General features: G+C 38.4%; 116 protein-coding genes, 2 tRNA genes and 1 pseudogene (2 of these 119 cut by a window edge). 46 read left to right on the plus strand and 73 right to left on the minus strand.

Features of this window, described 5'->3' with window-relative positions:
• The 3 genes in view from argC to EWU22_RS06045 are tightly spaced (at most 2 nt apart) and all read right to left on the minus strand, a layout consistent with a single transcriptional unit that may run on beyond the window.
• Positions 1-701: the 5' portion of an N-acetyl-gamma-glutamyl-phosphate reductase gene (argC, locus tag EWU22_RS06035; protein WP_130924837.1), read on the minus strand. The gene continues 250 nt to the left of window position 1, outside the view; the window shows 701 of its 951 coding nt (coding positions 1-701); its start codon is at positions 699-701; its stop codon lies off the left edge, out of view.
• 1 nt (position 702) lies between these two features.
• Positions 703-1,896, minus strand: a complete 1,194-nt coding sequence (gene argG, locus EWU22_RS06040; RefSeq protein ID WP_109322436.1) for an argininosuccinate synthase — start codon at positions 1,894-1,896, stop codon at positions 703-705.
• A 2-nt stretch (positions 1,897-1,898) separates the two neighbouring features.
• Positions 1,899-2,564: a GNAT family N-acetyltransferase gene (locus EWU22_RS06045; RefSeq protein WP_130924838.1), complete on the minus strand. Its 666-nt coding sequence runs from the start codon at positions 2,562-2,564 to the stop codon at positions 1,899-1,901.
• A 224-nt stretch (positions 2,565-2,788) separates the two neighbouring features.
• Here EWU22_RS06045 and aat point away from each other — a divergent pair, with 224 nt between their 5' ends.
• Positions 2,789-3,400: a leucyl/phenylalanyl-tRNA--protein transferase gene (gene aat, locus EWU22_RS06050; protein ID WP_130924839.1), complete on the plus strand. Its 612-nt coding sequence runs from the start codon at positions 2,789-2,791 to the stop codon at positions 3,398-3,400.
• 19 nt (positions 3,401-3,419) lie between these two features.
• On the opposite strand, the gene EWU22_RS06055 is transcribed toward aat, so the two are convergent.
• Positions 3,420-3,860, minus strand: a complete 441-nt coding sequence (locus EWU22_RS06055) for a hydrogenase (protein WP_130924840.1) — start codon at positions 3,858-3,860, stop codon at positions 3,420-3,422.
• A 163-nt stretch (positions 3,861-4,023) separates the two neighbouring features.
• Between EWU22_RS06055 and proB the strand changes: the two genes are divergently transcribed.
• The gene (gene proB, locus EWU22_RS06060; protein WP_109322440.1) at positions 4,024-5,052 is read left to right on the plus strand and encodes a glutamate 5-kinase; all 1,029 of its coding nucleotides are present in this window, start codon (positions 4,024-4,026) and stop codon (positions 5,050-5,052) included.
• Positions 5,053-5,060: 8 nt separating this feature from the next.
• Here proB and EWU22_RS06065 read toward each other — a convergent pair whose 3' ends face one another.
• The 9 genes from EWU22_RS06065 to EWU22_RS06105 all read right to left on the minus strand — a co-directional run bounded on the left by EWU22_RS06065 (position 5,061) and on the right by EWU22_RS06105 (position 14,311).
• Positions 5,061-5,678, minus strand: coding sequence for an L-2-amino-thiazoline-4-carboxylic acid hydrolase (locus EWU22_RS06065; protein WP_130924841.1), 618 nt, complete (start codon positions 5,676-5,678; stop codon positions 5,061-5,063).
• 30 nt (positions 5,679-5,708) lie between these two features.
• Positions 5,709-6,008 (minus strand): PAAR domain-containing protein, encoded by a 300-nt coding sequence (locus EWU22_RS06070; protein WP_130924842.1) that lies wholly within the window; start codon positions 6,006-6,008, stop codon positions 5,709-5,711.
• Between the two features lie 5 nt (positions 6,009-6,013).
• Positions 6,014-6,409: a hypothetical protein gene (locus EWU22_RS06075; RefSeq protein WP_130924843.1), complete on the minus strand. Its 396-nt coding sequence runs from the start codon at positions 6,407-6,409 to the stop codon at positions 6,014-6,016.
• An 82-nt stretch (positions 6,410-6,491) separates the two neighbouring features.
• Positions 6,492-7,055, minus strand: a complete 564-nt coding sequence (locus EWU22_RS06080) for an HPP family protein (protein WP_317127102.1) — start codon at positions 7,053-7,055, stop codon at positions 6,492-6,494.
• A 145-nt stretch (positions 7,056-7,200) separates the two neighbouring features.
• Positions 7,201-8,724, minus strand: a complete 1,524-nt coding sequence (locus EWU22_RS06085; RefSeq protein ID WP_130924844.1) for a glycosyltransferase family 39 protein — start codon at positions 8,722-8,724, stop codon at positions 7,201-7,203.
• A gap of 56 nt (positions 8,725-8,780) precedes the next feature.
• A complete protein-coding gene (locus EWU22_RS06090) occupies positions 8,781-9,437 on the minus strand; it encodes a hypothetical protein (RefSeq protein WP_130924845.1) in 657 nt (218 codons plus the stop codon).
• A 181-nt stretch (positions 9,438-9,618) separates the two neighbouring features.
• Entirely contained in the window at positions 9,619-10,176 is a 558-nt protein-coding gene (locus EWU22_RS06095; protein ID WP_130924846.1) for a cupin domain-containing protein, read from the minus strand.
• Positions 10,177-10,336: 160 nt separating this feature from the next.
• Positions 10,337-13,699 carry a preprotein translocase subunit SecA gene (secA, locus tag EWU22_RS06100; protein ID WP_130924847.1) on the minus strand — a complete coding sequence of 1,121 codons (3,363 nt, stop codon included), beginning with the start codon at positions 13,697-13,699 and terminating at the stop codon, positions 10,337-10,339.
• 132 nt (positions 13,700-13,831) lie between these two features.
• Complete coding sequence (locus EWU22_RS06105) at positions 13,832-14,311, minus strand: hypothetical protein (RefSeq protein ID WP_130924848.1); 480 nt, start codon at positions 14,309-14,311, stop codon at positions 13,832-13,834.
• 278 nt (positions 14,312-14,589) lie between these two features.
• On the opposite strand from EWU22_RS06105, the gene EWU22_RS06110 reads away from it, so the two are divergent.
• The 8 genes from EWU22_RS06110 to EWU22_RS06145 all read left to right on the plus strand — a co-directional run bounded on the left by EWU22_RS06110 (position 14,590) and on the right by EWU22_RS06145 (position 24,036).
• A complete protein-coding gene (locus EWU22_RS06110; RefSeq protein ID WP_130924849.1) occupies positions 14,590-15,960 on the plus strand; it encodes a DUF1800 domain-containing protein in 1,371 nt (456 codons plus the stop codon).
• A 2-nt stretch (positions 15,961-15,962) separates the two neighbouring features.
• Positions 15,963-17,492, plus strand: coding sequence for a DUF1501 domain-containing protein (locus EWU22_RS06115; RefSeq protein WP_130924850.1), 1,530 nt, complete (start codon positions 15,963-15,965; stop codon positions 17,490-17,492).
• A gap of 106 nt (positions 17,493-17,598) precedes the next feature.
• A complete protein-coding gene (locus EWU22_RS06120) occupies positions 17,599-18,570 on the plus strand; it encodes an outer membrane beta-barrel protein (RefSeq protein WP_130924851.1) in 972 nt (323 codons plus the stop codon).
• A complete protein-coding gene (locus EWU22_RS06125) occupies positions 18,549-19,301 on the plus strand; it encodes a DUF6089 family protein (protein WP_109322452.1) in 753 nt (250 codons plus the stop codon). Before EWU22_RS06120 ends, EWU22_RS06125 begins: the two co-directional genes overlap by 22 nt.
• An 80-nt stretch (positions 19,302-19,381) precedes the next feature.
• Entirely contained in the window at positions 19,382-20,131 is a 750-nt protein-coding gene (locus tag EWU22_RS06130; protein ID WP_109322453.1) for an isoprenyl transferase, read from the plus strand.
• A 26-nt stretch (positions 20,132-20,157) separates the two neighbouring features.
• Positions 20,158-22,821 carry a BamA/OMP85 family outer membrane protein gene (locus EWU22_RS06135; RefSeq protein WP_231962780.1) on the plus strand — a complete coding sequence of 888 codons (2,664 nt, stop codon included), beginning with the start codon at positions 20,158-20,160 and terminating at the stop codon, positions 22,819-22,821.
• Between the two features lie 17 nt (positions 22,822-22,838).
• A complete protein-coding gene (locus EWU22_RS06140) occupies positions 22,839-23,414 on the plus strand; it encodes an OmpH family outer membrane protein (RefSeq protein ID WP_130924852.1) in 576 nt (191 codons plus the stop codon).
• A gap of 19 nt (positions 23,415-23,433) precedes the next feature.
• Positions 23,434-24,036: an OmpH family outer membrane protein gene (locus EWU22_RS06145; RefSeq protein WP_109322455.1), complete on the plus strand. Its 603-nt coding sequence runs from the start codon at positions 23,434-23,436 to the stop codon at positions 24,034-24,036.
• Positions 24,037-24,258: 222 nt separating this feature from the next.
• Here EWU22_RS06145 and EWU22_RS06150 read toward each other — a convergent pair whose 3' ends face one another.
• From EWU22_RS06150 to EWU22_RS06170, 5 genes are all read right to left on the minus strand, one after another.
• A complete protein-coding gene (locus tag EWU22_RS06150; RefSeq protein WP_130924853.1) occupies positions 24,259-25,593 on the minus strand; it encodes a DEAD/DEAH box helicase in 1,335 nt (444 codons plus the stop codon).
• An 89-nt stretch (positions 25,594-25,682) separates the two neighbouring features.
• A complete protein-coding gene (locus tag EWU22_RS06155) occupies positions 25,683-26,159 on the minus strand; it encodes a Dps family protein (RefSeq protein WP_130924854.1) in 477 nt (158 codons plus the stop codon).
• Positions 26,160-26,323: 164 nt separating this feature from the next.
• A complete protein-coding gene (locus EWU22_RS06160) occupies positions 26,324-27,052 on the minus strand; it encodes a sulfite exporter TauE/SafE family protein (RefSeq protein ID WP_130924855.1) in 729 nt (242 codons plus the stop codon).
• A 30-nt stretch (positions 27,053-27,082) separates the two neighbouring features.
• A complete protein-coding gene (locus EWU22_RS06165; RefSeq protein WP_130924949.1) occupies positions 27,083-27,727 on the minus strand; it encodes a lipoprotein signal peptidase in 645 nt (214 codons plus the stop codon).
• A gap of 2 nt (positions 27,728-27,729) precedes the next feature.
• A complete protein-coding gene (locus tag EWU22_RS06170) occupies positions 27,730-28,902 on the minus strand; it encodes a proline dehydrogenase family protein (protein WP_317127103.1) in 1,173 nt (390 codons plus the stop codon).
• A 140-nt stretch (positions 28,903-29,042) separates the two neighbouring features.
• Here EWU22_RS06170 and EWU22_RS06175 point away from each other — a divergent pair, with 140 nt between their 5' ends.
• Positions 29,043-30,137, plus strand: coding sequence for a chorismate mutase (locus EWU22_RS06175; RefSeq protein ID WP_109322460.1), 1,095 nt, complete (start codon positions 29,043-29,045; stop codon positions 30,135-30,137).
• A 98-nt stretch (positions 30,138-30,235) separates the two neighbouring features.
• Here EWU22_RS06175 and EWU22_RS06180 read toward each other — a convergent pair whose 3' ends face one another.
• Positions 30,236-31,132 (minus strand): DMT family transporter, encoded by an 897-nt coding sequence (locus EWU22_RS06180; protein WP_130924857.1) that lies wholly within the window; start codon positions 31,130-31,132, stop codon positions 30,236-30,238.
• A 76-nt stretch (positions 31,133-31,208) separates the two neighbouring features.
• Between EWU22_RS06180 and EWU22_RS06185 the strand changes: the two genes are divergently transcribed.
• From EWU22_RS06185 to gatC, 4 genes are read left to right on the plus strand one after another with little or no spacing between them, the layout of a single operon-like run.
• A complete protein-coding gene (locus EWU22_RS06185) occupies positions 31,209-31,580 on the plus strand; it encodes a Rid family detoxifying hydrolase (RefSeq protein ID WP_130924858.1) in 372 nt (123 codons plus the stop codon).
• A 6-nt stretch (positions 31,581-31,586) separates the two neighbouring features.
• Positions 31,587-33,089, plus strand: coding sequence for a glutamate--tRNA ligase (gltX, locus tag EWU22_RS06190; protein ID WP_130924859.1), 1,503 nt, complete (start codon positions 31,587-31,589; stop codon positions 33,087-33,089).
• Between the two features lies 1 nt (position 33,090).
• The gene (locus EWU22_RS06195) at positions 33,091-33,282 is read left to right on the plus strand and encodes a hypothetical protein (RefSeq protein ID WP_130924860.1); all 192 of its coding nucleotides are present in this window, start codon (positions 33,091-33,093) and stop codon (positions 33,280-33,282) included.
• On the plus strand, positions 33,269-33,556 hold the full coding sequence (gene gatC / locus EWU22_RS06200) for an Asp-tRNA(Asn)/Glu-tRNA(Gln) amidotransferase subunit GatC (protein WP_130924861.1): 288 nt from the start codon (positions 33,269-33,271) through the stop codon (positions 33,554-33,556). Before EWU22_RS06195 ends, gatC begins: the two co-directional genes overlap by 14 nt.
• Here the strand turns inward: gatC and aroB are convergent, their stop codons facing one another.
• The gene (gene aroB / locus EWU22_RS06205) at positions 33,557-34,585 is read right to left on the minus strand and encodes a 3-dehydroquinate synthase (protein ID WP_130924862.1); all 1,029 of its coding nucleotides are present in this window, start codon (positions 34,583-34,585) and stop codon (positions 33,557-33,559) included. It abuts the gene before it with no gap.
• A gap of 142 nt (positions 34,586-34,727) precedes the next feature.
• On the opposite strand from aroB, the gene EWU22_RS06210 reads away from it, so the two are divergent.
• On the plus strand, positions 34,728-35,711 hold the full coding sequence (locus EWU22_RS06210; RefSeq protein WP_109322467.1) for a pyruvate dehydrogenase complex E1 component subunit beta: 984 nt from the start codon (positions 34,728-34,730) through the stop codon (positions 35,709-35,711).
• Positions 35,712-35,954: 243 nt separating this feature from the next.
• Here the strand turns inward: EWU22_RS06210 and EWU22_RS06215 are convergent, their stop codons facing one another.
• Entirely contained in the window at positions 35,955-37,430 is a 1,476-nt protein-coding gene (locus tag EWU22_RS06215) for a Do family serine endopeptidase (protein WP_231962781.1), read from the minus strand.
• Positions 37,431-37,768: 338 nt separating this feature from the next.
• On the opposite strand from EWU22_RS06215, the gene lysS reads away from it, so the two are divergent.
• Positions 37,769-39,484, plus strand: coding sequence for a lysine--tRNA ligase (lysS, locus tag EWU22_RS06220; protein WP_130924951.1), 1,716 nt, complete (start codon positions 37,769-37,771; stop codon positions 39,482-39,484).
• A gap of 149 nt (positions 39,485-39,633) precedes the next feature.
• On the opposite strand, the gene EWU22_RS06225 is transcribed toward lysS, so the two are convergent.
• A complete protein-coding gene (locus EWU22_RS06225) occupies positions 39,634-39,828 on the minus strand; it encodes a cold-shock protein (protein WP_109322468.1) in 195 nt (64 codons plus the stop codon).
• Between the two features lie 322 nt (positions 39,829-40,150).
• Here EWU22_RS06225 and EWU22_RS06230 point away from each other — a divergent pair, with 322 nt between their 5' ends.
• Positions 40,151-40,372, plus strand: a complete 222-nt coding sequence (locus EWU22_RS06230) for a PspC domain-containing protein (RefSeq protein WP_109322469.1) — start codon at positions 40,151-40,153, stop codon at positions 40,370-40,372.
• Here EWU22_RS06230 and EWU22_RS06235 read toward each other — a convergent pair.
• Entirely contained in the window at positions 40,369-41,376 is a 1,008-nt protein-coding gene (locus EWU22_RS06235; protein ID WP_130924952.1) for a glycosyltransferase family 2 protein, read from the minus strand. The genes EWU22_RS06230 and EWU22_RS06235 overlap by 4 nt on opposite strands.
• Positions 41,377-41,479: 103 nt before the next feature.
• Between EWU22_RS06235 and EWU22_RS06240 the strand changes: the two genes are divergently transcribed.
• Entirely contained in the window at positions 41,480-43,192 is a 1,713-nt protein-coding gene (locus tag EWU22_RS06240) for an amino acid permease (protein WP_130924863.1), read from the plus strand.
• A 26-nt stretch (positions 43,193-43,218) separates the two neighbouring features.
• On the opposite strand, the gene EWU22_RS06245 is transcribed toward EWU22_RS06240, so the two are convergent.
• From EWU22_RS06245 to EWU22_RS06255, 3 genes are read right to left on the minus strand one after another with little or no spacing between them, the layout of a single operon-like run.
• On the minus strand, positions 43,219-43,911 hold the full coding sequence (locus EWU22_RS06245) for a zinc metallopeptidase (protein WP_130924864.1): 693 nt from the start codon (positions 43,909-43,911) through the stop codon (positions 43,219-43,221).
• 5 nt (positions 43,912-43,916) lie between these two features.
• Positions 43,917-44,399, minus strand: a complete 483-nt coding sequence (gene rfaE2 / locus EWU22_RS06250) for a D-glycero-beta-D-manno-heptose 1-phosphate adenylyltransferase (protein WP_130924865.1) — start codon at positions 44,397-44,399, stop codon at positions 43,917-43,919.
• Positions 44,383-45,378 carry a lysylphosphatidylglycerol synthase transmembrane domain-containing protein gene (locus EWU22_RS06255; RefSeq protein ID WP_130924866.1) on the minus strand — a complete coding sequence of 332 codons (996 nt, stop codon included), beginning with the start codon at positions 45,376-45,378 and terminating at the stop codon, positions 44,383-44,385. Before EWU22_RS06255 ends, rfaE2 begins: the two co-directional genes overlap by 17 nt.
• A gap of 133 nt (positions 45,379-45,511) precedes the next feature.
• Here EWU22_RS06255 and EWU22_RS06260 point away from each other — a divergent pair, with 133 nt between their 5' ends.
• The 3 genes from EWU22_RS06260 to EWU22_RS06270 are packed head-to-tail and all read left to right on the plus strand — an operon-like array spanning position 45,512 to position 48,439.
• Positions 45,512-46,321, plus strand: coding sequence for a glycogen/starch synthase (locus tag EWU22_RS06260; protein WP_109322475.1), 810 nt, complete (start codon positions 45,512-45,514; stop codon positions 46,319-46,321).
• Positions 46,322-46,361: 40 nt separating this feature from the next.
• Entirely contained in the window at positions 46,362-47,642 is a 1,281-nt protein-coding gene (locus tag EWU22_RS06265; RefSeq protein ID WP_161566804.1) for a DUF4270 family protein, read from the plus strand.
• Positions 47,643-47,653: 11 nt separating this feature from the next.
• Complete coding sequence (locus tag EWU22_RS06270) at positions 47,654-48,439, plus strand: amidohydrolase (protein WP_130924868.1); 786 nt, start codon at positions 47,654-47,656, stop codon at positions 48,437-48,439.
• Here EWU22_RS06270 and EWU22_RS06275 read toward each other — a convergent pair.
• A complete protein-coding gene (locus EWU22_RS06275; protein ID WP_130924869.1) occupies positions 48,436-49,143 on the minus strand; it encodes an ABC transporter ATP-binding protein in 708 nt (235 codons plus the stop codon). The two genes, EWU22_RS06270 and EWU22_RS06275, sit on opposite strands and share 4 nt — an antisense overlap.
• Before the next feature lie 90 nt (positions 49,144-49,233).
• Between EWU22_RS06275 and EWU22_RS06280 the strand changes: the two genes are divergently transcribed.
• The 3 genes and pseudogenes from EWU22_RS06280 to EWU22_RS06290 all read left to right on the plus strand — a co-directional run bounded on the left by EWU22_RS06280 (position 49,234) and on the right by EWU22_RS06290 (position 51,268).
• On the plus strand, positions 49,234-50,454 hold the full coding sequence (locus EWU22_RS06280; protein ID WP_109322479.1) for a bifunctional 3,4-dihydroxy-2-butanone-4-phosphate synthase/GTP cyclohydrolase II: 1,221 nt from the start codon (positions 49,234-49,236) through the stop codon (positions 50,452-50,454).
• Between the two features lie 242 nt (positions 50,455-50,696).
• Positions 50,697-50,813 (plus strand): annotated as a pseudogene (locus EWU22_RS13605) (type II toxin-antitoxin system HicA family toxin); the annotation flags it as partial.
• A gap of 44 nt (positions 50,814-50,857) precedes the next feature.
• On the plus strand, positions 50,858-51,268 hold the full coding sequence (locus EWU22_RS06290) for a hypothetical protein (protein WP_130924870.1): 411 nt from the start codon (positions 50,858-50,860) through the stop codon (positions 51,266-51,268).
• A gap of 9 nt (positions 51,269-51,277) precedes the next feature.
• Here EWU22_RS06290 and EWU22_RS06295 read toward each other — a convergent pair whose 3' ends face one another.
• Positions 51,278-52,183, minus strand: coding sequence for a prohibitin family protein (locus EWU22_RS06295; protein WP_130924871.1), 906 nt, complete (start codon positions 52,181-52,183; stop codon positions 51,278-51,280).
• Between the two features lie 186 nt (positions 52,184-52,369).
• Between EWU22_RS06295 and EWU22_RS06300 the strand changes: the two genes are divergently transcribed.
• The 3 genes from EWU22_RS06300 to kdsA are packed head-to-tail and all read left to right on the plus strand — an operon-like array spanning position 52,370 to position 54,951.
• Positions 52,370-53,098 (plus strand): ABC transporter ATP-binding protein, encoded by a 729-nt coding sequence (locus EWU22_RS06300; RefSeq protein WP_130924872.1) that lies wholly within the window; start codon positions 52,370-52,372, stop codon positions 53,096-53,098.
• Between the two features lies 1 nt (position 53,099).
• Positions 53,100-54,140, plus strand: coding sequence for a UDP-N-acetylmuramate dehydrogenase (murB, locus tag EWU22_RS06305; protein ID WP_109322484.1), 1,041 nt, complete (start codon positions 53,100-53,102; stop codon positions 54,138-54,140).
• A gap of 1 nt (position 54,141) precedes the next feature.
• Positions 54,142-54,951, plus strand: coding sequence for a 3-deoxy-8-phosphooctulonate synthase (kdsA, locus tag EWU22_RS06310; RefSeq protein WP_130924873.1), 810 nt, complete (start codon positions 54,142-54,144; stop codon positions 54,949-54,951).
• Here kdsA and EWU22_RS13235 read toward each other — a convergent pair.
• The 12 genes from EWU22_RS13235 to EWU22_RS06365 form a co-directional block, all read right to left on the minus strand.
• The gene (locus tag EWU22_RS13235) at positions 54,946-55,098 is read right to left on the minus strand and encodes a hypothetical protein (RefSeq protein WP_161566805.1); all 153 of its coding nucleotides are present in this window, start codon (positions 55,096-55,098) and stop codon (positions 54,946-54,948) included. The genes kdsA and EWU22_RS13235 overlap by 6 nt on opposite strands.
• Before the next feature lie 171 nt (positions 55,099-55,269).
• Positions 55,270-56,901: a hypothetical protein gene (locus EWU22_RS06315; RefSeq protein ID WP_130924874.1), complete on the minus strand. Its 1,632-nt coding sequence runs from the start codon at positions 56,899-56,901 to the stop codon at positions 55,270-55,272.
• Between the two features lie 67 nt (positions 56,902-56,968).
• Positions 56,969-57,913 (minus strand): hypothetical protein, encoded by a 945-nt coding sequence (locus tag EWU22_RS06320; RefSeq protein WP_130924875.1) that lies wholly within the window; start codon positions 57,911-57,913, stop codon positions 56,969-56,971.
• Between the two features lie 6 nt (positions 57,914-57,919).
• Positions 57,920-58,663 (minus strand): ribonuclease III, encoded by a 744-nt coding sequence (gene rnc / locus EWU22_RS06325; RefSeq protein WP_109322488.1) that lies wholly within the window; start codon positions 58,661-58,663, stop codon positions 57,920-57,922.
• A 4-nt stretch (positions 58,664-58,667) separates the two neighbouring features.
• Positions 58,668-59,915: a beta-ketoacyl-ACP synthase II gene (gene fabF / locus EWU22_RS06330; RefSeq protein WP_109322489.1), complete on the minus strand. Its 1,248-nt coding sequence runs from the start codon at positions 59,913-59,915 to the stop codon at positions 58,668-58,670.
• Between the two features lie 123 nt (positions 59,916-60,038).
• The gene (locus tag EWU22_RS06335; protein WP_092019417.1) at positions 60,039-60,275 is read right to left on the minus strand and encodes an acyl carrier protein; all 237 of its coding nucleotides are present in this window, start codon (positions 60,273-60,275) and stop codon (positions 60,039-60,041) included.
• A gap of 165 nt (positions 60,276-60,440) precedes the next feature.
• Positions 60,441-61,358 carry an ROK family protein gene (locus tag EWU22_RS06340; RefSeq protein WP_130924876.1) on the minus strand — a complete coding sequence of 306 codons (918 nt, stop codon included), beginning with the start codon at positions 61,356-61,358 and terminating at the stop codon, positions 60,441-60,443.
• Between the two features lie 77 nt (positions 61,359-61,435).
• Positions 61,436-61,891 (minus strand): YkgJ family cysteine cluster protein, encoded by a 456-nt coding sequence (locus EWU22_RS06345; protein ID WP_130924877.1) that lies wholly within the window; start codon positions 61,889-61,891, stop codon positions 61,436-61,438.
• Positions 61,884-62,474 (minus strand): thymidine kinase, encoded by a 591-nt coding sequence (locus EWU22_RS06350; RefSeq protein ID WP_109322492.1) that lies wholly within the window; start codon positions 62,472-62,474, stop codon positions 61,884-61,886. The genes EWU22_RS06345 and EWU22_RS06350 overlap by 8 nt, the downstream gene beginning before the upstream one ends.
• A 47-nt stretch (positions 62,475-62,521) precedes the next feature.
• Positions 62,522-63,280: a succinate dehydrogenase/fumarate reductase iron-sulfur subunit gene (locus tag EWU22_RS06355; RefSeq protein WP_109322493.1), complete on the minus strand. Its 759-nt coding sequence runs from the start codon at positions 63,278-63,280 to the stop codon at positions 62,522-62,524.
• 9 nt (positions 63,281-63,289) lie between these two features.
• Entirely contained in the window at positions 63,290-65,269 is a 1,980-nt protein-coding gene (locus tag EWU22_RS06360) for a fumarate reductase/succinate dehydrogenase flavoprotein subunit (RefSeq protein ID WP_130924878.1), read from the minus strand.
• 22 nt (positions 65,270-65,291) lie between these two features.
• Positions 65,292-65,960: a succinate dehydrogenase cytochrome b subunit gene (locus EWU22_RS06365; protein WP_130924879.1), complete on the minus strand. Its 669-nt coding sequence runs from the start codon at positions 65,958-65,960 to the stop codon at positions 65,292-65,294.
• Positions 65,961-66,133: 173 nt separating this feature from the next.
• On the opposite strand from EWU22_RS06365, the gene EWU22_RS06370 reads away from it, so the two are divergent.
• Positions 66,134-68,974, plus strand: coding sequence for a T9SS type B sorting domain-containing protein (locus EWU22_RS06370; protein WP_130924880.1), 2,841 nt, complete (start codon positions 66,134-66,136; stop codon positions 68,972-68,974).
• Positions 68,974-69,348, plus strand: coding sequence for a thiol-disulfide oxidoreductase DCC family protein (locus EWU22_RS06375; protein WP_130924881.1), 375 nt, complete (start codon positions 68,974-68,976; stop codon positions 69,346-69,348). The genes EWU22_RS06370 and EWU22_RS06375 overlap by 1 nt, the downstream gene beginning before the upstream one ends.
• Here the strand turns inward: EWU22_RS06375 and EWU22_RS06380 are convergent.
• A complete protein-coding gene (locus tag EWU22_RS06380) occupies positions 69,329-70,426 on the minus strand; it encodes a hypothetical protein (protein ID WP_130924882.1) in 1,098 nt (365 codons plus the stop codon). The two genes, EWU22_RS06375 and EWU22_RS06380, sit on opposite strands and share 20 nt — an antisense overlap.
• A 100-nt stretch (positions 70,427-70,526) precedes the next feature.
• Here EWU22_RS06380 and fabD point away from each other — a divergent pair, with 100 nt between their 5' ends.
• Together fabD and EWU22_RS06390 are read left to right on the plus strand one after the other, a co-directional pair.
• Positions 70,527-71,408 (plus strand): ACP S-malonyltransferase, encoded by an 882-nt coding sequence (fabD, locus tag EWU22_RS06385; protein ID WP_130924883.1) that lies wholly within the window; start codon positions 70,527-70,529, stop codon positions 71,406-71,408.
• 134 nt (positions 71,409-71,542) lie between these two features.
• Positions 71,543-71,613, plus strand: a tRNA-Gln gene (locus tag EWU22_RS06390).
• 151 nt (positions 71,614-71,764) lie between these two features.
• On the opposite strand, the gene EWU22_RS06395 is transcribed toward EWU22_RS06390, so the two are convergent.
• Positions 71,765-72,361, minus strand: coding sequence for a mobile mystery protein B (locus EWU22_RS06395; protein ID WP_130924884.1), 597 nt, complete (start codon positions 72,359-72,361; stop codon positions 71,765-71,767).
• Complete coding sequence (locus tag EWU22_RS06400) at positions 72,352-72,810, minus strand: mobile mystery protein A (RefSeq protein ID WP_130924885.1); 459 nt, start codon at positions 72,808-72,810, stop codon at positions 72,352-72,354. The genes EWU22_RS06395 and EWU22_RS06400 overlap by 10 nt, the downstream gene beginning before the upstream one ends.
• A 120-nt stretch (positions 72,811-72,930) precedes the next feature.
• On the opposite strand from EWU22_RS06400, the gene EWU22_RS06405 reads away from it, so the two are divergent.
• The 3 genes from EWU22_RS06405 to EWU22_RS06415 all read left to right on the plus strand — a co-directional run bounded on the left by EWU22_RS06405 (position 72,931) and on the right by EWU22_RS06415 (position 76,037).
• Positions 72,931-73,003, plus strand: a tRNA-Gln gene (locus EWU22_RS06405).
• Positions 73,004-73,155: 152 nt separating this feature from the next.
• Positions 73,156-73,623, plus strand: a complete 468-nt coding sequence (locus tag EWU22_RS06410) for a tetratricopeptide repeat protein (protein ID WP_130924886.1) — start codon at positions 73,156-73,158, stop codon at positions 73,621-73,623.
• A 233-nt stretch (positions 73,624-73,856) separates the two neighbouring features.
• The gene (locus EWU22_RS06415) at positions 73,857-76,037 is read left to right on the plus strand and encodes a sialate O-acetylesterase (protein ID WP_130924887.1); all 2,181 of its coding nucleotides are present in this window, start codon (positions 73,857-73,859) and stop codon (positions 76,035-76,037) included.
• Here the strand turns inward: EWU22_RS06415 and EWU22_RS13610 are convergent.
• The 11 genes from EWU22_RS13610 to EWU22_RS06470 form a co-directional block, all read right to left on the minus strand.
• Complete coding sequence (locus EWU22_RS13610; RefSeq protein WP_394364561.1) at positions 76,034-76,894, minus strand: TonB-dependent receptor plug domain-containing protein; 861 nt, start codon at positions 76,892-76,894, stop codon at positions 76,034-76,036. The genes EWU22_RS06415 and EWU22_RS13610 overlap by 4 nt on opposite strands.
• Positions 76,895-76,905: 11 nt before the next feature.
• On the minus strand, positions 76,906-78,189 hold the full coding sequence (locus tag EWU22_RS06425; RefSeq protein ID WP_130924888.1) for an AGE family epimerase/isomerase: 1,284 nt from the start codon (positions 78,187-78,189) through the stop codon (positions 76,906-76,908).
• Between the two features lie 2 nt (positions 78,190-78,191).
• The gene (locus tag EWU22_RS06430) at positions 78,192-79,181 is read right to left on the minus strand and encodes a bifunctional heptose 7-phosphate kinase/heptose 1-phosphate adenyltransferase (RefSeq protein ID WP_130924889.1); all 990 of its coding nucleotides are present in this window, start codon (positions 79,179-79,181) and stop codon (positions 78,192-78,194) included.
• Between the two features lie 136 nt (positions 79,182-79,317).
• A complete protein-coding gene (locus EWU22_RS06435; protein WP_130924890.1) occupies positions 79,318-79,797 on the minus strand; it encodes a GyrI-like domain-containing protein in 480 nt (159 codons plus the stop codon).
• Positions 79,798-79,821: 24 nt separating this feature from the next.
• Positions 79,822-80,280 carry a DUF1801 domain-containing protein gene (locus EWU22_RS06440; protein ID WP_130924891.1) on the minus strand — a complete coding sequence of 153 codons (459 nt, stop codon included), beginning with the start codon at positions 80,278-80,280 and terminating at the stop codon, positions 79,822-79,824.
• Positions 80,281-80,329: 49 nt separating this feature from the next.
• A complete protein-coding gene (locus tag EWU22_RS06445) occupies positions 80,330-82,291 on the minus strand; it encodes a DUF2075 domain-containing protein (protein ID WP_130924892.1) in 1,962 nt (653 codons plus the stop codon).
• 254 nt (positions 82,292-82,545) lie between these two features.
• Complete coding sequence (locus EWU22_RS06450; RefSeq protein WP_231962787.1) at positions 82,546-82,995, minus strand: DUF1398 domain-containing protein; 450 nt, start codon at positions 82,993-82,995, stop codon at positions 82,546-82,548.
• 15 nt (positions 82,996-83,010) lie between these two features.
• Positions 83,011-83,775 carry a helix-turn-helix domain-containing protein gene (locus tag EWU22_RS06455; protein ID WP_130924894.1) on the minus strand — a complete coding sequence of 255 codons (765 nt, stop codon included), beginning with the start codon at positions 83,773-83,775 and terminating at the stop codon, positions 83,011-83,013.
• A gap of 254 nt (positions 83,776-84,029) precedes the next feature.
• The gene (locus EWU22_RS06460; protein ID WP_130924895.1) at positions 84,030-84,443 is read right to left on the minus strand and encodes a hypothetical protein; all 414 of its coding nucleotides are present in this window, start codon (positions 84,441-84,443) and stop codon (positions 84,030-84,032) included.
• A gap of 641 nt (positions 84,444-85,084) precedes the next feature.
• Positions 85,085-85,351, minus strand: a complete 267-nt coding sequence (locus EWU22_RS06465; RefSeq protein ID WP_130924896.1) for a hypothetical protein — start codon at positions 85,349-85,351, stop codon at positions 85,085-85,087.
• Between the two features lie 13 nt (positions 85,352-85,364).
• Positions 85,365-86,444, minus strand: a complete 1,080-nt coding sequence (locus tag EWU22_RS06470) for an alkene reductase (protein WP_130924897.1) — start codon at positions 86,442-86,444, stop codon at positions 85,365-85,367.
• Positions 86,445-86,562: 118 nt separating this feature from the next.
• Here EWU22_RS06470 and EWU22_RS06475 point away from each other — a divergent pair, with 118 nt between their 5' ends.
• The 3 genes from EWU22_RS06475 to EWU22_RS06485 all read left to right on the plus strand — a co-directional run bounded on the left by EWU22_RS06475 (position 86,563) and on the right by EWU22_RS06485 (position 89,599).
• Positions 86,563-86,895 (plus strand): winged helix-turn-helix transcriptional regulator, encoded by a 333-nt coding sequence (locus tag EWU22_RS06475; protein WP_130924898.1) that lies wholly within the window; start codon positions 86,563-86,565, stop codon positions 86,893-86,895.
• A 158-nt stretch (positions 86,896-87,053) separates the two neighbouring features.
• Positions 87,054-88,442 (plus strand): phosphoglucosamine mutase, encoded by a 1,389-nt coding sequence (gene glmM, locus EWU22_RS06480; RefSeq protein WP_130924899.1) that lies wholly within the window; start codon positions 87,054-87,056, stop codon positions 88,440-88,442.
• 5 nt (positions 88,443-88,447) lie between these two features.
• Entirely contained in the window at positions 88,448-89,599 is a 1,152-nt protein-coding gene (locus EWU22_RS06485) for a cysteine desulfurase family protein (protein WP_130924900.1), read from the plus strand.
• Here EWU22_RS06485 and proS read toward each other — a convergent pair.
• Positions 89,596-91,068 (minus strand): proline--tRNA ligase, encoded by a 1,473-nt coding sequence (gene proS / locus EWU22_RS06490; protein WP_130924901.1) that lies wholly within the window; start codon positions 91,066-91,068, stop codon positions 89,596-89,598. The genes EWU22_RS06485 and proS overlap by 4 nt on opposite strands.
• A 132-nt stretch (positions 91,069-91,200) precedes the next feature.
• Here proS and EWU22_RS06495 point away from each other — a divergent pair, with 132 nt between their 5' ends.
• Together EWU22_RS06495 and EWU22_RS06500 are read left to right on the plus strand one after the other, a co-directional pair.
• Positions 91,201-92,223 carry a hypothetical protein gene (locus EWU22_RS06495; RefSeq protein ID WP_130924902.1) on the plus strand — a complete coding sequence of 341 codons (1,023 nt, stop codon included), beginning with the start codon at positions 91,201-91,203 and terminating at the stop codon, positions 92,221-92,223.
• 11 nt (positions 92,224-92,234) lie between these two features.
• On the plus strand, positions 92,235-93,791 hold the full coding sequence (locus tag EWU22_RS06500; RefSeq protein WP_130924903.1) for an outer membrane protein transport protein: 1,557 nt from the start codon (positions 92,235-92,237) through the stop codon (positions 93,789-93,791).
• On the opposite strand, the gene EWU22_RS06505 is transcribed toward EWU22_RS06500, so the two are convergent.
• From EWU22_RS06505 to EWU22_RS06515, 3 genes are read right to left on the minus strand one after another with little or no spacing between them, the layout of a single operon-like run.
• Positions 93,792-94,313, minus strand: coding sequence for a shikimate kinase (locus EWU22_RS06505; protein WP_109322518.1), 522 nt, complete (start codon positions 94,311-94,313; stop codon positions 93,792-93,794).
• Between the two features lie 2 nt (positions 94,314-94,315).
• A complete protein-coding gene (locus EWU22_RS06510) occupies positions 94,316-95,425 on the minus strand; it encodes a BT_3928 family protein (protein WP_130924904.1) in 1,110 nt (369 codons plus the stop codon).
• Positions 95,426-95,437: 12 nt separating this feature from the next.
• Entirely contained in the window at positions 95,438-96,016 is a 579-nt protein-coding gene (locus tag EWU22_RS06515; protein WP_130924905.1) for a DUF1599 domain-containing protein, read from the minus strand.
• Positions 96,017-96,091: 75 nt separating this feature from the next.
• Here EWU22_RS06515 and folP point away from each other — a divergent pair, with 75 nt between their 5' ends.
• Positions 96,092-96,961: a dihydropteroate synthase gene (gene folP, locus EWU22_RS06520; protein ID WP_231962789.1), complete on the plus strand. Its 870-nt coding sequence runs from the start codon at positions 96,092-96,094 to the stop codon at positions 96,959-96,961.
• Positions 96,939-97,754 carry an aminotransferase class IV gene (locus tag EWU22_RS06525; RefSeq protein ID WP_130924906.1) on the plus strand — a complete coding sequence of 272 codons (816 nt, stop codon included), beginning with the start codon at positions 96,939-96,941 and terminating at the stop codon, positions 97,752-97,754. The genes folP and EWU22_RS06525 overlap by 23 nt, the downstream gene beginning before the upstream one ends.
• Here the strand turns inward: EWU22_RS06525 and mog are convergent.
• The 8 genes from mog to aroQ are packed head-to-tail and all read right to left on the minus strand — an operon-like array spanning position 97,751 to position 103,468.
• Positions 97,751-98,278 carry a molybdopterin adenylyltransferase gene (gene mog, locus EWU22_RS06530; RefSeq protein WP_130924907.1) on the minus strand — a complete coding sequence of 176 codons (528 nt, stop codon included), beginning with the start codon at positions 98,276-98,278 and terminating at the stop codon, positions 97,751-97,753. The genes EWU22_RS06525 and mog overlap by 4 nt on opposite strands.
• A complete protein-coding gene (locus EWU22_RS06535) occupies positions 98,275-99,072 on the minus strand; it encodes a tRNA threonylcarbamoyladenosine dehydratase (protein ID WP_130924908.1) in 798 nt (265 codons plus the stop codon). Before EWU22_RS06535 ends, mog begins: the two co-directional genes overlap by 4 nt.
• Before the next feature lie 2 nt (positions 99,073-99,074).
• The gene (locus EWU22_RS06540; protein WP_109322524.1) at positions 99,075-100,040 is read right to left on the minus strand and encodes a glycosyltransferase family 2 protein; all 966 of its coding nucleotides are present in this window, start codon (positions 100,038-100,040) and stop codon (positions 99,075-99,077) included.
• A 33-nt stretch (positions 100,041-100,073) separates the two neighbouring features.
• Complete coding sequence (locus EWU22_RS06545) at positions 100,074-100,790, minus strand: tRNA1(Val) (adenine(37)-N6)-methyltransferase (RefSeq protein WP_130924909.1); 717 nt, start codon at positions 100,788-100,790, stop codon at positions 100,074-100,076.
• The gene (locus EWU22_RS06550; RefSeq protein ID WP_130924910.1) at positions 100,777-101,403 is read right to left on the minus strand and encodes a ribonuclease H1 domain-containing protein; all 627 of its coding nucleotides are present in this window, start codon (positions 101,401-101,403) and stop codon (positions 100,777-100,779) included. The genes EWU22_RS06545 and EWU22_RS06550 overlap by 14 nt, the downstream gene beginning before the upstream one ends.
• A gap of 2 nt (positions 101,404-101,405) precedes the next feature.
• A complete protein-coding gene (locus EWU22_RS06555) occupies positions 101,406-101,975 on the minus strand; it encodes a MarC family protein (RefSeq protein WP_130924911.1) in 570 nt (189 codons plus the stop codon).
• A 1-nt stretch (position 101,976) separates the two neighbouring features.
• Positions 101,977-103,041: an aminotransferase class V-fold PLP-dependent enzyme gene (locus tag EWU22_RS06560; RefSeq protein WP_130924912.1), complete on the minus strand. Its 1,065-nt coding sequence runs from the start codon at positions 103,039-103,041 to the stop codon at positions 101,977-101,979.
• A 1-nt stretch (position 103,042) separates the two neighbouring features.
• Positions 103,043-103,468: a type II 3-dehydroquinate dehydratase gene (gene aroQ / locus EWU22_RS06565; RefSeq protein ID WP_109322529.1), complete on the minus strand. Its 426-nt coding sequence runs from the start codon at positions 103,466-103,468 to the stop codon at positions 103,043-103,045.
• 101 nt (positions 103,469-103,569) lie between these two features.
• Here aroQ and xerD point away from each other — a divergent pair, with 101 nt between their 5' ends.
• On the plus strand, positions 103,570-104,478 hold the full coding sequence (gene xerD, locus EWU22_RS06570; protein WP_130924913.1) for a site-specific tyrosine recombinase XerD: 909 nt from the start codon (positions 103,570-103,572) through the stop codon (positions 104,476-104,478).
• A gap of 1,115 nt (positions 104,479-105,593) precedes the next feature.
• Here the strand turns inward: xerD and EWU22_RS06575 are convergent.
• From EWU22_RS06575 to EWU22_RS06590, 4 genes are read right to left on the minus strand one after another with little or no spacing between them, the layout of a single operon-like run.
• Positions 105,594-106,010 carry a hypothetical protein gene (locus EWU22_RS06575; protein ID WP_109322531.1) on the minus strand — a complete coding sequence of 139 codons (417 nt, stop codon included), beginning with the start codon at positions 106,008-106,010 and terminating at the stop codon, positions 105,594-105,596.
• A gap of 4 nt (positions 106,011-106,014) precedes the next feature.
• Entirely contained in the window at positions 106,015-107,232 is a 1,218-nt protein-coding gene (locus EWU22_RS06580) for an alanine dehydrogenase (RefSeq protein ID WP_130924914.1), read from the minus strand.
• Positions 107,229-107,663, minus strand: coding sequence for a tRNA (adenosine(37)-N6)-threonylcarbamoyltransferase complex ATPase subunit type 1 TsaE (tsaE, locus tag EWU22_RS06585; protein WP_130924915.1), 435 nt, complete (start codon positions 107,661-107,663; stop codon positions 107,229-107,231). The genes EWU22_RS06580 and tsaE overlap by 4 nt, the downstream gene beginning before the upstream one ends.
• Positions 107,663-108,367 carry an SDR family oxidoreductase gene (locus EWU22_RS06590; protein WP_130924916.1) on the minus strand — a complete coding sequence of 235 codons (705 nt, stop codon included), beginning with the start codon at positions 108,365-108,367 and terminating at the stop codon, positions 107,663-107,665. Before EWU22_RS06590 ends, tsaE begins: the two co-directional genes overlap by 1 nt.
• Before the next feature lie 37 nt (positions 108,368-108,404).
• Between EWU22_RS06590 and EWU22_RS06595 the strand changes: the two genes are divergently transcribed.
• Positions 108,405-109,136 carry an MlaE family ABC transporter permease gene (locus EWU22_RS06595; protein WP_109322535.1) on the plus strand — a complete coding sequence of 244 codons (732 nt, stop codon included), beginning with the start codon at positions 108,405-108,407 and terminating at the stop codon, positions 109,134-109,136.
• Here the strand turns inward: EWU22_RS06595 and EWU22_RS06600 are convergent.
• The 3 genes from EWU22_RS06600 to EWU22_RS06610 are packed head-to-tail and all read right to left on the minus strand — an operon-like array spanning position 109,133 to position 111,735.
• Positions 109,133-109,987 carry a transglutaminase family protein gene (locus tag EWU22_RS06600; protein WP_130924917.1) on the minus strand — a complete coding sequence of 285 codons (855 nt, stop codon included), beginning with the start codon at positions 109,985-109,987 and terminating at the stop codon, positions 109,133-109,135. The two genes, EWU22_RS06595 and EWU22_RS06600, sit on opposite strands and share 4 nt — an antisense overlap.
• Positions 109,984-110,718 (minus strand): peptidase, encoded by a 735-nt coding sequence (locus tag EWU22_RS06605; RefSeq protein WP_109322537.1) that lies wholly within the window; start codon positions 110,716-110,718, stop codon positions 109,984-109,986. Before EWU22_RS06605 ends, EWU22_RS06600 begins: the two co-directional genes overlap by 4 nt.
• Before the next feature lie 54 nt (positions 110,719-110,772).
• Positions 110,773-111,735 carry an alpha-E domain-containing protein gene (locus EWU22_RS06610; protein ID WP_130924918.1) on the minus strand — a complete coding sequence of 321 codons (963 nt, stop codon included), beginning with the start codon at positions 111,733-111,735 and terminating at the stop codon, positions 110,773-110,775.
• 185 nt (positions 111,736-111,920) lie between these two features.
• Between EWU22_RS06610 and EWU22_RS06615 the strand changes: the two genes are divergently transcribed.
• Both EWU22_RS06615 and EWU22_RS06620 read left to right on the plus strand, forming a co-directional pair.
• The gene (locus EWU22_RS06615; protein WP_130924955.1) at positions 111,921-112,952 is read left to right on the plus strand and encodes a quinone-dependent dihydroorotate dehydrogenase; all 1,032 of its coding nucleotides are present in this window, start codon (positions 111,921-111,923) and stop codon (positions 112,950-112,952) included.
• A gap of 63 nt (positions 112,953-113,015) precedes the next feature.
• Positions 113,016-115,343, plus strand: partial view of an FtsK/SpoIIIE family DNA translocase gene (locus EWU22_RS06620; protein ID WP_130924919.1) — the 5' portion only. 147 nt of this gene lie beyond the right edge of the window; only the first 2,328 of its 2,475 coding nucleotides appear in the window; its start codon is at positions 113,016-113,018; the stop codon falls past the right edge of the window.

Genomic DNA, 115,343 nt, shown 5'->3' on the forward strand with positions numbered 1-115,343 from the left:
AAGGCCTCTTCTAGAGTACCTGTAAATGGAGTATATACATTGGCCATGATTCCCCGAGAGAAATTACCTCGATAAGGGACGAAATGGATCAAAGGAGCCTTTTTTCCAAAGGCTAATGTTTGACCTATTTCTGCCAGGTGTTGATGTGTGAAAGCTTTATAAATACTGATATTATTGTTTCTCCAAGAAAAATGACTTGTGTTTGATAGAGATTGGCCAGCTCCTGTGCTACCAGTGATAGCAGAAACGTGCACCTCCCCGATTATTTTTCCCGCTGCTGCCAAAGGCAATAGAGCTAATTCTATGGAAGTAGCGAAACAACCTGGATTAGCTATTTTTTGTGCAGTTTGAATTTTGGCTTTTTGAAATTCAGGAAGTCCATATACAAATCCATCTGATTCATCCCGGTAGTCGGTACTTAAGTCAATGATTTTGGTATGCCAAGGAATATCATTGGCTTCCAAGAATTTTTTAGATTCCCCATGGCCAGAGCATAGAAAAAGTACATCCACAGGTTTTAAGGTGTCCGTGAACTTGGCAAAAGTGCTACCTAATAAATCGGTATGCACATCCGAAACCAACTTGCCTGTTTGTGAATTAGAAAGAATACAAGTCAATTCCACATCCGGATGATTGACTAAAATCCGCAATAATTCACCTCCTGTGTACCCTGCTGCTCCTACAATTCCTATTTTAGCCATACTATTTTTCGTTTACCTTCCGGTGTATCATGGTTTGGTTGGAGACAATTTTCGAGAATCCTCTCACGTCATCACCCGTCCAAGCTTTATTCATTTCTCCATATGCACCAAATACAGAAGACATTAAATCGTATTTAGATTCAATACCTAGAATATGGAATTGATATGGGTTTAATTGTACGTGAACGGTACCTGTTACATTGCTTTGGGTATCTGCCAAGAATGTTTCAAAGTTGCGCATTACGGGCTCTAAAAACTGGCCTTCGTGCAATAAGGTTCCGTACATATCACCGATGTTTTGTTTCCAATACAATTGGTGTTTGGTCAAAATGTGTTTTTCTAAACTGTGGTGAGCCTTAATGATGATCAAAGGAGCAGGAGCTTCAAATCCTACACGACCTTTAATTCCAATGATGGTATCACCTACGTGGATATCTCTTCCAATGGCAAAGGATCCAGCTAATTCCGTTAATTCACGGATAGCCGCAACTTTTGAACTAGACTTTTTACCGTTGATTCCCACTAATTCACCTTGTTCAAACTCCAAACTTATTTTCTCAGGAGTAGTTTTAGTCAATTGAGTAGGCCACGCATCTTCAGGCAAATAACCATCAGAAGTCAACGTTTCTTTTCCACCAACTGAAGTGCCCCAAAGGCCTTTATTGATGGAATAGGCTGCTTTATGCCATTCTTGAACCACTCCTTTTGACTTTAAGAAGTCAATTTCAGCCTCACGAGAAAGTTGTAAATCACGAATTGGAGTAATGACTTCGCACTCAGGAGCTAAGATGCGGAATACCACATCGAAACGTACTTGGTCATTACCTGCACCTGTACTTCCATGTGCGATAGCTTTGGCACCTAATTTTTCAGCATATTTGGCTACAGCTGTAGCTTGAAATACTCGCTCAGCAGATACTGAAAGGGGATATGTATTGTTTTTTAAGACATTGCCATAAACTAAATAACGTAAGCAATCTTGGTAATACGAATCCACCACATCCAAAGTAACGTGCGAGCTTACCCCTAAAGCATAGGCTTTCGCTTCAATGGCTTTTAATTCCTCAGGAGAGAACCCACCAGTATCGACTAAAGCCGAGTGCACTTCCATGCCACGCTCTTCGGTTAAATATTTGACACAAAATGAGGTATCTAATCCTCCACTAAAGGCTAAAATTACTTTCGGCTTGCTCATGTTTATTTGGATTTCCCCTTCTTCTTAAAGGGCATTAATAATTTTTCTTTGATCTTTTTCAATTTGCTGAAATCAGCAATATTTTTTAGGAATAACCATTTTTCTTCGGAATCACCTAGAGACTTTTTGGTTGCATAAGGGTCGTAAATCATCCCCGTGCATAAACAGATTTTACGTTCAGTACGCGTTAAAATATCGTAATTGACGCAAGATTCACATCCTTTCCAGAAATTGTCATCAACAGGTAATTCTGAAAAAGTGGTAGGTTCATACCCCAAATCCGAATTGATTTTCATCACAGCAAGAGATGTGGTGATACCAATGATTTTAGCATCTGGATACCGTGTTCTGGATAGTTCAAATGCTTTTGCTTTGACAGCTTTGGCAACTCCATATTGACGGTAGGATGGATTAACGATTAATCCCGAATTGGCAACAAACTTACCGTGTTGCCAGGTTTCAATATAACAAAAGCCTACGAATGCTCCCGTGACGTCATCAGTAGCAATGATAGCTTTACCTTCAGACATTTTTTCTTGGAGGTATTCAGGCGTTCTTTTGGCAATACCCGTACCACGAGCTTTTGCCGATTCTGCCATTTCGTGGCAAATAGACTCTGCTAGGCCAAAATGGGCTTGACTAGCAACTTGAACAGTATAAGGATTCATTCTTAACGACGATAAAAATTAAACAATAGCATTCTTCAGGTCCCTAGGGGATCATACCCTAAAGATGTATCGTCGCCTTCGTCGGATAGGAGAAGTAAGATGTACGAATGATAATTTTATCTGCATTCTTTTTGTAAACCAGGAAGCTCGTCCTAAGTTTGTCCTAATTAGCTTGCAATTTCAGAAATTCAACGGGGAAATGCGAATAATCTCTTAATTATTTCATGGAAGAGGATAAACTATTATCAGTAGAACAATTAATTTATGCTTATGCCAAAGGTGTTTTTCCCATGGCAGATGAGGGTGAAATTCATTGGTATAGCCCAGATCCAAGGGCTATCATTCCCATTGATTCCTATAAGCCTGCGCAATCATTGAGGTCCGTCATCAATAAACACCTGTTCGAAATCCGTATTGATACCCAGTTTGAAGCAGTCATGCGTTTTTGTGCTGCACCAAGGTCTACTGATTCAGAAACTTGGATTTCAGAAGAAATCATTCAGGCTTATACCGAAATGTTTCAACGAGGTTTCGCCCATTCCGTGGAAGCATATCAAGATGATAAGCTAGTGGGTGGACTTTATGGCGTGGCTTTAGGTGGCGCCTATTTCGGAGAGTCTATGTTTAGTTTAGTACCTAATTCTTCTAAAGTCACATTCCATTATTTGATGGTTTTGCTGCGGGAACAAGGTTACTCTTTGTTGGATACTCAATTTATGAATGATAATGTACTTCGCTATGGAGCTATTGAAATCAGTCGAAAAGACTATAAAAGCCGATTAGCCAAGGCCCTCAAAAAAACGTGTACATTTAAATTGCCAAAGAATGATTATTAGTCATCAATGCTAATAAGTCTCAATTCTTATTTTGATTGACCAAACCTTTCATCACCAAAATACAAACTAAGAGCATGGCAATGCTTAGAGAAATCAATCCAAGTGTAATGATTGATTCAATCATTGGTCCTTGCTCCGTACCTCCAGCTATGGGTAATAATTTTCCAGCACCGGTAGCCGCCGCCAAACCAATAGTTAAGAAATTAATATATGTCCCAAAAACCGCTAATCGAAAGGTTGATTTTAACCAAAATGTAGATAGGGTTAATCGGTTCCAAATTAGACCTAATAGAATGAGAAACATGCCATTCATAACTCCTTCTAAATGAGAAGATAAGCCAATGCGAGGTTTGGCAAGAATGGGAATTAATAGTCCAATGACCAATCCTAAAAAGAACAAGAATACTCCTAAGAAAATTAATTTGTCGGCCTGTTGTTTACTAGATAGATTAGTTTTCATTTGATTGATAATGAGTAGGTTGAAAGAAGTTTTGGTAATTTAAACGGCTTCTGTATTATTTCAAAATTTAATTCTCTATTCCTAATTCCTCATTCTACATTCTCCATTCTACTTTCCTAAGAATGGATTCAATTGCTTAAATTGCAGGAATATTTCGTTCATTATGTCAAAACCTATACTTGTAATTAAATTCGGATCATCTTCCATCACGCATGCCAATGGGGATGTAAATGAGCAAACTTTGGAGAAAATTGCTTCGCAAGTAGCTCAGTTACAGCCTAATTTCCACATTGTTTTAGTATCAAGTGGGGCAGTCGCGGCTGGAAAATCGGTCTTTAAAAATTATAAGGGAAGCTTGTCTGAACGGAAGGCGGCTGCAGCTGTTGGAAATCCGATCTTGATTGCTAAATACAACGATTATTTCCAGAAATATGGTATTTCTATTGCTCAAAGCTTATGTGAAAGACATCATTTTTCTCAAAGAGGGCAGTTTTTGCAACTGAAAGAGACTTATCAAGAACTTTGGAAAAATGGGGTTATTCCTATTGCCAATGAAAATGATGTGGTGAGTAATGTGGAGTTGAAATTTTCGGATAATGATGAATTAGCGACTTTGATTGCAACGGGTTTTGGTGCTTCTAAATTGCTGATTTCAACCTCGGTAGGTGGACTTTTGGATGGAGAAGGAAAGATCATTCGACATGTCAAAGAAATAGATTCAGAGGTGTTAAGTGTGGTAAGTACCGATAAATCCAGTTCAGGATTGGGAGGGATGATTTCCAAATTGACCTTTACTCGGATGGCCACTAGATTAGGGATCAAAGTGGTGATATTTGGTTTAGATCAAGGAGAAGGGATTGTGGATGCGCTGAATGAAAAGATCGGAACGGTGTTTGAAGCCCAAGAAGCATCGCTTAATTCTCGACAAAAGTGGTTGGCCACTGGTTCATTGATTCGTGGTAAAGCCGTACTAGATAAAGGGGCCGTAAAAGCCATCTCACAACGCAAAAGTTTGCTTTCCGTAGGAGTGCTTGAGTTTCTTGGAGATTTCGAAAAAGGAGAGGTGATCGAATTGTTGGATATGAACAAAACTCCTGTGGCCATTGCTCGTGCCCGTTGTTCTCATTCAGAATTAATAAGCGCATCTAGCAGTCTAGAGGTGGCGCATGCAGATGATATCGTTCTTTGGTAAAAGGGAATTCATTTTTTCAATTTATACCTGAAATCACAAATAGGAGCACCTTGAGCAATAGTCCCTTGTCGGAACATCTCCAATCCTGCCAAACTAGTAGTCATGTGGTCCACTTCACATAAAATGGACATAAATCGGGTATAATTTTGTTTTTGAAATTGCTTACAAATGCCGCATTCAAGTATATCAATACCATACCCTAAACCGTGAGTGGCGTTTTTGTCGGTAATGATTCGTGCCACAAATCCATCGGGATGGCCAGGTTTTTCTACTTCTTTTTTTAAGTTTTGAATTAATAATTTCCCCAACCACGTTTGAACGAAATACGAAGGCCACTTTTTGATGAGCCGTTGGAAACTATTTTTGGGTTGGACGAAATCATTAGCAATTAGTAGACATACTTGACGAATCTGTTCATAGCTTTCGCCTTTTTCGTCCAAGCATTGGATCATAGCCAAAAAATAAGCGCTAAAGGATAATCTTTTATCGATTGGGTTCTTGGAAGTCGCTAAACTTGTATCATATATTTCTGTATATAATTGATCCATCCTAGCAAGCATTTCACCCGCTTCTTGTTGGTAATGGGTGACCAATGTGGGTAAAAAATAAGGATGAAAAGCTTTCATCAGAAGGAGGATTTTTGATATAAATGAATTTTAATCTCCAATTATTACCGTTGGAAGCCCTAGAGCAATACTACCACCATGACTAGTTTTATCCCCCATTCTCGCGGCAGGACGTCCACCAATAAAGACAGTTTGACTCCCACTAATGATGCTATCAGGTTCTCCAACGCATACAGCCATATCTCCAACACATGCCGCTGGAAGGCTTCCAATTAAAACCGTTGGACAACCTGGCCCAATTATAGGTCCACCTACATGAGGAATGGGAGGAATACCTGACGTTATCATTGGACATACGTGAACGTCGGTAATTCTGGCAGCTAACGACATATCTATTAATTTATATTGACTATAGCACCTTTCACTTTGGTTTGTCCTGATGCGGACAGTTCAGCACTAGCTGCACCTGAAGCCGTAAAACTAGCATCTGCTCTTTGCTCAATGTTTAATGCTTGAGTGCTTACATTCATCTCGGCTTTAAGGTCAATATTGGAAATAGCTTTCAAATGAATATTTAAGCCAGAAATAGAGATGTCCCCATGACTTTCTAGCTGAATCCCATTCCTGTTCATGGTGATACTGTTTTGGAATTGATCACTCAATTTCAACACATTTAATTGATCATTTAATTCAATGATGTTGCCCTTAGGTGTTGAGATCAAAATACTTCCTGTCGTATCATCAAAGGAAACTTTTAGTTGACCATCAGTTACGATGTTATGTGGATTCATGCTGGATATTTTCGGGTATTGGGGGAATGTTTTCTCAACAAGTATAAATAATATTTCTATAAGTCGTTAGAATACTTTTGAATTAGCGAATTTTTCTAAAAGTTATTTGATTGAAAATCATTCGAATAGCATTTCTAACTCGCCGACTACTTGGATAGTGTCTATTGGGGCTTAGGTTATTAAAAATTAGTGCAATGAACAATAAGGTTGTAGCTCCTGTAAGTACAGGGAAGAGAACATAAAAATAACCAAGTGCTTTGATTTTAGCGGAGCCTGTCACTGCAATCAAGGCAGTAGCTCCACCAGGAGGATGCAGCGTTTTGGTTATTTGCATAGCTACGATGGATAATCCTACAGCTAATGGACCGGTTAACCAGATGATGTCGGGTAATAATCGATAAATACTAACTCCCAAAATGGCTGATATAAAATGACCGCCTACCAGATTTCTAGGTTGTGCGAGTGGACTTTGTATAGCACCAAAAATCAATACGCTGGATGCTGCAAATGATCCAATTAAAAAGACATTTTCATTTTCATTCAGAATTTGCTTTTGGCAAAAAGCTATGATTCCAACTCCTAAAAAGGCACCTAAAAAGGATAGGAAATTTTCTTTTTGATCAATCAGCGTTTCCTTGTAAATCACATATTTGGAAATTCTAATTCCCCTTTTAATTTTTCGTTTAACAACCTTAGGCATAATGTATTTAATGGTTTTGTTTCTTGGATTTCATCATCAATCTGAAGCAAATGACTTGGAGAATCCATTTTTAGAATAACTATCGAAATGTTTATTCTAGGTATAACGCTTCCGCGACCTCATCGCTTACCCGTCGATTTATATTGATTTTGGCATTTTTTAATACATAAATGGAAACCTTATGTTCTCTAGCTAATGGATTACTTCTTACTCCAGCCAAATATAAGGTGTCAAAAAAAGGTCTTTCCTCTGTTCGGCGAGGATCTTCATCATCATACTCTTTGACCAAGATCACATGTTTCATGGGTTTATCTAAAGGAATCCATCGGGCATAGTCGGCATTCATAGAATATGCTACAATCGATTTGTTTTTTGTATAATAATTTATGGCACCAGCCTGGCCATAATTATCACATAAGATAATGGTGCTATCTAAACTAGCTGGTGGGAGAGTGGATACAACCGAATCTAATTTTTGAGCTAATTCCTTCCATCCTAGCATATCAGCAAAATCCTGAGGTAAGTGGTGGTCTTTGCCATCTTCCCAATGAAGAAGCCCCAATTTTTGATAAGGTGCCGGATTTTGAATGATAAGCTTGGCCGATTTGTTGGGAAAAACATACAAATACATAGGTATAAATGCTAGGCAGGGTAATGCTAAAGCTATGATTTGCATATATTTTTTCCATCCAAATTGTAGGACAAAAGCTATGTAGACAGAACCAAATGATAGATAGATGGGATATAGTCCGATGGCATAATAATCTTTGGCTTTAAAATAGGTGAAGATGGCCAACGTGAAAATCAAGTTCCAGAATAGAAATCGAAATTTTTTAAATGGTGGATAAACCAATAATGACCACATTGAAGCAATGAGTACAAAAAAGGAACCAACAAAAAACAGGATCTGGGAAGATAGGAAGTCCCAACGGTTGACATGAACTAGTTGAATCTTTGATAACAGTTTCATGTGATGAATTACCGGGAAATGATGTTGGTATTGCCAAACTAAGTTGGGTAGAATAATCAATAACCCTAAGCTCAATGCCACATAAAAACGTTTTTGAGCCAATATTTTCCTGTGTTCAGATAACAAGATGGCGGGTAAAATGCCCAAAATGAGAAATATGATATTGTATTTGTTCAAAAATCCCAATGCCCATACAATAGCCAAATAGTATAACCATTTGGATTGATCTGTTTGAATAAATCGAATGAGCAGGTAGTAACAGGTTGTCCAGGCCAAAACATCAAAAGAATTGGGCTGAAAAAGTGTATTTAAGCGGAGAATGGCAGAAAGAAGTACCGAAATGGCACCTAAATACAAAGCAAAATGCCTACCCCCTAATGATTCGATGGTCTTCCAAACGACAACGATAGTTAATGCTCCAAATAACGCAGGAAAGAATTGAATCCAAAACGCTTGATTGCCTAATTGTAATATGAGCCAGGATACCCAAGATGTGAATGGTGGCACCGACATATATCCCCAAGCCAAATGATGTGCCTGATCAAGATGTAAATATTCATCCCTTTGTAAATCATAGCTGGAATCTATGAGTGAATATTGAAGAATGAATTTGATTAAAATGAAAAGGTATAGGCTATATTTCATAAAATAATTGGAGACAAGCATATTTCTAATGATTGATCCAATATTAAAAGTGAAAATTAATTAATGTCCTGATCTACTTTATTTTCCAACCACGTATATTTTTCTCTTATTTTTCCGTCTTCGGAATTACGAAATTTTTTAATTAGTGAATGTAAATTTGATACACAAATTGAGTTGTTTTTATTGTTTATTAATTCTCCAATGAAATCGATGTAGAATTCATTATCAACATCGTCAAGTTTGATATATCTAAAATTATTAAAGAAATCTATATAGGTGGTTGTTCTATTTCCAATTGTATGTAATTCTAATTCATATAAACTTTTATCAACAATTATTCGGGGATATTTTGCCTTCTTTTTCTCCAGTTCTACAGCCTCGACTAGTGCTGGACCAAATATGTTTTTTTCGAGATGAAGAACTTCACCAAATACTATGGAACCTCGAGCCAGAAGATTGTATTCTAACAATTTAATTAGAATCTTAACTACAATTCCCAATTGAGATGGAGCATTTCTTTTAAATTTTATTGTAATAACAAAGCTGTCTGAAAAATGAATTATTGGAATATAATCATTTGAATTTTCATTTATTAAAATATTTAATTCATCGAATAGAGATTTAATCTCATCAGAGCTTAGAATTTTATCCTTTACAGCGTCAGCAAAGCCAAGTATATCGAAGAAACAAACTATTCTTTTTTCGTATGTCATTGATTGGTTTTAAAATGAAGCAGTGAAAAATGTAGTTGTAGGCATGTATATTCTAAAGCATATTTACTTTTCTTTCAAAGTTCTTTTATCAATTTGTTGGACAATATAGGTCAAATTTTAATCGTTAACGCAACGCTGGCAAGGTTCCGAACCTTGACAGCGTTAGAAAAGCGTTAATTAATTATTTATTTATCCCGCAATATTCTGCATACAAAGCCTTTACGCCAAATAACTTAGCAATAGGGCCCACTACATTCATAAGGAAATTTTGAACTGGGATTGGAATACCCGCCACGTAACTTTTACTAGCTATGTATTTCGACGTGACTAATTGTTGAATCAGCCCAAACTTGCCACCTTTTACTTGATGATCGATGGTATAGTTAATCAAGTTTTCAATGAAGTAATCGAAATCTAATGCAGGACTTACTGTCTGAATAAATTCCACAGGTTCATCATGATTATTGAAATGATTGTGCACTTCATTTTTGGCTAAGACAATACTATCTCCAGCTTGTAATACCTGGGATTTGCCCTCATGTAGAACAGTAAGTTGACCACTTAAAACCGTAAAGTGTTCATCTTGAAGCATATGCAAATGCATAGGTACCAATTGCCCCTTGGTCTTAACGGTCATTTTGATGCTAACTCGTTCTCCTTGGCTATCCTGGGCAGTTTCTAAAAACTCATAGACGTCCCCTTTGATCGGGTCAGTTAGAACTTGATGTTTGAATGGCATTTTGAATAGGTCTTAAAATAGGTTTAACAAAGAATAGAAAGATTTAAATTAGATATTTGTTTAACTATCTATGTATTTTTATTAGAATAAAAAATGGTTAGTTATAAAGCTCAATATTGCGCCTACAACTAACCACTTTCAATTTAATGCAAATCAATACCTAAGCGATCACTACCGCCTCTCCACTCTCAACATCCTGCTCTATGGTTTTATATTTGACATTTTCCTTGATAGAACCATCTCGGTATTGAACAGTCACTCGTTGATTACGGTCAGCAATTTTTATAGCCTGGCGTGGCGCAATTCGCTCTTCACTGCGTGAGCTAGGGTCGTGGTATTCCTGCTGTTCTTCAGCTTGTCCCCCAGCTAAGCCACCCAATAGAGAGGAAATAGCCTCATCTTTACTTAATTGTAATTTCGGAGCCTTCTCCTTTTTAACTTGTTGCGCTTGATTCGTCTGTTGAATTTCAGGAATTTCAGCTTTTAACACGAAACTAATCGTGTCCACATTCACTCGAGAAACAAAGCGTTGGAATAAATTAACCGCTTCAAATTTATAGATCAATAATGGATCCTTTTGCTCAAATACAGCATTTTGAACGGATTGTTTCAAGTCGTCCATTTCACGTAAATGCTCTTTCCATTCTTGGTCAATCAAGGTCAATGTAATGAATTTCTCCATCTCTTTGACCACTTCTTTTCCTTGTGAATCGATTGTTTTTTGAGCATCTACCACTACACCTGTTACCCAGTTTCCATTGGTTATTGGTACCTGAATACCTGAGTAACCTTGACGTAAAGCTTCTTGAGCTACTTGGATAACTTGTTGAGCGATACCCTCATTTTTACTCTTATAATGATCCTCTGCAGCTAAGAATAAACGTTCAATCTTCACTTCTGGAGATAATCGATTGAAATCTTCTTCAGCAAATGGAGGCTCAATACCCAATAAATCAATCACTTTTAATTCTAATTCGCCGTATGTGGTATATTGACCTACCAAATCTTGGCAAACATCAAACATCGTATTGATAATATCCAACGATAAACGCTCTCCTAAAAGGGCGTTTTGACGACGTTTGTAAATGGCATTTCTTTGGTAATTCATCACATCATCGTATTCCAATAGTCGCTTACGAATACCAAAGTTGTTTTCCTCAACCTTCTTTTGTGCTCTTTCAATGGACGAAGTAATCATCGAATGTTGAATCACTTCTCCTTCTTCCATGCCCAAACGATCCATTACTTTCGCTATACGGTCTGAACCAAATAAACGCATTAAATTATCTTCAAGAGATACAAAGAACTGAGAAGAACCCACGTCTCCTTGACGTCCCGCACGACCACGCAACTGTCTGTCGACACGCCTCGATTCATGTCTTTCTGTACCAATAATGGCCAAACCGCCAGCGGCTTTCGACTCAGGACTTAACTTAATGTCCGTTCCACGTCCAGCCATGTTGGTTGCAATGGTGACCTTGCCTGATTGTCCTGCTTCAGCAACAATCTCCGCTTCACGTGCATGTTGTTTTGCATTCAATACATTGTGAGGAATCTTACGAATCGTCAACAATCGACTAATCAATTCCGAGTTTTCAACGGAGGTAGTACCCACTAAAACGGGACGACCTTGATTGACTAATTCTTGAATTTCTTCAGCAACGGCATTGTATTTTTCACGAACAGTACGGTATACTTTATCTTCCGCATCTTTTCTTTGTATCACTCGATTTGTAGGAATCGAAACAACATCCAATTTGTAAATTGTCCAAAACTCACCTGCCTCTGTTTCGGCTGTACCCGTCATACCACCTAATTTATGGTACATACGGAAGTAATTTTGTAAGGTGATCGTGGCATAAGTTTGTGAAGCATCTTCCACATTGACACCTTCTTTTGCTTCAATTGCTTGATGTAAACCATCAGAATAACGGCGACCTTCCATCACACGCCCGGTTTGCTCATCAACAATTTTCACTTTACCATCTACAATGATGTATTCTGTATCTTTCTCAAATAGGGCATAAGCCTTTAACAATTGATTTACCGTATGAATACGGCTCGCTTTGTCATTGTACTCACGAATCAACTGTTCTTTTTGAGATAAACGTTCAGCATCTGATAACTCTTTATTTTTCTCAATTTTATTTAAATCAATGGACAAGTCAGGTAATACAAAGAAATTAGGATCCTCCGTGTTGCCACTCATGAACTCCAATCCTTTTTCCGTTAATTCAACTTGATTGTTTTTTTCCTCAATAGTAAATAACAAAGGAGAATCCGCTTGTGGCATCAATTTTTGATTTTCTGCCAAATAGATGGATTCTGTTTCATGAAGCAATTGCTTGTTTCCTGATTCTGATAAAAATTTGATCAATGGTTTAGACTTAGGTAAACCACGAAAGGCTCTGAATAATGCCAATCCGCCTTCTTTTTTATCACCCGAAGTAATTTGTTTTTTAGCTTCCACTAAGAAATTTTGCACAATTTGCTTTTGTGCTTCTACTAATTTCTGAACACGTGGATTAAATGTGTCAAACTCTTGCTCATCTCCACGGGGGATAGGGCCAGAAATGATTAAAGGTGTACGAGCATCATCAATCAAAACGGAGTCAACCTCATCCACCATCGCAAAATGATGGGGTCTTTGTACCTGATCCTCTAAGCTACGAGCCATGTTATCACGCAAATAATCAAAGCCAAACTCATTGTTGGTACCATAAGTGATATCCGCTGCATAAGCATGTCTACGCTCTTCTGTATTAGGCTCGTGCTTGTCGATACAATCCACTCTCAAACCATGGAATTCAAATAAAGGAGCATTCCATTCGGAGTCACGTTTGGCCAAATAATCATTGACAGTGACGATATGAACACCACGACCAGCCAAGGCATTTAAATAAGTAGGAAGCGTAGAAACCAATGTTTTACCCTCTCCCGTACCCATTTCAGAGATTTTTCCTTGGTGCAACACGATACCTCCAATCAATTGGACATCGTAATGAATCATATCCCAAGTAATGGTATTGCCCGCAGCATCCCATTGATTAGCCCAGATAGCTTTATCGCCATCTATCTTAACATTTGCCTTTTTAGAGGCAATGAATTTATCTTCGATGGTTGCTTGAACGACCAATTGTTTATTCTCGGTAAATCGACGCGCCGTTTCTTTTACTACCGCAAATGCCTCTGGTAGTATCTCGTTCAATACTACTTCTAATTGTTTATTGCGCTCTAGATTTAATTTATCAATTTCTAGGAAAAACTTTTCTTTGGCATCAATGTCCTCTGTAGCTTGTCCTTGTGTATGTAATGTATTTATCTGTGCATCTATATCAGCCAAAAATGCCTGAATACGAGCTTTGAAGTCAACCGATTTTTGACGTAACTCATCGTCTGAGATGTGACTCAATCGGGCGTACTCCTCTTTTATTTTATCGACTATCGGCATCAATGCTTTGATGTCTCTTTCCGACTTGGTTCCAAATATTTTGGTTACTGTTTTGCTGAAGATGGATAACATTGTATAGAATGTGTGCCTACCTAGGCTATTTTAAAATTGAATATGCAATTTACCAATTAATCTCTAAAAAACGCTAAAATTAACGCAAGCGATAGTAAGCCGCGTTTATTTGCGATATATTCAGTTAGAGAATCAGGGAAGAAATCGAATCTTGATTGTGGTGTCAAGCTTAGAAAAGCGTGTGACCAAAACATCCAAAGAACCGGGTGTTTTTTTGAGCCTTTGTGGAACGGCTACTTGGTCAAAAAATACGGGATCTGCCTTATGTAAATCCAATTTACGTCTTGTCCCATCTTTTTGTTTTACAACCAAAATATAATGAACATCATTGGGGTTAGTGGCATCTGTGAATTTTTTACGAATAGAGCCATCTAAATCTAAATCCAGGATCTCACTTTCGGTATCATACATTTTTTCTGCCCATAGATTTGGCAAAAACATTTGGGCAAGTAATCCTAATGTTCCAACGATGAAAACCAGTTTAGTGAAATTTTTACCTCCCCAATCTACTTGATCCCCTTGGCCCGAATTACCACTTCCTAAATTGCCGAATAAAGGCATTTTCAACTTTTTACGTGGAGCTCTACGGGGTGGGGTATAACCTTGTGACATATTTAAACGATTATTCTCGCAAATCAAGTGATTTTTTTTCGTTTCTGATGGTAAAATTTCCATCTCAAATCCAAAATAAAATTTTGAGTAACTTTTCAACAACGGAAACTTACCTCGATAAGTTCCCGAATCAGAATTCAAATAGAAAAATGACAAGTAATTTTATCAATAAATTGATAATTAGCGTCAATTGGTTTATTATTACGTGCTACTTTAAGCTTATCTATTCTCAACGTATTTCATAGTTATTTGAAATACATTATAAAAACAGGAATGCTATGTTAACTTGGAATACCACCCATGTTTCGCATTTACTTTCACGTGTGTTATTTGGCTATTCGAAATCGGATTTAGAACGGGCCATGGGATATGGGAATTTCAATGATTTATTAGATTTAGCTATTTTAAAGGATATATCCATCCCTGCTCCACCTGATACCTGGGTAGACTTAGTGCCTGAGCAAGCTCAATTAGATAAAAATTTAGTGGGGCCATGGTTTTTACAATTAACCAAGTGGTGGTATAGTCGTATGCTGGGCGAATCTCTCAGTATGCAAGAGAAAATGGTTTTATTCCTACACAATCATTTTTCAAATGAAAGGCAAAAGGTCAATTATCCCCAATACGTATATAAGCAGAATCAATTATTGAGAAATTATGCTTTTGGTGATTTTAAACAATTGGTCAAAGATATTAGTATAGATCCTTCCATGTTAATTTATTTGGATGGAAATAATAGTCGGGGTACTGCACCCAACGAAAATTATGCTCGAGAGGTGATGGAATTATTCACTTTGGGCATAGGTAATTACACAGAGACTGATATCAAGCAAGCAGCAAGAGTGTTTTCTGGATGGCAAGTAAGAGGATTGATATCTGTTTTTGATGCTACGCGCTGGTATAAAGAAGCAAGTCTAATTGTTTTGGGTAAAACAGCGAAGTTTGATAATAATAGTCTTATTGATCATATTTTCACGCAAACTGCTGCCTCCGAATTCATTTGTCGGAAAATCTACAAGGAATTTGTCTATTACAAAGCAGATGAAGTATTTGTTAAAAAAATGGCAGCCGTATTAAGACAAAACAATTTTGTTTTAAAGCCATTATTAAAATTCTTATTCACCTCAGAGGAGTTTTATAAACCTGAAATCTTGGCAGCCAAGATTAAAAGTCCAACGGAGTTAATCGTGGGATCCGCCAAACAATTGGAGCTTAAAAATCCCGATTTACAAAATTGGTATGATATGGCTATCATACTTCAAATGCAACTTTTTCAACCACCTAATGTGGCCGGTTGGGAAGGTCAACGAGATTGGATAAGTTCCACGACCTATTCCTACCGAGCAGGATTTACGGATTCGCTATTGAGTGGAAAGAGGTATAATGGAGTGACTGTTACTGGAAAATTAGACCCCATCGCTTTTGCTAGGTTGTCATCCAATGCAGAAAAACCCAAGGAGTTTGTCGAAGAAATGGTCAAATTATTCATTCGATTCCCTCTAACAGAAGCTAGAAAAGCATTTTTATTGGAAGTGCTTTTGGATGGTACTATTGCGGCCAATTGGTCCACATACACGCCCAATGCAGACGCTCGAATTAATAAGTTTTTGAAAGCAATGATGCGCTTACCTGAATATCAATTGGCATAAAAATGAAAAAAGAACTAAGCCGTCAGCAGTTTTTACGCCAAATGGCTCTACTTAGTGGTGGGGTGACTTGGGGATTGGGCTCTTTCACAGGAAAGGCATTTGGTGCTACGCCTTATGCCCAAGCAGCTCGTGGGAAAGTACTAGTTATCATACAATTGAACGGAGGAAATGATGGACTAAATACCATCATTCCAGCGGAGGATGATAATTATTTTACTAAAAGGCCTGATATATCGATAAAAAAAGAAGACGCTCTTCCCTTGTCCAATGGCATGTACATGAATCCTGCTATGGCGAGTATGAAGTCTTTGTACGACAAAGGTTTGGTGGCCATTACGCAAAGTGTAGGATATGCTAATCCCAACCGTTCCCATTTTAGAGCTACCGATATTTGGAATACTGGATCTGACGCAACGACAGTTTGGGATGAAGGCTGGGCCGGTCGTTTTTTGGAAATGCAATATCCGGATTATCCCATTCAACTACCCAAAGACCCTATGGCCATTCAGTTGGGTTCGGTGGAATCTCTGTTATTCCAAACAGATGTAGGTCGGGTAGGGACGGTATTCGAGGACCCTAATTTATTTTATCAATTGGTCTCAGGAACTTTAGCTGATTCCGAATTACCGCCTGCCACTTTAGCTGGAGATGAGTTGGCCTTTTTAAAGCAGATTGCTAGTTCATCCCTACAATATTCCACGGTTATTAGGGATGCGGCTAATAAAGCAAAAAATGCCTATACTTATCCCAATACCAATTTAGCCAAGCAATTGAGTATTGTAGCTCGTTTGGTGGCTGGAGGTTTAGAGACGCCCGTTTACCTAGCCAATATTGGCGGATTTGATACCCATGCAAATCAAAAAACGCAGCATGCCAATTTATGGAAAACAATTTCTGAGGCGGTTTCTGCATTTCAAAATGATATGACCAATCAAGGTTTGGCAGATGCGATTACTGTGATGACTTTTTCAGAATTTGGGAGGAGAGTGAATCAAAATGGAACCCAAGGTACAGATCATGGAACTGCGGCTCCCATGCTATTTATTGGAAATAATGTAAGGGGAGGATTGATTGGAGCTAATCCTAGTTTGACTAATTTGGATAGTAATGGTGATTTAAGATACAATTTTGATTACCGTCAAATTTATAGTACTGTTTTGAGAGATCATTTGGGATTAGATGCGTTCAAAACGCAGGAATTATTTAAACAGACCTTTGAACGAGTACCTATTTTTAAGAATTCACCAGATGCCTTACCTGATACTTTGGGAATGGAAATCAATTCACCAATGCCTAATCCTGTGACGAATTTTACGGTCATTCAATATGCCGTTTATAAACCCGTATTAGATATAAAAATTACGTTGTTTGATTTACAAGGAAAAGAGATCAAGACACTCTATCGTGGTACACGAACTCCGGGCACTTATCAATTGACTTTGAATGCATTAGGCTTATCACCTGGTATTTATTTGGTGCATATGGCAAGTACTTCTGGGCTTTCCATGTACAAAAGGATGCTTGTTCAATAAGGGGTCAAATTTTAATACAAGCCATAATTTTGTATATTCGTGCCGCCTTATACTACAACATTTGAGGGAGTATCAACGTTTTATGATCTAACCAGCAAAAACATCCATGATCAGACTCTTCAGCTTATGTATTTTGATGACAATATGTGCCTCAGCACCCATGCAGGCTCAATTTTGGTTTTTGGGTCAAAGTGGGAAGAAAGCAGCTCCTAAAAATCCTTTTAAGGCACACTCATCTTTTAGTATTGGAGCTGGTTCATCTACCTATCTAGGGGATATTGCGCCTGCCATGACTTTAATGGATGTGGGAGGGAAGACTTTACGTTGGAATGCTGGAGTGCAATATACGCGTCATTTTAAAAAACATTTGAGCATTCAAGGTAGCTTTACTTACATACGCATAGCCGCGGATGACAATTATTTTGATTCCAAAGGAAGATTTGAGCCTAGTTATGGGAGGAATTTACATTTCCGTACCGATATGCAGGAATTGTCATTGATTGGGATTTATGAAATTCTGGGAAATGAGGAGAATTTACCTAAACGTAGAACCTTGTCGCCTTATGTCTATTTAGGACTTTCAGGAGTATATTTCAATCCTCAGGCTAGAGCAAAAGCCATATACGATATTGATCCATTAAGTACAGTTCCTCCTGTTCAACAAGGTTGGATTGATTTGAAAGACATTAAAACTGAAGATGTAGATTATTCTAAAATTACAGGTGCGGTACCTTTTGGTTTTGGCTTGAGATATAAATTAAATAAGTCTTTTGATATTGGATTTGAATTCGGATATAGAATCGCTTTTTCTGATTACTTAGATGATGTTTCAGATAATAGACAGCCTTTTCCTCCACCAAATACAATTGTTAATTCATTGTATACTTATCGTTCTTCAGAATGGTATGCTGCCAATACTTTAACTGATAGAAAACCTTATTTAATGCAGGTGGCACAAGGTAATACCTCTGGTAATCCTCCCTTGATAGCCAAAGGTTCCGATCAGTATTTTACTACCCAAATTCGCTTGATTTACCACTTAAAAAATAAGATTGATTGTCCTCCACTACCACGATAATACCCACTAACCTCGTTAAGGCCAGTTTACTGTGTCTTCTTGTCATCTTTTTAGCTAAATCTACGGACTTACAAGCACAAAGGTGGACTTGGGGAGCGGGCTTTGGTGCAACAGTCTATAAAGGGGAATTGGCAGATTGGGGATATCGACCAAGTGCTGCGGAGTTAAAAGAAACCTTGCCTGCAATTCACCTGTTTGTTTCATATCAAGAACGACATGCCTTTACCTATCGTTTTCAAATGATGCTGAGTCGAATTCAGGGCAATATAGCTAACCGACCTAGTACATTATTTCCAGTTGGAACTCCGCCTACCGTCATTACACCCAATGGTAAAGTAGTGGATGCGTCTATTTTTGCTACGTCGATTACTGAATTTTCGGGAATAGTAGATTATAATTTTTTGGACTACGAAGTTGACCCAAGACATGTCAATTGGACCCCTTATTTCTTTGGAGGATTGGGAGCAGTTTTTGCCAGTCCAGATAAAATCGATGCATTTTTGACTCCGGCAATACCCTATGGAATTGGAGTTAAATTTCAGATCAATAAGAATTGGGGTATTCGCGGAGAAATAGGAAGCAGAAAAGTATTTAGCGATAAACTAGACCAAGTTGCGTCTTATGATGGGAATATGGACAGCTTTACCCTGAATGGGGGAGATCAGTATTTGCATCTAGGTTTTTCGGTCACTTATACCATTCAATCGATCTTTTGTCCCAAAGTTTACTGATTAGTCCTAGTATTTTGAATAGGTGTTCAAATTAGCTATCTTTACCACTTTGTTTTATTCGATTAATTATTGCCCTATTTGTGAAAGAATCTATTGACCTTAACAATCTTCCTGCCCATATTTCCGTTATCATGGACGGTAATGGTCGTTGGGCGAAACAGAAGGGTTTCACAGATCGAATTTTTGGTCATCGAAATGCTATTCAAGCAGTTAGGGAGACCATTGAAGGATGTGGAGAGTTAGGAGTCAAGTATTTGACTTTGTATGCTTTCTCCACGGAAAACTGGAATAGACCTAAAGCTGAAGTAATGGCTTTAATGAGCTTGTTGGTAAGTACCATTAATGAGGAATTACCTACCATGATGAAGAATCAGGTTCGTTTAAAAGCCATCGGAAATATTGAATCTTTGCCTGATAAATCACAGAGGGAATTGTTGGCTGCGATGAATAAAACGGCGAATAATACAGGCTTAACATTGGTATTAGCTTTGTCATATTCAGGAAAGTGGGATTTGGTACAAGCAGCTAAAAAGCTGGCTGAGAAAGTTGAAAAAGGGGAATTAAAGGCTAGTGATATTGATGATTCCATGATGGATAATCATTTGTCGACCGCAGGAATGCCTGATCCTGATTTAATGATCAGAACTGGTGGAGATCACCGAATTAGTAATTTTATGCTGTGGCAATTGGCATATGCCGAATTGTATATTTTTGAAGATTTATTTTGGCCTGATTTTAGAAAAGTACATTTATATCAGGCTATTGTTGATTTCCAAATGCGTGAAAGACGATTTGGAAAAACGAGTGAACAAGTTAAAAGTGAAGGCTAAGGCTTCGTATGGAAAAAAGATATTTAATGAATCGAGTTAACGCGTGCCAATTACAATGGAAATCATTGGGCTTGTTTTTCAGTTTGATGATTTTTGTGAGTCAAGGCTTATTAGCTCAAGGCTTAGGTGGACGCCTATTCTCCACTACACCTAGTAGCGCCGAACCTAGTTTTTCTTATTCAGTACCTCAGGAATACACCATTGGAGGAATTTCAATTTCAGGCTCGCAATTTTATGATGGTAATTCCATGGTGAATATTTCGGGTTTGCAGGTTGGAGATAAAATCAAAGTTCCAGGAGATGCCATTGCCTCTGCCATCAAAAAAATCATGGATCAAGGTATTTTGGAAGATGTCGAAATATATGCTGAAAAAGTAGAAGGAGATAAAATTTGGTTACGTATTCAGTTGAAAGAAAGACCTCGTTTGTTTGCCATTACTTACAGTGGGATTAGAAAAGGAGAAAGGGAGACATTAAACGAAAAAGTAAAAGCATATAAAGGGAAAATCATTACGGAAACACTTCGTAAAAATCTTGAATTGGTTATTCGTAAATACTACCAAGAAAAAGGTCGTTTGAATATTACGACTAAATCTGTGGTGAAAACAGATACAACTAAAGGGAATAACGCAACCCTGATTGTTACTGTCGATAAAGGTGATAAGGTAAAAGTAAATAAAATTATTCTTGATGGAATTGAACCAGCTCAGCGTTCACTTATTTTGAGAAAAATTAAGAATACCAAGCAAGTACGTTTTGGTCGAATTTTCAAGCCTTCCAAATTTGTTCCTAAGAAATGGGATGAAGATAAGGAGAAGCTTTTGGCTGCGATGAATAAAATGGGTTTCCGCGACTTTCAATTGATTTCTGATTCGGTATATCGCCACGATAATTCATCGGTAAACTTGAAAGTTAAATTAGTTCAGGGCCGCAAATATTATTACCGTAACATCTTTTTTGATGGGAATTACATCTATCCAGATTCGGTGTTGAAGGATGTCTTGGGAGTTAAGAAAGGGGATGTGTACAATACAGAAGAGTTGGATAAGAAAATGGGTGGAAATCCAGGGGAAGATTTGAGTTCGGTTTATATGGACAACGGTTATTTGTATTACAATGCCGAACCAGTAGAAACAGCCATCGTTGGAGATTCCATCGACTTGACTATCCGTATTTCAGAAGGAAAACAAGCCACGATCAATAAGGTTATTTTGAATGGTAATACAAAGACTTCTGACCACGTAGTTATGCGTGAGATTCGTACTTTACCAGGACAAAAATTTAATAAGTCAGCCATCATTCGTACGGTTCGTGAGTTATCTCAAATTGGCTATTTTAACCCAGAAAAAATCAGCCCGAATCCTCAACCTAGAGCCGATGGAACAGTTGATATTGAGTACAACGTAGAAGAAAAACCTTCTGACCAAATTGAATTATCTGGTGGTTGGGGAGGTTATGTCGGCTTTGTTGGAACCCTTGGTGTGGTTTTTAATAATTTCTCGGCTAAAAACTTGACTAATTGGGCAGCTTGGCGCCCATTACCAGCAGGAGATGGTCAGAAATTAGCAGTTCGTTTTCAAGCCAATGGAGCGGCATTCCAAAATTACAGTTTGACATTCACAGAACCTTGGTTAGGAGGTAAAAAGCCTAATTCATTCTCTATTGCATTGAATCGTAGTATATCTTATCCATACCAATTTAGAACAACAGGTTATGGCGGTGGCTACGGAAGTGGATTAGGCGGAGGCTATGGTGGCGGCGGTTATGGTGGCTATGGCGGTTACGGTGGATATGGTGGTTATGGAGGCTATGGTGGAGCTTATGGCGGTTATCAAAGTTATTCTGTACCTGATTCATTGTTAACGGCTCACTTTAACGTGAACAGTATTACTTTCAGTTTAGGAAAACGTTTGAAATGGCCAGATGATTATTTCTCATTAAGTCATTCATTATCCTTTTCTCAATATGATGTAGATCGTTACTATACTTGGGCATACCCGCAGGGTATTTCTACTTCGGTGACTTTCATGACGAACTTCTCAAGAAATAGTATTGACAACCCTACATTTGCGAGGTCGGGTTCAAGTTTCTCGATGACAGCGTCATTAACCCCACCTTATTCTTTATTGGGGGGTAATAAAACGGGCCAACTTATTGAGTACCATAAATGGATGTTAGATGCTAGCTGGTTTAGTCCTTTGGCAGGTAAATTTGTCTTGCATACGCGAGCACACTTAGGATTCTTAGGGTCTTATGGAGGAAAAGAAACTACTCGTTTTGAGCGTTTTGATTTAGGAGGCTCAGGTATGGTGCAAGGCTTCTCTTTCAACCGTGATATCGTTGGATTGAGAGGTTATAAAGATCGTGTTATTGGGCCATCTGGATCTTATGGAAATGGTGGAGTTGCCTATAATAAATTTGTGATGGAAGTACGTTATCCAGTATCCTTAAATCCTTCAGCGACCATTTTTGTATTGGGTTTTGCAGAAGGAGGTAACAACTTCTCTTCTTTATCAGATTATAATCCATTTAATTTATATAAGTCGGCTGGATTTGGTGCGCGTATATTTATGCCAGCCTTTGGTATGATTGGTATAGATTATGGTTTTGGATTTGATAAACCTAGACCAGGTGATTCTGATTTTGGACGTCAGGCCTTTACGTTCTCTATCGGTCAACAGATTAGATAGTGATTTAGCAGCATACAATGAAAAAGTCGATTTTTTTCTTAATTTTGATGCTTACGGTGCTAGGACAAAGGTCTTTTGCCCAAAAATTTGGATACATTGATACCGAGTTCATTACGTCTAAAATGCCTGAGTACAAACAAGTTCAAGGCAAGATAGATCAAATGACCAAACAGTGGATTCAGGAGATTTCAAGTAAAAATGAGGAAGTAGCTAAGTTAGAGAGAGAATATAAATTAGAAGAATTATTGTTGACCGAAGACTTGCGTCAACAAAGATTAAGTATCATTCGTCAAAAGGACAATGAAGCCAGGTCATTTCAAAATAAAATTTTTGGGGCTGAAGGCGAATTGTTTAAGTTCAAACAAGCCGCATTGAAACCCGTATTGGATGAAGTTTCCAAGGCGGTGGAGAAAGTTGTTCGCCAAAAGCGACTTGATTTCTTATTTGATAAAGCAAATGATGGGTTGGCCATGATTTATACCAATCCAGTACACGACTATTCTGATTATGTATTGGAAGAATTGGGATTGGAATTAGATCCGAATTTGGTCGATAAAGCAACTGATAAAAGTAAACCAGTAAAAGAAAATTAATAATCAATTAAACTCACGTATGAAAACCAAATTTTTATTGGCCATGGGCCTAGTGTTCGGAATGGCTGTAATGCCTCTTAAGGCGCAGATTAAGATCGGATTTATTAATGCAGATTACATATTAAGTCAAATGCCTGAAGCTAAACAAGTGGAAGAGGATTTGAAAAATACGCAGAAGCAATACGAGACATTGTATCAAGGAAAGGTAAAAGACTTTCAAGATAAATTAGCTGTATTTGAGAAATTGCCAGCTAGTACAGCTGATATTATTAAGCAAGATAGAGAGAAGGAATTGCAGAATTTACAGACTTCAATCCAGGAGTTTCAACAAAATTCTCAGTCTTCTTTGCAAAAGAAACAAGCTCAATTGTTACAACCTTTGTTGAAGAAAATTGAAGAAAACATGCATGCAGTAGCTAATGAAAACGCTTATACTTATGTTTTCAATTATGACGCAGGTATGGGAACAGCTCCAATTTTGCTACACTATCCAGCTGATGCTAGCATCTCTGATTTAGTGTTGAAGAAAATGGGTATTACTCCTAAGCCAGTAACGGCTACTCCAGCTGCTGCGACTACTACTCCAGCAACTAAAACAGCTACTCCAGCAACAAAGAAATAAGATAATTTCTACCATAAAAAAGGGTGCAAGATCAAACTTGCACCCTTTTTTTATGCCCAAGTAGTTGATAAAAATGAATTAAGAAGCATTTTATCAATTAATTTGAGGGATTAGTTGGTAGATTTGTCAGCTACGAGATTTGTCAACTTTTTAAAAGTTGACAAATCTAAGAATAGTGAATCAAGAATCAACCAACAACCACTAATCCCCAATCACTAACACCTAAGCCTTTCCGCCCTGGTATTTATTCTTTTTCCATCCTGTGTAAGGTGTATTCTTTTTAGGCGCTGATGCGCCTGAGGTATTTGCACCTGCAGGCGCACCTGTGCGTGGAGTACCACTGTTCCTGTGGGAAGAGGTAGTTCCTGCCGCTCTAGGTGGACGCTGTGGCTTGGCAGCTTTTTTAGCTATGGTATGATTCATTAATGGATAAGGATGGTCCTCGATGACCAGGATTTGCTTACCAATTAATTTTTGAATATCCCTTAAGTATTCTTTCTCCTCTGCCTCACAGAAGCCAATAGCTATACCACTAGCACCTGCACGTCCCGTACGTCCAATTCGGTGAACATAGGATTCCGGAATATTAGGTAACTCATAATTGATGACGTGTGTCAATTCATCAATATCGATACCACGAGCGGCAATATCTGTTGCTACAAGTACCCGCGTTAATTTCGATTTGAAATTATTCAAGGCCGTTTGTCTTGCATTTTGCGACTTATTTCCATGAATGGCCTGTGAATTGACACCTGCCTTAGTTAAATCTTTCGCTACACGATCAGCACCATGCTTGGTTCTAGTGAAAACCAGAGCTCTTTCAATCGATTTGTCTTTTAGAATATCAATCAACAATTTGCGCTTGTTATCCTTATCGACAAAATAGACCACTTGATTGATGGTATTTGCTGTAGATGATACAGGCGTAACTTCCACTTTGGAAGGATTAACCAATATACTATTGGCTAATTCTACAATAGCAGGAGGCATTGTTGCTGAAAAGAATAAAGATTGTCTTCGTTGGGGTAATCGAGCAATGACTTTCTTAACATCATGTACAAAGCCCATGTCCAACATACGATCAGCTTCATCCAAAACAAAGAATTGAATATTTTGAAGACTGATAATCTTTTGATTCATCAAATCCAATAAACGACCTGGAGTAGCCACTAATATGTCTACACCAGCCCGTAAAGACTCTACTTGACTATGTTGACTTACTCCCCCAAATATAACTTTATATCGTAAATTGGTGTTTCTTCCATAACTCTCAAAACTTTCACCTATTTGAATGGCTAATTCCCGAGTAGGAGTTAATATTAGACTTCTAATGAGTCTTTTTCCTGCGGGTAAATGCTTGTCTTGTGTTAGTAGTTGAATAATGGGAATAGCAAATGCAGCTGTTTTACCTGTACCTGTTTGTGCGCAACCCAATAAGTCCTTTCTGTCTAAAACCAAAGGAATGGCTTGAGCTTGAATAGGAGTTGGAGTAGTGTAACCTTCTGATTGTAAAGCCTTCAGAATAGGCTCAATTAACTTTAATTTTTCAAATGACATATTGCCTTTTTGTTTATCGACCGGATTGTTTTGATTTCTTGATCACCGGTCGGACGAAAAGGAACTCGTTGTCTAAAATGATAGACGTATTATTTTTTAAGAAATGCAGCAAACATCCAAATTAACTTCTCTTGCTCACGAATGTAATCGCTCATTAGGGCATTTGTCCCTTCATCTTGGGCATCTGAAGCCAAATTCAACAATTCTCTTTCAAGCAAAATAAGTGCTTGAAAACCATGTAGTATATGGCCCAATGCTTCTTTTCCATCAGATACATGCTTCACTTCCTTGATGGTTGCATTAGCTACATAATCCGTGAAAGAATGCAATGGCGTATGACCTAAAGTTAGAATTCGCTCAGCAATTTCATCTATTTTCAATAATGCATCATTGTAAATTTCTTCAAATTTCAAATGTAATTCGAAGAACTTTTCACCAGCAATATTCCAGTGAAATCCCCTTGCATTGATATAAAGTATTTGATAATCTGCCAGAAGGATGTTCAATTTAGCTGCTAGTTCTTCTGATTTTTGACTGTCTAGTCCAATGAGATTCGTGTTAGCCATAGTGATGAAAATGAATGTTACGCTACTAGTTTAAACGGCAAGTCCTGTAAATTGGTTCAATGGACAGGATATAGCTCGCCTAATTTTCTGCAATTTCGGCATAATTCAGCTAGAAATACATTATTTACCAAAAAATGTCGGGAATCAGCGAGAATTCAACCTAATTAATCTTGAAAATAATGTATTGTTTGAATGATTGTTGTGATGATAATGACCGATAAAACAATGTAGCGAAAAGTATTTTCAGAAATTTTAGTCAAGATAATCTTTCCTAAATAGGTGCCTACAATACTGATAATAATCAAAAAGGGGATGAGAATAATATGTTCTCGATGAAAGTATCCTTGGGAAATATATACCACTGCTCGACTCAAGTCGACCCCAAAATCGATGACAGCAGAAGTCGCAATAAATACATCTTTTTCTAATTGAAAAGCGGCTAAAGTAATTCCTCGAATAGCCCCACCAGTACCTATTAACCCAGCTAAAAAGCCAGATATAGCTCCACCAGTATATAAATTCTGATTATTCTTTTGGATTCTGCGGTGAGCTCCAGACATCAAATAAATAGATAAAGCTAGAATGATGATGTTCATACTAAGTTCAATCTTTTTTTGTGGAATATAATTAGTTAATAATGCTCCCAATATGACAAATAGAACAGCCGGAATACCTAATTTGAAGACAATATTTTTGTCTATCCCTTTTCTAAATAAAAGAATTTTGGAAGTATTGCTAAATACGTGAAATACGGCAGTAACGCCTAAAACGATTTTAAAGTCTAAAATTAAGGACGCTAGCGGGACGAATAAAATGGAAGAACCAAAGCCACTGACTGTTCCGATAATTTCGGCTAAAAGGGCTAGAAAAAAGAAGAGGGTATAGGTTTCCATTCCTTGAATATACCAAATCCACCTTAGATTCTAAAGCATAGTATCTTCGTGTTCTTTCAATTCGGCAGATTCAGATGATATGTCATGATTTTCTTTCACCTGATGTTTTTCTAAGAATGAATTTTGAAAAAAAAGAAAAATGACCACACCGCAAAAAATAGATGCATCGGCAAAATTAAAGATAGGAGTGGAGTAATAACTGCCTCCCCAAATTGGGATCCAATTAGGTAAAATACCTTCCCAGATATCAAAGAAAAACATATCAATTACTTGTCCGTGAAACCAAGTCATCGGAGCATTGGCAGGAGCATTATTAAACCAAACTCCGTAAAATATAGAATCAATTAAATTTCCAATGGCCCCACCTAAAATCAAGCCCATACACACTAGTAAACCAGCATGCATTTTTTTCTTGGTGAAACTGTAGAGGTAATAACCAATTCCAAACATCGCTATGATACGAAAACTGGTAAGCATGAGTTTGCCGTAAATAGTACCGAGTTGAATCCCAAATGCCATTCCTGGGTTTAGCGTGTAATGTAATTTGAAATAACTGCCTAAGACTTCAATTTGACCAAAATAGCCAGGCTCCATGAAAAAATGTACCGATAATTTAATGGCTTGATCGATCAATATAATAGCAATGCTGACTAAAAAATAGCGGTAATTTTTCAACTTCATAGGTTTTTTCTTCGGCTCACTTCTTTTTGTAAAAGGGCAAATTCTCTCGATGTTTGGCCCGCAATGGAACTGTTTTCTTCAGCTCGGCGAAATAAATAAGGCATAACGGAAGAAACTGGACCATATGGTACATATTTGGCTACGTTATATCCTGAAGACGCTAAATTATAAGATATATTATCTGACATGCCCAATAATTGTGCAAAGTAGATATGTGGATGATTTTGTGAAATTCCTTTTTCTTCCATCCATTGACAAAGCAATTGACAACTTTGCTCATTGTGTGTTCCTACACAGAAATGAACTTGTTCCAAATGATCTAAACAGGCTTGAATTCCTAAGTTAAAATCACGGTCAGTTGCTTCTTTTTCTTTATGTAAAGGCTCAGAATATTCATCCTCATGGGCTCTCAAACGCTCTTTTTCTAAATAGGCTCCCCGAACTAATTTAACTCCCAAGAAATAGGATTGATCTATTGCTACCTGAATGGCATGATGTAAATTCTCCAACATATCTACCCGATACATTTGGAATGTATTGAAAATAATGGCTGTCTTTTGATTGTAGCGCTGCATCATTTCATAACACAATTCATCAATCGTATTTTGAATCCAGCTCTCCTCAGCATCAATGAATAGCCTAACTTGTTGATTGTATGCCTCTTGGCAAATTTCGATGAGATATTCCTTGCTTTTTAGGAAGTCAATTTCTTCCTCTTCTGTTAGTCCTTTTTCTGTTTGGTATTTTTCTAATAGCTCGCTATTGAAAATCCCTGTCATTTTGAAAACAGCATAGGGTATTGCGCTACTCTCATGTGACTGGACAATAGTTTTAAGGATTTCATTCTTAGTTAATTGGAAAGATTTGTCGTTTTCTTCCCCCTCAACCGAATAATCAAGGATTGTGCCGATATGAGCTTTATCCAGTTCTTGGATGGTTGTTTGGCATTCCTGTATCGACTCTCCTCCACAAAATTGGCCAAAAAGAGTAGTTTTTATTATTTTTTTAACAGGTAAATGCAAGAAAAGGAATAATTTGATGAAAAAAGTCCCTAACTTTACAAGCCAATTTTGGTTCATTATCGCAAATATCCAATAGGACTTGCGGAGTTGAAAATCGCTTTTAGAAGCAAAGGCGATTTGGGTGTCCTCAAAAGATAGCTTTTTCAACTTTTTCGAAGATGTTTGGTGGGTCATTTTTTTTAAATTGCCTGCAAATATAAGTGAATAAATTTTAACCGAATCTGTAACACAAGAATATTAATATTAAAACAGTTTTGAGCTTAGGCTCTTTTAATCTATCCAAATTTATGAATGCCAATTTAGAAGTAGTGCCGATGCAAGAATGGATTCAGACAGATGGCAAGCCGCTTATCATAGCGGGACCTTGTTCTGCTGAAACTGAGGATCAAGTATTAGAGACAGCCCGTCGTATCAAAGCGGAAGGCTATGCGCATATTATGCGTGCTGGTGTTTGGAAACCTCGTACTCGTCCAGGAAGCTTTGAAGGCATGGGAGAGCCAGCTTTAAAGTGGTTGGTTGAAGCAAAGAAAGAAACAGGTTTACCATTGGCTATTGAAGTAGCCACTCCTGAGCATATCGAATTAGCTTTGAAATATGGCGTCGATGTTTTGTGGATTGGTGCTCGTACTACCGTTAATCCATTTAACGTACAAGATTTAGCCGATGCATTAAAAGGAGTTGATATCCCCGTATTGGTAAAAAACCCTGTTAACCCAGATTTAGCTCTTTGGGTAGGTGCATTCGAACGTTTACAAGGTTCTGGAATTAAGAAATTAGGTGCTATTCACCGTGGTTTTTCTAATGCTCAAGAAACGAAATACCGTAATTCACCTATGTGGGCTATGGCTGTTGAATTGAAGCGTTTATTCCCTCAAATGCCAATTATCGGAGATCCATCTCACATGGCTGGTAAGCGTGCGTTGTTGATGGAGTTATCTCAACGTATCTTGGATTTGAATTATGACGGTATGATCATTGAAACGCACCGTGATCCAGATGCTGCTTGGTCAGATGCTTCACAACAAGTTACTCCAGAGAAATTAGGAGAGATGTTGCGCGAATTAGAAGTTAGAAAAGCGAATTATGGTGCAGATTTCTCAGATGAATTAGCTGCGTTGCGTGAGAAAATTGATAATATCGACCGTGAATTGTTAGAAGTATTAACAGCTCGTATGGCAGTTGTTGAGAAATTAGGAGAATATAAGCGTGATAACAATGTTGCTGTATTGCAATTAGATCGTTGGAAGCAATTACACGGAGATCGTGCTAATCAAGCTAAAGGCTTAGGTTTATATCCTGAGTTTGTAGAAGAATTATTCAAATTGGTTCACTTAGAATCTATCCGTAAACAAACGGAAGTAATGAATTCAGCTACAGCTTAATTCATACTTTGATTTGAAAGCTCAAAAGGCCAGCAAATAATTTCATTTGCTGGCCTTTTTTCGTTTACCTCGATAGCATTACAAACGAATTCAAGGTTTTATTTTTTGGAGATTTGGTAGCTTCCCACAATGACTAAAGCCATTCCAATCATCACAACCATGTCTGGCAGGCCATGGCCTAAGATGATTTCTATTAAGATAGAAAACAAGACGGCACTATTTCCCACAGCACCTACAATACTCGTTTTCTCAAATCGCAAAGCTTGGGTCGTGAAACTTTGAACACCCAAGGCTAAAAGTCCCATGATGATAATCTCGATGTATTGAGTTCCTTGAGGGCTAACCCATTGGCCAGACCAAAAACTATTAGGCAAATTTCCCCAAGTTCCTAAGATTAAAGAGATACAAGATGCCATAAAACCTGCCGCCATGAAGGAAAATATAACCCAGCGAGAATCATAATATTTCTGAGCTTCCTTTATTGCCATGTAACCTAATGCGGTACCCATAGCATATAATAATCCGACTGAATGGTTTTGCCAATGTTTGTCGGCTGAAGGTCGAAAGATCAATAGAATACCCATGAAGCCCATCAAGAGATATAAGACTTGTTTGCTTTTTAAACTTTCTGTAGGGATCCAAATAAAGGTAAATATGGCAATGAAAAGAGGAAATGCTTGTCCGTACGTATTCGTTAACGACAATCCAAGGTGTTCTAATGCATAAAACAAACAATACAAGGTAAAAGCCCCCAATAAACCTCGGAATATTAGGAATCCTAATTTTCCACCTGTTTGTAGCGCAGGTTTTTGCCAAAGGCTTAGTATTAAAAAAGGTAAGCCAACGGCATTTCGAAATAAAACCAGTTCGACGGAAGGGAAAAATTTACTCATCCTTTGGGCCATGGCCGACATCATGGCAAAGCACAAAGAGGATAAAAGCATGTAGCCAATTCCTTTGTTTTTGCTAATAAATGGATGGATTTTTGAAAGCATATTTTAGGGAGAAAGCTCGTCTTAGATTCAGTAAATCCTTATTTTTTTGGTAACTTGCATTTCTTTTTTCAAAGGTATGACAAAAAAAATAATTTTATCGGAATCAGCTCCAGCAGCAATTGGCCCCTATTCTCAAGCGGTTGCCATTCATGGAGCCTTATATGTTTCAGGTCAAATTGCTATTTCAGTATTGGAAGCTGGAGGAGATATTGAAGAAGAAACCCATCAAGTATTAAAAAACCTGGGTTATATTTTGAAAGAGGCTGGTTATGACTATCAAGATGTAGTTAAATGTTCCATTTTTGTTAAAGACATGAATCATTTTGCTCAGATTAATCAGGTGTATGCCCAGTATTTTTCTATTAATCCGCCCGCAAGAGAAACGGTGGAGGTAGCTCGTTTACCCAAAGATGTTCGTGTAGAAATTTCTTGTATTGCCCATAAATAAATTCATATGCCTAATTCAGTACGTGTTCGTTTTGCTCCCAGCCCTACAGGTCCATTACATATTGGTGGAGTTCGAACAGCCTTATATAATTTTTTACTAGCTCGTAAATTGGGAGGGACTTTCATTTTACGTATTGAAGATACTGATCAAGCACGTTTTGTTCCTGGTGCTGAAGCATACATATTGGAGAGTTTAGCTTGGTTAGGGATTTCACCTGACGAAGGAATAGGTGTAGGTGGACCTTATGAACCATACCGTCAAAGTGAAAGAAAGGATATTTATAAGACCTATGCGGATGAATTAATTCAATCAGGAAAAGCATATTATGCCTTTGATACCTCGGAAGAATTGGACGCCATGCGTACCACTTTTGAAAGTCAAGGATCAGCCTTTCAATACAATGCGGTTACACGCGTTAAATTGAGAAATTCGTTGGCACTTTCTAAAGAAGAAGTGGATCAGTTATTAGCCAACAATACCCCTTACGTTATTCGTTTGAAGGTACCTGCTAAAGGGGAAATTCGTTTTCAAGATGTGATACGTGATTGGGTACATGTGCATACTTCTAGCATTGATGATAAAGTATTAATGAAGTCAGATGGAATGCCAACATACCATCTTGCCAATGTGGTGGATGATCATATTATGCAGATTACTCATGTGATTCGTGGGGAAGAATGGCTGCCTTCGGCTCCTTTACATATATTGTTATATCAAGCGTTTGGTTGGAATCCTCCACAATTTGCTCACCTACCTCTATTACTTAAACCAGAAGGGAATGGAAAGCTTTCTAAGCGAGATGCTGATTTAGGTGGTTTTCCCGTGTTTCCATTGGAATGGAATGACCCTCAAACAGGATTAATTTCGAAAGGGTTTAAGCAAGAAGGATATTTGCCAGAAGCTACCTTGAATTTCTTGGCCTTTTTGGGATGGAACCCGGGGACGGAGCAAGAGCTTTTCTCATTGGATGAATTAGTTACCGCTTTTTCTTTGGAAAGAATCAATAAAGCTGGCGCAAAATTCGATGTTAAAAAGGCCCAATGGTTTAATGAACAGTATTTGAAACAGCATGATGCCAAGGAGTTAGCTTCTGTATATTTGCCAACTATTGAATCAGAGAAGGGAGAAGCTTTTGTGCATTTGTTTTTGGATCGAATTACTTTTCCTCAGCAATTAGGTGAAATGGTACAAGAATTTTCTGAATTTCCTGAAAGTTACGATGCTGCAGTATTGGCTTCAAAATGGAATGCTGAAACCAAACAAGCTTTGGAACTTATTGGGGCAGCATTACCTCAATGTCAAGATTGGCATGCTGAAGAAATCAAACATTGTATTCACCAATGTTTAGAGCAAGCAGGAATCAAAATGGGTAAGGTGATGCAGTTATTTCGAGTAGCAATGAGCGGAAAAGGAGCGGGCCCAGATTTAATGATTTCCTTGGAACTTTGGGGGAAAGATCAAGTGTTAGCAAGACTAAATAAAGCTTTAGAAAAATTCCCAACGATTTGATATGAAAGATAAATCAAAGAAAGTAAAGGAAAAAGCTCCCAAAGTACATCCAGATTTGGCGGGCTTTGAGATGAACATTGATTCATTTGGACAAATTACGTCGACCTTGAATCGCGATGCACTGAATGCATTTTTGGATAAAGAAATGCCAGATGACAAAAAATTAAATCCTAAGAACGATGAAAGTAAATAAGGACGATGTAATTAAAATTGCTCATTTGGCTCGTTTAGAGCTTAGAGAGGAAAAAATTCAGGATATGCAGGATTCCATCAACAAAGTGTTGGATTGGATGGAAGCATTGAATGCAGTAGATACTTCATCTGTTGAACCCTTAGTTCACATGACACCTGCTTTAAATCATTTTAGAGAAGATCAAGCTAAAGCGATGCTAGATCGTCAAAAGGCGTTGAACCTAGGGCCTAACACCAATGAAAGTTATTTTAAAGTACCTCAAGTGATTGAGTAGTTAGCCAATGTAATATTGTAAGGCTTTTTTCATTTCTGATTTCCCTACAGGAATATCATATCCACAATCACCAATTCCCGTTAATAAAGAGAAACGAACCTCATTTCCGAGGTTCTTTTTGTCTTGCATCGTCAATCGAATGATTTCTGGAATTTCACTTTCTTTGATTGTTACTTTCCCATATGTGGCAAAAAGATAAGCCTCAATATCTTCCAATTCAGATAAGCTAATTAAGCCACGATCGTAAGATAAGAATGCCTCTGTGATTATTCCAACAGCTACTGCCTCTCCATGTAAGATTTTTCTCTTGCCTTGATTTAGCAAAAATGTTTCAACTGCATGTCCTAAGGTATGTCCTAAATTAAGAATTTTACGAATACCAGCTTCCTTAGGATCTTCAGTAACAATGGCTTCTTTGATGGCGACGGAATGTGCAACTAAAGTGGCAAAATCGTTTTCTTGCCAATCTAGTTGACTAATTTCAGTCCATTTAGCAGCATCTCGGATTAAGCAATGTTTAATGATTTCAGCAAAACCTGATCTTTTTTCCCGATCTGTCAATGTTTCTAAGAAAGAGGGGTCAATTAAAACCGTTTTTGGTAATTGAAATACACCTAAATGGTTTTTAAATCCTTGAAAATCAATACCTAGTTTTCCACCTACGCTAGCATCTACTTGGGCCAGTAGGGTAGTTGGTATTTGTATGAAATCAATGCCTCTTTTGTAGGTGGAAGCACAAAATCCTCCCATATCTCCAATAACTCCGCCTCCTAAATTGATCATTAAAGCATGTCTGTCCAAATTGGCTTTGGTCATGACTTCCCAGATTTTCACACATGTTGTTAAGTTTTTATGTGTCTCACCTGATTTGATGACCACTTTGATGTAATTTTTAGGAAGAATATTTTCAATCTTGTGTAAACAATGTTTTTGAGTTAGCTCATCCACCAATACAATAACTCTAGAATAGTTTTTAGAGTTGAGAAATGCGGGTAATGAAGTGGAAATCGAAGCTATTTGTACAGACATAAGATGTAAAATTGGTATCAAAGTTTAAAAATACCACGAATTTCTCAAATTGGGCAATTTGAGAACCTAATTTTGGTTTTGTGGTATGCTTTTTCTTGCCTAATTTTGCGCGGTTATGTTTTTTCATACACCTTAACATTTTATGAGAGAGATTCAATTCAGAGAAGCCTTGCGTGAGGCAATGCAAGAAGAGATGCGACGCGATGCATCCGTTTTTTTAATGGGTGAAGAAGTTGCTGAATACAATGGTGCATACAAAGTTTCCCAAGGTATGTTGGATGAGTTTGGTCCAGACAGGGTAATTGACACTCCGATTGCAGAGTTAGGATTTGGAGGTATTGGAGTAGGAGCGGCTGCCAATGGCTTACGTCCTATTGTCGAGTTTATGACATTCAACTTCTCTTTAGTCGCAATTGATCAAATTATCAACTCGGCTTCTAAAATGATGTCGATGTCAGGTGGTCAATATTCTTGTCCTATTGTTTTCCGTGGTCCAACAGGTAATGCAGGGCAATTGTCGTCGCAGCACTCGTCGAACTTTGAAAACTGGTATGCAAATACACCAGGCTTGAAAGTAGTGGTTCCTTCTAATCCGGCAGATGCTAAAGGCTTATTAAAAGCATCTATTAGAGACAATGATCCCGTTATTTTTATGGAATCGGAGTTGATGTATGGTGATAAAGGATTGGTACCAGATGGAGAATTTTTAATTCCAATTGGTAAAGCTAATATCGTGAAAGAAGGTAAGGATGTAACGATTGTAACCTTTGGTAAAATGCTTTCTCGTGTGGTGATGCCAGCTGTGGAAGAATTAACTAAGCAGGGAATCAATGCAGAAGTTATCGACTTACGTAGTGTACGTCCTATTGATTACATCACAGTGGTAGAATCAGTTAAGAAAACAAATCGTTGCGTTGTGGTTGAAGAAGCTAATCCATTATCGGCTATTTCATCTGAAATTACGTATCATTTACAACGTTGGGCATTTGATTATTTAGATGCGCCAGTGGTACGTGTTAACTCGAAGGATTTGCCTTTGCCATATGCCCCAACCTTGATTGAAGAGATTTTACCAAGTATTGAGCGTACGATTCAAGCAGTAAAAACAGTTACTTACAAAAAGTAATTTTAGTATAATATAAGTTAAAAGAGCCGAGCATCCACTTGGCTCTTTTTTTATGTGCTAATATTTGTGTGGAAATATTATCAATGTCTTGGACAACATATTTATTTTCAAAATCGTTATGAACGCTCAACGCTGGCAAGGTTCTAAACCTTGACAGCGTTAGAAATAAGCGTTCAAAAACAAAAAAAATCCCTCAATTATCGAGGGATTTTTTGATTTCAAAACCTTAAATTTTCAATCATTTTACAGGACATAAATGAAACGGGAACCATCCACATCCACACCTTCAAGTTTTATTCTGCCTTTACGTGCTTCTAATAACTGAACAGCTTCTTTAGGGTCACTTACGGCCTTATCATTGATCTTAGTAATAATGGAACCTTTAGATAATCCATACATTTCTAGTCGGCCATCAGTCAATACTTCGATTACTTTTACACCATTGCTTACTTTGAATTTATCTTTATCAGCGCTACTGATAGTACCAAATTTAGCCCCTAAGAAGTCGGATTTAGTTGATTCGCCAACATCTCCTTTTACGATTGAAGTATTTCCATCTTTGTTTTTCAAAGTAACTTTGAATTCTTTGGTTTGACCATCGCGATTCACCGTAACTAAAATGCTTTCACCTGGACGCTTTCTACCAACAATCTCCATTAATTTGGAAGAAGACTTCGTATCAGTACCATCAATTTTAGTGATGACATCGTTGATTTTAATACCAGCATCTTTAGCAGCTGAATTTTCAGAGAATCCTCCTACATAAACTCCATCTTTCGATTTTAAGTCTTTTTCTTCTGCCAATTTGGCATTTACTTCGCTGATACTCACACCCAAGAAACCTCGTTGTACATTACCATACTTGATCAAATCTGAAGAGACTTTCTTAACTATACTCACAGGAACAGCAAAAGAATACCCCGCAAATTGACCCGTTCTAGAATAGATAGCCGTATTGATACCAATTAATTCTCCTTTTAGATTAACTAAGGCTCCACCCGAGTTGCCTGGATTTACAGCCGCATCCGTTTGAATAAATGATTCTAAAGGATTGGTATCTCCGTCACGGTCAATGATGTTTTGACGGCCCTTGGCAGATACAATACCCGCTGTAACAGTTGACTCCAAGTTAAATGGATTACCCACAGCTAATACCCATTCTCCCACACGAAGTGCATCTGAATCACCAAATGTTAAGAATGGTAAATTTTCTGCTTTGATTTGAATCACAGCTAAGTCGGAAGAAGGGTCAGTGGAAATTACTTTAGCCTTAAATTCGCGTTTGTCATTTAAGATAACGCTTACTTCCTCTGCTTCTTGAACAACGTGATTATTGGTAACAATATACCCATCGGAACTAATGATGACCCCTGATCCAGAAGCTTCTTGAGTTTGGGGAGCTTGTTGACGGCGACCACCAAATGGATCTCCAAATCCAAAAAAGTCATCAAATGGGCTAGATGATTGTCGACTCTGGCGAGCTGTCATCTTAGTTTTAATATGCACTACCGCAGGAGTTGTTTTTTCTGCCGCAAAAGTGAATTCACCGGGATTTCCGGGGACATTTTGAATGTTGGAAACAGAACTTGTAAATGCTGAAGGTGCATCACCTATGGTGTGCGAGGAACCCAAGTTCAATAAAGAATAGGCGCCAAGGGTGATTCCGCTTGATAGAAGAGCGATAATCACATACGTTTTAAGGTGGTTTTTGATTTCCATAATATTAAAAATGCGTTAGATTTTAGATGTGCTAAATTAACGCAATTTGTGTGCCATTGTTCTGTACTCTAAATTTTATTAACAAGATTTAAGAATTGGCAGATTTTTAAATTTGTATTTATGTCGAAATGATCACCTATCCAATTTAAATTCAAGATATCTGTCAGACTATGTCAATTTGACCCACTCAAATCAGTAGCTAGCAGCTTTTTGTGAATTTTATTATCATTTTCATGGGTAGTAAATGTCGAATCTTTAGCTTGATTGAGGTGTCAATTTTTTAATCGGGCTATAATTGGTTAATTTTGCACTTCATTCAAGAAATTAGCAAATACCCCATGATTTTAAGTGAGCAAGAACAACTAAGAAGACAAAAAAGATTGGATTTGATGGCTTTAGGCATTGATCCTTATCCTGCAGAAGCATATCCCGTGAACGTATATGCCAAGGAAATTTTGTCAGATTATACTCCAGAATCAGCCAATTTTCAAGATGTAACTTTGGCAGGTCGCTTGATGGGATTTCGTATTATGGGCAATGCCTCTTTTGCGGAATTGCAAGATGCGAGCGGTCGTATACAATTGTATTTTAGAAGAGATGATTTGTGTCCAGGAGAAGATAAAACATTATATAATACCGTATTTAAAAAGCTGTTGGATATTGGGGATATCATTGGTGTGAAAGGTTATGTTTTCACCACTCAAATGGGAGAAATTTCTGTCCATGTTCGTGAATTCACCTTGTTATCGAAAGCTTTAAAGCCTTTACCTGTGGTTAAAGAAGCCGAAGGACAAACCTTTGATGCTTTTTCTGATCCAGAAATGAGGTATCGTCAGCGTTATGTCGATTTGATAGTCAATCCTTCTGTTAAAGATATTTTTATCAAACGCGCCAAAATTATATCGACCATGCGAGCCATGTTTGATGAGCGAGGTTGGTTAGAGGTAGAAACTCCCGTATTACAAGCGATCCATGGTGGTGCTTCGGCTAGACCTTTCAAAACGCATCACAATACCTTGGACATGCCGCTTTATTTGCGTATTGCCAATGAGTTGTATTTGAAACGCCTAATTGTAGGTGGTTTTGACGGGGTATATGAGTTCGGAAAGATGTTTAGAAATGAAGGGATGGATCGTACCCATAATCCTGAATTTACATCTTTAGAATTTTATGTAGCGTATAAAGACTACCATTGGATGATGGATTTGACGGAAAAAATCTTTGAAACCGTAGCACAAACCTTACATCAACATACGAAAGTGATGGTAGGTGAAAATGCCATTGAATTTGCTGGCCCATATCCTAAATTGTCTATTTCGGAAGCAATCCTTAAGTATTCTGGAGTGGATGTGGATGTATTATCAGAGGATGCTTTACGTGCCAAATGTCTAGAATTTGGAATGGAAGTAGATGAGCAGATGGGTAAAGGGAAGCTAATTGACGAGCTTTTTGGTGAGAAAGTAGAAGCTAATTTAATTCAACCAACATTCATTATTGATTATCCAGTTGAGATGTCACCGCTTACCAAAAAACACCGTTCAAAAGAAGGTTTGGTAGAGCGATTTGAATTATTTGTGAATGGTAAGGAGATTGCCAATGCTTATTCGGAATTAAATGATCCAATCGATCAAAAAGAAAGATTTGAAGACCAATTGAGATTGGCTGAAAAAGGAGATGATGAGGCTATGGTCATGGATCATGATTTCATCCGATCGTTGGAATATGCCATGCCTCCAACCTCTGGTATTGGAATAGGAATTGATCGTTTAACGATGTTAATGACGAATCAAGCATCCATTCAAGAAGTATTATTCTTCCCTCAAATGCGCCCTGAAGTAATAAAAGAAGTTTCTTCGGATGCTGATTTTGTTCAAGCAGGAGTAGCTGAATATTGGATCCCAGCATTACAAAAAATGGGAATTTTGACTTTGGAAGCTTTGAAGGCCGCCAACCCCAATAAAGTATTTAATGATTTGGGTGGCTTGCGTAAAAAGTTAAAAATAGAAGCGGCTATGCCAAGCAAAGAAGAAGTCATCGCTTGGATTGAATCCTAATAGAAAATATAGTCTGAAATCAAAAAAGCCATCCCAAAGGATGGCTTTTTCTTTTCTCTTTATTAGAGATCAATGTTGCAATTTTAATAGGATAACCTAATATATATTGGAAAATACTGATTTGCTCTAATCAAGGACATGTAAGAAAATTAGATTTTCTTTACATTGATAGCGTTAGCTCCACGCTTTCCGTCAGTTACTTCGTAGGAAACGCTGTCATTTTCGCGAATCGTAACACCAGCTAAGCCAGTTACGTGTACAAAAATGTCTTCACCTGTTTGATCGTCAACGATGAATCCGAAACCTTTCGTCTCGTTGAAAAATTTTACTTTACCAGTTTGCATAAAAAATTAATGTTAAAAATTAAATCTTAAAGAATTTTAGACGCAAGAATTTTGACTGGGACAAACTTATAGAATCAAATGGAGTGTAAACCGGGAAGATACTAGGAGGGATGAAGTCGAGAATTTTGCTGAATTAAAACTTTTAAGTGCCCAAATGTATATAAAATTCAATTGCATGCAAGCAAATTCAAATTAAATATTACAAATTATCAATTATTTTATTTTAATATTGTAATATTTGTATAATAATTTGAATTATTTTAATTTATTATCTTAAAACGGTTAATTAATTAATATTTTTGTAGGTATTAAATTTAGCTACATGGAAAAAGTAAAGTATTTCGTTGAAAATCAAGCTTTTGGAGTTTGTACTAGATTAGGAGAGAAGTTTAAAATTTCCACCTCCAGCATCCGATTGTATTTCATATACACGTCTTTCATTACCATGGGATCACCCATTATTATTTATTTAATCCTAGCCTTTTGGATGAATATTCGTCGATACTTACGACAAAGAAATAACCCAACCGTGTGGGAATTCTAGAATTTTAAGTCAGTAAATTTTTTCTTTTTCTGTACAAAATAGCCCCAAATGATGGATTTGGGATAGCTAACTATGTTCTCCATCTTAACTAATTCTGGAGCTAGGTTTTGTTTGGGGTGTTGACACAACACATAATAATAAAATGCAAAATGAGCTTTGAGAATGGCCCAAATTAAAGCTATGTCACCTGAAAATAGATATTTCACTCCTGCTAATCCATCTGCTGCCATTCGAAGTAAAATGATAAAACATTTTTTCCACCCTGAAAGGTTTTTGTACAGTAAAATCAAGTTATTCCTAAAGTTCAAATAGGTTTTATAAGGGTTTTCTTTTGCTAAAGTTCCTCCTCCTACGTGTTTAACTGTACTTTCTGCCACAGCTGCAACTTGATATCCTGCTCTTTGAAATCTCCAACATAGATCAATTTCTTCCATGTGTGCAAAAAAATAGTTATCCAAGCCCCCCACTTTCCAATACGTTTCAGAACGAACTAATAAACATGCACCTGTGGCCCAATTGACTATACTAGTGGCATATTGTTCATCATTTTTTTCGATGGAATCGAATATCCTACCTCGACAAAATGGAAATCCTAAATTGTCCCAATATCCCCCTGCTCCACCAGCATATTCAAATTGGCCAGGATTTTGGTAATCAAGTATAAATGGTTGGACGGCAGCAACTTGAGGATTTCGCTCCATGTAATCTACTAATGGATTCAGCCAATTTTTATTTGGCTCTATATCTGAATTCATTAGAACGTAATAGTCTGTATCAAGAGATTTTAAAGCTCGGTTGTAGCCACCTGCATATCCTAAGTTTCCTTCTCCAATTAAAATGGGTATTTCGGGGAATTGATTTTTCAAATAATTTAAAGAATCATCCGTAGAACCATTGTCTGCCACATAGATGGTACCAGGTGGACAAGTAGCTATAACCAATGGTAAGAATTTTTCTAAAAAATGCTTTCCATTAAAATTTAAAATGACAATAGCTACCGACATATTCTTTCTTTCCTGCAAAGGTAAGTAAATCGTTCAAATTAGAATTTATTAGGGAAAGATGTATTTTTGTTAATCTTACCATCACATCAACTAATCAAATTGCATGAATTCATCTTTTTTTCGCAAAAAGTCCATTGATAAAATAGTTTCAGATCAAATTGAAATAGAAAAGCTGGAAGGTGGATCCATGGTTCGCAATTTGGGAGTGCGAGACTTAACTTTTTTAGGGGTTGCTGCTATCATTGGTGCTAGTATCTTTTCCGCCATTGGACAGGCATCAGCTAATGGTGGGCCAGCCGTTTCTTTATTGTTTGTTTTTACCGCAGTAGCCTGCATGTTTACAGCTTTTTGCTATGCCCGCTTTGCAGCTACAGTTCCTATCAGTGGTAGTGCTTATACCTATGCCTACACAAGTTTAGGTGAAATTGTTGCCTGGATTTTAGGTTGGAATCTCTTGTTGGAATACGCCATTTCCAATGTGGCGGTGGCCATTTCTTGGTCAAAATATTTTGTTGATTTAATGGAAGGACTAGGTTATCATATTCCAGATTACCTAACTATGGATTTTTTGTCAGCTAAAAGGGCTTATGCTGATGCACAAGTTGCCCTTTCGCAAGGTCAGTTGTTCGAGTCGCTATCCGTCAATGTTCGAGAAGGATATACCGCCTATGCAACAGCGCCAGTTCTATTTGGATGGCATTTTGTGGCCAATATTCCAGCCTTACTAATAACAGCGGCCATCACGTATTTGGTATACATTGGCATTCGAGAAACCAAGAATATGAATAATATATTGGTAATTCTAAAGCTTTTGGTCATTATGATTGTAGTGGGAGTAGGTGCATTTTATGTTCAGGTTGACAACTGGTCGCCCTTTGCTCCTAATGGTATAAGTGGAGTTTTAAAAAGTGTGGCAGCAGTTTGTTTTGCCTATATCGGCTTTGATTCTATTTCTACCACAGCAGAGGAATGCACGAATCCTCAACGCGATATTCCCAAAGCCATGATGTGGGCTTTGATTATATGTACGGTATTGTATGTATTAGTCACTTTAGTTTTAACGGGTATCGTCCCATCTGCCTCCTTAGCAGGTATTGAAGATCCTTTGGCCTATATGTTTACACAGGTTGGATTACACGGAGTGGCAGGTGTTGTAGCGGCAAGTGCAGTAATTGCTTTGACAAGTGCGTTATTGGTATATCAATTAGGGCAACCACGTATTTGGATGACTATGTCACGAGATGGACTGTTGCCCAAAGCCTTTTCCAATATTCATCCCAAATACAGAACTCCCTCTTTTTCTACCATTATGACAGGAGTTTTAGTGGGTATTCCTGCCTTGTTTGCCAATTTGGAAGAAGTTATTAATCTAAGCAGTATTGGAACTTTATTTGCCTTTGTTTTGGTATGTGGAGGGGTCTTAATTTTAGATTTAGATCCTGAAAACCAAAAGAAATCTAAATTCAAAATACCTTATATCAATGCTAAATATTGGGTGGGGGTAAGTTTTGTCATTGGGATCTATTTGTATTTGCCCAATGCGGATTCTTGGTCAAATTACTGGACAGCTCATTGGGTAGGCGATGCTCGAGTAGATCATTTCTTACTATCTGCATTCTTCCTTATTTGGCTTGTATTAGCTTATTTCAGTTATAAGGTCAATTTGTCTTTGATTCCAGTATTAGGCTTATTAGTCAATTTATATCTCATGACACAAATGGGAGCGACCAACTGGGAACGCTTCTTGTATTGGTGTATCGCAGGATTTGTGATCTATTTTAGCTACAGTTATCGAAAGAGCAAGTTGCATGTATAAAAAAAGGGCCAATTGGCCCTTTTTTCTTAGTCGTTACTTCTTCGTCCCCCTAATAAGTTCAAGTAGTAGAGTAATTGTGCCAGCATAGCTAAGGCCGCAACTACATAGGTCATGGCTGCCCACCACAAGGCATCTTTAGACATTTCATATTCACTTGAATTAACGATTTGATTATTTTTTATCCATGCCAAAGCGCGGTTTGATGCATCAAATTCAACAGGTAAAGTCACAAAACTAAAAATGGTAGCTAATGCAAATAAAGCTACACCAATGCTTAATAGGGTTGCATTGCCCGTTGAGTACAAGATCATCATACCAATCATCAACAAAATAGGCATGAATCCATTGGCTACATTCAATAATGGTACCATAGCACTTCTAAATTGCAAAAAGCTATAAGCCTGAGCATGTTGAACAGCGTGACCGCATTCGTGAGCGGCGACTGCCGCCGAAGCTGCATTGCGGCCGTGGTACACATCTGCACTTAGGTTTACCGTTTTGTCTGTTGGGTTATAATGGTCCGTTAATTGTCCATCCACAGAAATAACCCGAACATCGTAGATTCCATGGTCAGCAAGCATCTTTTCTGCGATTTGCTGGCCAGATAAATTACTTTGTAATGGGACTTCCGAATACTGTTTGAATTTGGATTTTAATCTCCAAGAAATCATCATTCCGATAACTCCAAAAAGGATGGTTAAAACATAGATTCCTGTCATTTCTTTTATTTTTTAAGTTTGTTAATAATTCCAGTGGTTGAGTAATTGGGTACTAAGTCAATGGTACTTACTTCGCCACCTGCTTTTAATACTTCTTTTGAACCGACTATGGTATCAATGGTATAATCGTTTCCTTTAATCAATACATCAGGTAAAAGAGCTTTAATTAATTCTAACGGTGTTTCCTCGTCAAAAATTATAACTAGTGAAACAAATCCTAGGGCAGCAATTAGTCGGGCACGTGCATATTCCGAATTTACGGGTCTTTCAGGTCCCTTTAATTCACGAACAGATCGATCTGAATTGACGGCGACAATCATTTTGTCTCCTGCCTGACTTGATTTTTCTAGGTAATCGACATGACCTAGATGTAAAATATCAAAGCATCCATTTGTAAAAACAACTTTTTGATGGTCATTTTTCCAAGCTTTGCGAATTTCAATAGCTTCACTAAGTGTATGGATTTTATGTTCACTGAGAGTTGACACTGCTTAATTTTTTAGGTAAGAAAAGAGTTAGAATAAAACTAATACCCCCGAATAACAAGATCGTGGCCATTTGAGTTCCGTGGAAAAAAGTAGCTAAGGCGGTAGCTTCTTTCATGGGAATCTGGTAGAAGAATAGGGTGGATGCTACTAGACTATGGTAGGCCCCAATTCCGCCTTGTGTAGGAGTGGCCATACCAAATGTACCCATCACTAAAATACTTAATGCGGCTGAAAAACCTAGGTTTTCACTGTTTGGAAACGCTAAAAGTAGGGTATAGGCATTTAAAAAATATGCGACCCAAATGGCCACCGTATAGATTAAAAATAATCCAGGTCTTTTAACATCTTTGATGCTGATGATACCGTCAATCCAGCCAGAAAGGATTTGCCCGACTTTAGAGCTTTTCGATAGGACCTCCCATTTAGCTATGATAAAATCTTTGGTGAACCATAAAGTGATCAGTCCAATCAAACCAAGGATAATCAAGCCCATGATTAAGGTCAAAGGTGGCGTATCTGTATGTGGGAATAAGAAGGATTGGATGGGTTTCCATTCGACTAAAAAAGTAATTCCAACCAAGACTACTAGGCCTAATAAATCGACAATTCTTTCAGTAATAACCGTACCAAAGGATTTTTCAAAGGGAATATCTGCTGTTTTTTGAAGGGAACCACAACGAGAAACTTCGCCCATTCTTGGCACAATGAAATTGGCAAAATAACCAATGAGTACGGCAGAGAAGGTTCTGACTTGACCTGGTTGATAGTTTAGACTATCCAATAATTGTTCCCAACGTAAGGCTCTCAACCAATGGGATACCAAGGAAATGACAATAGCTACTGTTACCCACCTATAATTGGCGTGCAAGAGAGTTTGGTAAATATCATCCCATTCTAGTTGACTTTTGGAAAATGCCCAATACAAGAGTGAGGCAGCTAATAAAGTCGAGAATAAGTACTTAAGAATGGATTTTATCATGTTGTGGTGACGGATTTCGAGAATCACAAGGCAAAATAAAGACCTTTGCTTAAATTATATAGCTGGAATCCGATAAAATTTTTATATTTTTGCAAAGTTTTTTTGGGATAATTTTCCCCTAAATCAATTTAGAATGTCCAAATTACGTATTCTTTACGTTTCGAGTGAGGTTGACCCTTTCCTTAACACCTCTAGAATTGCAGACTTCGTTCGTAACCTTCCAACTGCGATGCAGGAGAGGGGAATGGAGATTCGAATCTTGGTTCCAAGATTTGGTTCTATCAATGAACGCAAAAACCGTTTGCATGAAGTAGTTCGGCTATCAGGAATCACTATCCCTATGGGTGAGGAAGAAAAACCGTTAACGATTAAGGTCGCTAGTATTCCTGCTGCTAAATTGCAGGTTTATTTTATAGATAATGAAGATTATTTTCAGCGTAAATTTGTTTTAACGGACAAAGAAGGAGCATTCTATGAAGACAATCATGAACGTGCTGCATTCTTCTGTAAAGGAGCATTGGAGACTGTCGTGAAACTAGGTTGGTCACCCGATGTAGTGCATTGTAATGATTGGATGTCGAGCTTAGTACCTTTGTACATTTCTACCCATTACAAAAATCACCCAATCTTCAAAGATTCAAAAACTATTTTCTCTCCTCACAATTCTGAATTTGATTTTACGTTCTCTAATGAAGATTTGTTAGAGAAAGTGAAATTAGGAGAAATTGAAGACGAAAATTTAACTAGTTTAGCAAATTCAGATTATTCTGCCTTCATTAAAATTGGTGCAGAATATGCCGATAAAGTAGTATCATTAGAAAATGCGGAAAATAGCCGTATCCAATCCATCATTGATGAATTTAAATCAAAAACCTATCAAAATATTGCCGAAAATGATCTCGATTTCTTCGAAAAATTGTATTTGGAATTGGCCGGCAATTAAATGGGTAGGGATTCTTTCCCTTTTCCTAACTTCTTGTGATTTGCCCAAAGAAATTGGGTCCGATTTGTTTAGTGTTGAAGTTGGTTTGAACTATACTGATTCATTGAGTATTCATTCATCTACTGTCTTGATTGATTCCATTTACACGAATCAAACAGGTGCATTTTTAGTTGGATCACATCAAGATCCTATTTTGGGTACCATTTCAGCTTCGGCATTTGCTCAAATAGCCAATGTGGATACCTTGAAAAGTAAAGAGACTTCTATCTTGGATTCATTGAAAATGAGTTTGATTTATCAGTCGTTTGTAGGAGATACTACGCAGAAACAAACTATTTCAATCTATCGTTTGAAAGACAGTGTGAGTCGTTCAGTGGATTATTTTAATACCTCCACTTTGGCATATGACCCGACCCCCATTGGAACTCACTCTTTTTTCCCTCGTCCCATTAAGGCCAAGACAGCTAATGGCGATTCACTGAAATACGATACCTTAAGTTTCAAAATGAATGCTTCCTTTGCTAAGGAATTGCTGGGGAAATATACCGACAAGTCCGTTGCTGCTGGTGGAGCTGCCTTTAGAGATTATTTTAAAGGAATGCATATTAAATCTACTTCTGCGGGTAAGGCTGCCATTTTAGGCTTTACACCGACTTATTCGATGATGACTTTACATTATCATAATCCCAATGATACGGTTAAATATGCTGTGAATTATTATTTTAGTCTTTCTACGGCATTAGTTGCGGAAATTCACGGTCGATTTAACCAGTTAAATGCATCACGTTCAGGGGCTTTAGCTAATTTAAAGAAACCAGGAGATTTGGTACCAGCTTCACAGTCGAATATGGTGACTTATGTTCAATCAGGTACAGGTTTGGCTACCAAATTAGAAATCCCTTATTTGTTGAACCTGAAGGGGAATAAAAATGTGGCTATCAATAAAGCTGAATTAGTTATTCCTGCAGCAGATAGTTATGAATTGTCAAGAACCTTAGGTACACTATCTTTGGTAGAAACGGATGCTAGTAATAGAACATTAAAGAATTCGTATGGCTTGAGGTATTTATTGACTGAAGGTGGTACAGGTGCTCAGTCGGCAAGTTTTAATACAGCTTCCCAATCTTACAGTTTTAATATTACTACAGCTATTCAAAATATTATCGCTAACAATAAAAAGAATTTTGCCATTTTGGTGACAAGTCCTTTGACAAGTAATTCGGGAGGTTACAGCCGGATTATTGGTGATAATATACGTTATGTACCTTTGAATGCAAATAAGATTAAATTAAAGGTGTATTATACCTACATTGCAAAATAAATTGATTTGACATGGTTTCCCCGAATGCCAATTTGCGGGTAAGTATGGTGCAGACTTCTTTGATTTGGGAGAATCCTGCCGCAAATTGTGCCGTTCTAGAAGAGAAATTACAAATCTTACAAGGTAAAACGGATGTCGTTGTTTTACCTGAAATGTTTCTTACAGGTTTTAGTATGGGTTCGGAGGGAGCTGATTTTCCCAAAGGAGCACAAGTTCAATGGATGCAAATGATGGCCAATCGTTTGGATGTATTGATGATAGGGAGTCTCAAAATCAAAGAAAACAATCAATTTTATAATCGGATGCTCGCTGTTTTTCCAGATGGAAAAATAGTATCATATAATAAGCGCCATTTGTTTCGAATGGGTAATGAACATACGTTCTATAGCCAAGGAGAAGAAAAGGTCATTATTGCGTATAAATCTTGGAACATAGCCATGTTTGTTTGCTATGATTTACGTTTCCCTGTTTGGTCAAGAAACGTAGATATGGCTTATGATGTAGCTATTTATGTGGCCAATTGGCCTGCAGTTCGAGCTCATGCATGGTCGACATTATTAAAAGCCCGTGCCATCGAAAATTTGGCCTACGTTGTGGGAGTTAATCGTGTTGGAAAAGATAACAATGAGTTAGTATACCAAGGAGATTCAGTTGTTGTAACCTTTAAGGGAGAAGAAATAGTACATCTATTGAATGAAGAAACAATACAAACTACGAGCATCTCGAAGGAATTGTTAATAGATTTTAGAGATAAATTCCCTGCACACCTCGATGCAGATTTGTTTGAATTAAATTAAGCTGTCTTATCTTTAAAGAAGCTAGCCAATCCCCCTGCATAATTTTGAGCTTCTTGTAGCGAACAATCTGCTACTAAATTTCCATGGCTAATGAGTAATATTCGATCACAAATGGATTCAACTTCTGTAAGTAAATGACTAGAAAATAAGATGGTTTTACCCGAACTTAATGATTGGATTAGGGACCTGATTTCTGCCATTTGATTTGGATCTAAGCCACTAGTGGGTTCATCTAAGATCAATACAGAGGGGTTATGAAAGATAGCTTGTGCAATCCCGACCCGTTGTTGGTAACCTTTTGATAATTCTCCGATCTTCTTTTTTTTCTCTTTTTCTAATCCCACCAATTGGATAACTTCATCTATTCTTGTCTTTCTTTGACGAGCATAAAACCCATGTATTTTACCAATAAAGTCAAGGAATTCCTGAACATACATGTCAGGATATAGTGGATTATTTTCTGCCAAATAACCGATTTTACTTTTTAATTCCAGGGCATGATTTGCTACATGAAGTCCAAGAACTTTGGCTTCACCTTGACTTGGCTTAATTAATCCAACCAGCATTTTAATGGTACTTGATTTTCCTGCCCCATTGGGTCCTAGAAAACCAATGATTTGACCTTCAGAAGCTTGAAATGTTACGGAATTAACAGCGATTTGAGAACCGTAAATTTTAGAAAGGTTAGTAACTTCAATCGACATGCCTGATAAGGGATAGATTATCTAACAAAGGTAGTAAAATGGGAACTAAATCTGCTTACCTTTGTGTTTTGGTTCATAAAGCTTAAAAATATGCAGGAAGATTCCATTCGATTGGATCGTATTGAAGATGCGATAGAAGATATTCGACAAGGTAAAATTATCATTGTAGCGGATGATGAGGACCGAGAGAATGAGGGTGATATGATTTGCGCATCTGAGGCGATAACTCCTGAATTGGTCAATTTCATGATTCGTGAAGCTCGCGGGTTAATGTGCGTTTCTTTGACGGACGACCGCTGTGCCGCATTAGGACTTGAGATGATGGTAGATAATAATACTACCTCTCATGAAACTCCATTTACAGTATCAGTGGATTTATTAGGAAATGGATGCACCACAGGGATTTCAGCTTCGGATCGTGCTAAAACGATTCAAGCCTTGGTAGATCCTTTAACTAAACCGAGTGATTTAGGAAGACCTGGTCATATTTTCCCGCTAAAGAGTAAATCAGAAGGTGTATTGCGTCGGACTGGACATACGGAAGCTTCTATGGATTTCGCACGATTGGCAGGCTTTCAACCTTCAGGCGTTTTAATTGAGGTATTGAATGAAGATGGTAGCATGGCACGTTTGGCTGATCTTCGTAGAATCGCTGATAAATTTGATTTAAAACTAGTGACCATTAAAGATTTGATAGAATATCGTTTAGATAAAGAATCTTTAATTCAAAGAGAAATTGGCGTAGATATGCCAACTCAGTGGGGGAATTTTGATTTGATAGCTTTTAAACAAAAAAATACGGGAGATACACATTTAGCCTTAGTGAAAGGAACTTGGGAGAAAGATGAAGAAGTGATGGTGCGTGTTCACAGTTCCTGTGTGACAGGAGATATATTTGGGTCTTGTCGCTGTGATTGTGGTCCTCAATTGCATAAAGCCATGGAAATGGTGGAGAAAGAGGGTAAAGGTGTGGTGTTATACATGTTCCAGGAGGGTAGGGGTATTGGTTTATTGAATAAGTTGAAAGCTTATAAATTGCAAGAAATGGGTCGAGATACGGTGGAAGCTAACATTGAATTAGGCTTTGCTATGGATGAACGAGACTATGGTGTAGGAGCTCAGATTTTAAGAAATTTAGGCATTAAGAAATTGAGATTAATTTCTAATAACCCTAAAAAACGAGCTGGTTTATTGGGTTATGGATTGGAAATTGTTGAATCTATTCCCATTGAAATTAATCCGAATCCACATAATCAACATTATTTGCAAACGAAACGGGATAAAATGGGACATTCCATTTTGAGGAAATAATCAACATATTGATATTGAAAGTGCTCCCATTTGGGAGCACTTTTTTTTGACTGTTTTTATGTTTTATTTGACTTAATTTTAATATCTTTTTCTTTTTTATAACATATTTGTTATATATTTAGAAGGTTTAATTAAAAGATAATCTTGTTTTGATTTTTAATTAAACAATGGCATCCGTTAATGAATTGTTGAAAATATTAAAAAATGATGGTTGGTATTTATAGAGAAATGGAGCCAATCATGATTTATACAGGCATTACAAAAAATTGGGTCAATTGGCCATTCCGAGACATGGTGGAAAAGAACTGGCCAAGGGAACCTTTGCCAGTATTTTAAAAGCAGTAGGTTTAACTAGGTGATTTGTATTGATTAAAGTAGATTAGACTCTCTTAAATTTCAAAAGATGAATTCGCAAATATGTTTGACGGTCATTGTAGAAAAAACAGGAACTGGTTTTTCGGCATATGCTAAAGAAATAGATGGAATGGTGGCTGTAGGTAGTAGTATTAATGAGTTGAAAGCCAATTTTGTAGAAGTATTTCAACACTATGTGGACTATGAAAATGAAATGGGAAACTCGATACAGATTCAAGATTATTCCTTGAATTATGTGTTGGATCTAGAACAGTTTTTTGACTATTTCCATGTAATTAACAAATCTGCGTTTGCAGAACATTATGTCGGTATAAATCCAAGTTTATTTAGGCAATATGCTAAGAAATTAGCACCCTTGTCGGACAAGAAAATAGTTCAAATTTCCAATGGATTACATAAACTGGCAAATGAATTGAGCGATATAAGTTTGTCTGTGTAAATTAGTATGTTAATTCCCTCCCAAGATTATTGGACTACTTTTTCCATTACCCATGATGATGATTTTGCTATTGGGTGATTTGGCCAATTCTTTTTGAGCCAATATTGATTCATATTGTAATTGACGGTCACTTAATCCGGTGGACAAGATTCGTTGATAATCCGCTATTCCTTGCGCCTCCACTCGTTTACGTTCTGCTTCTTGTTTTTCTTTTTGAAGGACAAACTGCATTTTTTGCGCATCTTGTTCTGCATTGATTTTGGATTCGATGCTTTGTTTAACAGAGTTGGGTAAGGTGATATTACGAATCAATAATTGTTCCAAGATAAGACCTCTATGTTTGAAATTCGCTTCGATATCTTTGAAAATACGATTTTGGAATTCGTTTCTCTTCTTTGAAAATAAACCAACGGCATCGTAATAAACAGCGTTGTCTCTAATTTTGGTTCGAGTGATTGGACGGACCACTTTGTCTTTATAGTCTAAACCAATCTCCTTAAAAATATTAGGAGCTTCTTGAGAAGAAATTTTATATAATACGGTTAGATCAACGATCACTTCTAGTCCATCGGCTGTAAGTACCCGAATGGCATCATCTCCCTCCTTGTCACCTTCATCATGTACCCCAGACATCGTGTAATTTTGAGTCTTGGAATCGAAGATGAAAATATTGGATAGAGGGTTAACAAAGTTTAAACCACTGTTTAAAACCTGAGGTTTTACACTTCCGAATAAACTTTGAACGCCAACTTCACCCGCTTCAATTTGCTTGACAGTGGAGCTAAACAATCCCAACCCAGCCAATGCTATACCTCCAATTTTGAAGGCTTTGCTATATTTCGAAAATACTAAATTGGGATTTGCAATGATATTGCCAATGACCAGTAAAACGATTCCAACGATGATGAAAAACATAGGATTTGTTAGTGTTTAGGATGAAATAGATTTGATGGCTTAAAGTACAAAGAATAGTTTCGACACACAATCAATTTGTGATATTAGAAATTAATAGGAATGTAGAACTGAAATTAGACATTGAAAATAATTGGGCTAAAAAATGAGACATTCTTCATTTTTGGCAAAATATGCCTAATTTTGAATATGATTGAAATCAAAAACATACACAAAGAGTTTGATGGAAAAGTTGTTTTGGATGGAGTAGATGGCTGCTTCCAAAAAGGCAAAATCAATATGGTGATTGGAGGGAGTGGAACCGGTAAAAGTGTATTGTTAAAGTGTATGATTGGTATTTTGAAACCTGAACATGGACAAGTTCTATATGATGGTCGGGATTTTGTTACAGCGTCCAATGATACCATCAAATCCATTCGTCGCGAAATGGGTGTTTTATTCCAAGGCGGAGCATTATTTGATTCTAAGACTGTATTAGAGAATGTGCGTTTCCCTTTGGATATTTTGACTCAACAGAGTTTGGAAGAGAAAAATGAGCGAGCATTAATTTGCTTGCAACGAGTGGGATTGGAAGCAGCAGCTAGCCAAATGCCCTCTGATATTTCTGGAGGAATGAAAAAGCGCGTTGGTATCGCTAGGGCTATCGTGATGAATCCCAAATATTTATTTTGCGATGAACCCAATTCTGGTTTAGATCCATTGACGGCGGTTAAAATTGATTTGTTGATTGAGGAAATTACGAAAGAGTTTAATATCACGACAGTCGTTATTTCGCACGACATGAATTCTGTACTTCGGATGGGCGAGTATGTTGTCTTTTTAAAAGATGGCAAAAAGCTTTGGGAGGGGAGTAATAAAACCCTGATGGCTACTGATGTACCAGCCTTACAAGAATTTTTATCCACTAAATTGCATTAATATGCCTTCTTCCATTGCCTTGCCTAGAGTATTGGAAAACTATTCAATCCAATCGCTTAATACATTCGGAATTGATGTTAAGGCAAGGTATTTTGTAGAAATTCGCTCCATTGAACAATACCATTTGATATTGAATTCGGGTACATATTCCCATGTGCCACATATTTTTTTGGGGGGAGGGAGTAACGTACTTTTGACTCAAGATTTGAATGCCTTAGTGGTGAAAGTCGCCATTGATGGCATTGAAGTAATCAAGGAGGATGATCAACATGTTTGGGTGCGTGCCGGAGCTGGCGTTGTTTGGCATGATTTTGTACAATATACAGTTAGTCATCAATGGGCAGGTATTGAAAATTTATCCCTTATTCCAGGTACTGTAGGTGCAGCTCCCATGCAAAATATTGGTGCCTATGGAGTAGAAATAAAAGATACATTTGATCATTTGCAGGCTTTTAATTTGTCTAACTATACCTTAGAAACATTTGATACAACAGCTTGTCAATTTGGTTATCGGGAGAGTTATTTCAAACATGAGGGCAAAGGAAAATATTTGATTGCTTATGTTTGCTTCAAATTGAATAAAGTGGCTGAGGCACAGACATCTTATGGGGCAATTCAAGAAGTGTTGCATGCCAAATCCATCACACATCCTAGTATTCAAGATGTTTCAAATGCGGTCATTGAGATCCGACAAAGTAAATTGCCCGATCCTAAAGAGATAGGAAATTCAGGTAGTTTTTTCAAAAATCCAACGCTGAAAGTTGCTCAGGCTACCGAATTGATGGAGAAATATCCAAATATTCCACATTATCCTGTTACAGGAAGTAGTGATATCAAATTCCCAGCTGGTTGGCTTATAGAACAAGCTGGCTGGAAAGGTTTCCGAGAAGGAGACGCAGGAGTGCATGCCAAACAGGCATTGGTTTTGGTCAATTATGGTCAGGCTACAGGTAAGCAGATTTTAGCTTTATCTGAACAAATAAAACAATCTATTCTCAGCAAATTCGGTGTAGCATTAGAAACCGAAGTAAACATTTTATAAGATGAACTTACCTTATACGACAAGTCAAGATAAAACACCTTTTTTCTTGATGGCAGGCAGCTGTGCCATTGAAAGCAAAGATTTAGCTTATGAAATAGCAGAACGAATTAAGCAAATCACAGATTCCATGGGGATACCTTTTATTTTTAAAGGGTCTTATCGTAAAGCTAATCGTACTAAAATTGATTCATTTACTGGAATTGGAGATATACTTGCTTTAGAGATATTGAAAGAAGTAGGGGAGCATTTTCAGGTTCCTACCGTAACCGATATACATGAAAGTGCCGAAGCTTCTATGGCGGCTCCTTATGTAGATGTGTTACAAATTCCCGCATTTCTTTGTCGACAAACAGATTTATTGGCTGCAGCTGCCCAAACAGGAAAAGCTGTCAATATAAAAAAAGGGCAATTTATGTCGGGCGCTTCCATGAAATTTGCCGTTGAAAAAGTGAAGCATGAAAACCCAGAGGCATTGGTGTATTTGACCGATCGAGGAAATTCATTTGGATATGGTGATTTAGTGGTTGATTTTAGAAATTTACCAGAAATGGCGGCTTTTCAAGTTCCTGTTATCATGGATTGTACGCATTCTCTGCAACGCCCCAATCAAGGTTCTGGGGTAACTGGTGGTCAACCGGCATTAATTGAAACGATAGCCAAGGCAGCGATAGCTGTGGGAGCGGATGGATTGTTTATCGAAACCCATCCTAATCCTTCTATTGCTAAGTCAGATGGAGCCAATATGCTTCCTCTTGATCAATTGGAAGGTTTATTGGAAAAATTGCTTAAAATCAGAGAAGCTATTTTATAAGTTATTCCAAACTACCTGCAGGCTTACATCCGTTTTATGAGTGCTAGAGATTAGATCTAAACCTGATCCGATTTCTTCTCGATCCATGTAATCCATTCTTCCAATTTTGGCCGATAGATTCAGTTTTGTCTTCCATTTATATGTCATTATCAGGCAAGTTCGCAGACCTTGGCCATAATAGGCAGGTAAGGAAAATGCATAAGGTAAACTAGGTTCATAGGCATAGAGCCTACTGTCATAGTTTGTACTGTGGACATACGCTGCTCGGGCCTTAATTTGCCAGTTAAGCCACGAAAAGTGAATATCATTGAGCCATAGTCATCCCCAATCTTTTTGTGCAGGAGAAAGGATATAGGTAGCCATGATCCGACTATGCCAGTCCCATTTTTTATGGATGATTTTTTTTAAGTCTCCACTAAACTGCCATTGATGTTTTCGGATAAAATCTTGGTAAGGTTTGGGAGCATCTTCTTGTTTACTGGTCCATTTGAGTTGGATAAAGAAATTATATTTATTTCTACGCTCAAATTGATACCTACTTAACATTTCCCATCCCCAAGAATGATCTTGACTTACTAAGTATTTGGGAGCAGGGAAAAGAAAGAAATCAAGGTAAGAAGAAAGTCGACTCCTTTTGGACCATCGGTATTGATTGCCTAGGAATAGCCCTATTTCATTGCCGACCTCTGAGTTTTCACTGAAAGCTTGTGCTTGAGGACTAAAATATCCAGAAGATAGGTAACGGAATAAGTATGAAAAATCCGAAGCTTTAGATTGGGCCCATGCTGCCCCTTGAATCAATGCCCAGGAATTAGGACTGATAGCTAGCTCTGCCATCCATTGGGCTTTTTTCCAAGGAAAATTGGCTGATAGTGAGCTGTTGAGAAGTTCACTTCCTTGCCATTCAGCAGCTTGATAAGTTCGAGAAGAATTTTTTTTGGGGAGTGACCAACGACTTCCTACTAAGTTCCATTGTAAAGTAAGCGGTGAATTTTTAGCATGCCAATTCAAGGTATTTCCCCAAGTCCATTCTTGCACCCGATTTCTTTTGTCCAACTCACTTGTGGTACGGTGTAATCCACTGTTTGTTAATGAGGTATAATAAGAAAAGCCCAAGGAATCTGTTTGCAGACTAGCATCCCAATTTCTTTTGGAAATAAAGCTTTCTATTTTCCATCGTTTACCTTGAATGCCCATGAGAATTCCCCTATAAAATCCAGCTTCCATGCTGGAACTGTAAGGAAGCCCGCCCTGATGAAACTTTTGGGTGGAGATGATGCTTTCATAGCTTTTCCCTAATGAAAATCCGCCAGCTTGTACTAATCCTTGACCCCATTGATTGACAAAGTCCCCAACAATTATTTTGTAGATCGTATTTTTAGGTCTATTCCAATGTATATAATAACTGCTGAAATCAGCGATGTTGTTTTCTCCAGCGTCTTTTTGAAGTAGAAAACCTAAACCCAATGGAGTACTTATTTGTCCTCGGTATCGATGAAGTTCAGTATAGGGGCTATTGAAATAGCGAACTTTACTTCGATTATCAGGTGGACTAAATCCTTTTTTTTCTTCCAATGTGAATTCGATACGATGTATCCAAAGGTGTTTGCTTTGTTGCCAATTCCATGACAATGTCGTAGGTCGGCAAATGATAAAGTCTTGTATTCTTTTGAGGGTTGGAATGTCCCAATTGGGGATAGCTTGTAATTCCCAAATACTAACAAATTTCCCTGTAGCTTGTTTGAATTCAAAAAAGGAGGAAATTTGAGCTGAATTTAACAGGCCTAGTTGATACCAATCTTCCTCTTGCGCCTGATTGATTTCAATCGGGTTTTGTAAATAAAATTGATACGTATTTTGTCGGATTTCAGATTCATCCCAAGATTGACTTTCATCAACTTGACCTAAAAGGGAGTATGAAGTAAGTAGGATAAGGGCTAGGTATTTCACTTTTTTTTAAGTGAAATTAGCTAGTTAGGTCAAGAAATCTGATCAATTACTTGATGAAGAAAATCACTTAGTTGAATTTCCTTCTAATCAATTCATGTAATTCATTCCAAGACTCTTCATTGTCGGCACGATGGAATTCAGCATATCTTTGCTGAATGGTCATTTGCCAAGTTTGGCTTTCAGCTTCTTTATCAATGAAGTCAATTAATTGGTTCAAATGATGTCCTTCTCCATCAAAAATGGATTGAATGAATTTGATTTTTTGGTTTAGGCTGATGCTATTGGCCAAGGTTTCCGTCATTTTGGTTTCAACCAAAGATTTCAGTGAACCATCTGTACCTTGAAGTTTTTCAAATACTTTTTCGGAAGTAGAATCAGCGATAACTTCCATGATTTTTCTTCCTGCAGGAGCTTGTTCTTTAGGTTCTTCTTGGAAGAAACTGCTAGAATTAGATGATGGATTAGGCGTTAATTGTACGTTCTCGATAATAATTTCAGTCACCGGCTTGGTTGGAATAGGCTCGGGAGTTTTTTCTTTTGGTAATTCTACTTCGATGACCTTTTCTTCTATGATGATAATTTCAGGTTCAGGAGTATCATTTTCTTCTGGAAGCTCTTCTAAGCTGGCTGGTGCTTCAAAATAAACTTCAGCAGTTAACAGTGTATCTGGGCTAATTTCTTGAGGTTCAGCCCCTAAAACGTTGAATAAGTAATCTGTAGGAGTATCGTCGCTCTGTAATTCATCTATCCATTGATTCCAAATGTAATTTGGAAGAGTTACTTGTAATAAAAGAGAACGTGTGATGTTGTCCCATTTTTCTTGGAATCGTTGATTTTGCCAATCAAAACAAGGTAATTGATCTTGAATTCGTTGACTTTGTAATTGCAACAATAATTCAGATTGTAATACCTCTAGGATAGATGAGGGAATTTCTTGCTGTAAAATATCTTGAAAAGTACTTGATTGACCTTCTTCGGTCCAGTAATGAAGCAAAATATTAGGCGTTGGCATCTTTTATTATTTAAGTTCCAATTCTTCACAGGCTTTCATGGCAGCTGTTTGTTCTGCTTTTTTCTTGGAATAGCCTTTACCTTCGGCTACTTTCAAGTTATCTACCAGAACGATGGCTGTAAATTCTTTATTGTGGTGTTGACCTTCTTCATCTAAAGTAAAAAGTACTTTTTTCCCTTCTTTTTGGGCCCATTCAATCAGAATAGATTTAAAGTTAGGATTATTTTGCACCACCGTTTCTAAGTCGAAATACTGCGTTAAAATCTTTTTGATGATGAATTTTTGAGTAAAGGCAAAACCTTTATCCAGATAAATGGCTCCAATGAATGCTTCTAGGGCATCCCCATACATGCTGGAGCGAGACAGTATGGTTCTTTTTTGATTTTCGTATTCGATGACTTCATCTAGTCCTAATTTTCTGCCAAGTACATTTAAGGATTCTCGGCTTACCATTCTGGAGCGAATTTCGGTTAAGAAACCTTCGTCTTTAAATGGGAATTTTTGAAATAGATAGGTCGCTGTAATCATTCCAAGCACGGAGTCTCCTAAAAACTCGAGGCGTTCATTGGACTCCTTGAAAGATTTAGCTATGCTATCTTTTGATGCAGAGGCATGCAAAAAGGCTAATCGATAAAGTGATAGGTTGGATGGACTTTCACCAATCAAATGGGTTACAGATTTCTTTAGAAATTTCTCTCTTTCATTTAGTTGGGTAGGATTCAACCAGCTTAACACCGAGAGAATTTTCATAAGCCTATACTTTTCGGAAAATGACGGTAGCGTTGTGTCCACCAAAACCAAATCCATTGCTTAGAGCTACATCGATTTTTCTAGCTTTTCCTTGATTTAAGGTTAAATCTAGTTTTTGATCAATGGCAGGATCTAAATCATGGCAATTGATGGTTGGAGGTACAAATTGGTGTTGAATGGCTAGGATAGAAGCCACTGCTTCTACGGCTCCTGCACCACCTAATAAGTGTCCAGTCATGGATTTAGTCGAAGAGATGCTCATTTTATAAGCATGTTCTCCAAAGCAATCTACGATAGCTTTTAATTCCTGTGGGTCACCAATTGGGGTAGAAGTTCCGTGTGTATTGATATAATCCACTTCTTCTGGTTTGATTTGAGCATCTTCTAATGCATCAATCATGGAAAGTAATGCGCCATAACCTTCTGGATGTGGAGCCGTAATGTGGTAAGCATCAGATGAGAATCCACCACCGATTAGCTCGGCGTAAATTTTCGCTCCACGTGCTTTAGCATGTTCGTACTCTTCTAATATTAATGCACCTGCACCTTCTCCAACTACGAAACCATCACGGTTAACGTCGTAAGGACGAGAGGCAGTAGCTGGGTCATCATTTCTTTCTGACATGGCACGCATGGCAGTAAATCCACCAACTGAAGCAATGGTCACTGGGGCTTCCGATCCACCCGTCACACAGATATTGATACGACCTGTACGAATGTAGTTGAATGCATCAATGATGGCATTGTTGGCTGATGAACAAGCGGAAACAGTTACGTAGTTAGGACCACGGAAACCATTTCGGATAGAAATTTGACCAGAGCTAGAGTCAGCAATCATTTTAGGGATAAAGAATGGATTGATTTTGGGCGTACCATCACCTTTGCCGAAATAAATCATCTCATCTTCAAAGGTTTTTAAGCCACCAATACCTGATCCCCAGATAACACCGACTTTATTTTTATTGATTGATTCCATGTCGAACCCTGCATCCTTGATCGCTTCATCAGAGGCTACAATGGCATATTGGGTAAAAGGGTCCATTTTACGGGCCTCTTGACGTGGAATGAATTCTTCTACACTAAAATTCTTGAGTTCACAGGCAAAACGAGTTCTGAATTTTTCAGCGTCAAATTTGGTGATTGGCCCGCATCCACTTTTTCCAGTAGATAAACCTTCCCAATATTCGCTAACTGTATTTCCAATAGGGGTAAGGGCTCCTAAACCCGTTACTACAACTCGTTTTAACTCCATAATTATCCTGATATTTTAGGTTTGAAAAATAAAAAATGTCAATTCGTAAGGGTGATTTTTCAAGAAACTAGGTTCCTGAGTCATTACCAATTACCAATTGACATCATTATTATTTCGTTACGATTACTTTGCGTTCTCTTCCAAGTAGGTGATGGCTTGTCCTACAGTTTGGATATTCTCTGCTTGATCATCTGGAATAGATACGTTGAATTCTTTTTCAAATTCCATGATTAACTCTACCGTGTCTAAGGAATCAGCTCCTAAATCGTTTGTGAAAGATGCCTCAGGTGTAACCTCTGATGCTTCTACTCCTAATTTCTCAACGATGATGCTTTTTACTTTTTCTGCAATATCTGCCATTTCTAAAATATTTTGGGGTTCAAAAACGATGCAAAGATTAGAATTAAAACTTAGATTATCAAACAAATTTTAAGCCTAATTGCATTATTAAAATAAATAATTAGATAAAAATAATTCTTTTTTTTGAATTGTTTAAAATTCTTGCATTTGATTTATTCCAAAGCCTTAAAAACAAAGGGAAGCGGCTCCTAAAAGTCCAGCATCATTTCCTAAAAGTGCTTTTTTAATGCTTAGTTTTTTCAAGTAAGCTGGGGTTAACCAATAGTTCAATTGTTTCTCCATACTTGGTAAGATGAAATCAAAGGAAGCAGACAAACCTCCACCAATGAAGATATTTTTGATATCTAGGATTCGAATTAGAGAGACAATCATATCTCCTAACATTTCTCCTACTTCATTCCAAATAGCCAAAGCTAATTCATCACCCTCTTCCGCAGCTACAACTAAGGCAGTGGTTGAAATAGAACCATCAGCTGCTAAAACTGTTTTTCCTTTATAAGAAGCACGCATGGCAGTAGCCATTTGAAGCAATTCTTTTTTACCAATGTTTCTTTCTAAAACCTTGCCATTTCTGGAAGGTACGTGTCCTGGTTCCATGGCATTTCCATCTCCACCTAAGAAGATTTTACGATCAATGATCGCCGCGCCACCAATTCCTGTTCCTAAAGTTAAAAAGATGAAATCCTCTGGCATGCTTTCTTTTTCTGGAGAAAAATAGAATTCTCCTAATGCAGCAGCATTAGCATCATTTTCCATGAAAAATTCATGATCAGGGAAGCGTTTTTCCAACATAGAAATTAAATGAGCTCCATCAATTTCTGGAATGGCTGTAATCTCAATTAATGTTTTACGATTTTTGGTTAAGATACCAGGAAGACCAATGCCCACTTTATGTACATGTTTGTGTTGGAACAATTGCAAAGCAATGGCATCAGCTAAACGCTCTAAGAAGTGATTGGATTCTCTCCAAGTGGCTGTATCGTAACTTTGAAAATTACTAATATGGCCTGTTTCGGGATGGACAATGCCCATTTTTACTCCAGTTCCTCCAACGTCAATTCCTAGATATTCTGCTGCTTCCATGCGGTCTTTTGGTTTAATTTGCTGCGAATTTCTTTAAAATTACGCGCATATTCAAATATTATATTGGGCAATTTAGTTTAGTTATAGATTCTTTCCAGTTTTTCCATGATTTGAGAAACGGCTGGGCAAATCAGGGCATTTTTTTGAGTTAATTTTAAAATGCCTAGCATGTTTTTTCGGTCAGTATGCGGATACTCTCTACAAGCCTTGGGTCTGTGTTCGTAGATATCACAAGCATTATCTTCTAATAAAAAGGGGCAAGGACTCGAAGGATATACCCAGTCGCCATCAGCATCTTTAATCAAATAAGTATCCAAAAAATCGGCGACTTTCATTTTTAGAAGTTTGGCTACCCGTTGGATATCGGTTTCATTCCACATAGGGCTAGTCGTCTTGCAACAATTGCCACAGTTTAAGCAATCTATGTTTTCAAACACAGCTTCATGAGCTTTTTCAAATTGCGTATCTAAATCTTTCGGTTTTTTGGCCCGAATACGCTGAAAAACTTTGGTAAAACTGGGATCTCTAGGCATGACTTTTATGTGGAAAGCAAGTTCGGCAAAGTGCCTCATAACTTTCAGCTTCACCCAACATCACGGTTTGCTGTTGTTGTACGATCCGATGGGAATATTGAGCTACGCCTCCACACCTAACGCATACTGCATGTACTTTGGTGATGTATTCGGCAATGGCCATTAAATGAGGCATAGGTCCAAATGGTATTCCTTTGAAATCCATATCTAAGCCGGCAATGATCACCCGCTTACCTTGATTGGCTAAGGAATTACATACTTCTACAATATTTTCATCAAAGAACTGTGCTTCATCTAATCCCACTACATCACAGCTTCCTGCCAGAAGTAATATTTCACTGGAACTATGCACAGGTGTGGAACGTATGGAATTGTGGTTATGGGAAACAATGTCTTCGTCGTGATAGCGGGTATCTGCAGCAGGTTTGAAAATTTCCACCTGCAATTGAGCGATTTTAGCTCTTTTTAGTCGACGAATTAATTCTTCGGTCTTTCCTGAAAACATGGAACCACAAATCACTTCCACCCAACCGCTAGGATTGGCATTTTGAGATGATTTGGAATGATTGGGCTCTAAAAACAAGGCATGAAAAAGCCCCTTGATTCCAAGGGGCCTAGTTTAATTACATATTATTTCGAAGTAAATACCGAAGAGAAATACTCGCGATTCATGCGAGCAATATTCTCGATGGAAATACCTTTAGGACATTCTGCTTCACAAGCACCTGTGTTAGAACAAGCACCGAATCCTTCTTCGTCCATTTGCGCTACCATGGCTTCAGCACGTTTCGAACGCTCAGCTTGGCCTTGAGGTAATAATGCCAATTGAGAAATCTTAGCCGAAGTAAATAACATGGCAGATGCATTTTTACATGCCGCTACACAAGCACCACATCCAATACAAGCTGCTGCTGCAAATGCCTCATCGGCATCATCTTTAGGAATAGGCAAACTATTGGCATCTTGAGCATTTCCTGTATTGACTGAAATAAATCCGCCAGCAGAAATAATGCGGTCAAAGGCAGAGCGATTAACTACTAAGTCTTTAATCACAGGAAAAGCTTCCGCTCTCCAAGGCTCAATGGTGATGGTTTGACCATCGCTGAAGCTACGCATGTGCAACTGACAAGTTGTAACTCCTTTATTTGGTCCATGCGGACGGCCATTGATGTACATGGAGCACATTCCACAGATACCTTCACGACAATCGTGATCAAAAGCTACTGGATCATCACCTTCTTCGATAAGACGGTTGTTGAGCACGTCAATCATTTCCAAAAAGGACATATCCTCCGAAATACCACTTACTTGGTATGTCTCGAATTTACCCGCAATTTGGGCATTTTTTTGTCTCCAGATTTTAAGCGTCAGGTTTAAATTTCCTTCCATGTTATCGAATTATTTATAAGATCTTTGAGCAATTTTAATGTTTTCGAATTTCAATTCTTCTTTATGCAATTCGAATTTAGATTCACCTTGGAATTCCCAAGCGGCTACGTATGCGAATTTATCATCGTCACGTAAGGCTTCTCCATCCTCAGTTTGGTATTCTTCACGGAAGTGACCTCCGCAACTTTCTTGTCTTTCTAATGCGTCTTTGCACATCAACTCACCTAATTCTAGGAAGTCAGCCACACGGCCAGCTTTCTCTAATTCAGGATTCAAGTTATTCGCTTCTCCAGGGATACGAACATCACTCCAGAATTCCTTGCGTAATTCTTGTATTTCAGCAATGGCCATTTTCAAGCCAGCTTCATTACGAGCCATACCGCATTTATTCCACATGATTAAGCCTAGTTTCTTATGGAAATAATCCACCGACTTCGTTCCGCGAATGTTCATTAATTTCTCAATCTGGTCTTTTACAGCTTTTTCTGCATTAACGAAGACCTCACTGTCAGTTGACATCGCTGGCGTTCTGATTTCAGAAGCCAAATAGGCACCAATGGTGTAAGGGATTACGAAATAACCATCAGCTAAACCTTGCATCAAGGCTGAGGCCCCTAAGCGGTTAGCACCGTGATCAGAGAAATTAGCCTCTCCCAAGGCATATAAACCAGGAACAGTTGTCATCAAGTTGTAATCAACCCAAAGTCCACCCATAGTATAGTGAACAGCAGGATATATACGCATCGGCAATTCATATGGATCTTCTCCTGTGATTTGCTTATACATATCAAATAGGTTACCGTACTTTTCTTTCACGACTTCCTTACCCATCAATTGAATTTCTTCATCACTTGCATGGTGAATATTTCTCTTGTTGGCTTCAGCTTTACCATAACGGATGATTGCCGCAGCAAAATCCAAGTAAACAGCCATTTTGGATGTACCTACTCCATAACCTGCGTCACAGCGCTCCTTAGCTGCACGTGAAGCAATATCGCGTGGTACTAAGTTACCAAATGCAGGATAACGACGCTCTAAGTAGTAATCGCGCTCATCCTCTGGAATCTCGCTAGCTTTACGTGGATCGTCTTTCTTTTTAGGAACCCAGATACGACCGTCATTACGTAATGACTCCGACATCAAGGTTAATTTAGATTGGTGATCTCCAGAAACTGGGATACAGGTAGGGTGAATTTGAGTATAGCAAGGATTAGCGAAAAAAGCTCCTTTTTTATGTGCTTTCCACGCAGCTGTTACGTTGGAACCCATGGCATTGGTCGACAAATAGAATACGTTTCCGTAACCACCAGTACACAATAAAACCGCATGTCCAAAGTGACGCTCTAGTTCACCTGTAACTAAATCACGAGCAATAATACCTCGTGCTTTACCATCTACAACCACCACATCTAGCATTTCATGTCGCGTAAATAACTCGACATTTCCCATACCTACTTGGCGTTGTAAAGCAGAATATGCTCCTAATAATAACTGTTGACCAGTTTGACCTGCTGCATAAAACGTACGCTGAACTTGTGTACCACCAAATGAACGGTTAGAAAGCAATCCACCATATTCACGGGCGAAAGGTACACCTTGAGCCACACATTGGTCAATGATGTTACCTGATACCTCTGCTAAACGATGCACATTAGCTTCACGTGCACGGTAGTCTCCACCTTTGATGGTATCATAAAATAAGCGGAAAGTAGAGTCACCATCATTTTGATAGTTTTTCGCTGCATTGATACCACCTTGTGCAGCAATGGAGTGCGCACGGCGAGGGGAATCTTGAAAGCAGAATACTTTTACTTTATATCCTAACTCAGCCAAGGAGGCGGCAGCAGAAGCTCCTGCTAAACCTGAACCTACGATGACCACTTCCAAATTACGTTTGTTGGCAGGATTTACTAAAGAAACACTGGAACGGTATTTGGTCCATTTTTCGGCTAAAGAACCTTCTGGAATTTTTGCGTCTAATTTTGTCATATTAATCGTATCGGCTGAGGAATTAATGAATCAAATTAAAATGGAGTGCAATTGGCATAGCGGCAAATAAAGCAGCAATGATAATGGCATAAGCTGCACCAATGCACTTAATCGTTGGTGTGTATTTAGGATGGTTCCATCCAAGGCTTTGGAAGGCACTTTGAAATCCATGTAATAAGTGATAACCCAAAGAGATACATCCTAAGACATAAATGGCAACCACAATTGGACTAGCAAATACGGCTTGCATCTCGTTGTATAAAGTGTGCTCTTCCGTTAAATTGTCTGTTAAACGAGAGAAATACCAAAAATGCTTTAAGTGAATGATTAGGAACAATAACAACAAAGTTCCTAATAGCCCCATAGAACGGGAGTACCATTTACTATTCGCTGCGCCGTCAATAACGGCATAGGCTACAGGACGCTTCTTTTTGTTGTCCATCCATAAACGTAAGCCATCTAGGATGTGAAGTAATAACCCCCCAAATAAAACGATTTCCATGGTACGAATGATGGGATTCTTTGCCATGAATTCTGCTCCCGCATTAAATGTAACCCCTCCGTCGTTTAAAAAGATGGTTGCGTTAAGCCCGCAGTGAACAATGAGGAAACTGACTAAAAAAAGGCCGGTGATTGCCATTAGGAGCTTTTTCCCTAGAGATGAATTAAGTGATTTTGATAACCAAGCCATAAATGAAATTTATTTTGATTGAAGTAAACATTCACTTATTTATCGTATAAGTGAAAATTTAGGACATAAAACTACAATTGATTCGTGGGTCTTTCAAATATTCGATTAAAAAAACCGTTTTTTTTATTTTTTTCGAATTGCTTAATTAACTTTCCATATTACAAATTTGTTTTATGTCCGCAAAAAATTATTCCGCCTATATTCTTGCCTTTTTGCTTAGTTTTTTTGGAATGATTTTCCAAGCTCAAGCAACCCACTTAAAGGGGGGGGAGATTACGGTGAAGCGGATTTCTAACGTCAGCCTAACCTATGAATTTACCTTAACCACTTATACAGAGGATAATAGAGCTAATCAAGATCAAACCGATGTGAATTTTTGTTTTGGGGATGGTTCAGGAATATTCAAAGCTAAAAGACTTTTGCCGATTGTCAATTTGGGAAATGGGACATTGAAAAACACGTATAAAATTGAATACACCTATCCAGCTCCCGCCTTGTTTTATAAAGTATCAGTGGCCATTCCCAATCGAAATGATGGTGTTAGAAATATCACTCGATCGGTGGAGGTGCCTTTTTATGTAGAAACTATTTTTTCTATTAATTCAGGTTTAGGTCAAAATTCCACTCCTCTATTATTGAACCCTGCCGTTGATTTAACAGCGGTGGTCGGCCAGCCATTCATTCATAATCCCAATGCTGTGGATGCGGAAGGCGATAGTTTGGCTTATCGGTTAACGGTTTCAAGATATGGAGATTATGAAACTTGTAATCCTACCAGTCGTGGAATCACTGCTCCTAATTTTAGGCAACCCAATGAAGTTTCTCCTATAGCGTCATCTTTTACCATTAACTCGTTGAATGGAGATTTAATTTGGGATTCTCCTCAGGAATTGGGTCTATACAACTGTGCATTTATAGTAGAAGAATGGAGAAATGGAGTTAAGATTTCGGAGACGGTGCGTGATATGCAGATTGAGGTGAAAGATTTAGACAATAAAGGACCCAAAATCGTGGTGCCGCCAGATGTTTGTATTCAAGCAGGTGCCTTAATTAGGGAAACAATTACGGCAGCCGATGTGGCGTCTAAGACGGGAAGATTAGATCCTGTGACTATCATCAGTTCAGGAAATGTATATCCGATTGATACATCTTATGCTATTAAGCAGCCATTTGCTACCTTTATTTCTACTCCAAAACAAACAGGAACAGCTACGGGTACTTTTACTTGGCAGACGGCTTGTCAGCATATTCGAAAAGAAACCTATGATATTTTCTTTAAAGCCGAAGATAATCCACCTACGGCTATTGGTGGAGGAGTGAAGTTGGTGGATAGTAAAATTTGGAAGATTAAAATTATTGCTCCTTCTGTTAAAAATTTAGTAGCTAAAATTCAGCCAACAAAAGGTTCAGCTATTTTGACATGGACTCCTTACACCTGTTCTTTACCGGGTGCTAAAATTATTGTATTCCGTAAGCAAGCTGCTTGCGCACCTGTAGTGAACAAATCATGCGAAACAGGTATGCAACTAACTGGATTTACAGAGATAGCTCGGTTAAACGCCAGTGAAGTTACCTATGAGGATACCAACAAAGGAACAGGCTTATTAAAGAATGCCAATTATGTCTATGTCTTGGTGGTGGTATTTACTAATTCTGCAGGACAAACAGATTATAGTCCGATGTCGAATTCAAGTTGTGCTTTTATTCCATCATCAGCCCCATTGATGACCAATGTGTCTATTCAGAAAACAGATGCATCCAATGGTGAGATATTGGTACGCTGGTCTCGTCCTTTAAATTTGGATACCAGTTTGTACAAAGGGCCTTACCAATATCAAGTTTTACGCGCAGAAGGAAATGGGTCGACTAATTTTGTGGCAGTTGGAAGTCCAATTGCAGCTTCCATTTATGTGGCTAAAGGAGATACTTCTTTTGTAGACAAAGGATTAGCTACCGACTCAAAAAATTATCGTTACCGAACAGATTTCTATTATACTTCCAATGGTCAATTCAAATTATTGGATTCACCTAGCCCTGCTGCTCAAGTGCAATTAGTTGCCCAATCAGCGGTTAGGTCTAATAAATTGGCTTGGTCTGCCGATGTACCTTGGTTAAATGACTTTCAAGTTCACCGCGTTTATCGCGAAACACCTCGTGGATCGGGTAAGTTTAATCAAATCACGGAAGTGTCAGTGGCTGGACCTAGTACCTATACATATACCGATCAGGGGACTGATTTTTATACCAAAGATGGTAAGTTTGATGTGACGCTTTCACCTGACTCTACTTATTGTTATTATGTAGAAACCCTAGGTTCATATGGAGCGGGTTTCCCAGTGATGACCTTAATTAATGCGTCTAAAATTGTTTGTTTGAAACCTCAGTCGGATGTGAATCCATGTGCTCCGAAATTGAGTCTTTCAGCTCCAGATTGTGCTGCATTAGATGGTACTTTGAATTGTAATTTCACCAGTTTTACGAACCAATTAACTTGGCAACCTACCTTAACGGGAACATGTGATCAAAGTATAGCGTCTTATCGCATTTATTATGCACCAAGTGCTGCTGGGCCATTTACTAAGATTGCTGAGGTGAGTGATTTGCGTTTTTTACATCAAAAGAAAGATTCGTTTATTGGGAGTTATTATGTGACGGCAATAAGTCAATTAGGGAAAGAAAGTCCGAAGAGTGAAACCTTGAACCAAGATAATTGTCCATCATTTGAATTGCCCAATTTGTTTAGCCCGAATGGAGATTTGAAAAACGATGTTTGGTTACCGATGCGTTGTCCTCGATTCGTGAAAACGGTAGTTTGTAAGATTGTAGATCGTTATGGGCAATTGATTTATGATTACAACGGAACAGGATCTGATTTTGGTTGGAATGGCAAAGATAGTTCGGGAAAAGACATGGCAGTTGGAACTTATTTTTATACCGTGGATGTTAGCTTTGATGTCAATGACCCTAGCTTGAAAACCAAGAGTTTGAAAGGCTGGGTTGAACTTGTTCGCTAATGAAAATCCCCGTATTCATTGATGGTAATTGTCGATTTTGTCGCTTTTGTGCCAAAATCTTGCGACGCATGTGTGGAGATAAAATCCAAATTGAATATCAAGGGTCTCTTTTATTTCAAAGTTCGGTAGCGAAATATCCCGATTCAAATTGGGAAGTAGACAGTATCAAAGTACTTTATGGAGAAAAGGTTTGGATTAAATCTCAGGCTGTCGAAGTAGTCTTGCAATTAGCCCCTTGGTATTATCAAATCCTACGTGTATTCTTTATTTTGCCCGATAAATTATTGGATAAGGGCTACGATTTTATTGCCAAGAACCGATTGATTTGGGGCAAATCCGTCGATGAATGTGAGATTAACGACTTCGCAAAATAGGGGTCATTTGAGTAAATAATTTGGGTTCAAACATGATATCCCATTTTCTGGCGGCTTCTTCTAGACCAGCATAGTTGAAGTGAGTTCCATCCCAACGAAATCCTGCACCAACGATGGATTGCAGGTTAGCACCTTCCACTACATTTGGCAAGGTTTTCAACATGATATTTTGAGCCTCTTGAACGTGTAGGTCTTCTGTTTTATTGAGGCCTCGATTACTACGAGCCAGCATAAAACTAAGATTTTTACTCTGAAGGATTTCCCGAGTGTAATCCATATAAATCCCCGTGTATTTGATAATGTTGTCCAAAGAGGTTGTGGCATCATTTTCTCCATGTATGACCAAAATGGCTCTTAATCCACTTTTAGGTACTTCGGATAATATTTTGTTTTCAAAAAAGGAATAAGGATATCGCTTTTTCCAGTCGAACAGCGTACTGCTAAATTCCAAGCCCAAGGCTGATTTTCCCCATTGTTCAGAAGTAGACCCACCGATACCAGTACTATAAATTCGTATTGGAACTTGGTATCTATTTTTTAGTTTATCAGCGAGTCTTCCCCAAAAGGCTACAACATTATTGTCGGAATACTTGATGATCTCACACCATTCTTTGTCGTAATCTGTAAGTTCATAGGGAGGTTGACCTTCGGCAAGAGAGTGCCCAATTACGGCAAAAATTTCCCCTATTTTAAATGGAGTTTTACTTAAAACAGTATCGCTGATGGTTTTAGTATCTTGAATTAATTTGATTTCAGGGTAGTAACCACCAGCTTGTAAAAGGAATTCACCTTTAAAATTTGAGCCTTCTTTTGCTAAGTTGAGCCAATCGCTTTCTTTACCACCCAAAATGTTTTTGAATTTCACTTGAGCAGAGGTGAAAGATTGAGAACTTTGACCTATCAAAACGATTTTACCTTGATTATTGAGATCTAGTTGAACGAAAGTCCGGCTATTGGATACATCAATGGAAATACTTCCTACTGGACTATTGATGGGATTGGTCTCTTCGGTTTTACAAGAAATAATGACTTGCAAGCTTAGAGATAATGCCAAAAGGATCAAAAATCGATTGAACATGCAATTGAAATTTAGGAGCGTTTCAGATAGCCAGAAGATTAATTTATCTTTGTCAAAGATTGTTAATCTTAAATCAAAAATATAACAAAACATAATAAAAATGAAGGCATTCGTATTTCCCGGTCAAGGATCCCAGTTTTCAGGTATGGCCAAAGATTTATATGAGAACTTTGCTTTAGCGAAAGAAATCGTGGATGAGGCGGATCAAATTTTGGGCTTTTCTTTATCAAAAGTCATGTTTGAGGGAACAGATGAGGATTTGAAACAAACGAAAGTAACCCAACCCGCTATTTATTTGCACTCTGTTTTAGTTGCCAAATTGGGAAAAAATTTTGCTCCAGACATGGTTGCAGGTCATTCATTAGGGGAGTTTTCAGCTTTGGTAGCGGCAGGTGGATTATCTTGGCAAGATGGATTGCGTTTGGTGTATCAAAGAGCCTTGGCGATGCAAAAAGCTTGTGAAATTGTACCAAGTACGATGGCAGCAGTTCTGGGATTAGCCGATGCGGATATTGAAAGAATTTGTGGAGAATTAGAAGGAGAGGTCGTGGCAGCTAATTATAACTGTCCGGGCCAAGTGGTGATTTCGGGAAGTGTGTCTGGAATTGAAAAAGCGGCGGAGTTGTTGAAAGCGGCAGGTGCTAAGCGAGTTTTGACATTACCTGTCGGAGGGGCATTTCACTCGCCATTCATGGAGCCTGCTCGCGTGGAGTTGGCGGCTGCTATTGAAGCTACAACAATCGAAAGACCAATTTGTCCAATTTTCCAAAACGTTACGGCTAAGCCTTCACAAGATCCAGTTGAAATTAAGCGGAATTTAATTGCTCAATTGACAGGTGCAGTACGTTGGACTCAGTCGGTTGAAGCTATGGTGTCGGCAGGTGCCACAGACTTTATTGAGTGTGGTCCAGGTAAGGTTTTGCAAGGTTTAGTGAAGAAAATCAGTGCTGATGTTCAAGTTGCCTCTATGGAGTTGGCTTAAGCAGCTTTGTCAAGTACAAATTAAATGCTTGATTTAGAGCATTCAAGCTGATTTCGGATGAAATAATTCAATTTTTTTTGAAGCACATTTGATAATTCGCTTAGGAGGTCTTATTTTTGCATTCGATTTGGAATTGACCTATGGTGTAAAGGTAACACATCTGATTTTGGTTCAGTCGTTCTAGGTTCGAATCCTAGTAGGTCAACTACCCTTTCCCTCGCTGATTTTTCGGCGGGGGATTTTTTTTGAGTTTAAGATTTTAAATTTCACGTTAGATTTAAGTATATGTGCTACTGATGCAATTATTAATTAATTAGCAGGGTTGGGTAACGATACTCAAATTCTTAGATTATCTATTACGACCTTGCAAAAGCAAGCAATAAATGAATATCTCCGCGATCTGCAGCTCTCACCGCTTTTAAATACATTTTTCTAATTTCATTTTCGGTTGAATTATTATTTGCTCCCCAGCTAAATACGGGTAGTTTGTATAGTTTATCAATGATAATATCTGCCATTAGGCGACTATGTCTTCCATTTCCATTGGGAAAACAATGAATACTTACTATCCTATGTTTAATTCGAATTGCCATTTCGTCGGGTTGATAAATGTTGTTTTCGTACCAAAAACGAGCATCATCTAGTAGTTTTTTTAATTCTATTGGAATCTGCCATTTATCAACCCCTAAGTTTTTATTTGTTTTTCTGAATTTACCAGCCCATTTCCATACATTAGCATACATTTTTTCATGTACCTTACATATAAATTCTTCAGTTAATATTTCTTCGGCCTTTCTAGTTCTCATGAGAGCCCATTGAATAGCTTCTTCTATATTTTGTTGTTCGAATTCATCTAATTCTCCCCTGGTGGCAATACTAGGAATAAGAAGCCCTTCTTTTTCTTCTTCATCTAATGGAGTTTGCCCTTCATGATATTTTATTCTTAATCCCATAGAATTTTTGGCATTTCTTGTTTTAAAGAATTCGTTCTTTCTTTTATGGCTTTCTCTATTCGCTCATTTGAGTTTTCCTGATCTTCCAGTTTCATCGTATTAGAAGTTCTCATCACTATTTTGGTGGCTAACTTCAATGCTTTTTTTTCTACGAAAGCATCTAGAGAACCATCGATTGGAACAAAACCATATACTAATTTCATGTCTAAAGCTTCTCCCACCTCTCTTAATGCCTTAATGGTAATGGCACCTTCTTTTTCCCTTTTCTCTATATCAGCTATCCCTTGTTTTGATTTGGAGAGTTTATTTCCTAGTTGTAACATCGACATACCTAGGGAGGTCCGAATTGCTTTTATCCAACCAATTGGAGGTGTAATCACTTGATTAATAGAAGCCAACATCAACATTTTGTCATTTAATTGTTGGCGTTGCAATGATTTCTTGTTCATAATATAAAGCTATAAGTTGACTTTTTTCTGTAAAAGTAAATATATAAATTGACTTTTACAGAAAATTTGTAAAATTATAACTTGACTTTTTAGGTTTGAATCTTCCGATATATTTGGAATTGACCTAAGGTGTAATGGTAACACATCTGATTTTGGTTCAGTCGTTCTAGGTTCGAATCCTTTAGGTCAACCACCCTTTCCCTCGCTGATTTTTCGGCGGGGGATTTTTTTTGTTTGGGAAATAAATCTAGAAAATAGGATTTTTGAAGAGCTGCACTTATTTTTAAAATCATCTTCAAATAAAAGCCCGTTCGATTGAAATACTTGCTACTACTTTGTTTCATTATGCTGATTTCATGTACAGGTCAAGTACAATATCAATCAGGTATTTCTAAATTCTCTAATCAAGATTATTTGGGTGCAAACGTGGAATTTAGTGAGGCTTTACTAAAGGATAAGCGAAATGATGAAATCTATTTTGCACGAGCAGCCGCTCGAAGTTTAGCTGGTTATTATTCTTTGGCCATTGCTGATATGAACAAGGCAATCAGTTTGAATGATTCTCGTCCAGATTATTTTTATTTTCGTGGGTATTTTAAAGCACAACTAGCTTACCATAAAAGTGCGATCAACGATTATTCCAAGTGCATATCGATGGCTCCTTGGTATGTGGAAGTATATCGTCAACGGGCTGAATCATTTATTGCCATGGGTGACTTGACTGAGGCCTGCCTTGATCTTCAGGAGGCAATTGCTGCAGGGGATACATCTGCACGTAGTTTACAAATAAAATATTGTGTTAATAAGCCATGATTTTATCTATCAAAACAGATGGAATAAATCTAGGTAGTCAACGATATATTGAGATTAAAGAATATGTTGCCATGTAGGACTATTTTTAATGCCTATTTCTCTACATAATCGTAATTATTCATGCTACCAAAAGCCGAATCGTCGAGTCTTTGATTAATTGATTTCCCCATGCGGACTCTTTTTACTATTTTAGCACCCAAATTTTGAATCCAATAGCCCTCAAACGCCAAACTATGAAATACTTGCTACTTTGTTATTCAGTGTGCTTATCTATGCTGGTAAATGCTCAAGTATCCATCGTTTTTCCACATAATCGACAAGTTTTTCAGCGAAATGCACAAAATGAAGCGATTATCTCCATATTGGGGAATTGTCCACAAGATGTCAGTCAAGTTCAGTATAAGTTGGAACCCGTAAAAATGGGGCATGGGACAACCATCAATTGGACCAATATTAGTGCAAAGCCAGTATCAGGCTTTTATCAAGAAAAAGTTACGGTTAAAGGGGGCTGGTATACTTTGAAAATCCGTACATATCAGGGAAATCAGTTAAAAGATTCAACGCAGTTGGATCGTGTAGGGGTGGGGGAAAATTTTATCATTTCGGGTCAATCCAATGCTCAAGGGGGGAATAATCGACATGCTGAAGAAAGTTTTTCAAAAGACGATCGTGTCAATGTAGCCAATATTTACAATTATTATAAAGATTATAATAGCTCTCCATTTTATCGCTATTTAGGGCAGTTGAATACGGATTTCCCATTCACTGATTTTCAGCATTTAGATGCCAAAACTACCATTGGTCCCATGGGACTTTCTAATTATTATTGGGCAAGATTGGGTGACCGCTTAGCTGAAACATATAATGTACCTGTTTGCTTTATTAATACAGCTTGGTTGGCTACAGCCATGAGAAATTGGTATGAATCTTCATTACCTAATCCTAAGCCTTCGGCTAATCCTTTTGATTCCAACTTTTATTATGATGCTGGTTTTCCATTTAAGAATTTGAAAAGAGCCGTTGAGCTTTTTGGAAAGAAAAATGGGGTTAGAGCTATTCTTTGGCATCAAGGCGAAACAGATTCATACAATAATCGCACTGCCTCGAATGAACTTCGAAAAGCCCAAGCGGATACCTACCAGCAAAATTTCAAAGATTTAATCAAGAATCTACGGACGCAAACTGGAGTAGATGTGCCATGGTTGGTTTCTCAAGTTTCCTATTATTCAGGATTACAGGCCAATGGAACTTGTATTCCAGCTTATACCGATAATTTATTGCTGAGTAAGCAAGGTAACATGGTGACCGAAGTAAGTGGTATTTCTGAGATATATTTGGGGCCATATACAGATGTAGTGGAGGTGCCACGCAAAACAGATGCATTCGCCGATTGTGTCCATTTTTCACCGGATGCCTATGAGGAGTTAGCCTACCTTTGGCTAGAAAAAATAACAGCTGCTATAGGTAAAAATGCGAAGGCGGTTACACCTAAAGCTTTACCTAGTTTTTCCGTGATTTGTGATAATACCAATGCCACTAATTTGAGTGTTTCAACCTCCGATAGTATTCAATGGTTAAATGGTAGCGCTCAAGTGCTTAGTAAGGCAAGTACCATTCAAAAGGCAACCTCTGGGAATTATTCCATGCGCTTACAAGATGGTGTTGGAAATGAATTTACCGTGCCTACATTTCAATTTATGCCTTTGCAGGCTCCAGCAACACCTATTATTGTAGTGAAAGGTGATACTTTATTTTGTCAAGGAAGTGCAGTGGAATTGCAAGTGGCAAATCCAGATTTAACTTATATTTGGAATACGGGAGCCCAAACTTCTTTGATCACCGTTAAAGATAAAGGGGCATTTCAAGTGAAGGGAACCGATCCTTACCAATGTACTACGGCTTATTCGAAAGCGGTAACTACTCAGGTTTTTGATGTCCCGGCAGCGCCATCGATTAGCCAAGAAAGTCCATATTTCCTCAAAACATCAATTTTGAAAGCCAGTGATACCAATTTGTTTTGGGAGTATAACCAAAATGTATTGACTGAGAAAGGTACTTTATTGAGGGTAAAAGAGTCAGGTACTTACTCTTTGTATTTGACAAAATCCTACGCTCCAGGCCCAACTTGTGTCTCTCCTAAAGCTACCTATAGCTACAGTTTACCTGATGATATGGGCGTGGTCATTTTCCCCAATCCGGTTGTTAATTCTTTGTCGATACAAGCTAGAACTTCTTTAGCAGGAGCCTTGGTGAAAATATACACCATGGATGGCCGATTGGTAATGGATTCACAAATTAGCCAAGATGGATCAGCCCAATTGAATGTACAACACCTGTCACAGGGGTCTTACAAATTATGGGTGAGAACAAATGATCAATTGGAATACGTGAAAAACATCATCGTAAGCCATTAATTAAAATCTTGTTCTAAGAATTTCTTTATTTTGATTTTGTCGTCCGACTTGTTAAACTCGTTGGCAGCTTTGCCCCAAGTCCAAAGGGTATAAGATAAAACTAAATCTCTAGGTAAATCAGCTGGAATTCCAGAGCTAATACCTCCTTTTTTAGTTTTGATAAGTACGACACCATTGGCACCTCTCACCCCATAAATAGCAGTTAGAGAAGCATCTTTTAATACCTGAACAGATTCGATGTCATTCGGATTGATCGTATTTAAATTTCCAGTTACGGGAACATCATCCACCACATACAATGGGCTATTTGAATTGATAGATCCATAACCACGAATACGTACCATTGTAGCGCCACCTGGAGAATTATCATTTCCCACGGTTACACCAGCCACTTGGCCTATCATCTTTTGATTGACACTAGCTGCATTCACACTGGCTAGGTTCTTGTCAGAGATTTTAGCAGGCGCACCATTATCCGTGGATTTTTCTTTCATTGGATTACCTGCAAAATTCTTTTGGATGAATTCGATGCCGACACCTACTTGGCCAGCTGAATTTCTCGACTTATGGATTTTGATTTGTTGGATTTGGTGAATAGGAATAATCGTAGTGTCATAAAATGGAGCTTTCGTGAAAACATCCATGGGATCATAAAGATAGATGAATAAACTATCCCGACGAATGGAAAAAGTACGGCTTGCTTCCAGTGCTTGGCTTTTATTTGCCAAAGCACTAGAAGAGGCCGTTTTGCCGAAATACGTACTTAAAATCTGACTTACTTCTTGAGGAGAGGTGGCATTTTGTCCACTCACTGTAACACTCGCAAATACCAACAGGGAAAATAAGGCGTATTTCATGGCTTTATGGGTTAATTAGAGTTAGCTAAGACCTTAGCTGCTTCGCCCAATTTTTCATAGGACAAAATCATCGATCTTACATTATGGTAGTTAATTTTCCAGGAGTGCGACATATGTCTCCAGATAGGTTCACCTTCTCTAGTCAACAATGGCCACCACTCACCGGTGTTAAAATTAATCATTTTATCGAAAACAAAACGATGTACCTGACGATAAGCTTTTAAGAAGTCTTGATCTTTGATTAATAGGTAGGCATCTGCCATACCAATCAGCATTTCAGCCTGTTGCCAAAATTCTTTTTCTTTATCATAGACTTGTCCATCATGTGATCCTTCCACGAATACTCCTCCAAACTCCCAATCGATTCCATGTTCCATCGAATGGTAAAAAGCTTTCTTTAAGTTATCCATGTAGTCAGAAACAGGGAATTTGCCAATTCGGAGAGCTTGCATTAATAGCCAGCCAAATTCTGAATTATGACCATATGAGGTATTGTCTACGGCAGAAGCTTTTTGTCCACCTTCCGCAAAGCGATCCCAACCCCAAACGATATCGAATTTGATTTGAGGGGCTACGCTCCAATCTGCCCAGAACTGTGGAACACCTGTTCCATATACAGGATGCATGATTTTTTGAATCAAGATATCAATGGATTCCTTCAATTTTCTACGGTGTACTTCTTTGCCACTAGCTTCATAGAGTGTCGTAAATGCTTCCATCAAGTGCATGTGTACGTCTAAGGTCTTACGATCACCACCTGGAGATCCTGCACCCATCAATTCCCACTCTTCTGAGAAGAATTCCCAATAGCCACCTAAGTTGGTATCTACAGCATATTTTTGCAATAGATCAAAGGTCTTTTCTGCATATTCCAAACCGATAGGGTCACCTGTGGCAAGGGTATATTCACTTAAACTATAGATTACAAAACTATGTCCATAGCCAATTTTCTGCTTATTGGTGGCATTACCTTTGCGATCCATCATCCAATAGAAGCCTCCATTTTTCTCATCCCACATTTTTTCAATGAGGTATTTTACGCCATGTTCGGCCATTTCCTTCATGATAGGGCCTCCAAAACCGTGACGGTAGGCTTGAGAATAGGTGAATACGGAACGTGTTTGGGCAATCAGTGATTTTTCATCAGTGCCAGAATCATTTCCGAATTCATCGAAATGGGTTAGGTAACCACCGTATTCTTTATCAATGGTTCTTTTGGACCAGAAAGGCAATAAATGCGCTTCGGTATAGTCTTTAATTTCTTTTCTTAGGGCTTCAATTTCTTGAACATTCATGGTTATAATTGGTTTAGATCTAAAATTTCTTGAGGAGTGGCTTCACCTGTTTCGCCTATTTTATGAATGGAAATATGCGCGCACAAGGTAGCAAATTCGCAGGCTTCTTGTATACTGGCACCGGCTGCTTTGGCAGCAGAAAATCCCGCTACAATCATATCACCTGCACCTACCGTATCAATGGGGCCTTTAGCAGGAATGCCTGCTTGCCAGTGAAAATGTTGGTGGTCTGCATAAATGAGGCCACGGTCACCTAAGGTCACTAAAGCACCTTGTTGACGGCTTTTAACCCATTCTTGTACTATGTTTGGAACCTGTTCATTGTCTTCCAAAATAGCAGGGTCTATATCGAGTAAATGAGCTAGTTCTGATTCATTGACTTTCAAAAGTACTTGGTTGGCAAAATTTCCCAGGCTTCGTAAATCTGCTAAGCCTGTTTTTTGCGCCTTATTCATGGCTTCTTGTAGTTTTTCAAGTAGATGTTGGTTCAACAAGGGGTAACGGAATTGCTCGTTAATAATTACCCAATCATATTCAGTAAGCTGATTACATAGTGAATCCACTAAATCTTGGCTGGCCTGAACGATATCTTTTTCTTGCGTACCAAAGTCGATCCGATTCAATTCCACTTCTCCTAGCATCGGTTTAGAATAGGTAGGAGTATCCATGCTTCTTAGTGACTTAAGATTTTCAGCATGAATGCCAAGATTTTGGCAATGGAAATTCATATCGCGACCAAAAATGTCGGAACCGATGAGTCCAAATGCGGAAGTAGGAACATCCAGTGTAGCCAGGTTTTTGGCTACATTTCCTGCTCCACCGAGTCCTGTTTTCGGGGCTTTGGCCCAGTGTACTTCTTTTTTTGTTTCGACTGAAAAGTCGCCAGTTTCTTCTATTTTTTGGAAGTAAAAATCGATGGCAAAATCTCCAATGACCGCAATTTTCAAGGATTGAATGCGGGTTAGGATGTGCCGTAATTGTTCGGGGGACATGCGTAAATAGTATAGATTGAAATAATAGGTTTATAATGATGTAAAGCTAAATAAAAATCGTCAAAAGGGAATTGTAAATTGTAAATGTTGAGTTATAAATTATAGGTGGAATGGGCACCATTCTACATTCTTCATTCTACATTTTACTTATTACTGGTATCCATATCTCTTCTTCCGAATGGGGATCATTGTTTTTGTACTTTTCACCTAAGACTTCAAAATGCGGGCGATGATCAAGCTCATAGTCGGAAGATGGCAACCACGTGCCAAAGATGTACTGAAAGATTTGTGGGTCAGAAGATAGACCTTGGTAGTGAAATACCGCATATAGACCTCCTGGTAGTAGGAGGCTTTCCATGCCTTGGGGTATATGGCTAGAAGGATTTACCTCCATGCATGCCCATTTTTCAAAATGGTTTAAAGGGGAGAAATGAGTAAAATAGGAAGTAGAGTAAATTTGAAGGGAAATTAAATCTGAGGAGAGAGTATGTGTTATTTCATGGCGCCTTGGCATGAAGCTAGCCCAAAGTTGACTGGTACTATTGTCAGCCAAGCTCATTTTTTTGTGTATGCCAACGAGCCTTTTTTCTTGGAGTATTTCAATGCGAGGAGTCATGCTTGGTAAAATAAAGGGGAAGAATTATGATTTTTTAAACATGCTTTCATATCGATTAATCCAATCTTCTACGCTTATTTTTTGAGCTAATTCAGCGATCAAGTCAAAGGGAATATCATCCATTTTTTTGAACCTGACGCAGCTTTTTCCCATGTCCAATTTCGATTTGGCATGTTTTGTATATTCATTTTGAAACCAATGTAGCAGCTTTTCGTCGGCATACATGCCCATGTGGTACAAAGCGATGAAGTTCTTTTGTGAGGCGATGCTCAAAAAGGGGAGAGGTTCATCCGTTTTACAGTGATAGCCAGCTGGGTAAATGGATTTGGGTACTACATAGCCAATCATCCCATAGCTAATGGTTTCTTCAAATCCTGGTGGGAGATGTTTGGTTATGGTTTGTCGCAACCTAGCAAAGACCCCTTTCCGATCATCGGCTAATAGATTTTCATATTCATCTGGGGTAAGTGCTAGGTTGGACATGAGAGAGGGGATATAATTCGAATTAGGGTAAATCTAAGGTAATATGTTTTTAGATTGTTTTTATCCCACATGAGCTCAAAAATTGATATGTACTATCATAAAGATCTACAGGTCTAGTCTGATCTAATTGGTCGCCATTGGGAATGAAAATAATTAATCCTTGCCTGGCTCTTGTCATTAATACTCTGTACGAATTTCTTATATAGGATTTATTAATTTCATTTACAATTCCTTTCCATTTTGTTCCTTCGAAAGATTGGTAATTCCATTCACCATTTTTGAAGTAGAAATTAATATCCCAGGCTAAGCAAACGTAATCTATTTCCAACCCTTGTATATCAAATTCTGTGGCAACAAGTTCTAAATACTGGGAAGAACGTACGTCTCTTGCATCGTTCAAGAACCAATCCTCTGCCGTAATCTCATTTTTTACATCAATACCAAGTGGTCTTAATCTTCTTCCACCTGAGCTTCCAATTATTCCAATTCTTTCAGTACCTTTTGCATTTTTTCTTAGCCATCTTTTTGCGACAGAAAAATCTCTAGTTAAAAGTATGGGGAATTGATTATTGATTTCCGTTAAAATTGATTTTGCATTATTAGCATTGCCTTCGATTAATTTATGAACAAAACTTGATATTTTTTCCGATCTAAATGAACGAACAGACACAGATAAATGGAGTTCTTTTTCAGAATTCCCAGTTTTATTTAACCAATCTTTCAAAGATTCATTTCCTAAATAGTCTTTATCATTGGTGATCATATTGGAATAATATATTATCCAATTGGGATAATGATTTTTTAAGGCTAAGATCCATTCGGATAAACCTGCTTCCCCAGTATTTATTTCTTGGCCTCCTCCAATGAGACATATAATTGTGCAGTAATTATCATGTCGATTCATTACATCAATTAAGAATTCAGGTTCAGACATGTGAAAATCCGTACCTTTTGATTTCATGAATGATGCCGCTTTTTCTCGCGTCCAAGCACGTTGGGCTTCATCAAAGACAACTACTTTTTCATCTGGAGCATGTAGAGATATTAAATTATCATCTCTGAAATGATGAATATTTTGTATGAAGGCATTGGCTTTTATTACGGAACTTTTTTTTGTCAATTTTTTGCCATTTTCTTTGGCTTGCAATACTTCATCTCGAACCAAAGCTTCCCTCAGTACATAAACCAAAGGGCCATTTCCAGAAAGAAAAACAGCATTTTCATCTTCATGAGCTTTTCTTCTTTCGTTTGCAATGTTTAATCCTGCAAGGGTTTTACCAGCTCCAGGTACTCCAGTCAAAAAACAAATTGATTTACTGTGTGATGTTTTTGATTTTTCAATAATTCGATTTATACATTCTGTTGTTTTGGTGAGGTTAATTGCACCTGAATCACTTCGTGAAATTTCAGTAACAGAATGACCCCTATATAAGGCTTGTGAGGCTTCAATGATAGTAGGTGTTGGTTTATATGTCGATTTTTCCCACTGAATAGGATCTATTTTCGTGCTATTGCTCAATCGAAGTGTTTGATTAATATTTTCAGTAAGGTTAGATTGGTTAGCAAATATTGGGTCTAATAATTGATTTTCAACTTCCCACTTATTTTGAATGTTGGGTGCTTTTGTTGATATCAGTAAAGGAACAATTTTTTCATAATGACTTCCCTGATGAAAATTCTGTAAATCTAAACAGTAGTCAACAGTTTGTTCTATGGCATGTTTTTGATATTCAGATTCGCCAACTTTAAATTCCATTACAAATATAAAATCATCAAGAAGTAAAATGTTATCAACACGTTTTCCCATCCTAGGAATAGAGAACTCAAAGTATATAGTACCTCTTTTAAATGGAATTAGTGTAGCCTTGAGGATTTCAATTTGCCTCATCCATGCATTACGCTGTAAATTTTCGGTTGCAAATGAATGATTTCGAATTAATTGTCCAAGTATCTTGTCGTTATCGTCAATCAAGAAGTCGGTGACCGAATTTGAATAGTAACTTCTTGTCATCTTAGGTTTAGATAATTAGTGAATGTTGTAGAATTCTAATTGAATTAGGCAAGCTTGTTTCTAGAAATTATTGAACACTTTGGTTTGAATATTGTAAATGCAATTTAAGCCTTTTGATAATTTAAAATGCAAAGCTTTGAAAATGAATCCCATGCGAAAGATTTGTCAAATTTTCAAAATTTGACAAATCTAATTAGCAAATCTAATTACAAATCCCAAGCTCCATAGTAAGTAGGTCTAGGATCTTAGGATGATTATTCCGGAATCTTTTCTACCAAAACTTCATTTCCTGCTTTGTCAAAATAGATACAGGTCATTTGATCCATGCAAATAGCCCATTTTTCGATACCTGTGTTAGCACACATTTGAATGAAAGTCAAGAAATTCGTTTTGCCTTGCTGGTGAGCAATAAGTTCAGATTTGAAAACTTCAATTTGGGGAATATCCTTGATACTCATGGGCTCATATTTGGCTGGAACAGTGACACTATATGCATTTGCACCATGGTAGTCGATGTGCCCATCGGCCACGTAAGTTTCATAATGGGTGACTCCTAATTGTTTGATCGTTTGGATGAAGGCAGGGAAATCTGCTCCTGATTGGACGAGGCCATGTGCCGATTTGATTTGTTCTACGGTAAACATACGTTGGCTTATTTTATGTGATTGATGGAACAAATTTGGCTGATTGTAAGCCGCTGTCATTGTAAAAAATCGTTTTTATGAAAAGCGTTTGAAATTTTCGGGAGTATCACCCGTAAATTGTTTGAAGTCTTTGATGAAATGAGCTTGGTCAAAGAAATGATTCTCGTAACAGATCTCTGTTAAAGATTTAGATTCATGAAGACTGTCCAGAACCGAATTAAAGCGAATGATGGATGCAAATTTCTTGGCTGAGGTTCCGACCAATTGACGAAAGCGTTTTTCAAATGGGCTGGCACTGATGCCCAGTTTTTTGTTCAATTCTTGGATACGGATGGTTCCCTTACTTTGGTAAATCAGTTTGACAGCTTCAATAATCAATTTGTCTTGATCAATGTCTTTGAGTTGTGAAAGAAGGAAATGTTCCACGATTCGTATTCGATTGTGGTCGCTAGAATCCATGGATAATCTTTCTTCCACTTCGCGTACACTTTGAGAATCAAAAATATCCTCTAGTGAAAGGCTCAAATTAAAAAGTTCATGCGCAGGATGAGTGGCAAAATGCCTAAAGCCTGTTTCACTAAAATACACCAAAATGGTCCCAATGTTGGCTGAGTTTTTGAAGATTTTGTAGCTATCAGAGATTCCAGAAATCCCAGCTGATGATAATTTATTTTCTTGGTGACCAGCTAGACTAGCTAGTTGCCCTTGGTACTGAAACCCCATCACCATGCCAGAAGAAGGGAAAACCTTGTATTCACTTGCCGACTCATTCTCAGATACCACATAGTATTGAATGTAGGGTTTCAATGGATCCGTCGGAAAATGTTTCTCGAATTTCATGGGCAAAGAGATGTGCGAGACATTTCGAATTTACAAAATTTGGCGGATGTTATATTAATTCAGACAAATGTAAAGCTTGTTCCTTTTCCAAGTCAAAATCATCTTGTAATCCAAGCGGTTTGGCGCATGGCAAAGAAGCGGATTTCGAAGTACCATATTTGTTAACCACAAATTACTGATAGAACGACGAAATATCGCTTTTTGCCAAACCACCGTATAACCACAATTTATTCTAAAGTCATTATTAAGCTTTATTATTGAGGAGGGAAAACAAAGCTTGATAAGGTAGCTGTATCATTTAATGTACCTAATGTAATTTGGACACTATTGTTACCATTTGCAGAAATAGGTGTGCTCTTGCCGTCAAATGGTGTAACGATTAAATTTTCAATACCTTGACATAATGGTCCTCCTTGAGGTGAGGAGCTTGCGCTTTGCCATAATCCATTGTAAATCATACCAGAGGTTCCTCCTGGAGGAACTACATAGGTTGTAGGAACCCCTTCAATTACAGTAACTAAAGTACCGCTTAAAATTGGCCAGCCAATAGCATTGGGATTGTCAATGGTCGGAATTGGATTTGTTAATGGTCCAGTTTGAACATGTAGAACATAGGTATTTCCTGTTGTAGGAGAAACAAATGTGTATTTTGCTTTTAAATTTGCCATTTTAAATAGATTAGCTTCCCTACTCTTAAGGCTTTTCGGTTTCCGCCTCTCATAGAATTGACTGGATGAGAACAGTCCGTTTTTAATGTGGTTTCTGCTCCACAAGTTTTATAATTGTCACTTTGAGTGGTCAGCCCTTTTTGACCTAAATTAATTTTGACTTGCCCATGGTAATTTGTCGTTTTTTCTATGGGCGTTTTTTAACAGCAATGACCATAAAATTGGTTTTGTTGGCCATGATTTTTTTTCAATCTACTTTTTCTCTTTCAATCGTAAGGCCTCATGTTCAGGATGTTACGTATTGTTTTGTCAAGAAAAATTTAAATTTTAAAGTTTCTAGTTAAAATCGCCCTATTAAGTAGGATATAGAGCTTTTGTTCTGAATTTTAAATGAGATTTTTACTTGTAAACAAAAGTTTAAATTCTTCAGATTTGCTAGAATTGACGAGATATTGTCTGAATTATTGACGCTAGACTTGGGCTGAATAATGGGATAAAATGAAAGTTTTTCGCTATGGATTTGGCGAATCTTTGGGGCATCAGGATGATGCGGATTGATGAGACTATTGTATTAATGCTGCACTTAATAGAAAATTAGCGTTGTCAAATTTTCAAAATTTGACAACGCTAAACTATGATGATCAAAACTGCTTAATCAAGGGAAAATATTCAATGCTTTTTCTCAATGGGTATAAGGGTAAGGTAGTCATAAGGGTTTCTACTTGCTCTTGGCTCACATTTTTGAATATAATAACGGCTCCATTTTTGCTTTGACGAAGAAAGAAGTTTTCCAAAATCCCTTCCTCTTTCCATTGGGCTATCTTTGCTTGCTCGTGCTGAATGATTTCTTGAAAATTGGCAGGGAGATTGTCGATGTCAATGGTCAAAATAGCTTGAATACAGTTCATGAGAGATATATGTTTATTTATTTAAAAATGGATAATCAATATAACCATGATCCTGTCCACCATACATGGTTGCACGGTCAGCTTGGTTCAATTCGGCATTCAATTCAAATCGCTTTGGCAAGTCGGGATTTGCTAAAAATAAAGTACCATATGATATAAGTTTTGCGATGCCTTTTTGTAATTCTGCTTCTCCCGTTTCCTTAGTATACCCCAAATTGGCTATCACTGGGTGCTGACTGATCTTCCCAAAGGTTTCAACAGAATTGCTTGGATATGTTGGGAACTGTTCTGCTGAGAATGGTGCATTCATGATGTGGATATAAGCCAAGGGTAATTTGTTCAATTCTTGAATCAAAAGGCTAAATTGTTCCACAGGATTTTGGTGAGAAATACCGTTGTACGTACTTGTCGGCGAAATACGTATACCTACCTTAGCCTCACCAATGGCTTGTACCATTTCTTGCATAATTTCTAGCACAAAACGATTCCTATTTTCATGGCTACCTCCATATTCATCCGTTCTTTGATTCACACTGTCAGCTAAAAATTGATTAGGTAAGTATCCAAAGGCAGAATGCAATTCTACTCCGTCAAAACCGGCTTCTATCGCATTTATTGCTGCTTGCTTGTATTCTAGAACGATGCTTTTCACCTCTTCCGTGCTCAATGCTTTCGGTGTCTCGTAATCTTTCATACCTTCCATCGTAAAATGTTGTTGACCTTCAATAGCCACCGCGGAGGCAGAGACTGGCAGTTCTCCATTTTTTACCAATGAATGTCCCACACGCCCTGTATGCCATAATTGTGCATAAATGACTCCACCTTTTTCATGTACAGATTGGGTTACTTTTTTCCATGCTGCTATTTGTTCGTTCGTGTAAATCCCTGGTGTCAAAGGACTCCCTAAGGCTTGCTTGGAAATGTTGATAGCTTCCGTGATGATTAAACCTGCACTGGCACGTTGGGAATAATATACCTGTGTGGATTCGCCAACAAGTCCATCGACAGTAGCCCGACTCCTGGTCATGGGTGCCATCGCCATTCTATTTTTTAGATTGTGTTGACCTAATTTTATTGCTTCTAGTAATTTCATTTTTTTAGCTTTTTGATTATTTTCTTGTAAACATAAAGTCATTACTTTACTTTTGAAAGTAGTTACACGGATGTACAGTAGTAACCAAAGGTAAAGCAATACAGGTAATCAAGTAGTTATGATGCAAAATAATTTAGGTATTTCAGAAAAATCGTGTTCCTTGAAAGAAGTGTTGGACATCATTGGAGGCAAATGGTCCATGCCCATTATTTATATTTTATCGAAAGGTAAAATGCGTTTTAAAGAATTGGAACGATCGGTAGAAGGGATTAACACCCGTATGCTGGTCAAGGAATTGAAAAATATGGAAGCCAATGGCATTATCAACCGAGAGGTATTTGCCACAGTTCCTCCTACCGTTGAATATTCCCTAACTCCCAAAGGAGAAAAACTATTACCCAGTATTGCTTCTTTGCATCAATGGGGTCAGGAGTTTGCTTCTGGAATGTAGAATGTGTTTTAAGGTATAGATTTTAGTGATAGAGCTTTCATCTATTACTAACTAATAAATAATTTATAACCCATAATTCATAATTTATAAAACCTTCCCATTTCTTGTCGCAAATTTGTAAATTTACCTTTCGTTTCCACCTTTAAAACATTAGCATTTTGGCCTTAATTAAATCAATCTCTGGAATTCGTGGTACTATTGGAGGAAAGCCTGGTGAAGGCCTAAGTCCGATCGATGTGGTTACATTCGCCGCGGCTTATGGTACTTGGCTTCGTCGCAACAATCATCCTTCCAATTCCATTGTTTTGGGGCGTGATGCACGTATTTCAGGTGAAATGGTTTCTTCTTTAGTGGCCAATACCTTGGTTGGTTTGGGTTGGAATGTACTCGATATCGGTTTGTCTACGACTCCTACGGTTGAACTAGCCGTCCCTTGGACAAAAGCTGCAGGAGGAATTATTATCACAGCCAGTCATAATCCCGCTCAGTGGAATGCCTTGAAGCTACTGAATTCCGATGGAGAATTTATTTCAGATGCCGATGGGAAGGCTTTATTGCAAATTGCAGAGCAACAAGATTTTCAGTTTTCGGAGGTGTTTCAATTGGGAAAAATTACCCAAGATGATACTTTCTTAGATCAACATATTCAACATGTACTTGACCTTCCATGGGTGGATGTCAATGCCATTGTTCAATCTAAATTCCGCATTTTAGTAGATGCGGTGAATTCCACAGGGGGTATCGTTGTACCTCATCTATTGAAAGCTTTGGGAGCGGCTCATGTGGATGTGATTTTTGGTGAGCCAACGGGCCATTTTGCTCATAATCCCGAACCACTTCCGGAAAACCTGACGGATATGATTGCCAAAATGAAATCAGGTAATTATGACCTAGGGATTGTCGTGGATCCTGATGTGGATCGTCTTTGCTTCATTAATGAAGATGGAACACCATTTGGTGAAGAATATACCTTGGTGGCCGTAGCAGATTATGTCCTTTCCAAACAAGTAGGAAACACTGTCTCTAATCTGTCGTCTACCCGTGCTTTACGTGATGTGACCGAGTCAAAAGGTGGGCATTATTTTGCCGCAGCTGTGGGTGAAGTGAATGTGGTTAACCAAATGAAGGCTCAAAAGGCCATCATTGGTGGAGAAGGTAATGGGGGTGTGATCTTCCCTGAATCGCATTACGGTCGTGATGCCCTAGTGGGTATCGGTTTGTTTTTAACGCATTTAGCAAATTCGGGGATGAAGATTTCAGCTTTGAGAGCATCTTATCCAGCCTATGTGATTTCAAAGAATAAAATTGAGCTTTCGGCTAATTTGAACGTGGATTTAATTCTCGATTCTATTGCCAAAGCCTATCAAGAATATAATGTTAACACGATTGATGGAGTCAAGATTGACTTTCCAAATGGATGGGTGCATTTGCGCAAATCCAACACAGAACCTATCATTCGCATATATGCCGAAGCTTCGACAGAAGAACAAGCCAACACTTTTGCTCAACAAATTATGAATGCGATTGAAAAAATCGCGCAGTCTTAAAATTTATGTCAAATTCTGTCACGCCCATCTATTTGGACAATGCAGCTACTACGCCCATTGACCCTGTAGTTTGGCAAGAAATGCAGCCGTATTTTGAAAATTTCACGGCTAATCCCTCTTCGATTCACTCTCACGGCCGACAAGCCAAAGTAGCGATTGAGCGAGCGCGCAAGACCATTGCGGCTTTACTGAACGCTTCTCCGTCCGAGATTTTCTTTACTTCGGGTGGAACAGAGGCGGATAATACGGTTATTCAATCGGCTGTTTTATATGGCGGAGTAAAGACCATCATCACGTCGCCATTAGAACATCATGCCGTTTTACATACAGCTGAGGCTTGGTTGAAACTAGGTTTGGTTGATCTCAAATTAGTTCAATTGCTTCCTGATGGCAGCATTGATTTAGCTGATTTAGAACGTCTCTTGCAAGAGAATCCTCACGCTTTAGTGAGTTTAATGCATGGTAATAATGAAATAGCTAATTTGTTGGATTTGAATGCGGTAGGAGCTCTTTGCGAGCAATATGCAGCTATTTTTCATTCGGATACTGTTCAAACCATGGGCCATTATCGTCATGATATGTCGCAATTACCTGTTCACTTCATTGTAGGTGCAGCACATAAATTTCATGGTCCTAAGGGCATCGGGTTTCTGTATGCCAAAGCAGGTTCAAAATTCCATCCACTTTTACATGGTGGTGCACAAGAGCGGAACCAACGTGGGGGAACAGAAAATGTCTACGGCGCCATTGGGCTAGCCAAAGCTTTATCTATTGCCTATGAAGAAATGGAGGAGCACATGGCCTACATCAAAGGTTTGAAGTCTTATTTCATCGAAGGATTGAAAAAGACTTTCCCGAATGTAGAATTCAATGGTAAATCGGGTGATGTTGAAAATAGCTTATACACTGTGCTCAATGTACGTTTTCCTCAAGTAGTAGATGGCGATATGCTCTTGTTTCAATTGGATATTGAGAAAATTTCAGCTTCAGGTGGTAGTGCTTGTTCGAGTGGTACATCGGTTGGATCACATGTCCTTTCGGCCTTGAATCCGAATGCGACAGGTGCTGCTGTTCGTTTTTCTTTCTCAAAAAACAATACCCAATCGGAGATCGATCGGGTATTGGAGGTATTGAAGAAATTGATTCCTGCGTCTTAGTAAGCGCGGGCAAAAATTACACGTTGTTTCGATGGGTTTCCAGTAAGGATGCATTTTCCTGCTTCTTCCTGGGAATCCAAAGGAATACAACGAATGGTGGCTTTGGTCAATTCCTTGATCTTTTCTTCGGTCTCTGGACTTCCATCCCAATGGGCCGACAAGAATCCGCCTTCTTCTATTTTCACTAGGAATTCATCCCAAGTATTTACTTCAAAGGTATTGGCAGCTCTGAAATCCAAAGCTTTTTGGTAGATGCTGATTTGGATATCATCCAAGGTATCCACAATCACCTGCTCAATGCCTTCAAATGGCAAACTGGTTTTGACACGGGTATCACGACGGGCCAATTCAATGGTTCCATTTTCGATATCGCGGTTACCAATTGCTAAGCGTACAGGCACACCTTTTAATTCATATTCGGCAAACTTAAATCCTGGACTTTGGTTTTCCGAAATATCAAATTTGACCGATATACCTCTTTTTTTCAAAGCAGCAACCAAAGGGTCAATTTTGGATTTGATGTTATTCAATTGCTCTTCTCCTTTATAAATAGGTACAATCACCACTTGGATAGGGGCTAATTTCGGAGGTAATACCAAACCCTGGTCGTCCGAATGTGCCATGATCAAGGCTCCCATCAAGCGAGTAGAAACACCCCATGAGGTTCCCCAAACAAATTCCTGTTGGTTCGCTTTATTTAAAAATTTGACATCAAATGCTTTGGCAAAGTTTTGTCCCAAAAAGTGGGAAGTGCCCGCTTGCAAAGCCTTTCCGTCTTGCATCATAGCTTCAATGCAATAGGTATCTTCGGCACCTGCAAAACGCTCATTGGCAGTTTTACGACCTTTGATCACGGGCATCGCCATGAAGGTTTCAGCAAATTCGGAATAGATATTTAACATCTGTTCTGTTTCAACTACAGCCTCTTCTTTGGTAGCATGGGCCGTATGACCTTCTTGCCAAAGGAATTCAGCAGTTCTTAAGAACAAACGGGTACGCATTTCCCAACGCATGACATTAGCCCATTGATTCATTAAAATAGGCAAGTCGCGGTACGATTGCACCCAGTTTTTATAAGTAGACCAAATCACGGTTTCAGATGTTGGACGAATGATTAATTCTTCTTCCAATTTTGCTTCTGGATCCACGATTACTCCGTGGCCGTTCGGATCATTTTTTAGTCGGTAATGGGTAACCACAGCACATTCTTTGGCGAAGCCTTCTACGTGTGAAGCTTCTTTAGAAAGGAAGGATTTGGGGATTAAAAGAGGGAAATAAGCGTTTACGTGCCCGGTTTCTTTGAACATGTCATCCAAGGCTCTTTGCATTTTTTCCCAAATAGAATAGCCATACGGTTTGATGATCATACAGCCACGAACCGCTGAATTTTCAGCTAAGTCGGCACGCTTCACCAATTCGTTATACCACTCGGAATAATTTTCAGCTCTGCTGGGTAAGGATTTACTCATAAAAATAGCTTGTCGCGTAATTAATTAGATATTTATTCGTTTTATTTGTGTTAATATTCTCAATCAACGAACGATTAACGACAAAGATACGTTATTGTCCTTAGTTAAGCTTATACTTTTATCTCTAAGACCATGAAAAATCAACTTATTATCTTGTCTTTTCTGGGTATTGCGGCTTTATTTCAAGGCTGTGTGACCATTCAGGTCAGTCCATCAGGAGAAGTTGCCAAGAAGCAATTTGCTTCAGATGATTTGTATGATGTACCGCAGCGTGCGGTGGCTTCTACCAAAAAAGTAAAATCGGATTATCTGAATTTCGATGATAATACAGTTGTGATTGAAGAAGAGGAAGGTATTGCAGAGCAGTCCAATTTTTTAAATTCAAGAAGTGTTTACAATAACGGTGTAAATCCGAGTACTTATAACCAAGTGTACAATACAGGTTATAATGCAGGTTTTACTACGGGATCAGCCTGGAATAATTGGTATATGAACCCCATGATTAGTTTTGGATATGGATTCAGATCTCGCTGGTATTCTCCATTGAGTTCATATAATTTGATGATGAATCCTTATTATTCAGCCTATGGTGTGATGAATGATCCATTCTACTATGGCTCAACTTTTGGTTATGGTTCAGTATACGGATTTAACTCCTACAGTTACTATGATCCATTTTATAATCCATGGTCATTCTACAATCCATACCGTAATTTTGGTGGGGTAGTGTATAATAATTACAACTATTATAATTCATTAGGTTCTAGTGGTTACAATTACAATAATACCACGGTAGATCCTCCACGTAAGGTGAACTATGGCCCAAGAGATGCAGCTTCATCTTCATCTAACCGCGGTAGTTATGGAGATTCCTTCTCTAATACACCTAGAAGCGGTAATAACTATTACAATAGTCAAGGTTCGAATCAACCAAGTACCTATTCCAATCGTTCGGCAGGTACTCAAAGCTATGAGCGTTCGGCAGCACCTAGAAGAAACAGTAATGTGGAATATCGTTATGCTGAACCATCTCAATCTCGTCAAGTGGAAAGCTTCTCTAGACCTTCTTATAATTCAGGAGGGGGATCTTATGGAGGAGGCGGAAGCTCCAGTGGTGGAGGTGGTGGTGGTGGAAGTTCACGTGGACCTAGGTAATATTTGATCTTATGAAAAAGTACATTGTAACAATCGCTTTAGGATTGTGTTTGCCTAATCTTGTGTTTGGACAAATATACAGTTATGCGAATTTGGCTAAATACTTCTCTACTACCTACGCTACGGGAACAGCTCGTATGCAGGCCCTGGGAGGAACCTACAGTGTTTTAGGTGCTGATGTTAGTTCCATTGCAGCTAATCCTGCAGGTTTGGGATTCTACAATCGTTCGGAGGTGCATTTGAGTATGGCTCAACAAAATTCATCCACTAGCTCCAATTATCTAGGAACCATTGCCAAGCAAACAGATGCCTTGTTTCATTTGCCAAGTTTAGGTTTGGTGTTGGCAGGAGATCCTAGTTCTTATAACAAATGGCATGGTGCATTTGGGATAAGTTATTCCAGACAAGTGGTATTTACTCAACCAGTGTATGTAACAGGTACCAATAATCGATCGTCATTACTAGATTCATTCATTGAAAAAGCAAATGATAAAAATGCCACTGGGGCTAGTTTGGACGGTGAATATAGTCCAGCTAGTAATTATGCAGATAGTCCAGAAGCGGCGGCATATCAGGCTTATTTGATTGATCCTAACCCAACCAATGGTGGAGTGCCTTTTTCTCGGTATGAACCTAATTTGCCAACCTCTCAAGTAGGAGAAGTGGTGAATTCAGGAGCTTTGAGCAGTTGGAATTTTAGCTATGGGGCTTCTTACATGGACAAATTGTACATTGGTGCAGGCTTGCAGTTTTCGAAAATTACCTCAACAACAACGAGCAATTGGACAGAGGAATATGTAGGTGGACGCTATGTGGCTGCGATGAATTACCGAGAAAATTTAGTGACTAATGGATCGGGGATATCATTATCCTTGGGTATGATTTATAAATGGAGTCCCAATTTGAGAGTGGCATTTAATTTCCAAAGCCCTGCCTATTTTGATCAAGTGAATGAACGATATGATGCGCGTATTAGTCCGACCGTCAACGGCATCCCATCTTATGATTCCAATGGGGTACCTATTATCATTACGAAAGTAAAACCTGTTTATGTAACTCCAAATGAGTTTACCTATCAATTGACTACTCCTATGACTTTATCGGGAGGATTGGCTTATTTCTTTGGAAAAAGAGGCTTTCTGAGTTTAGATTTGGCTTATGTGAATTACCCAGGTATGCGCGTTTCTTCAAGTGAATTAAATTCATCGGCCAATCAACAGTTTCAAGATAAGCACAACGGACAAATCAAACGAAATTTTGAATCGGCTTTGAACATTAAAGTAGGAACAGAAATTCGTGTAACAACAAATTGGAATATACGCGCTGGAGTAGCGCAGTTTGGTAGTGGTTATTCCAGTACTTACGATGGTATTGATCGTAATAGCTTGCAAATATCGGGAGGGATTGGCTATCGTACATCCTCTTTTTATATCGATTTGACAGCCGTTCAGCGTACGGCAAAAGATGGATTTACACCATATAGCTTAAAAAATGCTGCAGATTATTCATCGGCCATGTTGACCAAAAATAACCTGCAGTTTGTATTAGGAGGGGGAATCTTATTTTAATTATTGAACGGGAACGTAAGACTCAATCAACCACAACAATTGATTGACACTAATTTCCCCATCTACCTGAATATCGGCTTGTTTGTAAAAAGGAAGTCTTTCCTCAAAAGTCTTTTTGATGGTGGCAATCACCGCCTCTTCACTTTGACTTTTATCTAAAAGCGGACGGTTATTACCTTGCGCTTTGTACAATCTCTTGGCTAAGTCATTCAACTCCACATTTAAGAAAACACTGATACCATGTTTTTTCATGTAATCCATGTTGTCAAAAAAGCAAGGTACTCCACCACCTGTGGCAATGACCATGGATTGATCGGGTTGGAAACCATGCAAAGTCTTGCGTTCTAATTCACGGAAATGCGCCTCACCTTGGGTCGAAAAAATTTCAGAAATAGTTTTTTGTTCCCTTGTTTCAATCAGCTTGTCCATATCCGTAAAACTAAATCCTAAGTTTTTCGCTAATTCTTTCCCAAGAGTACTTTTACCCGAGGAGGGCATTCCTATTAAATAAATATTTTTCATTCTTAATCTGTTGTTATTAAACGTTGGTCTATGTCTTCGATACTAGGTAGGTGGTAGGCAGACCATTTACCACGAACAGTTCCTTGGTTAAGCAACCAAAGACCTGGGCTAGAACGAATGATGGTTTTTAATACTTTGGTATCCACGGACATGGCCGGGAAATTTAATTGATACTCATGTCGGATACTATTCACTTCTTCATCAGAAGAAGCACTTAATAACCAAACCTCAAGACCTTTTTTACTGGCTTCATTGGCCAAAAGAGCAATTTGTTTTAAAGCATCCAAATGCGAATGGTGTACATTAGGAATGATGACCATCAGTTTTTTACCCTTGAAACTCTCAGCTGTATAATCGATAGTATCATTATCTACCCAAATCCGATAGTCGGTAATCAATGGGCGAGCTTCTTTCTCATTCAAGGCTTGCATGGAAACAAATACGGCTTGCGTGTCTGTAGGCATTTCAGTTAATGTCTCCTCTTTACCATTGATTTTGTAGACATAAGAAAAGCGCATGGCTTCCCTAGACTTCATGTTTTGTGGAATATTATCACCAATGGCATAAGGTAAGCCATCGTGGATTGGTAAATAGAAATAACAATAAATACCTAAAGAAACACTTATAATAGCACTAATAATGACTGGGCTTAGATTCTTATTGAAAGACTTAATTTTGTCAGTAAATAATAAACTAAGAGCCAAAACAAACAAGAATACATCTTTGAAGAAAGAAGTCCAAGGAGTCAGTTTGATCGTCTCACCGAAACATCCACAATCCGTTACTTTGTTGAAATAAGCCGAATAAAAAGTTAAGAAACCAAAGAACCCCAAGAGGCCTAAAAACGTCCAAAGCACCTGTTTTGTTCTGTAATTTGCCCAGAGAGCAATTCCCAAGACAATTTCCATACTACTTAATAAGATGGAAAGAGGTAGAGCAAAGGGAATCCAAAATTTCCAAAAGCCTTCCATCGCTGGAAAATCTTGAGAAAATACATCGAAATATTCTTCCAATTTCAGTTGGGTTCCAATTGGGTCATTCAGTTTGATTAGACCTGAAAAGAGGAAGATAAAGACCAATAAAAAAGTAGCGATTCGACTGTATTGCCGCATATTATTGGTGGATTATTGTTGTTGGATTTGCATTTGTTCTTCCTTGATTTTGATCAAACAGAAGACTGCGTAATTCAGCATGTCTTGGTAATTGGCTTCTACACCTTCGGAAACGAGGGTAACACCCAGGTTATTTTCGATTTGTTTCGTGCGGAAAATCTTCATTAAGATTAGATCTGTCATGCTACTCACACGCATGTCGCGCCAAGCCTCACCGTAATCATGATTTTTATTGCGTAAAAGTTCCAAGGTGGTTTCTACTTGATAATCGTAAAATCGACTTAATTCATCCGCAGAAAACTCCATTTGTTCTGAATTTTCGAGCGACTTTTGAATTAAGGCAATGATGCAGTAGTTGATGATTCCAATGAATTCACCTTCAATACCATCTTGAATTTTTTGCTCTCCTTTTTCTTGAATGCTGCGTATACGCTGCGCTTTTATAAAAATTTGATCTGTTAAACTAGGTAATCGTAAAATTCGCCAAGAAGTACCGTAATCTTTGTTTTTTTTATCAAACAAGGCTTTGCAGTGTGAAATTACTTGTCGATATTCGATTTCAGTTTGGGAAGGCGCATTGTCCCTGTTCATAGGAGAGGATTAGTTTACAAATCTCTTTTTTTTCAGACTACAAAAATATTTAAATTATCCTAAATTTCAGCTCATTTGGAAGCTCTTTTTCCATCTTTTCAAACAATTCGATATAAGTCGGGATTGATTGATCTTCAGATACCCCAAATCATGGGTATATTGAATGCTACGCCGGATTCTTTTTTTTCTGCTAGCCGGGTGACAGTGATCGATGAATGTTTAGCTTTAGCTGCTCAAATGATTGAGGAAGGAGCCAGCATCTTGGATGTGGGTGGGCATTCTACCCGACCAGATGCGAAGGCCGTTTCTGCTCAAGAAGAGCAAGATCGCGTAATCCCAGTAATCGAAGCATTAAGTAAAGCCTTTCCTCATATTTGTTTATCTGTGGATACTTACCGTCTGTCGGTGGCAAAGGCCGCCATTCAAGCTGGGGCAGATTGGTTCAATGATGTAGGTGGCGGGCAAATGGATGAAGGGATATTTGAATGGGTATCCGAAAATCAAGTTCCTTATATTTTAACGCACAGTGTGGGTGCTTTTTCACAAGTACATCAAGTGCCTGATTATGAATATGTGGTGGAAGATGTCTGGTTAGACATGATAAAAAAAATACAGGCTTTGAGGGCGCTGGGAGCCAAGGATGTGGTGCTAGATCCAGGCTTTGGTTTCTCTAAATCTTTGGACCAAAATTATCAATTGATGGCTCAATTACATCAATTCACTCGATTAGGCGTGCCACTTTTAGTGGGAGTTTCCCGAAAATCCATGATACAAAAAGTGCTTGGAACGAAGGCAGAGGAGTCCTTGAATGGAACCACGGTTTTACATACGGTGGCCTTACAACAAGGTGCCCATATCCTACGGGTGCATGATGTAATAGAAGCTCGACAAGTCATACAATTAGTTAAGAAATTACAAGAAAATGGTTTATCCAATTTATCATAATCATCACTGGATAGATCCAGATCAGGTTTATGTAGGCATTCAAGATGTCGGTTTTTTACGAGGCTTTGGCATATTTGATTTTTTTAGGGTCATGCAGGGTAGACCTATTTTTCTATCGGATCACCTAGACCGTTTTTTAGCCTCGGCCGATAAAATGGGGATTTCTCATATGTACAGCAAAGAGCAGTTAGCTGGTTTAATTCATGAGATTGCGGCTAAGTCGGAAGTAGATTGCTTAGGTATCAAAATGGTTCTTACGGGCGGAGATTCTTCCAATGGTTTTGAACCTCAAGGAAAAAGTCAATTATTCATTATTCCCAATGAATTTCAATTCATGGATCCAATCCATGGGATGAAATTGGCAAGTAGAAATTTTGTACGTGAAATGGCGGATATTAAATCCTTGAACTATGCCTATGCCATCCGAAATTGGAGTGATATCAAATCCCAAGGTTTTGATGATTTGATTTATTATACCCAAGCATATGGCGTTTCTGAATCATCCAGAAGCAATTTGTTTTGTGTGAAGGATGGGGTTTTATATACTCCAGCTCAACATATCTTGGAAGGAATTACTCGAAAACACGTAATCGATTTGGCATCTTCCTTCATAGAAGTTAAGATACAAGATGTGAGTTTAGATGCATTTAAGCAGGCGGATGAAGTTTTTACCACAGGAAGTACCAAACGGGTGGTTCCCATACTTCAAATTGATGACAACGTCATTGCCGATGGAAAAAGGGGGGTAATCACAGCGAAATTGTATGAACGATTAATCCAACACGAAAATTAGGAAGAGGGCGGTCGGAAGGCTTTCATATTGGCTTCATTGCACTCTAAAAATGGGCCACCAATCAAATCAATGCAATAAGGTATAGCTGGAAATATAGCTTCTAGGCACTGGCGAATAGCTTTGGGTTTTCCTGGTAAATTGACAATCAATGATTTCCCACGAATACCCGCAGTTTGGCGGCTTAATATGGCGGTAGGGACGTATTGTAGGCTTACTTGACGCATCAATTCTCCAAAACCTGGCATTATCTTTTGGCATACAGCTTCCGTAGCTTCAGGAGTAACATCCCGTAGTGCTGGGCCCGTTCCACCTGTAGTAACAATCAGACAAGCCTCCGCTTCATCGGCCATTTGGCACATGGTTTGTTCTAATAAGTCTTGTTCATCAGGAATGACCGCATAAACTACTTCAAAATCAGAAATCAAATATTCCTTAAGCAATTCTACGACAGCCTTACCCGGGATATCTTCATAGATACCTGCACTGGCGCGGTCAGAAACATTGATAACACCTATTTTGATCATTTCTTTTGTTTGTTTTTTTGCTCCATTTTAATGAAGGCCTTGGGCTTTTTTTCCATCGGAATAGGCTCATTCAATAAGTCGCGAATCACGACAGATGCGCAAACACCTCCAAAAGCCGCAGGAAGATAGGAAATGGTTCCGTATGCAGACTTCTTGAAGTTGGAGCCATCCGTTAAAATAAGCGATTCATCTTTTACTTTTTCCTGTGAATATACGGCTTTAATTCCGCGTGAAACTCCCATTTTACGGATACGCTTTCTAACCAAAGAAGCTAAATAACATTCACGGGTATCCAATAAATCTGCCGTTTTGAGTTTGGTTGGATCTAATTTTCCTCCCGCTCCCATGGAGCTTACGATGTTCAATCCTAGGTCATAGGCTGTTTTTAATAGGGTCAATTTGGGTGTGACCGAATCAATACAATCCATGACATAATCGTATTTTGTTTTCTCTAAAATCTCTTTGGCAGCCTCAGGACTCAAAAATGTCTCATGCTCATGCAAGACCAAATCTGGATTGATGGCCAATAAGCGCTCAGCCATGATTTTTACTTTAGCGACACCGTGGTTAGTTGCTAAGGCTGGCAATTGGCGATTTCTATTAGTAGGATCTACTACGTCTCCATCCACAATGGTCATGGTTCCTACACCCGCTCTAGCAATAAACTCAGCGGCAAAGGAGCCAACTCCTCCCAGTCCTACAATCAATACATGGGCATTTTGTAATTGCTGGATGCCTTGTTCTCCAATGAGAAGTTCCGAGCGACTCAGCCAACGAAGGTCTTTTGTACTCATATTTAGGATATTTCTTCCTTGATTTGATAATCGGTTGTTTTGTCAGAATTAGTGACCATCAGCTCACCAATGAAACCAGCTAAAAATAACTGAACGCCTAATATGATGGCTACCAATGCCAAAAAGAACAAAGGATTATCCGTCACATTGCGGTATTTTAAATGCTGCGTGATATTGTAAAGTTTTTCGCCGATGAGCCACAAAGTGATGATACTTCCAGAAAAGAAAGATAGGATTCCGAAGCTACCAAAAAGGTGCATGGGTCTTTTGCCAAAGGTTTGTACAAAAGTGATGGAAAGTAAATCCAAAAATCCATACAAGAATCGTTCTAAGCCGAATTTGGTTACGCCGTATTTTCTGGCTTGATGCTGTACTACTTTTTCTCCAATCTTAGAAAAACCGTTCCACTTTGCCTGAACGGGAATATAACGATGCATTTCGCCATAGAGGCGAATGGTCTTAATGACTTCTAATTTATAGGCTTTCAATCCACAGTTGAAATCATGTAAATAAACCCCTGAAAGCGCTCTAGTAGCGGCATTGTACAATTTGGTAGGGATGGTTTTAGACAAGGGGTCAAAACGTTTTTGTTTCCAACCTGAGACTAAATCAAAACCATCTTGGGTAATCATTTGATATAATGCAGGAATCTCGTCAGGGGAGTCTTGCATGTCGGCATCCATGGTAATCACTACAGATCCTTGTGCTTTGGAGAACCCTTCATGCAAAGCTGCGGATTTACCATAATTACGAGCAAAAGAACTAGCTTTTAGGCTGGGGTATTGAACCGATAAAGATTTCAAAACTTCCCAGGATTCATCCCGACTACCATCGTTTACAAAAATCATTTCGTAAGAGAAATGATTGGCTCGCATAACCCGATCAATCCAAGCACATAGTTCTGGAAGTGATTCAGCCTCATTAAAGAGAGGGACAACGATGGAAATTTGTAGCGTAGAATCTTGCATGTTGACAAAAATACAAAAAGCTTGGTTATTATTTTAAGGGAAGATTAAATAGTAAGGTTTTAATAATTCTTGAAAATCAAGGTGGTAGTTGCCTTGTTTATCACGAATATGAATTTGTTTGACCGAAATGTCCATTTTTTGTCGAGATCCCCAAAGCATTTGTCGGAGAACTTTAGCCCCAGGTTTGGGAATAATATGAGCAATCTGATTGGCAAATAAGCCTCTTTTTTCGGCAGCTTGTAAGAAAATTCCCATTTCATGAGGAGGGTATAAGACAGCAAAATGCCCTAATTCTGTCAGATGATGGTGGATTGCTTGCGCTAAATCATCGGGAGACATATGGTCTGCATGGATGGCAGCTTGCTTGGAACTATCCGTAGTAGCTAAATGATTGCTGAAAAAAGGTGGATTACACAGGATAAGGTCATAGGGTTGGCTGACATGCAAAGTTTTAATATCCCCTTGAAACACCCTGATGTACTCTTTGAAAGGACTTTGTTCTACATTTTGTTGAGCTAATTCAGCCACTTCTGGAATAATTTCTAGGGCATCTACTCGTAAATCAGGGGATTTTTGACAAAGCATGTGTGCCAATAATCCGCAGCCTGTACCTATATCCAAGGCTTGTAGCGAGTTGCCAATGGGTATCCAAGCACCGAAAAGGCAGGCTTCCGTACTGATTTTAAGTCCTGGATTACCGTGGGCTAATTGAAATTGTTTGAACTGAAAAATGGACCTACTTTCTGCCATAATCCGCTGGATTTTCACCCCAATGCTCTGTTTCCCATTTCAAAATTTTTGTTTGGTAGAAATTGCCTTTTAACCATGCAATGGCCTTATCTACGCGTTGGAATAGCTCTTCCGTTTCTGAATTACGCTCCAAATTGGTTTTGATGGCTTTATTTCTAACCCAAGCTATAGCCGTTCTAGAATCGGAATATAAGGGAAATGGACAGTCGATTTTTTTCAAATAGGCCAATCCATGAACGATGGCCAAAAATTCTCCAAGATTAACCGTTCCAATAGGATAGGGGCCCTGGGCAAATAGCACCTCTTTGGTTTCGGTATTGACACCTTGGTATTCCAACACACCAGGATTTCCTGAACAAGCTGCATCTACTGAGATGCTTGGGATAATGATGTCTTGGGAATGAATGGACTTTTTAACATTGGATTTTTTAGTTGTTTCTATACTGGCCCAATAGTTTTTTTTGAAGGCTTCTTCAGCTGCAGTACGACTATCAAAAGATTTATATTGTGCCCCAGGAAAGTTCTTGATTAACTTTTCAGCCTTAGCCCAAGAATCAAAAATTCCTGTTTCATGACCCGCCCAAATGACATAGTATTTTTGTTTTTTACTCATGCTTAGAACAATCGGGTCTTAATGATTTTAATAGCAATCGCAATTAAGATGACTCCGAAAACCTTGCGTAAAATTTGAGTACCTACGTTTCCTAATTTCTTTTCTATCCAAACGCTACTACGTAACACGAGGTAGATGAAGATTAAGTTTATCAAGATACTGATGATGATATTTTCCTCTTCAAACTGCGATTTTAAGGAAATCAATGTAGTCATCGTTCCAGCTCCAGCAATGACAGGGAAGGCAAGAGGTACAATGGAGTGAGTTCCTTCTTGCATTTCCTCAGCTTTGAAAATATTTCTACCTAAAGTCATTTCAAGGCCAATCAAAAAGATAATCAAAGCACCTGCTACGGCAAAAGAATTCGTATCTACTCCCAATAGATGTAAGATAAACTTTCCTGCAAAAAAGAAGCCAATCATAATGGCACCTGATACCAAAGTGGCCTGTTCAGCATGAATGCTTCCATTTTTCTTTCGTAGGTCGATAATGATGGGAATAGACCCCAAGATATCGATGACAGAAAACAGAATCAGGGATGATGAAATGATTTCTTTTAGGTTGAAGTGCATGTTAAGCTTGTATAAATTGTATGAGTGAGTGTATATCTTCTATGGTATGGCTGGGGAAATTTGCAATTCGGAAGGTGTTGTTTTTCCAAGTGCCATAACCTTTGCCTAAATCAATTTGATGCTGTTCTGCTAACTGGAAAATGCGATTTACCTCGGATGAATCGCCTTTTAGAGCAAGCACGGTGGGAAGTCTAAGGGCATGTTGGTCTACCAAAAAATCAAATTCAAATGAGGATTGATGCTTCCAGAAATCTTCCCAAATGGCCATTTTTTCCAAGGTATGTTGATGGATTTCTTGAATCGAAGGAAGCGTTTGGCTTAAGCGATTGAGTAAGTAAATGCCCAAAACATTGGGTGTATAATGTGTTTGGAACAACTTTCTATTTTGTTCCATTAAAATGATGCTATTGTAATGATCTTTTCTGTTCAATTTTTCAGCTCTTTCCAAAGCTTTAGGTGAGCAAATCAATACCCCTAAACCTGCAGGAATGCCCATGCATTTTTGACAAGAAGCCAACCAAACATCAGCTTCTAACCAAGGTAGCTCAATGCCTCCCATGGAAGATGTAGCATCGACAGCAATCAAGCAATCGGATGAAAAACCTAATTCCTTTCGATGAATTACCTGTCCTGTTCCATTGGAAGTCTCACTTTGAACTAGGCAAAGCGTATCTACTTCAGATTTAAGTTCTTCTGAAATTGTGGTAGCAAACTCCGACAAAGACTCATTCAGCCCAAATTCCAAACTAGTGGATTCAGGTATAATTTGCTCCACATAATGAGCCCATTTTTTGCCAAAAGCACCATTGTACACATGGAGGCTTTTCTTTTCAATCAGAGATTGAGCCACGATTTCCCAGGCCTCGGTGGCCGAAGAAATGAAATAAATGGTGTATTCGGCCGGGATATCCCACTTTTGGTGCAAGTTTTCAAGGGTTTCTTTCAACAAGCTCTCAAAGCGGGCGCTGCGGTGATTGATGCTCACAATTCCCTGCTCGTACGCTTCTTGAATGAAGCCCAAAGTTTGAGGATAGACTTTGGAAGGACCAGGGTAAAAAGATAGCATGTTAAATAAAGGAGTATAGGCCTAAATCATAACTTCTCAATCCAAAACCAATGATGGTTCCTTTGCATTTTGGACTTAAGTAAGAATGTGCACGGAAAGATTCACGAGCATGAACATTGGAAATATGTACTTCAATCACAGGTGTTGAAATGGCAGAAACAGCATCTGCTAATGCAATGGAAGTGTGCGTATATCCGCCTGCATTCAACAAAATACCGTCATAAGAAAAACCTACTTCATGTAACTTGCTAATCATGGCGCCTTCACTATTGGATTGAAAATATTCCAATTCCAATTCCTTCCCGAATTTATCTTTCAGTACTTCTAAGTATTGTTCAAAGGTCTGATGACCGTAAATTTCTGGTTCTCTAGTTCCTAATAGGTTCAAATTGGGGCCATTTAGGATCAATATTTTTTGTCGTACCATATCTATGGGTTTTGCTTACATCTTCGGATTTTAAAACGTCCGTCAAGGTTTAAAATTACGTAATTCTTCTAAATTTACATGTTTGTTTCAATAAAAAGCCCATGTGGGAAAAGGAAATCCAATCGTTTGGAAACTATTTAAAGATTGAGCGAGGCTTGTCGGGCCATTCGCATGAAGCATACTTACGGGATGTTAGCAAACTAGCCACTTATTTGGCTAGCAGTTTAGGTGATGACTTAGCCATTGCTGAAGTTGAAGAAGCACATCTCTTGGCATTTTTGAAAGATTTGCACGGATTGGGCATCGAGGCAAGTACGCAGGCTAGGTGTTTGTCAGGTATCCGTTCATTTTTTCATTTTCTTCAGTTTGAAGGAAGCATTCAGCAAGATCCTACCTTGCATATTAAGAGTCCACAGCAAGGTCGGAAACTCCCAGATACACTCTCTTTTGACGAAATCAATCTGATTTTGGAACAAAATGATATGTCGACCCCCGAGGGAGTGCGCAATCGGGCTATGTTGGAAATGTTGTACGGTGCCGGTATGCGGGTTTCTGAGTTGACCCACTTGAAATTGACGGATGTGTATGAGGATATAGGTTTTTTGAAAGTACGTGGCAAAGGGGATAAGGAACGATTGGTGCCAGCTGGGAAAGATGCTTTTCGTTATTTGAAAATCTATTTAGAATCGGTTAGGTCACAAATACCCGTCAAGAAGGAAGCTTTGAATGTAGTCTTTTTGAATAGGCGAGGAGGTGCTTTGAGTCGGGTGATGGTCTTTATTATTTGTAAAGACTTAGCTGCCAAAGCTGGCATTGAAAAATCCATTAGTCCACATACTTTCCGACATTCCTTTGCAACCCATTTAATTGAAGGGGGAGCTGATCTTCGTGCTGTGCAAGAAATGCTGGGCCACGAATCCATCCTGACTACAGAAATTTATACCCATTTAGATCGGGCTTATTTAAGTCAGATGGTAAGGGATTTTCATCCGCTGAATAAGGGAATGTAGAATGAAGAATGTAGAATGAAGAATTATTTTGAAAATGATTCTTGACCTTAATCACATTTCGCTCCTGCTGACCGACGGTATTTTCTATCAAAAATTCTACATTGTGAGGTTAATCCCAACGAAAGATTGGAACGAAGCTTGAGTGAAGCGGCAGGCGGATATTTGACCATGCGCATAGGCCATGTGTGTAAGCGTCAAAGATTAAAGCCGTAAGCGGAGAGACAATCGGTTCCGCGGAGCGGAATTCGTCTTGGGATTAACCGTCCTTCTTCTGTTTTTTTTTGTTTCTTTTTTTATGAAAAAAAAGAAATACCAATGAGATTTTTAACTAAGAAATGTACTTGAATAAACTTTTTTAACAATTCTTTTTATAGAACTTAACTTACCATGGTATTTCTTTTTTTGAAAAAAAAGAAACAAAAAAACTTCTTTTTTTGTCGTTCAGCAAAGGCGAATTTCGCTTCGCGAAACCGTGATTCACTCCGCTATCGCCTATATTTTTGACACCGACGCACATCTCCCATGCTGAGGTCAAAACCTCGTCTATCGCTGCGCTCATCACCTTTCGCTCGTGCTGACCGACTGTATTGTCAATCCTACAAATTCTACATTGAACGGTTAATCCTCACGAAAGATTGGAACGAAGCTTGAGCGAAGCGGCAGGCGGATATTTGACCCTGCGCATAGGCCATGTGTGTAAGCGTCAAAGATTAAAGCCGTAAGCGGAGAGACAATCGGTTCCGCGTAGAGGAATTCGTCTTTGGATTAACCGTATTTCTTCTGTTTTTTTTGTTTCTTTTTTTATGAAAAAAAAGAAAGACCAATGAGCTATTTAACTAAGAAAAGCACTTGCATGAACTTTTTTAACAATTCTTTTTATGGAACTTAACTTACCATGGTATTTCTTTTTTTGAAAAAAAAGAAACAAAAAAACTTCTTTTTTTGTCGTTAAGCAAAGGCGAATTTCGCTTCGCGAAACCGTGATTCACTCCGCTATCGCCTATATTTTTGACGCCGACGCACATCGCTCATGCTGAGGTCAAAATCTCGTCTATCGCTGCGCTCATCACCTTTCGCTCGTGCTGACCGACTGAATTGTCAATCCTATAAATTCTTCATTCTACATTGTCCATTTCCTCCGGGAACGGAATAAACACAAAATTCGTAAACTGGCCATCGACTACGAAAAGGCAAGCGAATTCTTCGATGTCCTTGTAGTTTTGAACAAATAGCTCTTTATTTTCTTCCGCCACCAAACCTCTTTGAAGAAATTCTTCCAAGGTAGAAGCATGGTAATTCCATTTGTTGCCATTCATTTCATTCACACCAATCAATTTTTGACCAATCTCAATCGGTCTTTGAGAGGTAACAAAAACAGGGAAATCGGAAAAGCCTCTTTTCTTGATTTGGTAGGAAGCCTCTTTCAAGAGTTCGGAAACCAAGATAAAATCACTGGAAATTAAACCCAAGTACTTGCCATTCAAGTCGGGGGAGTTGGGTGCGTTAGACAGGGCTTGATAATCTTCAATCATAATGTTAACTCTTACTTAGTAATAATAATTGGATGTCTTTGACAGCTTTGTGAAATAACTTGCCGATCATAGGATGCGTGATGTAACCTTTATAGGCATATACGCCCTTCATGAAGGATTTTCCTTGCCAGAGCATTTCTTCTACACCTCCCGTTTTACCTGCTTTCAGTAAAAAAGAAGTAATCAGATTGCTGATGGCTAAACTAGCGGTTTGACTTACCTGAGAAGGAATATTAGGTACACAATAATGAATGACTCCATGTTTGGTAAATGTAGGATTTCCCAAATTGGTAGTAAAAGATGTCTCAAAACAGCCTCCTTGATCGATGCAAACATCCATGATTAGCGTACCTTCTTTTAGCTTGCTCACCATTTCTTCGGTTACAATGCAAGGCGTAATGCCATTATCTGAACGTAAGGCACCTACAATCACTTGAGCTTCTTGCAAGGCTTTGGGTAAGTTCTCCGAATCAATCACTTGGGTGATGAGCGGAAAGCCTAAACTTTGCTTCAAACGCTGTAATTTATAGATGTCTTTATCGAAAACCTGTACTTGAATACCCGCATGCCAGGCTGCACGAGCAGCTTGCTCTACTACTTGTCCGGAACCTAAAAGCACCATTTTGCAAGGCGGAACTCCTGTTACATTGCCTAATAAAATACCCGGCTGATGCTCCTTGCGTAATATTTCTGAAGCGATAGGTAAAATTAATTGCCCCGCTATTTCGGCCATGATTTTTACAAAAGGAAATCCGCCTCCATTATCTTCGGCATATTCCAAACCAATGGCTAAGATTTTCTTTTGAATTAATTTATCAATGATTTCCACCGTCAAATGATGGTAGGAAGCACAAGATATCAGGCAATTGCCCACTTTCATTAATTCAATCTCCTTTTCACTCGGCGGGCTAATTTTAATTACCAAGGGTGACTGCCAAACTTGTGCAGTATCTTCTGTCACAGATGCACCGGCTAACAAATAATCGGCATCCGAAAAGCCTGAACGCTCTCCAGCGGATTTTTCTACCACTACTTCATGTCCATTGGCTACTAATAATTGGACCGCATGTGGACTAAGAGCAATTCGGTTTTCATATTTGGCATGTTCCTTAGGTATACCAATCAAAATACTACGTGCATTTTGTTTGGTCCATGCCATCGCCTCCATGGGCATGATGCCTTGTTGTGCTAATAATTCCTGAAAAGGATTAGATTCCATCATTCGTGCCAAATTGCTGTAAGATGACGGTGCTTTTCATCTTGGGTACTAATATTTATTTCTATGTGGGGAAAATCCCACAATTCTTCGGCTTGCTCTGGCCATTCGATTAAACAAAGATGACCAGAATCTAGGTATTCTTCAATACCAATGTCCAAAGCTTCTCGAACATTTTTCAATCGGTATAGGTCAAAGTGGTATATGATATTACCAGCTGCATTTTGGTATTCATTGACCAAGGAAAAGGTAGGGCTTTGTACTGATTGTAAAACGCCCAACTGTTTGCCCAATTCTTTGATTAAGGTGGTCTTTCCTGCTCCCATTTGTCCACGAAATAGACAAACAGAAGGGAATTGGGAGCTAATAGCTAACCAATCTTTTACCACTGCGGGTAAATCTTCTAAGGTATACGTAGCGCTAAATACTTGTTTCATTAGTCTAAATCAATATCTCCAAGTTGTGGACGAATCAAAATTTCTTCTAATACGGTAGAAGGGGCCATTTGGTAAGCAGCCCAAATGGTCGAGGCAATATCATCGGCTGGAATAAATCGGCTTGCAGGTAAATCGACTCCATCCCAGGAAGGAGTTAAGGTAGCACCCGGTAATATAGCGGTCACTTTGATTCCCTGTGTCTTTAATTCTTCTCTTAATACTTTGGTGAAACCTAGGAGTGCAAATTTACTGATGCAATACGAGCCACCTTGGGTATAAGCTGTGATAGAGGCAGTAGAACAAATGGTGAAAATATGACCTGATTGCTGGGCTTGGAAACTTGGCAACAAGGCTCTGGTCAAATGATAAGCCGAATATAAATTGGTCTCAATTTGTCGCTCTAACACATTTTCTTCCTCATTTTGAATTTGTCCAGGAAGGAAAAATCCAGCATTATTGATCAATACATCTACCTGGGAACTTTGTGCTAACACAAATTGAGCAAAAGCCTGTGTTTGATCTTTTTGACTGAGATCGGCCACAAAAGTATGGAGTAAAGGACTGTTTATTTCTTCGCTTAGCGCTGCTAAACTAGCCGCTTTTCGAGAGCAGGTAAAGGTCTTAAAACCCTCCGAAATGAATTTTTTCACTAAGGCTTTACCAATTCCCTGACTACCTCCGCTGATTACTACCGTTTTGTTCATTATATTTGAATCTTATTGCGCTCAATTAATACAACGCATGTCAAAATTAGGCAAATATTTAATCTTCCTTGGTAAGCTTTTTACAAATCCTGAGAAATTTAGGGTCTATGTATCTTTGGTGATTCAGGAATGTATGGATATTGGGATAAACTCCTTGTTGATTGTAACCATTGTGGCTTCCTTTTTAGGGGCAGTTACTTGTGTTCAAACGGCAGCCAATATGGACAATCCTTTTGTTCCGCAGTATATTATCAGTTTGATTGTTCGCGATTCAACTTTATTGGAATTAGGTCCAACCATCACTTGTGTGGTGTTGAGTGGTAAAGTAGGTTCCAGCATTGCGGGCCAATTAGGCACCATGCGCATTACCGAGCAAATTGATGCCTTGGAAGTGATGGGAATTAACTCTCAGTCTTATTTGGTATTACCTAAAATATTGGCTTCCGTTATTACATTTCCTATGCTAGTTACACTAGCTTGTTTCTTAGGAATTTATGGAGGATATATTGCAGGATGGTTAACAGGGGCCATTTCTCCCCAAGAATACATTCATGGTATTCAGTTCCAATTCAAAGGGAATTACATGTTTTTTGCTTTGGTGAAATCGGTGGTATTTGCCTTCTTGATTGCTTCTATCGCTTCTTTTCAAGGTTTTTATACCAAAGGTGGGGCCTATGAAGTAGGAAAAGCCAGTACAGCTGCAGTGACCAACTCTTGTATTGCGGTATTAATTGCTGATTATTTATTGGCCCAATTATTGGTGGGCTAGATTCTTTCTATTTTTACTTCCGTTTCCAAACTAGAAATAGCAATACCTCGGTAAGTGCCATACACTGGTGTGATTTCTTCTGGAAGGCAAGAGGCTGCCAATGGAATATGATTGCCTGAGACTACTTCATGCTGGGTTGGATCATAACCTCTCCAGCCTCCACCAGGTAAATAGACCTCTACCCAAGCATGCAAATGGTGGGTTTGATTGGGTACATCCACAGGGGCAACTCCAATGTAATAGCCAGAAACAAAGCGGGTAGCAAGTCCCATAGCTCGACATAATGCTGCGAATAAGACAGCGTAATCCCGACAAGAACCTTTTCTGTTTTGTAAAGTTATTTCTGGACTATGCGGTGCACCTTCTTCTCGGATTTCGTAGGCAAAGTTTTGGAATATAAATTCATTGACCGCCGAAAGAAAGGCGGAAGTATCCCAAAGTACAGCTTTGGCTAATTGCTGGGCGCAAAGGTCAATTTCTGGACTTACAGTATCTTGAGCTAGGTATGGACTTAAAGTTCGCTGATAGCTAGGGCTGTAAATTAGGGGCAGTTTTTGACTTTCAAATGGGAAGTAAACAAAGTCAAATGGATTAAATTCGGTGGTTTCTACTACCGCTTCCATGTATATGCTAAGCTGATCCGTAGGCTGCTTGAAATACAAAATGTTTTGAATGTTTCCTTCGGGGTCCAGGTTTTTTGAAATTTGAACAGGCAATGGTTGGATATCCAAGTTGAAGGAATTGACTGAAAGCATGGAGCTCTTCCTAGGATGTAAATACAAGACATGCGGATCTAGTGTTACGAGTTCACTATATCGATAATTCAAACGGTGTTGAATGTGCGCGATCATGCAGGCTTGGGGCTAAGGGAAATGAGGTTTTCCATCCATTTTTCATCGATTCCTTCCAATGACTTACGCAAGGCTATGTTCCAATCATCCGAAATGTTTTGCATGTCTTCTTTGCTTAATCGGATCTCTTTGGCATGAAAACTATTCTTTTCGTATACCACCACATCAATTGGATAATCTACGTCATTGGAGCTTACCTGTGTGGCATCAAAGGAAAGAAAACCCATTTTTAGGGCATCTTTTAAAGATGTTTCAGCGGTTAAATTGCGGTTAAGCAATGGCTTGCCATAATTGGAATTACCAATGATTTGATATTTCAATCCTTCATTGATTTCTATCCAATTACCTTCTGGGAAAATCAAAAAGAGCTTGTGTTCTTTATCTTGGCACATTTGTCCTCCTACTAGGGCATGGAGATTAAAATGGTACCCTTCTTTTTCTAATGAATCTCGATCTTCCGATGCTACCTTTTTCAGCATATTACCAAAGGCGGTAGCTGCTTCAAACATAAAGTCATAAGTAGCTTCTTCCTTTTCAATGGCTTGATTAAAATACGTGACCGCTTTATCCCGAACAGACCGTAAACCCGCCGTCATGATGAATAAGCTGTGATTTTGTATTTCGTGAATAGAAATCTTTTTATTCGAGTAAACTTCGTTACCAGCAGTAATGCGAGTATCGGCAATAGCTACTAAACCTTCTTTAACCTTAATTCCTAGGCAAAATGTCATGTGATGCAAATCAAAAATGTGCGCAAAAATACAAATTTTAAACTAAGCCAAGGCTTAGCTGACCGGTTTAAGGTCAAAATAAGTATTGAATATCGTTTCCCCTACTTCATTATTTTTGATTTGAAAATTATCTAGATATTGATGGAGACCTGTATTTAAGATGTCATCAATCTCTGTGAATTCTACTTCAGAAAGGAGTTTGGATAGTTTCTTCTCTGCTGGATTGGAAAACCCATTGTCGGAAGAGGTACCCGAGATATCATAAAGTGAAGCTTGTGCCTCTTTCAAACAATGTACCACCGAACGAGGGAAGTTTTTGTCTAATATTAAAAACTCCACAATGTGCGTAGGATTAACCACCTTATACTGCTGACGAAACATGTTGTACGCTGAAACCGACTTTAATACGGCTGACCAAAGTAGTAGGTCCAAAGGAGAACCAATTTCATTGATGTCTGGTAAAAGCGTAAAGTACTTCACATCTAAAAAACGAGTGGTCTTGTCGGCCCGCTCCAACAACTTGCCCAATTGTCCAAAATGCCAAGCTTCACCTCGGGTGATGGTAGAATCGACAATGCCGTAAAACAATTGACTACCCGATTTGATTTCTTCTAAAAAGCCTTGGTAACGAGAAATTTCCCAGTTTTTACTGCCTTCTACCTTGTCTTTTACTTTCCAATAAATTTGATTGACATATTCCCACATCTCTTTGGAAATACTTTCCCGGATGGTCCGTGCATTTTCACGTGCGCAATAAAGGCATGAAATGATGGAATTAGGATTTTTAATATCAAACGTCATGTAGTGTAATACGTTCTCTCGACTAGCCTCCGAATAATGCTCAAAGAAATTGAAATGGTCGGCAGTGGCCACAATGAGCGGTTCCCATTGTTCGGGAACATTGGGAGGAAGGTCTAAAGCAAGGTTGAAATTCACCGAGATAAAGCGGGCATAATTATCCGCTCTTTCAATGTATCGATTCATCCAATAAACGGAGTTAGCAACACGACTTAACATAGGCTTTTATATTTTTTAAATGCTTGATATTACGAATGATATTTAAAATTAGCCTTTTTTTTAAGAGTAGCAATTGAGGTAGGAAGAAAATTGAATTTGGAGACAAAATTTGGATTTTATGGAGAAGATTTTCCTCAATCTAGCCCATTTTTTGTATTTTTGAGGTACATTAAATTCCTTCTATGATTTATCAATCCATCATTAAGCCCCTCTTATTTTTATTGAGTCCCGAAAAAGCTCATTATGTAGTGGCTGATAGTTTACGCTGGATGATGAAGATTCCTGGAGTGAAATCCATCTTTCGTTCTTTATTTCAGTTGGAAGATCCTCGATTAACACGTACGGTTTTTGGTATACAATTTCCAAATCCTGTTGGATTGGCAGCAGGATTTGATAAAAATGCTGCTTTGGTTGATGAATTTTCCAATTTGGGTTTTGGATTTATCGAAGTGGGAACGGTTACACCTAAAGCTCAGGATGGTAATCCTCAGCCACGAATATTCCGTTTACCTGCAGATGGTGCTTTGATCAATCGCATGGGATTTAATAATGAAGGATTGGATGCCATGAAAGCCCGATTGGCGAAACGAACTTCAAAGGTTATCGTTGGAGGGAATTTGGGAAAAAATAAAGTGACTCCCAATGAATTGGCAGAAGAAGATTATTGCTTAGGATTTGAGGCTTTATTTGATGTGGTGGATTATTTTGTAGTGAATGTAAGTTCACCCAATACCCCTAATCTACGCGATTTACAAGAAAAAGAACCACTCAAGAAATTATTAAGTCGTTTACAAGCCTTGAATGCGCTTAAACCTAGTCCCAAACCTATCTTATTGAAAATTGCCCCAGATTTATCTAATGCGCAATTGGATGATGTCTTGGAAATTGTTCAAGAAACGAATTTGGCAGGAATCATTGCAACCAATACGACGCTTTCCAGAGAAGGATTGCAGTCTGAGTCGAGTTTAACCCAAGAAACGGGAGGTTTGAGTGGTAAGCCTTTGACCCAACGCTCGACCGAGGTAATTGCCTATTTGCATCAGCATTCCAATGGTAAAATACCCATCATAGGCGTAGGGGGGATACATTCAGCGGAGGATGCTTTGGATAAGTTAAGGGCAGGAGCGAGCCTAGTTCAAGTCTATACAGGTTTTATCTATGAAGGCCCTAGTTTAGTCAAAAAAATCAATCAAGGAATCATTCAATCCGGACTATAAAAATGATTTTGTAAATCGAATCAAAAAAGCGAAATTTACACAAAGCATTCATCCTACACCTTTATGGCCAAAAAGATTACTAGTCCTAGCAATACCCTCCAACTGAATTTTGAGAAGGATAGCAATAAGGAATCTGTAAAGAGGAGTGAATTGTCGGGCCGTATCCGCCTCATTGTCGCTAGTTTTCTATTCCTAACAAGTATATTATTGGCCGTAGCCTTTGCTTCTAGCTTTTTTATGGGGGTAGCGGATCAAAGTGAAGTGGAGCGGAGCACCTTGGATGTGATAGAAGGTTCGGACATCCCTGTGAAAAACTTGGCAGGTCTTTTAGGGGCCAAAATTGCACATTTCTTTCTGTTTAGAACCTTTGGTTGGTCATCAGTCTTATTGATTCCTTTGTTTTTATTATCAGCCTTAAAAGTAGGTTTTAGAAAAGAGATTTATTCGGTTGATCGCCTATCTTGGCAAGTGCTTTTTTATGTGATTTGGGGCAGTTTGGTGGCGGGCTTTTTATCCTATCAATTGGATTTACCACATTCATTAGGCGGAGGCGTTGGTTTTTTCTTGAATGAGAAACTGCATCAGTTGATTGGTTACATGTCTATTTTTGTGATACTGTTTGCTGGTTTAGTCTTCATGATTTTATTCTACCAATTAAATCCTAAGCCTAAAGCATCAGCTGTGCCAGATGCACCAAGCGCAGACGAGGCAGCACAAATGCCTTTGGTTCCTAATGAGGAAGATGCACTTTTTGAAGAAGATTTATTTGATGAAGATCCAAGCATTCATGTGGATAATGATGATCTGGAGAAATTTAGACCCATCGTTCCTCCATTAAAGGTGAATTCAGATGTAGAAGAATTGGACTTAGATGAGGAATTAGCTACTCAGGATGTCCCAGAAGTTCCTGTAGAAGAAGATTTAACTTTTACCTACAAAGTGGCTGAAGTTGATCCTAATGCACCTGTGGAAGAGGTGGAAGAATTGACCACGGAAACCAAAGCGAATGATCTAGTGGCGCAGTTTGGATTATATGATCCTACGGCCGATTTACCTAAGTACCAATACCCAACCTTGGATTTACTGAAGGAGTATGATGTGAAAAATCAGACAACTCAAGTAACCATGGATGAGCTGAAGGAGAACAAGGAGAAAATCGTGGAGACACTTCAGTATTATGGCATTGGAATATCCAAGATTGAGGCGACGATTGGACCAACGGTAACCTTGTATGAGATTGTTCCCAAAGCAGGAGTTCGTGTCAGTAAAATTACTTCCTTGGAAGATGATTTGTCTCTTTCTTTGGCAGCGATGGGTGTTCGTATTATTGGTCAAATGCCAGGAAAGAATACCATTGGTATTGAAGTAGCGAATAAGAACCGTGAAATGGTACCTGTACGTGCAGTGATTGGCTCTGAGAAATTCCAAAAGTCGAACTTTGACCTGCCTGTCACCTTAGGTAAAACCATTTCCAATGAGATTTTTGTGGCTGATTTAGCCAAAATGCCTCACTTATTGATGGCGGGTGCTACTGGACAAGGGAAGTCGGTTGGTTTGAATATGCTATTAACTTCACTGATCTACAAGAAGCATCCAGCTACTTTGAAGTTTGTGTTGGTAGATCCCAAGAAGGTTGAATTATCTTTATTCAATAAGCTAGAAAGACATTTCTTGGCTTGCCTTCCTGATTCCGAAGAGGCCATAATTACTGATACCAAAAAGGTGGTTAGTACCTTAAATTCCTTGTGTAAGGAAATGGACTTGCGTTATGATAAATTGAAAGATGCGGGCTGTCGGAATATCAAAGAATACAATCAGAAGTTCATCAATCGTCGTTTGAATCCGAATGATCATGACTTCATGCCTTACATCGTGTTGGTGATTGATGAGTTGGCCGACTTGATGTTGACCGCAGGAAAAGAGGTAGAGCATCCTATTGCACGTTTGGCTCAGTTAGCTCGAGCTATTGGTATACACTTGGTCGTGGCTACTCAGCGTCCATCGGTGAACGTCATTACAGGTACTATTAAGGCCAACTTCCCTGCTCGTTTATCCTTTAAGGTGATGTCGAAAATCGACTCCAGAACGATTTTGGATGCGGGTGGAGCGGATCAATTGGTCGGTCAAGGAGATATGTTATTATCCATGGGTTCTGAGGTGATACGCTTGCAGTGTGCTTTTGTAGATACGCCAGAGGTAGAAGAAATTTGTGAGTTCATTGGTAATCAGCAGGGCTATGCTTCGGCGTATTTGTTACCTGAGCCAGATTCGGAGGAAACGGGTGGCCAAGAACGTGGCGATATGGATTTGAGTAATCGTGATTCCTTTTTTGATGAAGCTGCTCGATTGGTAGTGATGCATCAGCAAGGGTCAACATCTTTGATACAACGT

The sequence above is a fragment of the Aquirufa nivalisilvae genome (assembly GCF_004307455.1).
Taxonomy (GTDB): Bacteria; Bacteroidota; Bacteroidia; order Cytophagales; family Spirosomataceae; genus Aquirufa; species Aquirufa nivalisilvae.

What these genes read in the sequence shown, in the direction of transcription:
- argG (WP_109322436.1), bottom strand. Translation starts at nt 1,896, where the DNA reads ATGAGCAAGCCGAAAGTAATTTTAGCCTTTAGTGGAGGATTAGATACC.
- EWU22_RS06045 (WP_130924838.1), bottom strand. Translation starts at nt 2,564, where the DNA reads ATGAATCCTTATACTGTTCAAGTTGCTAGTCAAGCCCATTTTGGCCTA.
- aat (WP_130924839.1), top strand. Translation starts at nt 2,789, where the DNA reads ATGGAAGAGGATAAACTATTATCAGTAGAACAATTAATTTATGCTTAT.
- EWU22_RS06055 (WP_130924840.1), bottom strand. Translation starts at nt 3,860, where the DNA reads ATGAAAACTAATCTATCTAGTAAACAACAGGCCGACAAATTAATTTTC.
- proB (WP_109322440.1), top strand. Translation starts at nt 4,024, where the DNA reads ATGTCAAAACCTATACTTGTAATTAAATTCGGATCATCTTCCATCACG.
- EWU22_RS06065 (WP_130924841.1), bottom strand. Translation starts at nt 5,678, where the DNA reads ATGAAAGCTTTTCATCCTTATTTTTTACCCACATTGGTCACCCATTAC.
- EWU22_RS06070 (WP_130924842.1), bottom strand. Translation starts at nt 6,008, where the DNA reads ATGTCGTTAGCTGCCAGAATTACCGACGTTCACGTATGTCCAATGATA.
- EWU22_RS06075 (WP_130924843.1), bottom strand. Translation starts at nt 6,409, where the DNA reads ATGAATCCACATAACATCGTAACTGATGGTCAACTAAAAGTTTCCTTT.
- EWU22_RS06085 (WP_130924844.1), bottom strand. Translation starts at nt 8,724, where the DNA reads ATGAAATATAGCCTATACCTTTTCATTTTAATCAAATTCATTCTTCAA.
- EWU22_RS06090 (WP_130924845.1), bottom strand. Translation starts at nt 9,437, where the DNA reads ATGACATACGAAAAAAGAATAGTTTGTTTCTTCGATATACTTGGCTTT.
- EWU22_RS06095 (WP_130924846.1), bottom strand. Translation starts at nt 10,176, where the DNA reads ATGCCATTCAAACATCAAGTTCTAACTGACCCGATCAAAGGGGACGTC.
- secA (WP_130924847.1), bottom strand. Translation starts at nt 13,699, where the DNA reads ATGTTATCCATCTTCAGCAAAACAGTAACCAAAATATTTGGAACCAAG.
- EWU22_RS06105 (WP_130924848.1), bottom strand. Translation starts at nt 14,311, where the DNA reads ATGTCACAAGGTTATACCCCACCCCGTAGAGCTCCACGTAAAAAGTTG.
- EWU22_RS06110 (WP_130924849.1), top strand. Translation starts at nt 14,590, where the DNA reads ATGTTAACTTGGAATACCACCCATGTTTCGCATTTACTTTCACGTGTG.
- EWU22_RS06115 (WP_130924850.1), top strand. Translation starts at nt 15,963, where the DNA reads ATGAAAAAAGAACTAAGCCGTCAGCAGTTTTTACGCCAAATGGCTCTA.
- EWU22_RS06120 (WP_130924851.1), top strand. Translation starts at nt 17,599, where the DNA reads ATGATCAGACTCTTCAGCTTATGTATTTTGATGACAATATGTGCCTCA.
- EWU22_RS06135 (WP_231962780.1), top strand. Translation starts at nt 20,158, where the DNA reads ATGAATCGAGTTAACGCGTGCCAATTACAATGGAAATCATTGGGCTTG.
- EWU22_RS06140 (WP_130924852.1), top strand. Translation starts at nt 22,839, where the DNA reads ATGAAAAAGTCGATTTTTTTCTTAATTTTGATGCTTACGGTGCTAGGA.
- EWU22_RS06145 (WP_109322455.1), top strand. Translation starts at nt 23,434, where the DNA reads ATGAAAACCAAATTTTTATTGGCCATGGGCCTAGTGTTCGGAATGGCT.
- EWU22_RS06150 (WP_130924853.1), bottom strand. Translation starts at nt 25,593, where the DNA reads ATGTCATTTGAAAAATTAAAGTTAATTGAGCCTATTCTGAAGGCTTTA.
- EWU22_RS06155 (WP_130924854.1), bottom strand. Translation starts at nt 26,159, where the DNA reads ATGGCTAACACGAATCTCATTGGACTAGACAGTCAAAAATCAGAAGAA.
- EWU22_RS06160 (WP_130924855.1), bottom strand. Translation starts at nt 27,052, where the DNA reads ATGGAAACCTATACCCTCTTCTTTTTTCTAGCCCTTTTAGCCGAAATT.
- EWU22_RS06175 (WP_109322460.1), top strand. Translation starts at nt 29,043, where the DNA reads ATGAATGCCAATTTAGAAGTAGTGCCGATGCAAGAATGGATTCAGACA.
- EWU22_RS06180 (WP_130924857.1), bottom strand. Translation starts at nt 31,132, where the DNA reads ATGCTTTCAAAAATCCATCCATTTATTAGCAAAAACAAAGGAATTGGC.
- EWU22_RS06185 (WP_130924858.1), top strand. Translation starts at nt 31,209, where the DNA reads ATGACAAAAAAAATAATTTTATCGGAATCAGCTCCAGCAGCAATTGGC.
- gltX (WP_130924859.1), top strand. Translation starts at nt 31,587, where the DNA reads ATGCCTAATTCAGTACGTGTTCGTTTTGCTCCCAGCCCTACAGGTCCA.
- EWU22_RS06195 (WP_130924860.1), top strand. Translation starts at nt 33,091, where the DNA reads ATGAAAGATAAATCAAAGAAAGTAAAGGAAAAAGCTCCCAAAGTACAT.
- gatC (WP_130924861.1), top strand. Translation starts at nt 33,269, where the DNA reads ATGAAAGTAAATAAGGACGATGTAATTAAAATTGCTCATTTGGCTCGT.
- aroB (WP_130924862.1), bottom strand. Translation starts at nt 34,585, where the DNA reads ATGTCTGTACAAATAGCTTCGATTTCCACTTCATTACCCGCATTTCTC.
- EWU22_RS06210 (WP_109322467.1), top strand. Translation starts at nt 34,728, where the DNA reads ATGAGAGAGATTCAATTCAGAGAAGCCTTGCGTGAGGCAATGCAAGAA.
- EWU22_RS06215 (WP_231962781.1), bottom strand. Translation starts at nt 37,430, where the DNA reads ATGGAAATCAAAAACCACCTTAAAACGTATGTGATTATCGCTCTTCTA.
- lysS (WP_130924951.1), top strand. Translation starts at nt 37,769, where the DNA reads ATGATTTTAAGTGAGCAAGAACAACTAAGAAGACAAAAAAGATTGGAT.
- EWU22_RS06225 (WP_109322468.1), bottom strand. Translation starts at nt 39,828, where the DNA reads ATGCAAACTGGTAAAGTAAAATTTTTCAACGAGACGAAAGGTTTCGGA.
- EWU22_RS06230 (WP_109322469.1), top strand. Translation starts at nt 40,151, where the DNA reads ATGGAAAAAGTAAAGTATTTCGTTGAAAATCAAGCTTTTGGAGTTTGT.
- EWU22_RS06235 (WP_130924952.1), bottom strand. Translation starts at nt 41,376, where the DNA reads ATGTCGGTAGCTATTGTCATTTTAAATTTTAATGGAAAGCATTTTTTA.
- EWU22_RS06240 (WP_130924863.1), top strand. Translation starts at nt 41,480, where the DNA reads ATGAATTCATCTTTTTTTCGCAAAAAGTCCATTGATAAAATAGTTTCA.
- EWU22_RS06245 (WP_130924864.1), bottom strand. Translation starts at nt 43,911, where the DNA reads ATGACAGGAATCTATGTTTTAACCATCCTTTTTGGAGTTATCGGAATG.
- EWU22_RS06255 (WP_130924866.1), bottom strand. Translation starts at nt 45,378, where the DNA reads ATGATAAAATCCATTCTTAAGTACTTATTCTCGACTTTATTAGCTGCC.
- EWU22_RS06260 (WP_109322475.1), top strand. Translation starts at nt 45,512, where the DNA reads ATGTCCAAATTACGTATTCTTTACGTTTCGAGTGAGGTTGACCCTTTC.
- EWU22_RS06270 (WP_130924868.1), top strand. Translation starts at nt 47,654, where the DNA reads ATGGTTTCCCCGAATGCCAATTTGCGGGTAAGTATGGTGCAGACTTCT.
- EWU22_RS06275 (WP_130924869.1), bottom strand. Translation starts at nt 49,143, where the DNA reads ATGTCGATTGAAGTTACTAACCTTTCTAAAATTTACGGTTCTCAAATC.
- EWU22_RS06280 (WP_109322479.1), top strand. Translation starts at nt 49,234, where the DNA reads ATGCAGGAAGATTCCATTCGATTGGATCGTATTGAAGATGCGATAGAA.
- EWU22_RS06290 (WP_130924870.1), top strand. Translation starts at nt 50,858, where the DNA reads ATGAATTCGCAAATATGTTTGACGGTCATTGTAGAAAAAACAGGAACT.
- EWU22_RS06295 (WP_130924871.1), bottom strand. Translation starts at nt 52,183, where the DNA reads ATGTTTTTCATCATCGTTGGAATCGTTTTACTGGTCATTGGCAATATC.
- EWU22_RS06300 (WP_130924872.1), top strand. Translation starts at nt 52,370, where the DNA reads ATGATTGAAATCAAAAACATACACAAAGAGTTTGATGGAAAAGTTGTT.
- murB (WP_109322484.1), top strand. Translation starts at nt 53,100, where the DNA reads ATGCCTTCTTCCATTGCCTTGCCTAGAGTATTGGAAAACTATTCAATC.
- kdsA (WP_130924873.1), top strand. Translation starts at nt 54,142, where the DNA reads ATGAACTTACCTTATACGACAAGTCAAGATAAAACACCTTTTTTCTTG.
- EWU22_RS13235 (WP_161566805.1), bottom strand. Translation starts at nt 55,098, where the DNA reads ATGACATATAAATGGAAGACAAAACTGAATCTATCGGCCAAAATTGGA.
- EWU22_RS06320 (WP_130924875.1), bottom strand. Translation starts at nt 57,913, where the DNA reads ATGCCAACGCCTAATATTTTGCTTCATTACTGGACCGAAGAAGGTCAA.
- rnc (WP_109322488.1), bottom strand. Translation starts at nt 58,663, where the DNA reads ATGAAAATTCTCTCGGTGTTAAGCTGGTTGAATCCTACCCAACTAAAT.
- fabF (WP_109322489.1), bottom strand. Translation starts at nt 59,915, where the DNA reads ATGGAGTTAAAACGAGTTGTAGTAACGGGTTTAGGAGCCCTTACCCCT.
- EWU22_RS06335 (WP_092019417.1), bottom strand. Translation starts at nt 60,275, where the DNA reads ATGGCAGATATTGCAGAAAAAGTAAAAAGCATCATCGTTGAGAAATTA.
- EWU22_RS06340 (WP_130924876.1), bottom strand. Translation starts at nt 61,358, where the DNA reads ATGGAAGCAGCAGAATATCTAGGAATTGACGTTGGAGGAACTGGAGTA.
- EWU22_RS06345 (WP_130924877.1), bottom strand. Translation starts at nt 61,891, where the DNA reads ATGCCTAGAGATCCCAGTTTTACCAAAGTTTTTCAGCGTATTCGGGCC.
- EWU22_RS06355 (WP_109322493.1), bottom strand. Translation starts at nt 63,280, where the DNA reads ATGGAAGGAAATTTAAACCTGACGCTTAAAATCTGGAGACAAAAAAAT.
- EWU22_RS06360 (WP_130924878.1), bottom strand. Translation starts at nt 65,269, where the DNA reads ATGACAAAATTAGACGCAAAAATTCCAGAAGGTTCTTTAGCCGAAAAA.
- EWU22_RS06365 (WP_130924879.1), bottom strand. Translation starts at nt 65,960, where the DNA reads ATGGCTTGGTTATCAAAATCACTTAATTCATCTCTAGGGAAAAAGCTC.
- EWU22_RS06370 (WP_130924880.1), top strand. Translation starts at nt 66,134, where the DNA reads ATGTCCGCAAAAAATTATTCCGCCTATATTCTTGCCTTTTTGCTTAGT.
- EWU22_RS06375 (WP_130924881.1), top strand. Translation starts at nt 68,974, where the DNA reads ATGAAAATCCCCGTATTCATTGATGGTAATTGTCGATTTTGTCGCTTT.
- EWU22_RS06380 (WP_130924882.1), bottom strand. Translation starts at nt 70,426, where the DNA reads ATGTTCAATCGATTTTTGATCCTTTTGGCATTATCTCTAAGCTTGCAA.
- fabD (WP_130924883.1), top strand. Translation starts at nt 70,527, where the DNA reads ATGAAGGCATTCGTATTTCCCGGTCAAGGATCCCAGTTTTCAGGTATG.
- EWU22_RS06395 (WP_130924884.1), bottom strand. Translation starts at nt 72,361, where the DNA reads ATGGGATTAAGAATAAAATATCATGAAGGGCAAACTCCATTAGATGAA.
- EWU22_RS06400 (WP_130924885.1), bottom strand. Translation starts at nt 72,810, where the DNA reads ATGAACAAGAAATCATTGCAACGCCAACAATTAAATGACAAAATGTTG.
- EWU22_RS06410 (WP_130924886.1), top strand. Translation starts at nt 73,156, where the DNA reads ATGCTGATTTCATGTACAGGTCAAGTACAATATCAATCAGGTATTTCT.
- EWU22_RS06415 (WP_130924887.1), top strand. Translation starts at nt 73,857, where the DNA reads ATGAAATACTTGCTACTTTGTTATTCAGTGTGCTTATCTATGCTGGTA.
- EWU22_RS13610 (WP_394364561.1), bottom strand. Translation starts at nt 76,894, where the DNA reads ATGAAATACGCCTTATTTTCCCTGTTGGTATTTGCGAGTGTTACAGTG.
- EWU22_RS06425 (WP_130924888.1), bottom strand. Translation starts at nt 78,189, where the DNA reads ATGAATGTTCAAGAAATTGAAGCCCTAAGAAAAGAAATTAAAGACTAT.
- EWU22_RS06430 (WP_130924889.1), bottom strand. Translation starts at nt 79,181, where the DNA reads ATGTCCCCCGAACAATTACGGCACATCCTAACCCGCATTCAATCCTTG.
- EWU22_RS06435 (WP_130924890.1), bottom strand. Translation starts at nt 79,797, where the DNA reads ATGACTCCTCGCATTGAAATACTCCAAGAAAAAAGGCTCGTTGGCATA.
- EWU22_RS06440 (WP_130924891.1), bottom strand. Translation starts at nt 80,280, where the DNA reads ATGTCCAACCTAGCACTTACCCCAGATGAATATGAAAATCTATTAGCC.
- EWU22_RS06445 (WP_130924892.1), bottom strand. Translation starts at nt 82,291, where the DNA reads ATGACAAGAAGTTACTATTCAAATTCGGTCACCGACTTCTTGATTGAC.
- EWU22_RS06450 (WP_231962787.1), bottom strand. Translation starts at nt 82,995, where the DNA reads ATGACAGCGGCTTACAATCAGCCAAATTTGTTCCATCAATCACATAAA.
- EWU22_RS06455 (WP_130924894.1), bottom strand. Translation starts at nt 83,775, where the DNA reads ATGAAATTCGAGAAACATTTTCCGACGGATCCATTGAAACCCTACATT.
- EWU22_RS06460 (WP_130924895.1), bottom strand. Translation starts at nt 84,443, where the DNA reads ATGGCAAATTTAAAAGCAAAATACACATTTGTTTCTCCTACAACAGGA.
- EWU22_RS06465 (WP_130924896.1), bottom strand. Translation starts at nt 85,351, where the DNA reads ATGAACTGTATTCAAGCTATTTTGACCATTGACATCGACAATCTCCCT.
- EWU22_RS06470 (WP_130924897.1), bottom strand. Translation starts at nt 86,444, where the DNA reads ATGAAATTACTAGAAGCAATAAAATTAGGTCAACACAATCTAAAAAAT.
- EWU22_RS06475 (WP_130924898.1), top strand. Translation starts at nt 86,563, where the DNA reads ATGATGCAAAATAATTTAGGTATTTCAGAAAAATCGTGTTCCTTGAAA.
- EWU22_RS06485 (WP_130924900.1), top strand. Translation starts at nt 88,448, where the DNA reads ATGTCAAATTCTGTCACGCCCATCTATTTGGACAATGCAGCTACTACG.
- proS (WP_130924901.1), bottom strand. Translation starts at nt 91,068, where the DNA reads ATGAGTAAATCCTTACCCAGCAGAGCTGAAAATTATTCCGAGTGGTAT.
- EWU22_RS06495 (WP_130924902.1), top strand. Translation starts at nt 91,201, where the DNA reads ATGAAAAATCAACTTATTATCTTGTCTTTTCTGGGTATTGCGGCTTTA.
- EWU22_RS06500 (WP_130924903.1), top strand. Translation starts at nt 92,235, where the DNA reads ATGAAAAAGTACATTGTAACAATCGCTTTAGGATTGTGTTTGCCTAAT.
- EWU22_RS06505 (WP_109322518.1), bottom strand. Translation starts at nt 94,313, where the DNA reads ATGAAAAATATTTATTTAATAGGAATGCCCTCCTCGGGTAAAAGTACT.
- EWU22_RS06510 (WP_130924904.1), bottom strand. Translation starts at nt 95,425, where the DNA reads ATGCGGCAATACAGTCGAATCGCTACTTTTTTATTGGTCTTTATCTTC.
- EWU22_RS06515 (WP_130924905.1), bottom strand. Translation starts at nt 96,016, where the DNA reads ATGAACAGGGACAATGCGCCTTCCCAAACTGAAATCGAATATCGACAA.
- EWU22_RS06525 (WP_130924906.1), top strand. Translation starts at nt 96,939, where the DNA reads ATGGTTTATCCAATTTATCATAATCATCACTGGATAGATCCAGATCAG.
- mog (WP_130924907.1), bottom strand. Translation starts at nt 98,278, where the DNA reads ATGATCAAAATAGGTGTTATCAATGTTTCTGACCGCGCCAGTGCAGGT.
- EWU22_RS06535 (WP_130924908.1), bottom strand. Translation starts at nt 99,072, where the DNA reads ATGAGTACAAAAGACCTTCGTTGGCTGAGTCGCTCGGAACTTCTCATT.
- EWU22_RS06540 (WP_109322524.1), bottom strand. Translation starts at nt 100,040, where the DNA reads ATGCAAGATTCTACGCTACAAATTTCCATCGTTGTCCCTCTCTTTAAT.
- EWU22_RS06545 (WP_130924909.1), bottom strand. Translation starts at nt 100,790, where the DNA reads ATGGCAGAAAGTAGGTCCATTTTTCAGTTCAAACAATTTCAATTAGCC.
- EWU22_RS06550 (WP_130924910.1), bottom strand. Translation starts at nt 101,403, where the DNA reads ATGAGTAAAAAACAAAAATACTATGTCATTTGGGCGGGTCATGAAACA.
- EWU22_RS06555 (WP_130924911.1), bottom strand. Translation starts at nt 101,975, where the DNA reads ATGCACTTCAACCTAAAAGAAATCATTTCATCATCCCTGATTCTGTTT.
- EWU22_RS06560 (WP_130924912.1), bottom strand. Translation starts at nt 103,041, where the DNA reads ATGCTATCTTTTTACCCTGGTCCTTCCAAAGTCTATCCTCAAACTTTG.
- aroQ (WP_109322529.1), bottom strand. Translation starts at nt 103,468, where the DNA reads ATGGTACGACAAAAAATATTGATCCTAAATGGCCCCAATTTGAACCTA.
- xerD (WP_130924913.1), top strand. Translation starts at nt 103,570, where the DNA reads ATGTGGGAAAAGGAAATCCAATCGTTTGGAAACTATTTAAAGATTGAG.
- EWU22_RS06575 (WP_109322531.1), bottom strand. Translation starts at nt 106,010, where the DNA reads ATGATTGAAGATTATCAAGCCCTGTCTAACGCACCCAACTCCCCCGAC.
- EWU22_RS06580 (WP_130924914.1), bottom strand. Translation starts at nt 107,232, where the DNA reads ATGATGGAATCTAATCCTTTTCAGGAATTATTAGCACAACAAGGCATC.
- tsaE (WP_130924915.1), bottom strand. Translation starts at nt 107,663, where the DNA reads ATGAAACAAGTATTTAGCGCTACGTATACCTTAGAAGATTTACCCGCA.
- EWU22_RS06590 (WP_130924916.1), bottom strand. Translation starts at nt 108,367, where the DNA reads ATGAACAAAACGGTAGTAATCAGCGGAGGTAGTCAGGGAATTGGTAAA.
- EWU22_RS06595 (WP_109322535.1), top strand. Translation starts at nt 108,405, where the DNA reads ATGTCAAAATTAGGCAAATATTTAATCTTCCTTGGTAAGCTTTTTACA.
- EWU22_RS06600 (WP_130924917.1), bottom strand. Translation starts at nt 109,987, where the DNA reads ATGATCGCGCACATTCAACACCGTTTGAATTATCGATATAGTGAACTC.
- EWU22_RS06605 (WP_109322537.1), bottom strand. Translation starts at nt 110,718, where the DNA reads ATGACATTTTGCCTAGGAATTAAGGTTAAAGAAGGTTTAGTAGCTATT.
- EWU22_RS06610 (WP_130924918.1), bottom strand. Translation starts at nt 111,735, where the DNA reads ATGTTAAGTCGTGTTGCTAACTCCGTTTATTGGATGAATCGATACATT.